Source organism: Lysinibacillus pakistanensis (assembly GCF_030123245.1).
Classification (GTDB): Bacteria; Bacillota; Bacilli; order Bacillales_A; family Planococcaceae; genus Lysinibacillus; species Lysinibacillus pakistanensis.
Genome location: NZ_CP126101.1, coordinates 2314018 through 2429360 on the forward strand (window position 1 = coordinate 2314018; position 115343 = coordinate 2429360).

Sequence of the window (115343 nt, forward strand, 5' to 3'; positions counted from 1 at the left end):
AAGATATAGGAGATACTTTAACATTTAAAGGGTTAGGTGAAATAGAAGTAACGGGGATTGTTGGCTTTACATCATGGCTTGCTAGTCCTACTAATTGGAATGACGCTAAAGGTAGATCCTTTAGAGTTATGATGGATTTAGGTACTCTTCAAGACTGGACTAACCAAGATAATCAAATAAGTTATATACGATTACAGCATAAAGATCGTGATAATGAAAAGTGGTTATCGAATTATCAGGAATTATTACGAGGGACATCATTATATGTTCAGCCTGTTGTTATTGATGATTTAAGAAATAATGACGTAGAAGGTCTATATTCTGTCTTTTATCTAGTATGTATTCTCTCCCTTTTTATAAGCGGCTTCATCATATTTAATATGATTTATTCAAGTGTAATTGAACGAAAAAAAGAATTTTCAGTTATGAAGAGTCTTGGATACACAAATTTTGACGTGTTTAAACTTGTTTTGATGGAAGTCTTTTTACTTGCTCTTTTAGGTACTGCTATTGCATTACCAATTGGTGTATCATTCGCAGATTTGTTTGTAGGGATGCTTTTAGGAATCTTTCAAGATACTATGGTTTACACTTTAAATTGGAAAAGTGCAACAATTTTATCAGGATTAATCGGGATTTTATTTCCAATAATAATTTCTGGAATACCTATGTATATTGCTTTTAAAACGCCTATCGTATACGCAATGCGAAATACAAATAAAACGCCTAGCTTTAGAGTAGAAATTCTTAGGTATTTATTAGGTATTATTCTCATATTACTTAGCTTTGTTGACAGTTATTTGGGGTATATTTCCTTATTATTTGGGGTGGTATTCATATATCCATTGGTGATGAGGGTCCTTGCAAAAATTCTTGCACCAATGATAGAAAAAATACTTAGTTATCCAGGGAAATTATCTGTCAGTAACATAAAAATTAATACGAATCGAAACGCTAATACATCAGCTATGTTAGCAATAAGTATTGCTGTAGTCATTTTTTTAGGTTCAGCTTTAGAATCAATCCCTTCTGGCTTTGAAAAGGAGATTCGCCAAACTTTTGGGGGAGATATTCAAGTTCAATTTGAAGAACCAGTGAATGAAGAAATTATTAATAAGATAAGTAGTTACGCTGACGTAGAGGGCGTTGAATGGTTTAGAGAAACAATGGTAACCTGGAAAACAGTTGGAGATGAATATAGAGAATTCTATGTGATGAGTTTACCATCTGAAAATACGGAAGGATTTCAACTTTTCGAAGACCCAGGCGGCATTAATCTTCCATCCAACTCTATCCTATTAGGTGAAAGAGCGTTTGATGAATGGGGTGGGAAAATGAATGATACCATTACTATTAATTCTCCTTCAGGTACAAGAGAATATCAGGTAATAGGGAAAGTTAATACTTCTCAAGATGGAGGATATGTTGGATTTATATCAGAAAATGAGTTTAAAGAAGGTTTTAACTGGGATGTTATTTATACAATTATGATAAATATCAGTGACTTAGGGAATCCTTATACATTGCGTGAAAAATTAAACGCTGATTTTACAACCTCTATTTCTACCATTACATTAGTAGAAGATCAAATTAAATCTTCTCAAAGTTCTTTTGATGGAATGAATGAAGTTATGCAATTTTTATTGATCATTGTGATTGCCCTTTCCAGTATAGGTATAGGTAATACATTATTGATGAATACAATGGAAAGAGTCGGGGAAATTGGTACAATTCGTGCGATTGGATTTACCACTAAACAAGTCAGAACAATGATTATAGGAGAAGGTTTAGTTGTAGGTGTTGCAGGAATAATTATTGGGGTTTTACTGGGCATATTTGTAGTATTTTTAAACTCTATATCAAACACATCTGCAATGCATATGCCATTTATTATTCCGTGGGGCAATGTAGTTTTGGCAATTACTGCAGGAATTTTCCTATCTCTAATTGCTTCAATTATACCATCTTATTTTGCAGCAAAGGTTAATCTTCTAAGTGCATTAAAAGAAATTTAAAAAAGAAACCTACACTTCTGAATAATCACGAACAGACATAGCTGAAAAAAAGGAAGGAGTGTTTGAAAATGGGTGCCAAAGCGTTGATTTAACAGCGTTTTGGCATTTAAATTAGAAAGCTCCAATCGATATGGAACGATTCTATAATTGTTGATAATAATGGAGGAGTTTCTCTACCTTAGCCTGAATAATTTGCTTTAATGATTCTGGCTGCACAGATAAAACAAAATGACCGTATTTCATAAAATAGCTAGCAATAAATTCCTCTTCTCCGGGATTGTAGAAGCCTTTTATGAAAGTTTGATCTCCCACTTCTATTGTCATAGACGGATAATGTTCTTTATAAAAAATATCCACTCCTTGTACAGCAATTTCCACTTCAAAGTCAATATGATGTTCAGATTGATAAAGTTCTAATGAAAGGTTAATAAGCTCATCAATTGAAAAATGAGAAGTCAATTCTTCTTCAATCGAAGTAATGCGATCACATCTGAACACCCTATATTGATTTGAATGGACCTCTATACCAGTAGCATACCATTGACCATATCTCGCAGAAATTTTGAAAAATTGTACTTGAAAACTTTTTTGTTGATTATTTTTCAAATAGTGAATTTTGCAGCTACACTCATGTAGAATACTTTTTAAAATTTTATCTAAATAACGACTGACATTCTTATGTTGAGTTACTTCAAATTGCAGAACCTTCTTCATTTTATGAATTTGCATTATTTGATGTTGAGATAGACAGTTTTCAAATTTCTCATTGAGTTTATGAACACTTAAATGAAATGGTGTAGATTGATAAGATTCTAATGTTAGCATCGCAAAGTACAATGCGTACACCTCATCAATAGAAAAAATAATGGGGGATAATAATCTGTTTTTTAAAAGACCATAGCGCCCATTTCTGCCATGCTCCGAAAAAATGGGCATACCTAATTGTTCTAATGAACTAATATCACGTAAAGCAGTACTCTTGGAAATATTATATTTAGTCATAAGATCCTGTAAGTTAAAGTATTCTAGATTATTTAAGTATCTGATCATATCATTTAATCGTTCTGATTTCTTCATGGAGTTCTCCTTATAAAGGTTTCATGTTTTGATACCTTTTAATAGTAGAATAAATTCAAGGTAAATATCAATTAATAAGATATCCACCTAAAATGATTGTAAAAAAGGAGATTGGTACCATGAGTACAACACTAGAAGTAGCTATTTTTTTATCAATGAACGGAAAAACAAGAGATGCAATTGATTTTTACAAAAAACATTTTAATGCAGAGCAATTGCTAGTCGTTACCTATGAAGATATGGCAAAGCGAGATAGCTCCTTGAAGCTCACTGAAGAAAATAGGAATAAAATTACACACTCTGTGTTAGCAATCGGAAAAACAAAGATAATGCTTGCGGAAGAAACAATGGATGTCTCACAAAAATATGTGGTGGGAAATAATTCTTCTCTGTGTATTCAAAGTGCAGACTTAGAAGAAATTAGACGTTTTTATAAAAGTTTGTCGACAGAAGAAAAAGTACGAATCATCGTACCTTTAACTAATAATGTGTTTAGTAAAGCATATGGAATTATTGAGGACCCGTTCGGCATTCAGATACAGTTAATGTTTGATGATAGATTACGATAAAACTAGTGAGTACAGTTTCAACTAAAAAATAGGGACATCTATTTAATTGAAGATGTACTATTCAGCAATTTCAGGAGGTTATTGAATGAAAGTACTAGCAGATGTTTTAAATAGAAAGGGCGCTAGAAAAGCTAGCGATATCCCTAATGAAGTTTTAATACTGCTGAACCAAGGAAAAATAGAGAGTGTTAATTTAACAGAATGGCAAACGGTTCACCATATGACCTTATTAAAGAATGTTCTACCATCCATAGGACTAGAAGAAAAATTGGAATTTATTCTAAGTGAAATGGAAAAACAAAAAGTAGAAACAGGAATGAAGGCAATACGGTTAATTGGAAGTTTATTAGATACAATCCTGAAAGATGAAAGTGCTACTAACAAAGAGAATATCATCAAGAAATGTTCTCATCATGTATCGGATAGTGTACGATGTTGGGCAGCTTTTATGAATAAAAGTAATGATTATTCTTTAGAAGAAAAATTGTTGTATATCAAGCCTTTTGCTGCTGATCGCCATTTTGGTGTTCGGGAAATTGCCTGGATGTCAATTAGAGAGGACCTTTCAGTCAATATAGAGAATAGTGTAGATTTGCTAATAGAGTGGGCGAAAAGCGAAGATGAAAACATTCGAAGATTCAGCTTGGAATCAATTCGTCCTCGTGGGGTATGGACGAAGCATATTGAAATTTTAAAAGAAAAGCCACACATTGCACTCCCTATTTTAAATTTATTAAAATCAGATTCGTCCAAGTATGTGCAAGATTCAGTTGGTAATTGGTTAAATGATGCTAGTAAAACGCAACCAGATTGGGTTAAAAACCTTTGTGACGAGTGGCAAAAAGATTCTCCATCAAAGGCAACAGAGAGAATTATTAAAAAGGCTCAAAGAACGATTGTGAAGAGCTAGTGAACTGCACCCAATTGTTTGGCTCGTCATCAATTGGGGTATTTTTTTTATTTGAATGTAAGGATGTACTAGTTAACAATGCAAATGGTTCTTTACCAAAAATGATTGCCAACATAGAAATGGCTAAGTGATATAAAATTAAGGACTTTAACCAAAATGGCTGTATCATAGGTATGAAATATGTTATTCCCGAAATGCAAAAAGCAGGAGGCGGCTCACTTCAATTGATAGCATCGTTGGGATGGCAGGTACAAGCCCATCACAGCAGTAAAAGGCGCACTTCGTTTTACTAACCTGTACACCCAGGGTTTAACGTTACACCAATGACGGCTCCATCAAGATCTCGCTTTATGACAGAAATTAGTCATCGATAGTGGTTGAACTGCTATTTAAAAATAATAGAATTAGAATACTAGGTTTCACAAATTGTGAGCCTAGTTTTTTATATGTGGGGATAGATTGGAGCGAAAAATACCTTGGTCTCTGAGAAAAATCGCTCGGGAAGGTCAAAGAATCGCTCAGGTTCCCGGGAAAGTCGCTCGGGAAGGTCAAAGAATAGCTCAGGTCCCCAAGAAAATCGCTCGGGAAGGTCAAAGAATCGCTCAGGTCCCAGAGAAAATCGCTCGGGAAGGTCAAAGAATCGCTCAGATCCCAGAGAAAGTCGCTCGGGTAGGCCAAAGAATAGCTCAGGTCCCCAAGAAAATCGCTCGGGAAGGTCAAAGAATCGCTCAGATCCCAGAGAAAGTCGCTCGGGAAGGTCAAAGAATCGCTCGGTTCCCAGCGAAAGTCACTCGGGAAGGCCAAAGAATAGCTCAGGTCCCCGAGAAAGCCGCTCGGGAAGGCCAAAGAATAGCTCAGGTCCCCAAGAAAATCGCTCGGGAAGGTCAAAGAATCGCTCAGATCCCAGAGAAAGTCGCTCGGGTAGGCCAAAGAATCGCTCAGGTCCCCAAGAAAATCGCTCGGGAAGGTCAAAGAATCGCTCAGGTTCCCGGGAAAGTCGCTCGGGTAGGTCAAAGAATAGCTCAGGTCCCCAAGAAAATCGCTCGGTTCCCCGAGAAAGCCGCTCAGGTCATCCAAAGAATCGCTCGGCTCCAATTGCTAATGTTTAAAATAGCACAAACATCACTATTTTCTCTGCATATCATAATGAGGTAAGCGTTTTCTTTTATTTATATAGAAGAAAGCCATAACATTTCTGTCAAAAAGGGAGCAAAATCAAGGGAAGAATCTTGCAACTTATTTTGTAAAGCCAACACATGTCCTAATGACGATAATTTCCGGAAATTCGATGATTTAAGCTGATTCAGACGAAGAATTGTACGATTATATGAATTTCACAAAAAATATTTGTAAAAACCTTAACTATTTCGTATGAAATCCGTATAATAAATCAAACAGTGCGAAAATTGTCCATTTTCTCTCGGTAAATTGCGTGAATTTTTTAAATTGTATTGACGTGGAGAACGATAATTTGTACACTGTGTACATTCAATTGTTTTTTGGAGGAATACAATTATTTCAAAAAGTTAGGATTTGATAGATATGATCGTATGTAAATTTGGTGGAACATCTGTAGCAAGTGCAGAACAAATTCAAAAAGTAGCAAACATTGTAAAATCTAATCCGGCACGTAAAATCGTTGCCGTTTCAGCGCCAGGGAAACGCTCTGGGGATGATATAAAAGTAACTGATTTATTAATCCATTTAGCAATGGCAGCCGTAAAAAATGAAGATACTGAAGAGAAAATCCAAACTGTTGTCAACCGTTTTAAGGCAATTGCAGATGGCTTGGCATTAGATTATGCCATTTGTGACGTGATTGCGGAGGATCTACGTGAGCGTGTACAGGGTGATAAATCCAATGAGGAATTATTTATTGATAGCATTAAAGCGGCAGGTGAAGACAATAATGCTAAGCTTATCGCAGCATATTTCAATTCGATTGGTATGCCAGCGCGATATGTAAGTCCAAAAGAGGGTTTGGTGGTCAATGATTTACCAGAACGCACTTTTGCATTACCCGAGGCTTATATCAATTTAGCACCACTCAAAAACACAAAAGAAATTATTGTGTTCCCAGGTTTCTTCGGTTACACTAAAGCGGGCGTATTGCGTACATTTGACCGTGGTGGCTCCGATATTACAGGCTCTATTCTCGCAGCAGCTGTAGAGGCAGAGCTTTATGAAAACTTTACGGATGTGGATTGTGTGTTCTCTGCGAATCCGAAAGTCGTGAATGATCCAGTGGAAATTAAAGAAATTACGTATCGCGAAATGCGCGAATTATCCTATGCAGGCTTTTCCGTGTTCCATGATGAAGCGCTGATGCCTGTCTATAAGATTGGGGTGCCAGTTAACATAAAAAATACAAATAATCCATCAGCCCCAGGTACTCGTATCGTACCAAGCCGTCCTGCAACAGGTCGTCCAGTTACAGGTATTTCGGCAGACAGTGGCTTTTCAACTTTATATGTCTCTAAATATTTAATGAATCGTGAAGTAGGCTTTGGCCGTAAGCTGTTACAGATTTTAGAGGATGAAAATATTTCATATGAACACACACCGTCTGGCTTAGACGATATTTCTGTTATTATGCGTTCCAATCAATTGACACCAGAAAATGAAGCACGCATTTTGACACGCGTGAAAAATGAATTGCAGGCAGATGATGTGCAAATGCGTCATGGTTTTTCAATGATTGTAATCGTTGGCGAAGGTATGCGGAACAATACAGGTTTAGCGGCACGTGCTGCTACTGCGATTTCCAAAACTGGTGCAAACATAGAGATGATTAATCAGGGTTCATCAGAAGTAAGTCTAGTATTTGGTGTGCTCCAAGAATTTGAAAACAAAATTTTACAAGCACTTTATGGAGAATTTTTTGCACATGTGCAAGCATAAGGAAATAAACACTAATCCTTACCTGGATTAGTGTTTTCTTTTTAGCTAGAATACGGTAAAATCGAGGACGTACATAGATAGGAGGGCTTTCTATTGAAAAATTTATCAATTGGTATGCTGTTATCAGTGGTTGGGATACTATTTGTTTGTCTAACAATCATGGATGTTTTACCATCCTCGACAAAAACTATGAAATTTGTCTATATCGGAATTGGCTGGGTATTTATCATTGCCGGGTCCGTTATTCGTTTTAAAAATTTAAAACAAAGACAATAAGTGTATCAAGAAATTAAATTGTTTTAAAACATAAATTTATGATACAATTTCAAAGAAAATAAATAATTTGAGTAGTATGAAGTTGTAATGCTGTACAAAAATTCAGAAGTTTCAAATTTGAAGTTTATTATTAATTTAAAAATTGGACAGTACAAATTCTTCTTTGTAAGAATTTGTTTTTTTATGGCTGTAATCGTCATAAAGAATGGTTCTAATTTTAGTAGGAGGCTTTAGGTAATGCCCGTACTTCGTAAGGAAGATATTCATATTTTCGAACATTACGTTGCTCTACAAACAGCTTCACCGATGAAAGTGGTATCCTCAGCTATGCACAATCCAGGCTTTGGCTATTTTACACATTTCATGAATCGATCAGTGCCGAAGACGTATGATGAACGGAAGCCACATCTGGAATTACAACAATTTATACATAAAGAGGGTTTTCCAATTGATAACACAGTGGCAATGATGACTGCTGTCTATGCTAAATTTGCAACAATTCGGGAATTTACCGTTGAAGGAATCCACCTAGTTGTTATGATAACGGCTGGTCTCGGCAATGCCGTAGATATTACGCGTGCCTATCATCGGCAGGAGCAATATTATGCGGGCACAATTAATACTTGGGTCATGATTAATGGAAAGCTATCAGATGAAGCTTTATTTCAGGCGATGATTTCTACAACCGAGGCAAAGGTTAAGGCCATTATTGATGAAGGTATTATTGACCCTACAACTGGTACACAGGCTACTGGAACCTCAACAGATAGTTTGCTTATTGCCTCGACAGAAGAAGGGGAGTACCATCAATATGCGGGCCCGATTACAATGCTAGGAAAAGTTATAGGTCATGGTGTATACGTGACAATGCGAGAGGCGATTCAAAAATATAAAAAAGATAAAGAGGAGAATTTGTGATGTTGGCATTGGTCATTGCCTGTATCCTTGGGCTTGTTTTTGATTTACTAGTAGGTGATCCTCCTAAACTGCCTCATCCAGTTCGTTGGATTGGAAAGCTTATTCAAGCTCAAACGGAATTATGGAATAAAGGGAAAATGAGAAAATTCCGCGGCATGGTCATGGCACTCGCTGTTGTGGGCACAACCATGTTTGTTGTCACAGCTATACTGCTAGTTAGCTACCAAATTAGCTTGCTATTGGGTATTGTGGTGGAAGGGCTTCTTATTGGAATTGGACTGGCTCAGCGAAGCTTAAAGGAGGCTGCGATGGCAGTATATGAACCGCTTGTTAAGGGGGATTTTGCCGAAGCTCGTATGAAGCTGTCTTGGATTGTTGGACGAGACACCGATAATCTAGGTGAGGATGAGATTGTGCGTGGTGTCGTGGAAACCGTGTCAGAAAATACAAGTGATGGTGTAACAGCCCCATTATTCTATGCTTTTTTATTTGGTGCCATTGGTTTGTGGGGCTATAAGGCTGTAAATACATTAGATTCAATGGTTGGCTATAAAAATGATAAATATAAAGACTTTGGCATGTTCTCAGCGAAGCTCGATGATGTTCTTAATTTTATTCCGAGTCGTATCACAGGTCTACTCATTGTATTGGGTACAAAAAATGAAACAGATGTATCCCTTAGAAAACGTTTAAAACGCTGGGCACAGGATGCCAAGAAGCACCCTAGTCCTAACAGTGGCTATTTAGAGGCAGCAACAGCTGTGCAGCTAGGGGTAGAGCTAGGTGGTAGAAACTCCTACCAAGGGGTTGTCTCACACCGAGCAATTATGGGGGAAAAATTAGTACCCTTAACCAAGGAGCATATCGCTACATCCGTTATACATATGAGAATAGCGACATTGCTCTTTACACTTGTTATGTTAGCAGTGGAGGTGTTAATATTTGCAATTACCTAATCATGGAGCGAATCCACAAAATGTCTATCGGCAGTTAGGGCTTGTTATGCCAGAAGATGTCTATGATTTTAGCGAAAATGTTAATTCTGCAGGGCCGCCTCCGTTTGTGGAGGCACGCTGGCGAACATTTTATCCGCTTATTCAACGATATCCTGATCCAGATGGTGAGCCATTCCTTACAAAGGTTGCAGCTTTTCATCATGTGATAAAAGATTCTATTTTACTTGGTAATGGGGCATCTGAGCTTTTTACTGTATTGGCTAGACGCTATGCTTGTAAGCGTGTTATCATCGTTCATCCAACTTTCTCTGAATATGAACGAACATTGCAAGCAGTTGGCGCAAATATTGTGCCGATTATCGTAGAGGATATTGTTCAATATGCATTACCGATGGAGAAACTAAAGCGAGAAATGGTAAATGCAGATGCTCTTTATATTTGTACGCCCAATAATCCGACAGGTGTGCTACCTCAAAAAGTAGAGCTAGAACAGTTAATTATTCATGGGGCAAGCGTAAATTGTGAGCTTGTTATTGATGAAGCCTTTATAGACTGGGTGGATGAGGGGTACTCTTTAATCGGACATGTAGCGAAAAACCCTCATGTGCTTGTTGTACGTTCGATGACAAAAATGTATGCTATTCCAGGATTGCGATTGGGCTATTTAGTTGCGGACCCAGCTGTTGTAGGAGAGCTAAAGGGCATGCTTGCTCATTGGAATTTAAATGCCTTTGCTCTTGTTATAGGCGCAGGCTGCTTAGATGAACAACACTATTGTCAGCGAGCTATTACCTATGCGAGAAACCAGCGAGAAGCATTACAAGGTTATTTACAAGAAAACGGTTGTCAGGTGACGAATAGTGTAACCAATTATATATGTTTTGCATTACCTAAAAATCAGTCAGCAGATGCCTTTTTTACGTATTGTTTATCGAAGGGTGTTGTGCTGCGCCATACTAATAACTTTTTAGGATTAAATGGCGAATGGTTCCGAATTGGTATAAAAGATATTACGGCTATGACTTATTTACATAACTGTTTGCAGACTTGGTTTAAAGCAAATTAGGAGTGAGAAGAGTGACAACATTTTATCTAGTAAGACATGGTGAAACGATGTGGAATAAGGAGCATCGTTTACAGGGGTGGTTAGATTCACCATTAACCGAAGTGGGTGTTTTACATGCAGAAAAGCTACAAAAATATTTAAAAAATATATCTTTTGCTGCAGCATTTAGTAGTTCAAGTGGTCGAGCAATGGAGACGCTGCATATACTTGTTGTTGATCGCCAGCTCCCAATTTTTTATGAAAATGATTTACGAGAAATTTATTTAGGAGACTGGCAAGGTAAAACGATGGAGGATATTATAAAAACACACTGCTCAGAGTATGAATTATACACGAATTATCCAGCTCAGTTTGTTGCTACTCATACCGAAAGCTTTGGCGCGGTGACAGAACGGGCAATGTTTACGCTGAAGAAAATTGCAGAAAAATACCCACAAGACAATGTTTTAATTGTCTCTCATGCAGTCACAATTAAATGCATGATTAATGCCATTTTAGATCGTAGTATAGATCAGCTATGGGCAGAGCCATTTATCAACGGGACAAGCGTTACCATAATGGAACACCTTGAACAGCAATGGCATGTGAAAGAGATAGGCACGATTTATCATCTGCAATAGGAGGTGTTTACATTGCCATTGATTTTCATAACTGGTGGAGTACGCAGTGGTAAATCCCATTTTGCAGAAAAAATGGCGATTGCGCATTATTATACGGAATCGATGCAAGCACAGCGTCTTGTTTATATTGCGTCAGGAATTGCGCTGGATCATGAAATGGAGAAACGAATACAGCGTCATCAGGCTGATAGGCAATCTCAAGGAATCCAATGGCTAACGATTGAAGCCCCATATAAGATGGCAGATTCGCTCCAAGGTCTAAGAGATGGCGATGTCGTTTTATGGGATTGCGTCACAACATGGCTGACAAATGCTTTTTATGAGGGCTTTGATAAAGGAAAGTCATGTGTAGAGCAACCTGGCTGCTTAGAGAAGAAGCTAAGTGATTTAAAAATAGCTGTACAATCATTACTTAACAAAAAGATCACGCTTATAGTTGTATCCAATGAATTATTTGATGAGCCTCCGTATCTTAATGAGGAGGTAGAATTATACCGACAAATGCTAGGGAATTTCCATCAATGGTTTGTTTCGATGGCAGCGGAAGCCTATGAAGTAAATTATAGTATCGTGAAAAAATGGAAATGATATCCTTGAAATTAAAATGAAGGAAGGCAAGACGATGAAAAATTTCTGGCATAGCCTATTACTTGCATTTCAATTTTTTACAGTTTTGCCGGTACATAAGGAACTAACTTTAACAAAAGGAACTGTTACAGGGATGTTCGCCTTTTTGCCATGGGTAGGTGCATTAATAGGTACGGCAACGGCGGCAGTGATCTATAGCTTAACGGAATGGACGGCAAGCAGTGAAATATTCCTGTCCTTTGTGATTATTGGGCTATTCGCTTTCTTCACTGGAGGTTTACATTTAGACGGATTTATTGATATGGGAGATGCTTATTTTTCGTATCGGGATCGTGAGAAGCGATTGGAAATTTTGGATGATCCGCGTGTCGGCGCATTTGGTGTGCTTTCCGTGTTATTTTTAGTGCTTGGAAAATTTGTCATACTGCATGAATTACTCGTACAGCATAAGTTCGCACTTTGGATGCTTATTTTTATCCCTTTATTAACGAGAGTAGGCATGAGCTTTTATTTTATGTCACTAAAATGTTCAAAAGAAAAAGGGCTGGCCTACTTTTTTAAATCCCATATTAAGCAATATGTACTAATTAGTTTCATGCTTATCACATTAATGGTCGCATATACAATCGTCTTCCTTATTACAGGTTTAGCATTTGTCCCAATTGTGCTTCTAGTGGTTTTAGCTATTGCTCTTGTGGTTTTCCGACAATTTACAATGCGCAACTTTGGTGGCGTTTCTGGTGATTTATTAGGCGCTTCCATTGAGGGAATGGAGGTAGTATTGTGGATAACACTGTTATTGTGCGCTTAATGAGGCATGCACCAACAAAAGAGAATTTGGAAAAACGTTATCTTGGCTGGACGGACGCAGCATTAGCTGATATATCTAAACTATCGATTGTAGATAAAAATGTTATGAAAGTATATGGCAGTGATTTGCGACGTTGTAGGGAAACAGCTGCTCATTATTTTCCGAATGCTACTTACATAACTGATTGGCGACTTCGAGAGTCCAACTTTGGGGAGTTCGAAGGAAAAACATATGAGGAGTTAAAATCTGATCACAGGTATTGTGCATGGTTAGACAATCCTGTTTTGTCTCCACCACCAAATGGGGAAGGCTTTGCTGCATTTTGTCAGCGTGTGAAAGAAGGTTTTTCTGCGCTACCAAGGGATGAAGATGACTATTATGTGGTTGCACATGGTGGCGTTATTCGAGCATTACTTGTAGAATTTGCCCCAGTGGAGCAGCCCTTTTGGACGTACAATGTGCCACATGATAAAATGTTTACTTTAACATTTTCAAGAAAAGCTTGGGAGGAGGGAAATAGATGCATGTCTTTATTGGAGGAGCCTATAATGGAAAAACCGACTATGTTATGACATTGCTTGAAGATCAAGAGGCTGTATTAGTTGATGGTTATTTACCTGAATCTATTCCTGAATGTGATGTATTAGTTATCAAAGGTCTTGAAAAGTGGCTTGTCACACAAAATCTTGAGGAGGATGAGGCTCTTGTCAACGCCATGTTAACAAGACTACAGGCTCTAGAGGAAAATAGGACATTGTATATTATAGTTACTGATATGGGGCGCGGGGTTGTGCCGATGGAAAAGCAGGCACGATTATTACGTGATACTTGTGGGCGATTGTATCAAGCTTTATTTGCTGAAGCAGAACGTGTCATACGTATATGGTACGGTATCGCAGAGCAAATTAAATAAGACAGAAAAGAGGGAATGGAATGAATCGACAAAGATTGACGAAATTGACGTTCACTGCTATGGTAGCCGCTATCTGTGCTGTTGGAGCGGTGATTAAAATTCCAGCAATTATATCGACTGCTGCATTGGACTCTGCACCTGCATTTTTAAGTGTCGTATTTTTATCGCCGGTATTAGCAGGAGTTGCAGGAGGCATTGGGCATTTTATTACAGCTTTAACGACTGGATTCCCATTTGGACCATTACATATTATCATCGCAGTAGAAATGTTTATTGTCGTTTGGATATTTGGAATAATGCATAAAAAAGGCCTGCATTTCTGGAAATGGCCTGTAGCACTTTTTTTAAACGGTGTGGTAGCACCATTACCATTTTATTTTATCATAAGTCCAGCATTCTACTGGGCATCGCTGACTAGTCTTCCGTTAGCAACGCTTATTAATTTGGTTATTGTTGCCGTCGTCATGCCGATACTTTCTAAGGTGTTTGTTCGTAAGGGTGGGCGAGTACATTGAGAAATGCAGTTAAAATAGGCGGGCTTATTGCGACTACAGATAATGCTGCAGCAATTGGTGAAAAGCCACAAGATATTGTGTCAGCTTCAGATAAGCTCACGGCTTACTTTACAGCGCGTGTGACATTTTTAGAGCAGCTTGCAGCAAATGCTTTACCTACGCATATTATACTAGCAAATTTTTCAGGGGATGCTGCTTGGTCTCATTATGTAGTAGGTATACAGCAGGTTTTTGAGGAGGCTGGTCTAATATGCCCTCAGATAGATGGTAGTACAGAATCCAATATGCCGACATTACAATCTGCCTTAGCGGTTACAATGCTTGGTGAGCCGCAAAAACGTACATCCTATGAGTATGAGCACCTTCGTTGGTATACGTATGGACTGCCACTTGTAGGCAATGAAGTCCTTGCGCAGCCCGAGGATGTTGCACAGCTTCAAGCTATTTATCATGCATGGAAAGAGGAAATTGTTCAGCAAGTTTGGCCTGTCGGTTCAAAGGGGCTACAAGCAGAGTTTAACCGACTTTTTGGTGAATTACAGGTTGAAAGTGTCTTAAATATTGAGAAAAGTGCTGGGCCTTGTACTGTGATATTACTTGGGATTCATCCAGCAAAAGAGCAACTAGCACAAAAAATTTTTTCTAAAAATTTTAAAAAGCTTTGTAAAACAACCTAGTAATAGGTCTTGCTTCAGGAAGAAATTGTAAGAGGCAAAATACTTATTGCAACTCTAAACACAAAAATGTACAACGGTAATTAGCTTGGTATTGATTGTTTGTATAAGGACTATCACAAAAATCCACTAAAATGGATTAAAGCTTATGAAGATATGGGATTAACCAAAATGGATGTCTATGAAAGCAATAGATAACAGCTTTGATAATGTAAAAGGAGAACCCACGTGAGCAAAAGCTTTCGTGGTTTTTTTAGCTGATAATCAGGTTGATATTGACGTTTTGTATACCTTTGTATACAATTGTATGCTATGGAGAGGTTTTCGATAGTTTAGTCTGCAAATTGAATGTAGAGTGGTGGTTACTGATAGAGCATAGTAGTGGCTGTCAAATGGGGGAGAAGGCAAATGATTCCATAGTATTCAAGAGTCTACAAAGACATAATCTAGCAAAATATTACGAGACTCGAAAAACTTCTTCGCAATTGGGAATGATTTTCAGTTATAATGAGAAACGAATGATTTAACAGGAACGGAGTCGAAGGAATGCAGGCAATTAAACAATTAGGGCGCTATTTAGGACCCTATAAATTTTTTACATTGATTGCACCGCTGCTGATGGTGCTAGAGGTAACGATGGATTTACTTCAACCCACAATTATGCAGCATATGATTGATACAGGCATTGTTAATGGTGATAATCCATATGTGCTGAAAATGTTCATATGGATGTTAGTAAGTGCGGTGCTTGGACTTTTTGGTGGAATTGGTTGTTCATATTATAGTTCCAAGGCAGCGATTCATTTTGCTTCTGATGTTCGCCAATCATTGTATGAGAAAATGATGACGTATTCAGCAAAGGAACGTGATAATTTCACAACAGGAAAGCTTATTACAATATTAACAAGTGATGTGGAAAGTATTCAACGCGCGTTTATGATGACGTTGCGTATTTTTGTGCGTGGGCCACTGCTCTTTATTGGTGCAGTTATAATTGTCTTTGTCACTGCTCGCGAGCTATTTTCCATACTACTGATTATTGTACCAATGTTAATCATAGCTATGTACTTTTTTACAAAGTATTCAGGTATGCTATATCGCAGAGTACAAGAGGCCATTGATGGTGTGAATACAAAGCTACAGGAAAATTTAGCAGGAATTCGTGTGATCAAAGCCTTTCGTCGTGAAACACAGCAAATTGAACAATTTAGTAAACATAATGATGCACTGACAAAGCGTTTTATTACAGCCGAGCAAATTGTTGGTGTGCTTGTACCCTTTACTATGTTTGTGGTCAACTTGGGCATTGTTGCAGCACTTTGGCTTGGGGCAATTAAAGTGGAGGCAGGAACATTACAGGTAGGCGTTATACTCGCTTTTATCAATTATTTAACAATCATCTTGAATGGCTTGATGTCTTCAAGCATGGTGCTAATGCAAATTGCCCGTGCAATCCCTTCTGGTGAACGCATCATAGATGTTTTAAATAAAGAGGTGACAGTGAAAGAAGCAGAAAATGCACTTGCTACTCCAATCCATGGTGCAATTGATTTTCAAAATGTCAGCTATCGTTATTATGAAACGGCTGAGGATGTCCTCAAAAACATTACCTTTTCCGTGAAGGCAGGACAAACAATTGGTCTCATTGGCAAAACGGGGAGTGGAAAATCCACGCTGGTAAAACTTTTACCTCGCTTATTCGACCCTACTAGTGGTGAAATACACTTGGATGGAAAGCCAATAAAGTCGTATGCATTGTCAACTTTACGTGAGCATATTGGCTTTACCTCTCAGAAAGCACTTCTGTTCTCAGGCAAGATTGAGAAAAATATCCGTGTAGGAAAGGAAAATGCAACAACGAAAGAAATACAAAAAGCATTGGATGCTGCGTGTGCTACTGAATTTGTAGAACGACTTGATAAAGGCATGGCCCATGAATTATCACAGGGAGCAACGAATCTTTCTGGTGGACAAAAGCAACGACTGGCCTTAAGCCGTGCGCTGATCAGGCAGCCAGCTATATTAGTGCTGGATGATACAACATCAGCATTGGATAGTGCCTCCGAAAAACATGTGCAACAAGCCATTCATGAACAATATCAAAATACCACAACATTTATCGTCGCCTCAAAAATCACTTCGATTCAGCAGACAGATGTCATTCTTGTATTAGAGGATGGCGAAATTGTTGGTCAGGGCACACATCAGGAATTATTACAGAATAATAAATCCTATCAAGCAATCTATGCTTCACAGCAAAAGGCTGGTGAACAATCATGAATCAAAGTCAACCAAAGCAAATGAATTTTGGACGTGGACCTCGTATGAGTGGTCCAGCTGAGAAGGCTAAAAATCAAAAGGTCACAATATACCGTGTATGGCAGTATGTGAAGCTGCAAAAAATAGGGCTTTATTTCTCTATATTTTTTGTCATCGCCTCAACATTTTTAAGCTTAGCAGGCCCATATATGATTGGACATATCGTTGATGACTATATTATGAAAAAGGACATTGCTGGAACGATTCGTCTTGGGATTGTCTTAGCTGTCATTTTTACAATCGCCTCTATTTTTACCTGGCTGCAAACATATGTCATGATTCATGTAGCGATGAAAACCATTCGCACACTGCGACTGGAATTATTTAAAAAACTTCAAACTCTCACACTAAGATTTTTTGATCAGCGTGCACTTGGTGATTTAATGAGCCGTGTCACAAATGATATTGATAATTTAAATACAGCCCTTGCACAAAGTGTGACCCAAATTGTTTCATCCATTTTAACAGTGATTGGTGTTAGCATTGCGATGTTTTCCCTTAGCTGGCAGTTAGCCATTGTCACATTAATTATTATTCCGCTTATTGTTTTCACGACAAAGCAAATTGTGAAACGTAGCAGTAAAAACTATGCAGCACGACAACGTGATTTAGGCAAACTTAATGGCTATATTGAGGAAATGATTACAGGAGCAGAAGTTGTCACACTTTTTGGAAAGGAACAGCAAACAATTGCCACATTCTATCAACAAAATGAAAATTTACGCAACTCGGCACAGCGAGCAGAAATTACATCAGGCCTACTTGGTCCAATTAATAACTTTATGAACAACCTAGGTCTAGCCGTTGTCATTGGAACAGGGGCATTTTTATCAGTGCAAGGGTTTGTTTCTGTCGGTGTCATTGCGGCATTTGTCACGTATACACGTCAATTTTTCCGTCCGTTAAATCAGCTATCCAATCTATTAAATACCTTTCAGTCAGCAATTGCAGGAGCAGAGCGTGTTTTTGAAATTTTAGATGAATCATCAGAGGTGGCAGATAAACCACAGGCTATTGATATCCAATCTTTAAAAGGAGATGTGATATTTCAACATGTGTCCTTTAGCTATTTACCAGGGAAGCCAGTCCTGAAAAATATAAGCTTTCATGCTAAAGCTGGTGACACTATAGCACTTGTTGGACCAACAGGATCAGGAAAAACGACTATTATCAATTTGCTTACACGTTTTTATGATGTGGATACGGGTGAAATTTTGATTGATGGCCAAAACATTGAGAGCTACAAAATGGCTACAATCCGTCAAAGAGTAGGAGTCGTATTGCAGGATACGTATTTATTTTCTGGGACTATTCGGGAAAATATTCGTTTTGGTAAGCTAGATGCGACAGACGCAGAGGTAGAGGAAGCGGCGAAAATAGCCAATGCTCATAATTTTATTAAATACTTACCGGCCCAATATGATACGCCAGTACATGCAGGAGGCGCAAATTTAAGTCAGGGACAACGTCAATTACTTGCTATTGCCCGGGCAATTTTGGAAAATGCAGATATTTTAATTTTGGATGAAGCGACATCAAGCGTCGATACGCAAACAGAGGTCGATATTCAAAAGGGCTTACAGCATTTGATGCAGGGGCGCACTAGCTTTGTCATTGCACACCGTTTAAAAACGATTGAGAGTGCCGATCAAATTCTCGTTATTCAACAGGGCGAAATTGTCGAGCAGGGCAATCATCAGCAGTTAATGCGACGTCAAGGTATCTATCATAACCTCCAACAAAAGCTTTTACTTGAGCAAGAAGAGTAAATCAATTCCGCCTACACACTGTACCCTATATTCAATCCATCTATCCAGAACAATAGTAAGAGAGGCTGGGACATAACTAGTTTCAATTCGTGAGAAATCCGACTTTGAATTCATTCAAAGTCGGATTTCTCTATCTTTTATGTTGTCTCCAAATAGCTTTTAGCTAATGGCTGTGAATTTTCTTAAATTCACGGCCATTAATGCGAGGCCCATCTCGTTTTCCACCTTCGATTTTCCTCGTACAGAAAATCGAGTGAAACGCAAATTAGCCTTCAAGAATCCAAAAACTGGTTCCACGTCAATTTTGCGTTGACGATAAAGGGTACTCGTTTTTTCTTCTGAAAGCTTTGCTCTCACATATTCTTTTTGTTGTTCCCACTTCTCATTCACCATTAACTTACGATTATTTCCTTCTTTTGCTTTTGTACATAATGAACGGAGGGGGCATCCGGAACAGTCTTCACATTCATATACCTTAAACTCACGCACGAAATCATACTTATCCGTTTTCGTGGTACGATATTTAAATTCAAGATGTTGTTGGTTTGGGCATGTGTATCGATCATTTTCTTTATCATAATCCCAGTTCGCTGTATTGAATTCGTTTTGCTTATACGTTTTCTTCTGTTCTTTTACATACATGGTGTACGTGATTAAAGCTTCTCGCTTACGATTCGAAAGGATATCATCATAATTTTGTTCACTGCCATATCCGGCATCTGCGACGATGTGTTTTGGTAGCTTAAAATAATGTTGTTCGATTTCATCTAAAAATGGGATTAATGTACGTGTATCCGCTGGGTTTGGAAAAATGCTGTAGGCAAGCGCATACTGACCTTCTGTTGTCACTTGTATGTTATAACCTGCCTTCAATTGACCATTTTTCATATAGTCATCTTTCATACGCATAAATGTCGCATCTGGGTCTGTTTTAGAATAACTATTTCGTTCGTCAAAGATTTCGAAGTCTCTTTGGTATTTTAGTTTGCGTTCAATATAGTCGATTAATTTTGCGGGCTTTCTTTGGGAATTTCCGTTCCGTTCTTAAAGCCTTTCGCTCTGCTACATCTGATGAGTCCTCAATTTTTCGATCATATTCAGCGATCACTTCATCTACTTTTTCGACCATTTGAGCGAGGTCTTCCAATGCTAATTCCTTTTCATTTTCCCGTTTAATTTCTGGGATGATTTCTTTTTCAAGTAGTTCATCGTATAACTGGTTAGACTTCTCAATTAGTCCGTTATGATATTTCTCAATCGACTTTTTCCACACGAATGTAAATTTGTTCGCATTTGCTTCAATCTTAGTTCCGTCGATAAAAATGGCTTCCTGATCAATTAATTCTTCCTGTACCAGCTGACAGCGGAATTGAACGAAGCATTGACGAATCAACTCCTTCACCTCTGATTGGACACGGAATCGGTTGATTGTTCGGTAGGTTGGTTCATTTCCTTGAGCTAACCACATCATCCGAAGACTATCTTTTAAAAGTCCTTCAATTTTGCGCCCTGAGAAGACAGATTGCGTGTAGGCACATAAGATAATTTTAAGCATCATGCGTGGATGGTAGGCAGGACAGCCCTCATTTCGAAGGAATGGTTCAAACGCTTCGGGCGGGATACTTTCGACTAAATGGTGGATATGGAAGGCAATATCATTCTTTTGTAACTTCACTTCTAAATCTAAAGGCAAAACTAGTTGATTCATGTTATAATCTTTAAACATAAGGATCCTTCTTTCTGTATAATTTTGTTGTGGTGACTTAATTTTATCAGAAGTGATCCTTATTTTTTTATGAAAAAAATTTAAAACCGGTGAAATTTTACTGATCGTAAAATTTCACCGGCTTTTTAGTTTAGAGGAGGGTTTTGTCCCAGCCTCTTTTTTCTACAAAAATTAATCAGAAATTTATTTTTACTGTGTATCCTTTCAAGTAACAATTGAAAGGAGAATTGTATGAAAAAAGTTAAGAAAATTCTATTCTATGTAGGAGTGATTCTTTTACTTGGTATAGTCGCTATTTGTGTGTATCATCAAATTCAGCTACATAGAGAAGCAGTTATTTTAAAGAATAAGGGCAAAATGGTTGAGGTTGATCACCATAGAATCAATGTTTATAATGAGGGGCGTGGTAATGATACCTATGTCTTTATGGCAGGCTCTGGCATTGCTGCTCCTATGTATGAGATGAAAGGGCTTTATAGCAAATTCTCACAGGAGCATAAAATTGCTGTTATCGAAAGAGCAGGCTATGGACTTAGTGATATTACAGATGATAACCGAGATATTGATACTATATTAGAGCAAACGAGAGCAGCTCTTCTACAAAGTGGCAATAAGCCTCCTTATGTTTTAGTTCCACATTCAATCTCGGGTGTTGAAGCTATCTATTGGGCACAAAAACACCCTGAAGAAATTAAGGGCATTATTGCACTTGATATTGGTTTGCCAGGTCAATATGTGAAGCATAAAATGGGACAAATGGATACATGGATGATAAAGGGTATCAATCTATTAACGAAAATAGGCCTGCATCGTCTAACACCCTCGAAAGTTTATAACCCACAGGTAATAAGGCAATCCTTTTTAACAGAGGAAGAAAAAGCTATTTATCAAGCGTTGTCCTATAAACAATTTTTTAATAATAATATGAAGAATGAGCTATTACAAGTCTACGAAAATAGTTTACAATCAGAAAAGTTGCCAAAGCCTCAGAATACACCGATATTATTTATTGATGCCATTGCAGAGGAAAATAAATATACAGAACAAAATCGCAAGGATTACAGAAATTTTGCTGAGCAAATAAACTTGGCAGATGTGAAAGAAGTAAGAGGTACCCATAGCATTTATTTATATAAACCAGATGAGATTTATCAACTTGCTATGACATTTATGGAAGAGAAAGTAGACAGCAAAGAAAGGTCGATAAAATGAAGGGTTTTACCATTTTAATAGTAGAGGATGATCAAATGATTGGTCATTTACTGCAAAAAATTATCCAACGTGAAGGCTATGAGGTAGTATGGAAAACAAGCGGTAAGGATATAGGGCGTATTATCCATCAAATTGATTTAGTGATCATGGATATTATGCTACCTGGAGAGGATGGCTATCAGCTGACAACGTTTATTAAAGGCTTAGGCTTACCTATTCCTATTATCTTTCTGTCAGCTCGAAATGACATTGAGAGTAAGCTAGAGGGATTAACAGTTGGAGAAGATTATATGACAAAGCCCTTTGAACCGAGAGAGCTTCTTTTACGAATGCAAAAAATGCTCAAGCAGCATTATGGTTCTTTGACACAAATTCAGCACCTCTTGATTAATACAGAGCAGCGTAAGGTATTTAAGCATAATATTCATGAGGAGATTGTTTTAACTGCCATTGAGCGTAAAATCTTCTTTTATTTATTTGACAACCGAGATAGAGTGTTATCGAAGGATCATTTTTTTGACTACCTATGGCCACTGGAGGATCGAAATCATAATATCATCAATGTCCATATTAAAAAAATTAGAGCAAAAATGGATGATCCTACAGGTACTATACTTCAAAATATTTATGGGGAAGGGTATCGTTTAAATACCTATATACGACAATGACATTAAAAACAAAATATCGCTTTCTATTATTTTCTGCTATTATCAGTGTTCCAATTGTATTATTAGGAATAAGTGTATTGATGTCCATACTCTATGAGTTTGCCTTTAAAGCGAAAAATCAGGACACTCCATTTCATGAATCCTTTGCCTACCCAATAATGCTAGTTGTGTTCTTTTTATCACTATGTGTGTTAGCCTTTTTATTTTCGAAATCAATTAATTCATTGCTTACGAAAATTAACATGCTCCATCAAGTAATTCGTGACTTAGCAAGTGATGAAAGAACACCCCATACATTAGAAGTTAACAGTGAGGATGAAATAGGACAGCTTATCCAATCGGTCAATATTTTAATTGAACGAACTACCTATCGGGAACTAGAATTGGAGCAACAACAACGATTGCAAAAGGAGCTTCTTCAAAAGCTAAGACACGATATCAATACACCACTCACAGCGATTCGATTACAATTATTTTATGTAGAAGATTCCCTAAAGGACCAGCCAGATTTGGTAGAGTCATTAAATGAGCAGATTCACTATATTGCGAACTTAACAAATGAATTATCGTTTCAATCCATTGATACAGTGGAAAGCTCTTATATTATAAAAGAGGAAGTAAGTCTGCCGAAATTATTGGAGACAATGATAGACAAATGGCGCTATTTATTTACCATTCATTCAATCGAATTAAGCTTTCAACTAAATGTATCAGAATTATTGTGGATGAGTAATGAATTATGGTTACAGCGTTTATTTGATAATGTGTTTCAAAATACCTTAAAACATTCCAAAGCCACAAAGCTTATGGTTGTCATTGATAATGGAATGATTAAGATGATAGATAATGGGATTGGCTTTGAAAAAAACCACAAACATTGCGGATTAGGGTTACAGATTATCGAGGATATCGCTATGGTTCTTCAGCTACACTACACACTGGAATCAAGCAAAGCAGGTACATCATTTTGCTTTACCTCAAAGATGGAGTAATAAAATGTTTAGAAAAAAACAATAAAAACAAACTCTAAATCGATAATGATTTATTGTAAATCGATAAAAGTGGTGCTACAATCAAACTTACAATAAATCCGTGATGAGGTGTATTTGTTGAAACGTGAAACACTCTTTTTAAAGATCGCTGTTTTTCTAATGGGATTGCCAGTTCTTTCCTTATGTATTTTAGTGGTGCCTCGAGTGGCAATAAAAGCAGCACAGCATTTTCCAAAAACAACTTTATTCGCTGTCATTGTTGTCTATGCAACGGCAATCGCTTATTTTGTCGCCCTGTATACGACTATAAAACTTTTAAGCTATATTGATCAAAATATTGCTTTTTCAGAACGATCAGTCAAAGCTTTAATTACTATCAAATACTGTGCAATCATTATTAGTAGTCTATACGTGGTAGGCATGCCAATGATATACTATGTTGCGGAAGTAGATGATGCTCCTGGACTTATTATCATTGGTATGGTCATTATTTTTGCTTCCTTTATCGTGGCAGTCTTTGCTGCTGTGCTTCAAAAGCTCTTAAAAAATGCCATCGATATCAAATCAGAAAATGATTTAACGGTTTGAGGTGAATATTATGGCGATGATAATTAATATTGATGTAATGCTAGCTAAACGGAAAATGAGCGTAACAGAACTTTCAGAAAAGGTTGGCATCACGATGGCGAATCTATCTATTTTGAAAAATGGTAAAGCAAAGGCGATTCGATTTTCAACTTTAGAGGCGATTTGTGAGGCTTTGCAATGTCAGCCGGGGGATATTTTAGAATACAGGCGGAACGAAGATAATCAGGACTAAAGAAGAGCTTGGTCAAAAACCAAGCTCTTTTTGGTATTTGGTTCAAGTTGCTATGCATGTGATTTTCGCCGCTGCATTAAAAAGATGGCTAGTTCCATGAGGTAAAACAATTGCAAGAGCATAGCCACGTTAAGGTATGCGGTATGCCCTTGCAATTGTCAACTGGCTTCAAGTAAAGACTCAATAATCTTTTTTAATTGATGAATGGGTGAGTGCTGCTGATTATTCTTTTTATAAATAAAGACCGTTTCAATAACTTTATTGAGCCCTTTTAAATCGTAAAAGTGAATGTTTGAATAATTATAAAGGTGAATTAATTTTGTATTTAAAACAGCAATTGTATTGTCTATTTGTAGAAAATCGAGAATACTGCTGACGGATTTAATTTCTTTGATAGTAAAAGGAATGTTCTCATTTTTTAGCCATTCCGACATTGCATGTGAATACATGCAACCTTTACTTAGCACAAGCAATGTTACAGGTGTACGCCGCTGAAAATCAATTAGCTGCTTATTATTCGAAATCACTTCAAATGTTTCTGTAGCAATCAGGTCATAGTTTAAGTCAGGATAATGTTTAATCGGATTACTTGTTAGTGCACAATCCATCTCGGAATTGTGTACTTTTTGATTTAATGATGTACTGGATTCAACTGTGAAATCTACATCGATCTGGCTATTATTGGTCTGGAGTGCGTTCATAATGGATGCACCATAAATTTTGATTGTCGTATGAGAAGTGCCGAAGTGGATGGTGGTTTGGGCTGGTCCAATAGCTTGTAAAAACTCCTCATACTCTTGTGCAACTAGCTTTAAGAAATGTAAATATCGCATACCTACATCTGTAATTTTTAAGCCTTGAGTTGTTCGTTTAAAAACCTCTTGTCCAATTTCTGCCTCCATTTTCTTCACTTTTGATGTTAATGCTGATTGTGTGTAATTCGTCATTTCAGCGGATTTACTTAAATTCTGCCTCTCCAATAGCTCAATTTTTAAGGCAATTTCTTCTCTATTCATATCTGTTGTCACACACCTATTAAATATTTTGATAGACCCTATCATTTTCCTCCATTTTACGCATATGAGTAACGGGCGTAAACTTTAGGTAAATAAAATTATACTGCACAAATAAAGAAGTGTAATGCTTTTGGAGGGTTTTATGCATACATATTTTAAATGGGTTATCTTACTAGTGGCTACGCTTTCACAAACAGCAGCAACGTTTGTCACATATGGAATGGGGCCAATTGCCACGTTTTATCAAATTGAATGGCATTTATCATCTTTCGAAACAGGGCTGATTGTTTCAGCCGTCAATATAGGTCCAATTTTCTCGATGCTCATTTTTGGCTACTTGATGGATAAAAAAGGAGAAAAGCAAATTATCGGTTGGGGCTCCATATTATTAGGGCTGTCAGCATTACTACTTGTCTCTGTTAACAATTATACGACATTACTTCTTGTATTAGTAGTTGTCGGAATCTGGTATGGTAGTGCACAAACTGGGGGTAGTACGGCCATTGTGAAATGGTTTCCAGACAAACATAGAGGGCTGGCGATTGGCATTCGTCAAACAGGAATCCCAATTGGTGGTGCCTTAGCATCGACTGTTCTAACGTATATGTACAATCATTTTTATCTATCCTCAGTTCACCTTATGCAAGGTATTGTAGCAATAGCTGGTGGTCTACTATTTTTATTGATATATCAAGAACCTAAAAATCATATAGAGGTAGCAGGCTCATCTTTTACATTTAGTGATAAAATCAAGGCCATAAAAAATAATAAAGACCTATATCCTATTTATATAGTAGGAATTGTAATGATGACCTTACAAATGATTCTTATCGCCCACTTCATGGGATACTTACATGAGGAAGGGGATTATTCATTAACAGAGGCAGGTTTTTATTTAAGCCTTGTTTTGCTTGGTGGGATGATAGGGAGAGTAGGTCTTGCGTGGATTAGTGACCAATTTGCACAAAAGCGTGAACAATTATTAATCTTAGTGATGTTAAGTACGGTAATATTTGCTATAAGTTTACCACTCATTCTACATTTCAAAAACTTGATGATTATTTATTGCTTTTTATTCGGGTTTATAGCACTTGGTTGGTATTCTTTGTTCATCACATGTGTAACAGAAAAATCCAATCCACATTATGTTGGCTTAACTGTGAGTGCAGCTTTAACCATCAATCAACTATTTATTGTGATTGCACCATCCTTATACGGCTTTATGGTCACTATTTTGTCAAGTCATCAGCTAGCAATGGACAGTATAGCAGGAATCGTTGTACTCGGTGCATTGAATTTATATAGGTCTACCAATAAAACTTGTGATTAATTGGGAATTGATATAAACAGAGATAACGTCTTTGTTGTTATCCATTCCATTAATGGGATAAAATGGTGTAAAGAAGAATGAGTTGTAAATGGAGGCGTCATGAATGAAAGAAAATAGTTCGATTTGGATTGATGCAAGTATTGATAAAATTTGGCAAGCTATAACGGATGAACAACAGTTGTCACAATGGTATGCTCCAGGCTCTACATGGAAGATTCCATCATTGGTGGCCGGTGAAAAAATAATCTTTACATTAATGCCAAATGCTCATAATGGACTAACTGAAAAATTACCGATAATATTGACGATCAAAAATATCATACAGAATCAGGAATTTTCGTTTTTCTTAGATGTAGAAGAAACCTTGATTGCCATTTTATTAGAGGAAGCACAAAAAGGCACTACTGTTGCGATAAATATGAGTGGCTATGAGCCATCACTCGCCAATTTAAAAGCCTTAGTGGAAGGAAATTAAATAGAAGACTAATCAAGTTTCATGAAATTTTATTTTTCATGAAACTTTTTCGTTAGTCGAGGGTCTAACTATAAATGCTTCTCAAGAAAGTGGAGCGAGGGGGATGGTAAAGGTGATAAAAGAGCAAAAAGATGCTCATCTATCTCGTGCTATGACAACTTATGGCGATTATTTATTGCGCATATGTTATACATATGTGAAAAATTGGACCGTGGCGGAGGACTTAGTTCAAGATACATTCGTTAAATATTACGAAAGAATGGAGCAATTTCGAGAGGAAGCTTCTGTTAAAACCTATTTATATCGTATAGCCATTAATAATTGTCATAGTTATCTTTCAAGCTGGCGCTATAAAAAAATTCAAGTCATTGATTTCTGGGGCAAATTCATAAGCCTTTCTGACATCCCGGAGAGGGAAGTACTTGAAAATGAAGCGGAGGCAATGCTTGTTGCATCCATCGAGCAACTGCCAATTAAATATAAAGATGTCCTACTATTATTTCATTTTGCTGAGTTTTCATTAAAGGAAATTGCGAATCTGTTAAAGCTACCTGAAAATACCGTTAAGTCAAGACTAAGGCGAGCGCGTCAAATGGTTGGACTAATACTTATGGAGGAGGGATTTGAATATGGATCAGATTCGTAGTGCCATGAACAATTTGTATAAGGATGCTACATTTTCTCAGGAGCAACAGCTAAAAACCTTCCAAAAAATCAATGAAAAAACAACTAGAAAGTCGTTTATGCCCCTTATTCTTACCATCTTCATTACAGGGTGTCTTTTGTTTGGTTTGAAGACAATGCTTGAACAGCATGACAATGTTATACAATCCGCCTCAGCGGTAATTTATCCAGAAAGGTCTGGTGTGGTGAAAGATTATACTGCATTACAACGACCTTGGATGGTAGTCGGGTTAATTTCGAGCATGTTATTATTTATCCTTGCCTTATTGGCTATCAAGAAAAAATGGTATTGGCGATTACTACTATGTATCATTATCATTATTGCCATTTTGGGGAATATGTCTGAACGAATTGGAGATCGTGTTTACGTACAAAATGAAGCGGAAATTCAACAGGCAATACAGTGGGGTCCTTTCCAACCCAATACCATGACAATGCATGATACATTAACGATACCCCCTTATAGAATAGGCTATTTTTCAAGGGGAAAAATAAAGGGTATTTCAATTTTCAAGCATGATGGAAAAGGGTATGCATTAGAGTATAATATACAAAGTGAATTAGATTATATGAATATCATTTATTTTCGAGAAAGCCACTTTATTGTTATACCTTTATTGGCAAATCATCATATCGAAAAATTAGTAATAAACACTGGATCAAAGCGTATGGAGATAGCCATTGATTCGAATGGTGCGCAATTAGTGCCAGTGGAATTAGAGGCGACCGTAACTCCTTCACAGCTAATAATCGATGCTTTTGATCATGATGGAAATCAATTTTCTCCTTACAAATCTTTAGATATTTTCTCGTATTGAATGAGTCTTTACTACGTCTCAGGTCTTAGACGAATTTAAAGCGGAGGGTCGTTTTTATTATTTTGTATTCCTATATAATGAATTTATTGGTAAATTATATAGTGGGAGGAAATAAAATTGAAAAAAATTATTGGAATTGGTGTCATGATGGGTGCTTCGTTATTACTTTTATCGGGATGCTCCTCAGTTTTCCCAGAAAAAACCAGAGATGAAACGCTCCTTGTGGAAAAGGATAAAGCAGAAAAGTTAGAGGTTGATATCAATCTTGGTGTAGGAGAATTAATTGTTAAAAAGGGCGCCAAGGATTGGGTTGAAGGTACCGCTCAATATAATATTAAAAAATTGGCGCCACAGGTACATTATAATTTAAATGGTAAGACAGGTAATGTAGAAATTGAGCATAAAGGCTCAAAGAACATTCGTCTTGGAAAAATGAAAAATACATGGGATATCGAACTAAATGAGGATATTCCAATGGATCTCTCTATTGAAACAGGTGCCTCAACAGCAGAGCTTGATTTGCGAGGCCTGCAGCTTGAAAATTTAGATATTGAAACGGGTGTTAGTGATTTACTTGTGGATTTAAGTGGTGATTGGAAAAAAAGCTTCGAAACGAACATTGAAACAGGCGTTGGTGCAACTACTGTCATTTTACCATCAACGGTTGGGGTAAAACTAACAACAGAAGAGGGAATAGGTTCTTCGAGCATAGAAGGCTTAATTTCAAAAGGTAAGGGTGTCTATGTCAATGAAGCCTATGAAAAAGCTGATGTTGTATTAGAGGTCAACTCTGAAATTGGTGTTGGTGATGTAACCTTTAAATTAGATAAATAAAGATTAGTAGACTACTTTAGGTGCGGTAGTCTACTTTTTTGATTCTCGAGAAAAGAGAAGGATAGATGAGCCGAACTGATGGATAAAAGCATCAAAGTGAAGGATAGAAGAACCAAACTGCCAGATAGAAAAAAGAAATTAATGAAAGTGAAACCTTTTACGTTAGTGAATGACTCTAAGTATTGAAAGGAGGGAAGCAGCATGGAACATGATATTTCTATCGTCCAACAGGCTATTGCAGGGGATAAGGAAGCATTTGAGCAGCTACTTATTTTAGAGGAAGAAAAGCTATTTTATACCGCGCTTTCTTATGTTGGCCAAAAGGAAGATGCTTTGGATGCAATTCAAGAGGCAGCATGTAAAGCCTATTTAAGTGTTAGCCAATTAAAGCAACCGGAATTTTTCTCCACATGGCTTTTTCGCATTTTAATCCATGAATGCTACCGCTTACTAAAAAAGGGCCAAAAAATGATTCCTTATGAAGAAAGTGAATTATTAAATCGTTTACAGCATAAAGAAAATGTCGTGGTGAATCCAATCGACCTATCAGAAGCCATAAAGCAATTAAACCATTCTCAGCAAATGGCCATTATTTTATTCTATTATTACGATTTGCCGATGAAAGATATTTCAGAGGTAATGGAAAAGCCTGTTAGCACCATTAAAACGTATCTACATCGTGGAAAAAAACAATTGAAGCGAGAATTAGAAAGGAGTGTAACGTTCAATGAAAAAGTCATTTGATGCGACTGAATTCTCTAGGGAAGAGGTACGAGCAGCGATTGCAAAGGGCATACAACAAGCAGAGGAGCAAGCAAATATGAAACAAACACCTTTACAAATGAAAAGAAAAAGTAAACGTAAACCATTATTATATGTAGCAAGTGCAGCAGCTGCATTTAGTATTATGGTTGGTTCCGCCGCATATGTATCACCAACTTTCGCAAGTACATTATCACAGCTACCAATCGTTGGATCGGTATTCAGTAACTATGACTTTCTCGGGCTAAAACAAGTTAGTGAACAAGGTTTAACAAGCCTTATTGGAGAAAAGCATACAATCAATGGTATATCTGTAACGATAGACGAAGTCCTTTATGACGAATCTAATATTACGGTTGGATATACAATTGATTCTGAAAAGGAATTAAGTATTGAATACTTCGGGGCAGGACTGGAATTTACTATTAATGGTGCAAACCCTGTAGCGAGTTCTGCAAGCTTTGGTAAAAAAGTTGTAGGTCCAACAGTTCAAACAGTTATTGCAAGATTTGATGTAAAGGACCAAATGCCGGATTCCTTTAAAATGGGCTTAATGTTAGAAGGTAAAGAAGGAGAGAAATGGGAATTTACCGTTCCTGTTAAAAAGATTACGAATACTATTTATGTTCCAGTTAATTATCAGCAACAAGCAGAAGGCATTCAACTCGATGTGTCTAAAATTTCATTAAGCCCGTCAGGTATAGCACTTGACTATAAAGCTACTGAAAAGGGTACAATTGATAATCCACAAGTAGGTGCATCGTTTATAGAGTTCCGTATTACCGATCAGAATGGCAAGGAGATTACATCACATTCAGGTGGGGGAGAAGGTCATTTCGATAATGATGTATGGAATTTTAGCAGCATTAAATCCTTTGACCCGATTTCAGACGATGTTCAACAATTAACGATTACCCCTTATTTAGCACTTCCGTCAGGCGGAGGTGGTGTACAAGGTGTGGAAACAAAAATACCATTTGATAGGTCAGCACTAAAAGAAGTGAACTTCCAATCATTCACAGTAGATGTACCTAAGCAAACTAAATAAACATTCAAGCGTCAAATACAACCTTTTGTATTTGGCGCTTATTTTGTGATAGCTTAAAGAGAGCAATAGTAATGAAGGAGCGAATATTATTGAAGATTTATACATACAAACAACCAGCGGCGATTGAATCAACTGAGTCAGTAGCAATATTAAATGAAGCGGGTGAAGTATCGTCTACTGTTCAACGTGTTTATTCCAATGGATTGAAAAAAGCATTTGATCGTACAATGGATTACCGCTATTTTGTGCGGTTTGATGTCAATGATGTGGCTGGTAAGCCTCTTTTTACATGTAAAAAGGTGTCCCGTCGTGGGCGCGTGCATTTTCAAGGGAAGGATTGCGTCACAGGCAAAGAATATATGATTGCCTATGAAGGCTGGCAAATCATGATTCCTGATTTAATCATTACAGATGGCTCCCAAAAGATTAAGCTCAACAAAGAAATGGAAGACTGGTCTGTATTTTCTCTTGAAGATCAACCGATTGCACGCTGGCAGGCAATTCTTCATGAAACACATTTTGATATTACACTTCATATTGAAGGCAGCAGCCCGATCCAGCATGAAGCCTTTTTTATAGCAATTGGACAGGCTGTGTTGTTTGTTGGCGCTTAGGATGTCGATAAAACGAAAAAGTTAGGCGATAAATCTAAATAATAGGGCGATAAACTGAAAAATAAGTGTGATAAATAAAAAAGCAGGCCCTCCAAACAGTTTTATTAAAAGTCAAGTTTTAATTTTTTATACGTGTTTTAACAACAACAGAATATAATGTTACACATTATGATTGTTCAAGACGGAATCCAACAGGGTTTCGTCTTTTTATTCCGCAATCGGGCCAGATTGTGGAGTAAGGGAGGTAATCAGATGGTTCATCTCGAAATTATTAGTTATGCCAAAACAACACGCCCCAAATGAATATTGAACAAAGGGATTATATATGATTGGAGGGAATAGAAAATGGATGTAAGGACACTTTTGTTACAACAATGGGCAAGCTGCTTAGATAAAGAAGACTGGTTTCCACCACTTGACAAAGTACTAGAGAATATTACTTTGGAACAGGCAATTTGGAAACCAGTTGAGGGGGCACATTCCATTTGGGAATTAGTTTGTCATTTACTTTTCTATGAAAAGAGAATTCTGTTACGCTTTCTTGGTGAAACAGCAAATGAACCAAAGGCAGAAAATAATGACGCTACATATCGATTACCAACTGAGACCTTTCCAAATTGGAAGGAAACAAAACAAGAATACTTTTCTGTTCATCGTGAACTTGAAAAAATACTAGCAAAATCAGAACTAGAAGATTTGTATAGACCTATTCCCGATGACAATCCATTAGTGCTTGAACTGAAGAGTTTAGCAATGCACAACGCATATCATATTGGGCAAATTGTATTCCTCAGTAAAATGCAAGGAGCCTGGGCAGGGAAACGCAGCTTTTAAAAAAGCTTCATTAGCTTTACAGTTATTCCATTAACGGGCGCATTTCTTTAATAAGGAATGTGTCTTTTCCGTTTAAGGGCCAGATTGTTGATTAACATTTTCATTGGATATTATTGTTGAAATATAGAGCAAGATAAAGATTAACTCCATTTTGATCAATCTTTTTTCAAAATGGAGTCTTTGCATTTGCTGATAAATAAAGTCTGAAGGTTATTTTTTTATGGATCGAAGAATTAAAAATGACAACATGAATAGAGTGTTACTGCTCTCATACATTTTGTCATCAATCTGAAGTGATCCAAACAAATTGATTAATTATTGATCACTAGTTTAAACTTTGAGCATTGTTATTTTCTTTAATCATTTCTTCTTTTTTTATGTTTGCAATAAATACACCTATTAAAGTAATTAAGCCCCCAGTTACTGCAGAAAATTGTGGAACTTCACCAAGCCAGATCCATGCGATAAGAAATGCAAAAACAGAGGTTAAATAAAGTGTACTTGTTGCTTCAGCTGCTCCAGTTCGTGAGGTAACATAAGCTAGAGTAAAATAAGGAATGATTGTTGGAAAGATTCCAAGATACAAAATGACTAATGTTGTATTTAACGGGGCAGCCATAATTGCTTCACTTAGGCCAGGTGAGAAAAGTAGCATAAAAAATGTACCTGACCAAATTGCGTACATCGTAAAGGGAATAGCCCCATACTTTTTTAGATATCGATGTTGAAAAACAAAATAAATACTTTCTGAAAGGGATGCTATTAAAACGATAATAACCCCAGAATTAAGTGAAAAACTTTCATTTGAATCTCCAACAGAAATAAATGCTACACCACAAAGACCAATAAGTGAACCAAGCCATCCCCATAATCCAAGCTTCTCACGATAAAAGAATACAGCTAACAAAGCAGTGAATATCGGAGTTGTTGAAACAAGTAAACTCGCAATCCCAGCACTAATCGTTTGCTCTCCATAATTTAGTGCTACTTGATACACGGTGAAACCTGAAAAGCCAAGTAATAAAATAATAGGGATATCTTTTAACTCAGGCAAAGGGGTTTTTGTAATAACTGCTATGATGATTAAGACAAATGAGCCGACTAATAATCGAAAAAGTGATATATGTTCAGGCGAATAGGCTGACAATGCAACTCGTATTCCTGGAAAAGCTGATGCCCATAAAATGATTGTTACCAAATGAGCAGAAATAATCTTAAAATCAAATTTTTTAAACATGAATACACCTCTTATCCAACCAATTAAATTTATGTTTTCAATATTAATAGGTTTTTGCTAAAACTTCTCCAACCGGTTAAAATAAAAAAAACCAACCAGTTAGAAGAGGGATTACAAATGAAAAAACCAAAATATCAATTGATTATTGATTTTATAAAAGAAAAAATTGCTAAAGGGGAGTGGGCGATCGGAAGTCCCATACCAAGTCAACGTAATTTGGCAAAACAGTTTGAGGTTAATCGTAGTACAGTCATAACGGCGTTAGAGGAGCTGATGGCAGAAGGGCTACTAGAAGGTAAAGCTGGGAAGGAAACAGTCGTCACCAATAATACTTGGACTTTGATGGGGGCAAAATCATCGACTAACTGGAATGAAAACGTCACTTTAGGCATTCATAAACCCAGTGTATCTATGGTGCAGGAGATTAACGAGGCTGAATCGAATACGAATCTTATTCAATTGAGTAAGGGGGAGCTATCACCAGAAATGTTCCCCTTAGAAGAGATGAAATTCATCGTTCAAAAGATATCGAATCAATTGACCTCGTTTGGCTATGAAGAGCCAAAAGGAAATATAAATTTACGACAAGCCATTAGTGACTATTTAAAGGTAAGGGGTATCGAAGCATCACCTTCGTCCATTCTCGTAGTTTCAGGTGCGATCCAAGCTTTACATTTAATTTCAATTGGATTACTAAAAAGAGGTTCTACGGTATTGCTAGAGATGCCGTCCTATCTTTACTCGTTGACTGTTTTTGAGTCTGCGGGGATGGAGTTGCAAGGATTAGCGATGGACAAGGAGGGGCTAATCATTGATTCAATTTATTTGACAAAGGAAAAAGGAAAAAATATTTTATATACGATTCCAACCTTTCATAATCCTACAGGCGCCTTAATGCAAGAAAAGAGACGAGAGAAATTAATTGCCTATTGTGAAAGAGAGCAGCTGCCAGTTATAGAAGATGATGTGTACCACGATTTATGGATTGATAACCCACCACCTAAACCACTAAAAGCAAGGGACCTTTATGGAAATGTATTATATGTTGGGAGTTTATCAAAAACCCTTAGTCCAGGATTACGAATTGGCTGGATAGTTGGCTCGGAGTCAGTTATTAATCGATTAGCGGATTTAAAAATGCAATCCGATTATGGATCAAGTACTCTTTCCCAGCTCGTTGCCGCAGAGTGGTTATCTAGTAATTTCTATGATAGTCATCTTGATAAAGTAAGAGAACAACTTAGGATTCGTAGAAAAGTTGCTTTAGATGCACTGGATAAATATTTGAGTCCTTATGCTACGTGGGACATCCCAAAAGGTGGATTGTTCATATGGGTAAAAATAAAACCCGAATTCAAAGTAAAAAGGCTATTTGAAAAAGCATTTTCCAACAATATTCTTCTAAATCCCGGTAGTATTTATGCTGAAAAGTCAGGACAGTTTATACGAATCTCTTATGGGTATGCTTCACTCGATGAAATAAAAGTAGGCATCTTCAAATTAAGTGAAATAATAAAAATGAAATAGATATAATACTTTAATTATCTAGTGAATTAAATCGTTCTCTGAATTTGAAATAAAAACAAATTATTAAATATTAGACAAATAAAATATATTTGGTTGAAAAACAAGGTAATGCATTTTATTAATTCAACGTCGAGGTGTTTTTTCTACGATATCAAACTAAGTTAGTTTCATTGTAGAAATTTGGAGAGTTGAATGTTTTAGTAACAATAAAGTTGTTAAGTTTACAATAAAGTCATTAAAAAATATTAAAACTGTTTATTCAACAATCGGGCGCAATTTTAGAGTAGGGATTGCGCTTCTTCTTTAAGAATCGGGCCAGATAATTGAATAAGCATCAAATATGGATATGCTTGTATGAATATTTGCCACAATATTTAACAAGAAATGTTATGAACTGTTGATAGATTTCTCCTTAAATCCTCTATATTATTAAAATACAAGGAGATGAAAAACATGATTGGTATGAATATTCGTGTTTTGCGTAAAAGGCATAAACTAAGTCAAGAACAATTGGCTGAAAAGGTAAACGTATCACGGCAGACCATAGCGAAATGGGAAAACGAGGAAGCTCTACCAGATATTTATAAATGTAAGATACTCGGTGATATTTTTCAAGTAACCGTAGATCAATTATCTCGCAATATGAATGAAGAAGAAGCAAACCAGATCAGTCCTAAAGGGAAGCAGTTCTTTGGTGTTGTGAAGGTAGGAGAACGCGGACAGATTGTAATTCCAAAACAGGCACGTGAAATGTATCAGATACATGCAGGTGATAAACTGGTTGTTTTGGGAGAGGATGAAACAAAAGGAATTGCTGTCTTAAAAAGTGACGACTTCCTAGAATTTGCAGAGATGATTCGAAATGCGGAATCGAAGGATGAGGTCGAATGAGTAAAATCGTCTTTTTTTCGTTACCCGCACATGGTCATACTAACCCAACTATTCCGGTAGTAACCGAATTAATAAAGAAAGGTCATCAAGTTTGGTATTATTCCTTTTTAGAATTTCAGGAAAAAATAGAAGACACTGGTGCTTTATTTATGGCTTGTGATGAATTCTTACCTAAAGTTTCACATAAAGAATTGGACCATAAGGTTGGCAAAGATTTTGCAACATTGATTGAAGTGGCAGCGGATACAACGATTGCTTTGGATAAAAAGGTGTGTAAAGAATTAAGGGAAATTCAGCCAGACTGCATTGTATCTGACTCTTTATGTATTTGGGGAAAATTATTTGCTGAGAAACTAGGAATTCCATATATTTGTTCGACTACTTCGTTTGCCTTTAATCAGTATACAGCAAAATTAATGAAGCGGGGTTTCATGGAAGTCTGGAGAATGATTGTAGGTATGCGGAGGATTAACAGAAAAATTAAACTATTAAACGATTATGGTTATCGAGTAGAGAATTTTGTATCGTTAGTTCAAAATGATAATGAAACGGACACCATTGTTTACACGTCGAAAGAATTTCAGCCGATGGCGGATACCTTTTCTGAGCGCTATGCCTTTGTTGGACCATCCATAAGGCAGTCTGTACCGATACAGAATGATAAAAGAGTTAGAAAAGTAATCTACATCTCTCTTGGAACTATACTAAATCAGAATCAGGATTTTTACCAAAACTGTCTCAAAGCATTTGGAAAGACAGACTATGATGTTGTGATGTCAGTTGGCGAAAAAACTGAGATTTCGTCTCTTGATAGCGTACCAGAAAATTTCATAGTGAAAAACGCTGTGGATCAGATCTCGGTATTACAGAAAGCAGATGTATTTATTACCCACTGCGGGATGAATAGTACGAATGAAAGTCTATATTTTGGAGTTCCAATGGTTTTATTTCCGCAACATAGCGAACAAAGAATGGTAGCTGACCGAGTTGCCCAGCTCGGTGCAGGATTAAAACTTAATAGAAAAAATCCAAAGTATTTAGCAACAGCGGTAGCTGAAGTGCTTACAAATCGAGCATATCAGGAAGAAGCGCAGAAACTGTCAGAAAGCTTTAGGAAAGCTGGTGGTGCGTTAGAAGCTGCCAATGTGATCCTGAGCAAAATTGGAGAGAAATCTTAACGGCTTTGTATTCTGCAAAAGATTATATATCTTAACAAAACTTTAACGATCGGGCGCGATTGTGAAGCAACACAGGTAGAAATTAATCAAACTTTTTTATAGAAACCAAACTCAAGTCTATTGAAAAAGAATCCATTTTGAACAATCTTTTTTCGAAAATGGATTCTTTTCATTTATCGTCAAATGTAGCTTACGGGGTATTTTTAAACAAACCTTATTCGAATGGAACTATATATAGCATCACTTCTTAATGCTTTACCTGCATATTGGAAATAATAAGGCATAGGTGTAGGGAATAAGTGCTTTCTTTTATCTCCGTATGGGACACTTGGAATTTTATCATTGTCATAATGTGTTTTTAACATCCTTGATACCGTTTGAATATGTTCCATCGTTTGTTTACTTAAATAAAATTCTTCTAATGAATCTCTTCCTTTAGGAATAGCTTTATAGGAGTAATGTAGCTTGTTGTTAATTTTCTTTACCTCAATACATTCTTTTGTATTACTAATTTGAAGTAAATCGTTCAGTCTTGCACCTGTTGTTATTAACCTCCTCTAAAAAGAACCTATGTTCCTATTTTAGTATTTTACTTAGTCATTGTAAATCATTGTAAAGTGTTCAACCTTTTAACAAATGTTGATGAGAAAGATAGTCAAAATAAAAAGCACATTACTAAAATTTACATTTAGTAATGTGCATTTTTATTTAATGTGTAACATTATAAAAGAAACACTATTGAATTAAACATAATGTACAATTACTTGTACTTAATCTTACAGAGTATTGGTCCTGCTTTTATTTTATATTTCAATTATTTCATTCGCTAATTTTCTTCTACTAATCCAGTAGCCTTGTAAAGTAAAGACAATGAGTGTTGCTCCTAAAAAGACGAGACTTGTCATACCTAAGGTAAAGAAATCATAATACACCGTTGATCCCTCATCAATAAAGCCCAGCAATCTGGTCAACACTAGGCCAAGAATGGTACCAACTGCCAGTCCATAGAATACAAATGACAGCACTTGTGTCAAAATCAGCTTTATCAAACCATTTGGAGAAATACCAATAAGTCGTTGAATGGCATAGTCACTACGTTTGGCATAAATGGAATGCAGCAATGTCTGTAATACACCAAGACAAGTAGCAGCAATTAAAATCATAAAGACACCCACAAACAGACTCCAACGTTGGTAAGTCATTTCATCATTCTGCTGAATAATAGATTCTTTATCCGTTAATTTCAAGGCAGGCCAACGTTCTTGTAAATAGGTAAGATCAGCTAGAGCTTGTTCTGTATTATCGGCTTCTACCATAATAGTGGTCACTACAGGTTTTTCAATCTCTATCAAAGTAGAAGACCAATCCATTACTAAATTGGCATGCTGAATCGGTGAATCAATAATACCGATAATTTGCAATTGACCTGAAGTGATATATTGCTGCAGTGTATAATCAAATTTACCTATTGTTACACTATCACCAACAGATAGATGGTGTTGTTTAGCAAATTTCTCTGCTATTAATACTCCATTTTTATAATGACCGCTAATCTTATTAAGCTTCCCCAATTGAATATATTTTTCGAAATCAACGGTTGTATAGTTTTCTGGTATCCATTCATTTTCAAGCTGTAGTGCAATAAAAGAATTATCGCTCTTTGCAAAGGCATAGGACACGCTCGGCAATGATTCAATTTCTTTAACCAAATCAGATTTAAATGTTGGATCATATAATTCATTATCAATTTTAATGGAAGCTTCATATTGAGAATTAATATATTGATAGGAAGTTTGTTGTACAGATTTAAATAATGAGCTGCCAAATACCAATATAACCATTAATCCAATAATACTCAGGACAATTGGCATATTTTTACGTACTTGTGGCATAAGTTGCTGACAGGCTAAGTAAGCTTCTTTGCCAAAGACTACCCGTATTGGCTTTAATGAAATGTTTAACAAAGCTGTAAACAGGTATGGCATGATAAACAGCAATATCCCACAAAGAAGTAGTGTCGCTATTAAAAATAATAAGGCACTTTTACCGCTCCCTTTATCTGTGAATTTCGCATTTAAAAATAAAAATAGGGATATGACTGTAAAGCTGCTCACGATAATTGTTTTCCATTTTGTCCAGCGCAAACTTAAGGTTTCATTCTCTGTCGCAATTTGTAAAGGCAATAAACTCGCACTTTTTCTAACTTGCCACTGCGTAATGAATTGTAGAATTAAAAAACTAGACACGCCAATGATAAGCACAAAAACAATTGGTAAATCTGTTCGTGCGCTTGGTAATTTCATTAAGTCAATCAATTGTGGTAACCAACTTTTAATAACGAGCAAGCTGACGGTAATGCCAAGCAATACACCAAAAATGACAATGGAAGATAGCTGCAATTGTACAATAGTTCGTATTTGTTTTGTGGAGGCACCGAGTGCTCTTAAAACCATTAATTGTTCTTTAATTTTATAAAATAACAGCTGGAACGTTGACAGCAATAGGACACTTGAAATGAGTAGTATAAAAAATGACAGCACAATCATAAAAATCATTAAAGCCTGGAAATTTTTCTTAAATTCATCATAGTCACTCATAATATCAACGCGTAAAGTTTCATCAAGCAGTTTTAATTCCATACCAACAGAGGTTGCCATGTTATTTTCTGTACTAAATAAGGCAAACATGCCAGCAGTTTGATCGTCACTAAAATCCATCCATGTTTTTAGGACATCATTTTGCAGAAGAATCATATTAGGACTATCTGTGCCTTTCAAAGCAGGAAGAATTTCTTGTATCGTAAAGTTGTCTATTTCTGCTTCAATTTCATCTCCAATTGTTTTATTAAAAGTAATGTTTAGTTTATCGCCAACCTCTTTCTTAAAGAGACGTGCCACATTTTCAGTAATGACAATATCTTTCGGGCCAAGATTAACAGTAAAATGATAGCGGCTTTTCACTAGATCATCATTTTCAACGCCAACCGTATAAAAATTTGTGCTTTTTTCATTTTCAACGATTGTATGAGCTAGTGACACACTTGACACTTTTGTCACACCATAGATTTCTTCGAAACTTTCAATTTGGCTCTTTGTTAATAGCTTATTTTGCTCAGGATTATAGCCGACCATCAAATCCATCTCACCAATAAGCGCTTGAATTTCTTCCTTCATTTGTGTGTTAGCATTATATATATAAACGCTCATTGTCATTACAAGACAAATAGAAATCGTGATGATACTAATACTTGTTAATACATTTGACCAAGCTGCTCGAAATAGCTTCACGGCAATGCTACGCATCGTAAACATTATAGATCACCCCTAGTAATTAGCTTGAACTTCGCTAAAATACAATCCAAATCATCTGCCGTTTGCTGATTCTGATAGGAATCCACAATAGCCCCATCATGGAAGAATAATACACGATTCGCATAGGTAGCAACATAAGGATCATGTGTGACAAGTAATATCGTCTGATTCATATTTTTTTGCAAGTCTACTAAAAGTTCCAAAATTTCATCCGTTGTATTTACATCCAGTGCACCAGTCGGCTCATCTGCCAGCAGGATAGGGGGATTTGCTATAACGGCACGAGCTATAGCGACTCGTTGCTTTTGCCCCCCTGACAGCTCACTTGGGCGATGCTTTGCCCATGCGGCAATATTAAGCTTTTCCATCATGTGCTGGACACGCACTTTTATGTCTTTACTTGGCAAGTCATTGAGGATAAGTGGAAGTGCGATATTATCTTCAACTGATAAATCTTTTAACAGATGAAAGGATTGAAAAATAAAACCGATATTTTCTTTACGGAATTTGGATGCATTTGGCTCCTGATAAATATCATGGGCTTCCTCGCCAAATAAAAAGAGTGCACCTTCAGTTGGCTCATCAATGGCACTAATCATATTTAACAATGTACTTTTACCAGACCCGCTTGTTCCCATAATAGCAACCATTTCGCCTTGGTAAATGGTACAATGGATATTTTTCAATGCTTGTACTGTATGATGCTTTTGCTGGAAGACTTTAGACATCCCTTCAACACGTAACACCTCTGTTAATCTGCCCTTAGGTATTGGAATTGCATCAATGACCTCTTTCAATGGATTGAACCCATTCATCTATATATGCCCCCTTTAATTGTTGTCGTAAAGCCTGTAAACCTCGTCGTATATTTGTTTTTACAGTGCCCTCAGGATATTGTAAAATTGCGGCAATATCTTTTACTGAGTAATCCTGGTAAAAACGGAGTAGGAGAACAGTTTTATATTTTTCCTCAAGCTTACAGAGAGAATGCCAAAGATCCAGCTCCTCTTCGATATATGTAGGTGTTGTACTAGTAAAATCCTCTAAAGTATGTGGCTCCACAAGCTGTACTGTATTTTTCTTTGCTATATAGGTTTTACAAACATTAATAATAATGCGCGTTAGCCAGGTTGAAAAATAGTGTGGCTCCTTTAACTGAGGAAGTCCCTCATAGGCACGAATAATTGTTTGCTGAAAAACCTCTACGGCGTCATTTTCATTTTGTACATAGACATAAGCCATGCGATAAAGTTTATGCTGCTCCTGTTCAATCAGCTGATAAAATGCCTGTTCATCCCCGTGTTGAGCTAACTGTACTAGTGAAACATACTGTGTAGAAATGAAAATCGCCTCCTTCCACCCATTAGACTTCGCGAACGCCCATTTCGATTCAAGTTTTTTTAAAAATAGTAAAATTGAAATTTATGGTGGTAAATCAATTTACTGCTATAATATTATTAGTAGTATAAATCGATTTTTAAATGGAGGATAGTCTTGACGATAATGAAAAATTATTATTAGCGTCTACATAAAGAACAAATTTATTTGTGAACAAAAAAAATGACGAGAATAATAACTATCTTAAAAAGAAGAAATAGAATACAAGGTAACATCGATTCAAAACGATCATTTACCGATAGATGTGTGGAAGCCCCCAAAGTGAAAATAGCATAGGAACTTATGGGGTAATAGAAATGCACAGGCAACTGTCAATATATTTGAAAGGGCTAATCATTAAGGAGGAGTGAGGCATGAAGAAAAAGCCTATTTATGTGGAGGTGGATATATTTGCACCTATTGAGGAGGCATGGACCTACACACAAAATCCGAAGCTTCATGAGCAGTGGGATTTACGTTTTACCTCCATTACATACATTGAAAAAAAATCTGTTGAAGAGCCTCAGCGATTTACCTATGAAACAAAGGTAATGCCTGGAGTAGTAGTTCGCGGCTGGGGTGAAAGTAAGGGAGAGCACCAAAAAAAGGATGGGACTAAAACATCCTCATTGCATTTTGGAACACCACAAAAAATATCTCCGATTGCGGGGGGAAGGGGCTATTGGCAGTATCTCCCTCATGATAGGGGGCTGACATTTTTAACACAGTATGACTATGATGTTCGCTATGGAAAATTTGGTAAGCTAATGGACGCTATGTTTCGTCCAATGATGGGCTGGGCAACAGCACTAAGCTTTGACGTTTTAAAGAGATGGCTTGAAAAGGGAGAAAACCCTGCTTCCCAGTATCGACGTTTCTTTTTAACGATTTTCATAAGCATTCTTTTTTGCATTGTATGGGTATATCACGGGCTAGTTCCCAAAATTATTGTGCAACATCCCACAGAGGTTGTGCTCGTGGAGAACATACTAGAGAAAGACTTACAATCTGAGCTGGGGCCGAGCGGATATATAGTGGAGCTGAGCGGAGTTGGGGTGGGGCCGAGCGGAATTGATGTGAGGCCGAGCGAAACAGAGTTGGGGCAGAGCGGAATTGAGAAGGAGTCGAGCGAAACAGAGTTGGGGCAGAGCGGAATTGGGAAGGCGCCGAGCGAATTCAGGAGCAGGTCGAGCGAAACAGAGGGGGAGTCGAGCAAAATCAAGTTGAATCTGAGCAAAACAATGGCAAAGCCAAACGAAGACGTCCTTTCTTGGAGTAATGCTAACCAAATAGTCATCTGGATTGGTATAGCAGAGATTTTGTTTGGGCTTTGCTGGCTGTTCCTACGAGGAAAGCGCTTATTGTTTGGAGCGCAAATTATTCTGTTTCCACTTTTAACAATAGGGGCCTTGCTAGCAGATATAACGATAGCTACTGCACCCTTTAATCCAGTGACTTTTAATCTAGCATTATGGGTATTGTCTATAATCGGATTTATAATTAGTAAAGATATGCCAAGTGCCAGACGCTGCATACGGAAGCGAGAGGAGACAACATGACCATTTATCAAACCATATTAGGTGAGGAATTTACAAAACTGCATCCAAAACTTCAAGAGCGCTATACATTGCCAGTAAATCAACCATTTTATGCGATAGGAGTTATGCATAAAATTGAATCGGGAGCAAAGTGGCTGCGTCCTTTTTATACCGTGGCGACTAAAACGAAATTCCTGTTCCCTGAGTCAGGTGAGAATATACCGTTTTCGATTTGTAACACTTGTCGAACGTTGCCAAGTGGTGAGTTGGAAGTCTTATGGGAACGTGCCTTCCACTTTCCAAAAAGAACTAGATATTTTCATGCAAGAATGACAGTGGATTTAGTTCATAAAATAGTAAAGGATTATTTAGGTGAACCAGCTCTTTTTTATTCTGATTTGCACTTTGCTGTGACGCGTGAAGGGAGATTAGTCATTCGTTCAGGTTTTCAACGCTTGGTTTTGTCCAAAATTGAATGTGCGCTTCCAAAATTTTTGCAGGGGCATGTTGTGGTGGAGGAGGGCTTTGATGATACCAGAAATGTGTTTACGATTCATGTGTCCATCCATAATCCGTTGATAGGGAGGCTGATGATGTATGCTGGTGAATTTACGCAACAATCTAGGTAAGCCTGTTATATTATTCGGATTTATACTGGCAGCTATTTGTTTTGGCTTTAGCGAGCAGCCTACCTTTATATTGTTACTTACTATTGCACAGCTAATTTTTATACCTGCATTGATCAAAATGGTGGTGGACCTTCCTAGAGGCGGAGATGCCATTATTGCTGTAATGATGATTGCAGTTACAATGCTTCACTGGTGGACGGAAGGGTGGCTAGCCATTGTTCTAGCACTTATTTATGTTATCTATACAGTATTTATAGCAAGCCTGGGGGTAAATCGTTTTTTGCAACGTGGCTTTACAAATATAGCGGAAATTTCGATTGATATTGGACTTATGTACTTATTTATTGGGGGACTATGGTTTTTTGCTTTTATTGCAAAAATCGATACAGGTTTCCCACCATTAATTACATGGTTAACAGCTATCCATTTTCATTACTCAGCCTGCCTCTTGGTCATATCACTTGGTCTCTTTGGACGTATTCATCAAAGCAGATTGTTTAATGGGATTATTGTTGTTATATGGAGCGGACCGTTTCTTGTTGCCCTAGGAATAACATTCTCTAAAATACTAGAAGTTTTTTCTGTGGGATTATACATCATAGCTATTTACGGTTTATTTATACTTGCACTAAAAACTAAACTTCCTGCAATTCAGGGTTTACTATTACGTATATCCTATGGTTCTTTATGTATCACAATCCTATGGTCCATCATGTATGCATTGAGTAATTTGCTTGGACATTCTTTTGTTGGGATACCAGAAATGCTAAAGTTTCATGGTGTTATCAATGGCGTTTTCTTTGGGGCAGTTGGTGTATTAGCATGGGCTATTGCTGTTCCTAAAAGAACTCATGAACCAGTACAATTTCCAGTTAGTCAAATTCGCGGGAAATTACGTGAGCAAAATGATCCTCATCCGGGATTAGTTGATGCACTTCATGATTTTGTTGATACAACTAGGTTATCTCCTGCAATCCCGCATTTTTATGAGCAAACAGAACAGTATCGTTTAAAGGCATCCGTCAAATGGAAGGCCTGGTTTAAACCGTTTGCTTTGATTTATCAAGGCTTTAGTCGTTACATACAACAGCTAAATTTACCCCTGTCCAGCCAGCAAATAGAGATGACAGGGAGGATTATAAAAGTAGACGAACAGCAAGATGGACGTCCTGCTCCACGCGCCTGGATTCGCGCAATCGACAAACAAACAACCTTTGTAGCCATTTATTCACAGCATACTACAGACCAAATCACCTATATGAATATTGCACTGCCATTACCATTTTCAACGATGATAGGGGTATTATATTTATATGAGGAAAATGGATGTTTACACTTGACTAGTGCTCATGATGGGGATGCAGGCATTTATTTAGCCATCCATCGATTTTTATTTCAATTGCCTTTACAGGAGCATTTTGTGATAACCGCAAAAAATGAATTACTAACAGCTGTACATAAAATGCGCATTTTTGGTTTACCCTTTTTACAAATTGATTATCAAATCGAGAAAAAATAACAGGAGCAGCCAATTTTTAAGGCTGTTCTTTTTAGTTCAAAAATCCCTGTTATAAATATTCATTAGTGCATTTGGATTTGTAAAATAAAATCGAAAAATGCTGAAAATTACTTAAAAATTGACTAGTTATTTCTTTAAATATAGAAAGAATTATTAAATCAACCATGTTTATTTTAATAATGATAGATTACTAATAGTAATAACAAAGGTCCTCATTCAACAAATAAGGAGAATTTAAACATGAAATTTAAGTCAATTAGTAAAAGAATTGTTTTTTCCTTTAGCATTGTAGTAACAATAGTGATTTTGTACATAGGATACAATTTTTATTCAGTTAAACTGAGCAATAGTGCAACAGAGCAAATTATTGAAGAGGACTTACACCTTTTAATTACCGACTACGAACTCGCATCAACGATTAGCCTAAGAATTGCGGCAGCGAGAGGTTATGTGCTTTCGGGTGATGAAAAATATAAGCATATTTTCAATGATAATGTTGAACGTGCATTAAAAAATGAAAAAATTCGTTTAGCCCTATCAGAATCAGCAGAGTTTAACAACTTTGCGACAATGGCCAAGGAATGGAGTAGCTATGTTGAAAAAAATGTCTTTGATGTCTATGATCAGGGCAATATCGAAATGGCGACTAAAAACTTAGCTACTATGGATACAAAGGCTACTGAAATAAGAGAAGGCTATGAAGGCTTAGCAGAAAATCGTAAGCAATCCATAACAACAGTAGGCACAGACATTATTACTGCAGGTGATAATAAGCAGATTACCGGTATTATCGTTGGAATCATCCTTGTTGTAGTTTCAATTGGAATTGCCATAATTAGTGCGCGCGTTATTTCAAGACCTATTATTACAGTAACGAATCGTATGCAACGTATTACAGACGGGGATCTAAGTGAGCCAGCACTAGTGGTGAAATCAAGTGATGAAATAGGGCAGCTAACAGAAGCGACCAATACAATGTCAGATATTTTGAATCGTTTTTTAGGACATATCCAGCGAGTATCGAATGATGTAGCTGCGCATAGTGAGGAGCTTATGCAATCAGCAACAGAGGTCAAGACAGGTACACAGCAAATTGTCTCTACCGTCACTGAAATTGCAGGCGGTACAGAATTGCAGGCTAGCAATGCATCAGATGTAGCCACGAATATGATGGAATTTAATACGAAGATGACCGATGTCAATAATAGCAGTAAGTATGTTTATCAGTATTCACAGGATGTCATGGCGTTAACAAAAGAGGGCAAGAGCTTAATGAACGCATCTACAGAGCAGATGACTTCTATCCATGTTATTGTGAAAGATGCAGTTCAAAAGGTAGATGGATTAAGTAAACAAACGCAGAATATATCTAAACTTGTTGCTGTCATACAGGATATCGCTGCACAAACGAACTTATTGGCGCTGAATGCTGCTATTGAAGCGGCACGAGCAGGTGAGCATGGAAAAGGCTTCGCAGTCGTTGCTGATGAGGTACGTAAGCTTGCGGAACAAGTAGCCGTTTCGGTTGACGATATTACAGAAATTGTTCAAAAGGTTCAATTAGACGCTCAGACAGTAACTGCTTCACTCGAGAATGGCTATGGTGAGGTTGAAAAAGGTACAACACAAATTGCATCAACGAATGAAACATTTAATCAAATAACGGAGGCGGTTTCCTCCATGTCTATCAACATAGACAATATGTCCACGAAGCTAGAAGAGGTAGTCCAAAATACGGCTAGCATTCATAAATCAGTGGATGAAATTGCCGCTGTTTCTGAACAATCTGCAGCAGGAATACAAGAAGCATCCGCCACTATTGAACAGGCAGCTACCTCCATGGATGAAATTCAATATAGTTCAGCTAATTTAGCGGAGATGGCAGAGAATTTAAATGATATCATTCAAAAATTTAAATTATCAAATTAGTATTAAATCTATCGGAATTTCATACTTTCAACACAATTAGCTTGTATACTATTGCATTGGAAGGTGGAATCATTTTGAGAAAATATTTACTATTAATACTAATGAGCACATTGTTTATGGCTCCAGTAGCCTACGCCCATACTATGGATAAAAGTACGCTCTATGCAGATGTTCCAGAAACTGCACCAACGATAAAGGAAATCATGATCCTCCACAGCATTGGCTTACTGGGCTATAATGGCAAAGATGTGAATTTAAATCTGACAGAAAATTTATCACGTCAAGATTTTGCGGGCTGGGTAGGCGGTTTCTTTGGTCTTAAAGGCGCTACTGTTGATGAGCTAGCACAAGCAGCCAAAAATGAGGACTATGTAATTTCCTTGGAGGGTGACATTACGTACAAAGAAATAAATACAGCCTTATTTCATCATAAACTAGAGCTTGAAAAACCAGATGCTACTTTAACGAAAGAAGAGTATATTTCTTTTTTAACAGATCATCTCGATGTTGATATGGGTGGACACTCCTTAATTCAAATGGGGGGCTTCTCTGAAGGGCCAACTGGAACAATAGAGGATGTTGTGACAGGTGACGAGACAGGAGTGATCATCAACGGCACAACCTACATGCTTTCAGGACATCCACGTATTTTCGCAGATTCAACTGACGCAAAAAGCTGGGTAGGCCAAACTGTAGAAAAATCGATTTTCACTACAGGGGGCAGTCATCAACATGGTCATGACCAAAGCGGTGATCATCATGAAGGACAGTCTGCTGACACACCTACCCTTCAATACATTCAAATTAGTTCGCCAGCACAAGCAACCAATAAGACACAGATACAATCAGAAAACGCTACACCTATTGACCAACAGCAGTCTACAAAAGAGACAAATGAAACTTCATCAAACACGGTTTGGATTGTAGCCTTACTTGTACTAGCAGCTGTTATTCTAAGTTTTGTGTTTGTGAAACGGAAAAAATAAAGATTTTTGATTATAACCAGCAATGGACGAGTTTGATCGTTAATTGCTGGTTTTGTTTTTTCATCAGATGTACAGTGGCATAGTGAGTGAATATTATTGTTTTAATACCACTATATAGCTTTATTGCGCTTAATCCTCTGCCTCAGAAAAATTACTTCTAAATTTATTTGCACAAAATTGAATAATAGGAAGTTCAATGGGTATATAAATATAATAAAACATGAGAACGATTTTGGTCTGGCAAATATAATCGTGGTTTGATTTGAGGCAGAGGAGTGTGGAGATGGCGACACTTGTTGTAAAGAGGAGTATTATGCATCGTTACCAGCGTATTGAAGATGCGATTCGAGATGCTGCACCAGGGGATTTAATTGAAATTCGGGATGGTATCTATGAGGAAAGCTTTGAAATTTCCAAAAGGCTGACCCTTTATGGAGTTGGAAATGTGACGATTAAAGGTGGTGTATTTATCCGCTATAATACACATGCCAATATGCGTAATTTACGCTTTACACAAGGGCAAGGTATTTATGTCAAAGGGGATTTACAGCTGGAAAACTGTGTGATTGAACAGCAATTGGTACAAACACAGGTGACTGTTAGCTTTGGAAGTCTAATGATGAAAAATGTTGATATCCTAGCTAGTCCTGTTAATCATTATGGTTTGCAAATTGATAATGGCTCAAGTGTTATTCTTGTGGACACGACAATCCAGCACCATACCAAGGCTCAAATTATGGTGCAAAATAGTGAAATTGCTTTAACCAATTGTATGCTATTGGAGGGTCAAACAAATGGTATTTTTGCGATTTGCAATGTAAAAATTGATATTGTGGATTGTGAAATTCATGGTCATCAGCAAACACAAATTGTTGCAGCTGCTAGTTCCATGACTATGACTAATACACTTATTCATCAGGGGCAAGGTTTAGGGATTCAGCTCCTTGATCAATCGACATTAACAATGGATGGTTGTGAAATTAAGCGGCATCCGGATACAAATTTAGTTGTTCATGGCAGTGAGGTTTGGCTTACAGATTCTGTCTTTTCTGATGGACAGGGTCATGGTATTTATATTGCCGAACACGCTACCGCAAAATTGTATGATTGTAAGGTCCATGGACATTATAAATCCCAGCTAATCATTGAAAATAGTAAGGTAGAGATTTGTAAATGTAGTGTGATGAAGGGACACTCGACTGGTATCACGATTGTAAATGAAGCAAATGTCTCTCTGTCAGAATGCATGATTCAAGACCATCAGCAATTTCATTTTATCGTCGATGCTAGTTTTCTAAAGCTGAATCGGTCTGTCCTTCAAAATGGGCAGGCAGGTGGTATTTTTGGTAATGATCATGCGAAAATAATGCTTCATCATACGACCATTCGAGAGCTAGAAGGACATCATCTTTATATAAATAATGCTCGTTTATTTGCAGATAAATGTACATTTGACGCTATTATTGGTCACGCTATTACTTGTATGAAGGCTATTTTTGAGGTTACTAATAGTGCATTTAAAAACAACGGAAAGCAAAGTCCCTATGCACTTGTTTGGTCAGATAACTCGATGGGGCGTATTAAGCATTGTTCGATTGATGAAATGGATCGTGCTTTTTTAGCGTTGTCCAATCAATCAATGCTGGAGATGGAGAATATGGATCTGACAGCAACAAAGATACCTGCAATAGTGCAGGAGAAGAGTCAATTATTTATTCAAGGGACGACTAATGGAACTATGTGGAAGAGTGATGCCACATCCAAAATTATTGCTATATCCCCAAATGTTAACGATCAAATGAAGCAAATGGTGAACCAAATCAATCAAGCTGAATCAATAAATTTGCATATTCTTAATGAAAAGCTACAAATACCAATTGATGTATTGCAACAAGTAACTGCAATTCTTCAGAAAAGTAATATTAAAAAAACAATGTAATAACCGAATAAATGAGTAGGATAAGTAGTTTCACTTTTGTTGAAATTACTTTTTTTATGAAACGAAACAAAATGGTAAAAATACAGAGTGAACTTGAAAATCACTTTTTGGTTTTGACTAGTAATAAAGAGGGGAAAATTAAGTACCTTTCCTGTCATTTAAAAAATTGTCGGCAGCCCGTTTAAATATAAACGAATAATAGGGATAAAAAAGGTAGGATGTAAACGGTTTCTTAGGTATTCAATTGACGTAAATTCACAAAATTCGACAAAAAGGTTTATTGTTTTTATAATTAGTAGTGTAAGAGAATTAATCGAGGCAAAGAATCATTACAATTCCTGAAGGGAAAGCTTTTTTAAAAAATAATAATATTTTTTGAAGAAAGTAATAATATTATTAAGAAAATGTAGATTTTGGATTGATTAATTTCCATGTTTTAGCCTATAATTAGTAAAAACGGTTCATTAAACATTGTATTTAAAAAGATAAAAATGATTTTGGAATAATAAATTTATGTGTAAATTAGGGGTGAAAGAGCATGTTTGGGCTTTCGAAAGAAGAAATTATGTTAATGCTAGAGAAGGCAGAATTAGAAGAGAATCAAAAAAGTGCAATTGCTGAAATTCTACAGCTTAACAATATGCGTATTGAGCAACAACTAGCATTTATTATCCATCTAGTCATAGATGAGCGTGAACGAAATATTTCAAACAATACATATCTAAATTAAAAAATGTCGAAGGAACGAGAAATTTGACTTCGGCTTGATTTATTGATTGGAATTAACATATTGAATTTAAATAGTCTTTCAACTTAAACAATCACAGGTGTTTTTGACAAGCACTTGTGATTTTTTTCTTTTGTTTCCAATTAGCTGTATACATTTTAGGGGTTGAATGGTTATATAGATGAGTTAACTACGAAATGGATATCCAAAAAGTTGGTGAAGTATGAATAAAGAGTGGGAGCGTCTATTGCTTGCGCATGCAGAAGTCGTTTTCAAATATTTGATAAAAATAGGGGCTACAAAAGAAGATGCAGAGGACGTTGTACAAGAGGCAATCATTAAAACAATTGAGTGTTTGTCTACAATTCGACATGATAATTTACGAGCTTGGCTATTCAAGGTCGCCCTTAATCGCTACTATACGTTGTATAACAAGCAAAAGCGCGCAACATTAATCGGTGACAATGAAATCGAAAAATTAAAAATTGCATTGGATGATGCAGAACAACATTATTTACAAAAAGAGCAACATGCAAAGATTAATGAAGCCTTGCAGGGGCTACAGCCAGCATTTCAGCAATTACTTTTAATGAAATACGATATGGAATTGTCCTATAAAGAAATCGCTGCGATTCTAGCGGTGAGTGAATCGCATGTAAAAACTTATTTACAGCGAGCACGTAAAGCATATAAAAAACAGTGGGAGATGTTAGAAGATGGACAACCTTTTTGATACAGAACAGATGAAAAAAACAATGAAAAAAGCCCAGCGCTGCGCAACATGGAAAACGATTATCATCACGTTTGTCGTAATGGTTGTGACATTGTTTGGTGGAAAAATAGCTAATGACGCAATTACTAGATTTTTACAAAGTCACGCTCAAAATACCTTTTATACCTTACATCAAGTAAAAGGTGCAAATGAATTTATTGGATCAATCAGAAATTACGCTGGGATTTTAGGCGGTGAAATGCATTATAAAACAATTAAATACATTGAAGGAAAGGTTGTTCTCACTGGAGACGATGCATTGGGCTATGGTTTTTTACGAAACGAGGAGTTATATGAAGGCGCTATTTCTCATCTAACATTTGGAATGAGTAACAGTGAACAAGATTTAAATTCTCAACGTTATAATGAATTTGGACAGCGTGAAATGTTGTTTTTCTATCCATTTATAAATTATCAAAAGACGAAAAATGATTTAGCGTTGTTGCCCGAAATTGATGATCATAAAGTAATGGAAATCGCTTTATCTTTTGATAAAGGTTATTCAATGCAGGAAGCACTTACGAAACTGCCGAAAGAGGTGAATACTACTTGGCTATGGGTTAAAGATGTGAATGAAGCAGACGACCATACTGGCAAAATTAAACATAATGGAAAGGGTATATATAGCTACAATGTGTTTCGTTCAGAACAAGATGTATATGGTTTCTCTCTTTTAAACGCGAACGGTGATGTAACAGAGAACCCAGCAAAGCTATTTGTCCAAGCTATATCAAGCGGGGCAAGACAATCATCAAGTTTAAAAGATGAATATAAACGATTGGAAAAAGAAATTGGTGGTGCTGATGGGCTGTCTGTGAACGACCTTGTTATCTATGGGGCAGTTGTCACTGGTAATACGAAGACATTAGCGAGTCTGAAGAATCTTGATTTTATAAAAGCATCCTCAATTGGAGTAATTACAGATAAATATTAACCTCAAAATTAAGGTCATTTCATTAGTAGGTGACCTTTTTTTTGTAAAGCAAAATAATGCAAATTACCCTTTGTAAGACCTGATACCGCTCATTTGCCGTGATATTGAAATGGTAAATAATGAAACTAATTATTTTTATAAAACGTAAAGATAGTAAGCGTTTTAAAACGATAGGGGGATAGAATTTGAGAAAAGCCTTACTTATATTAGATATTCAAAACGATTACATGAGTGATCAAGCTAGACTGCCTATAGCAAAGCAGCAAATGGAATCTACCATAAAAAGTATCAATAATCTCATCCAAAAAGCAAAAGAGCAAGAGGCTCCAATTGTCTATATTAGAAATGAATTTAAACGAACACAAATCTCGAACCTTTTCCGAAAATTCACTGCTATAAAAGGAACGAAAGGGGCTGAATTTGATAAACGATTAGTCATGGTGGAAGGAAAATATTTTTCAAAAAATAAAGCGGATGCATTTAGTAATCCAGATTTAGCAACTTTTCTCTCCCAGCAAAATATTAATGAATTAATCGTCACGGGTGTGTTTGTTGAAGGCTGTGTGAGTGCAACGGTTTATGGAGCTTTAACAAGGAATTTTAAAGTGATAGTTGTTAATGATGCAGTTGGGGGAGCAAGCGATAAAAGCAAAGCAGCAGCCTTAATGAAGTTAGCAAAAAAAGAGGTCTTAATCTGCACATCACATCAAATTTTAGAAGGAGAGGAGATTGAAAATGGCACTTTTACAGCGTTTAATTGAACAAGCTAAGAAGCCAAACGGATTTGTAGGGTCAGTAATGTTACGCATTATGAATGTTGCACATAGTGGTATGAATACATGGCTTATTAAGCATGGTGATGTATATGATGGTGATATTGTATTAGATATTGGCTGTGGTGGTGGAAAAACACTTCAAACTTTATCGAAGATGAATCCAGCTGGTAAAATCTACGGTATAGATTTTTCTGAGCAGGCTGTCAAGGATTCCATAAAAACAAATAAAATGGATGTGGCAAATGGTAAGGTCATTGTCAAGCAAGCGAGTGTTTCAAACATTCCGTACACAGATCAGTTTTTCGATACAATTACAGCCTTCCAAACACATTATTTTTGGCCAGATCTAGCAAATGACGTGAAAGAAGTATTTAGAGTATTGAAGCATGGTGGAAAATTTATTATTATGTCAGAGCTCTATAAAATTCATTATCATATGAAAGCCTATAAAACAACATCAGAAATTGAGCAGCTATTCGAAAGTGTAGGGTTTCAAAAGATTCAAATTATCCAAAATGCGCGCAAAGGATGTCTTTGTATAATAGGCATGAAATGATACATAGGAAAATGGGGGTACTATAAATGAAAAGATGTGAATGGGTAAAGTTAGAGGAGCCTCTATACGTAGACTATCATGATAAGGAATGGGGTGTTCCCGTCTATGATGACCAGCATTTATTCGAGATGCTATGCCTAGAGGGGGCACAGGCAGGGCTTAGCTGGTGGACTATTCTGCAAAAAAGGGAGGGGTATCGAGCTGCTTTTGATCAGTTCGATGCTTCAAAAATTATTCTCTATACCGAGGAAAAGCTAGAGGAGCTTCGACAGGATACTCGTATTGTTCGTAATAAGCTAAAAATTGCAAGTGTCGTTTCAAATGCACAAGCCTTTTTAAAAATACAGGAAAAATACGGCTCATTTTCTCATTATATTTGGGGCTTTGTAAACCACCAACAGATTGTAAATAAGTGGTCGTCCATCGCTGAAGTACCTGTCACGACAACGATTAGCGATCGAATGAGTAAGCAATTGAAAAAAGATGGCTTTAAGTTTGTTGGTAGTACAATTTGTTACTCCTATATGCAGGCAATAGGGATGGTCAATGATCATGTAACAGATTGTTTTTGTCGAACTGAGGTGTCTGATGATGAACATTAATGATATTAAGGCACAGCTAGTAAGACAGGCTACAATCTTTACAACAGGAGGTATTCGCCCTACTCATGGTCTTCTTGAAAGCTGGATAGGCTTTGTAGGCTGGTCATTACCTGAGGAACAGAGACCCAAAGAGTTTCAGCCACTTGCCACACTGTTTATAAAGGAGCAACCCTTTGTTCCAGAATCACTTCAATCAATAGAGCTATTGACTGTATTTATCCACGAGGAAATTTTCCAACATTTAATAGAGGATGATCTTAGTCGATTTTTTGATATTAGAGCCTATACATCATTAGAGGGTTTGGTTCAGCGAAATTGGCAGCATGACCATATTCGCGCATTTCCTCTAACGCCTAAGCTAATAGTTAATGATTATCCAGCATGGGATGGGGGAGGTATCCCTTGTGATGTGGAGGATGAAATTTTAAGGCTCGAAAACGATGAAGAGCTAGATTACTTTGATGATATTGTGGAGGAAATTTACGCTGTTCATAAGATAGGTGGCTACCCAGCATTTTGCCAAAGTGGTCATGATTTTGGTGAGGACTATCCATTTGTCCTTCAAATTGCCTCAGACGAAAAGGCATATTTCAATATTGTGGATAATGGGAATTTCTATTTCTTTTTTAACCCCATCTTAAAAGAATGGCGCGTTCATTGTGATTTTTATTAAAAATAATATCTTCTCTCGTTTACAGCAATGAAAGAAATAATCATAAATCAAATACTCTCTACAATAATTTGAAAGTATGTACTCATTGTAGCTAAGCATTAACGACAAGGCTTCGCGATTGTTGATAAAATGGTTGGGAGGGCTTGCATGTTATATTTAGCAGGGTGGAAAACCAAATTGCTAAAGGAGGAAAAATGATGAGACGCCATATGCCTGAAAATAAAAAGACAAGGAAGGTGCTAAAGTTGGAAAATAAAACAGTTGTGAAAAATGGTATTGGATTTGGCTCTGTTCTAGCTATTACAATTTCTTGGAGTGTCAATCATTCAATATTATGGGCGATTATACATGGCTGTTTAAGTTGGTTGTATGTTGTCTACTATGCGTTGGTAAGATAGAAAGCTAGTAACAGGGTATGCATTAGTAAGTGGTAAGTGTTTAAAGGAAAATGGTGAAGGGTACAGTTAAATAGAAAAGATACATCGTTCATATCTTTTGAGCAGTTAGCATACATATTTAAGTGCTCTTTTTTCAGAATAATAGTATGCATCGCAGAAGAAAGGTTGATAGAATGACACATCAAGTAACCGCTGCAAGTAACATTGATTTCAGTGCTACAGGCGTTGATAAAATTTTACAGAATGTAGCTTTAATCTTATCTACTTTCGTAATTTCTTGCCCATTTACCAGAGAATTTGATTTTGGATCGAGTTCTCTTACACCTTTCCAGCTTGTTAAAAGACGTAATACAGCACGTCTTATTGAGAGCATCCAACGCTTTGAACCACGAGCTATCATTATTGATGTGGATTATTTAGGAGATACTTATATTGGAAAACTAGAACCTGTTGTCAAAGTAATTGTAAAAAACCGTTCAAAAAAGCTTTTCCGATAAAGAATTAGCCAGGCAGCTTTACTTATGGCCTGGCAATTTGTAAGTGACCATTAATTCCTTTTGTAAAGTAGGTCTAAAGAAAATTTTTTTACCTAGGTATTATAAAATGGAATGGAGAGAATTGATGAAAGGATTCATAAAAGGTATTTCAAGTTTATTTTTGATCATTTTCATTAGTTTGGTACTTCTTACAACTAAACAATACGTAAATGTTCCTACTATTCAAACACCTCCTACTACAAATTATGCTGAAGAAATTGGTGACAAGTTACAAGCCTCCGATTTTACCAAAAAAACGATCATTGCCCTTAGAGCAGCAGGTTATTCTCCAGATAGTACAATTGGTTATTTAGTTGAATCTCCTACGAATCAAATAATGACTATCCACTTACATAACATCGATAAAGTTGATAAGAGTACAGAAAGTGAAATCCAATATATTGTCAATAGGATTGCAAAAAATAATAATCTCCATAACTTTATTGTTAATGTTCAACTTGTAGATGTGTCTTTACAATAATAAGGATGGAAAAGCTTTAAAACTAGTGTGTTATAATCGAAGCAAAGAGGTGAGTATGTTGAGAATTTTAGTGTTAGGGGCAACAGGACGCGTAGGAAGTCATGTAGTTTCACTTGCTTTGCGGGATAATCATCATGTGACTGCTGTAGTTCGAACACCTCATAAGCTAAACATTTGTCATGACAATTTACATATTATTAAAGGGGATGTCACTGACAAACATAATATCGAAGCGGCTATGAAAAATATAGATATTGTCATCAGCGCATTAAGCACAGATGGAACAACTACTTTAACGAAAAGTATACCTGCAATTCTTGACGCCATGACAAAGAAAAATGTTAAACGAATTATAACAGTTGGAACTGCTGGCATTTTACAAAGTCGTTTAGATCCAGGTCTATTGCGCTACCAGTCAAGTGAATCAAGAAGAACAACTACTTTCTCCGCTCAGGAGCATCATCAGGTCTTTGAGTTATTGAAACAATCAAAGATGGACTGGACCATTGTTTGCCCTACTTATTTACCAGATGGAGTGTATACTGGTCATTACCGTATCGAACGAGGCTTTTTACCTAAGGGTGGCACCGAGATATCGGTAGCAGATACGGCAGAATTTACATACCAACAAGTCCAAAATACCGATTATTTGAAAGCTCGAGTTGGAATTGCGTATTAATATTTAAGTGTTTGTAAAAGGGGTAAAATTAATGTTTCCGTATCTTGCCAACTACTTTATAGAGCCGACTTCAAGGAAGTGTTTTTCTAAAGATATGGTTCACAATTAATTACCTTCTAACTGTTTTTTTATGGTTACATAAGAGTAAAATGTAGCGTATATTTTCCTTTTTATAGAAGGTGAATTATACTTTGTGTCGAATATATCTTTTAGAGGTGATTGTTATGGAGAAAGGTAGTTCGATTGCAATCAAATATCCTAAGCATAAAAAACTATATGAAACCGGAGAAACGACACAATTATATGTAATAAACATAACAAAGGAGCATGTTGATCGGTTGATTGAGGAAATTGATAAGACATTAAAGGCGTCTAAATGACGTCTTTTTATTTTGGAAAATGGTCACCTTCGAGGATAGAAAGTGACCATATAAAAGGAGTGCTTTTGTAAGGTTAAAGCGCTGGTATACTACTATAAATATGATGTAAAAAAACTCTTAGCTCAGCCATTTGCCTTAGCTATAAAAATTATTAATATATATTTCATAAATAATCATAATTGACAATGTGTATACGTATGTATACAATTTATTTGCATAGTGATGTATACATAAGAAAGGGGATTCGCATATGAAAAGTGAAATCAATCAGGAAATTAGAAAAGAAAGGCATCATCGCAGGGAGCATCATAGAGGAAGGGACGGCTCTTCACACCGAGGTCCTAAAACATTCCGCCGTGGAAGAGCTATTGCATTTTTAGAAATGATGAATTTAAAGCGTGCAACGATCAAGCAACAATTAAAACAACCAGAGTTTCAATCCATTGAGCCTATTTTAATAGGAGAGTTAAAGGCTATTGATATGGTTATTAATGAATTTATCCAATTATTTGATATTCATGAAAGTGAAACAGAGGAAAATTCATCATTAGATCCAGCTATGGATAATAATGAAGAAGGAAATAGCTTAAATGAAAAAAATTAATCAATACATTGATACTGTCTTTTACAAGCAAGACGCTATTTTAGAGTAGGTCATCTCGTCCATTACAGAACAAGGAATGCCAGCTATTTCTGTTTCACCATCATCTGGAAAGCTTTTAACAATGCTTGTTTCCATGAAATTGGGGCGCTTGGCGGGTATAGTGGGATTCGTTTAGCTAGAGGTCTAGATTGTGATGGTACTTTATTGTCTTTAGAGTTAGAGGAAAAATATGCACAATTAGCTTACAATAATGTATCCAAAGCAGGATTTGGAAAACAAGTTAGCTATATGACAGGTCAGGCTTTACAAAGCTTAGAAAAGTTAGTTCAAGATGGACGAAGATTTGATTTTTTCTTCATTGATGCTGATAAGAAAATTATCAAAATTACTTACAATATTGTGTGCGGCTTGCAAATGCTGATGCGATTATCGTTACTGATAATGTCCTTGCTGCTGGCAGTGTGGCTGATTCTAATGTGACACCTAAGCGCTATACAGCATTGATGAAAGAATTCAATGTCACAGTAGCTGACCATCCTCAACTAGAGTCGGTTATTATGCCAATCGGTGACGGCATGACAATTTCAAAAGTGAAGCACTGACAGACATTATAAATAGTTTGTTGTTTTTTTTCTTCATAGTCTAAAAGTAAAAATAATTGAGAATCCAACCAGCAATGCCAGTTATGATTCCTACAATCATTAAGACTAGACCGTGAGTTTCTGCATGATAATCCTTTCTCAAAATAAAGCCCATACAGACGGCAATTATGCCACAAAATAATTGAAAAAAAAACAAAAGCAAATAATGCATTGATCCAACCAATTGAAATAAGAATTGATTTACAATTTTTCTCCATACAAACTCCTTCTTTTCATTTCTACTTTATTTTAGTTTACATATAAAAAGACTGTTAGCAAACCCTTCCAGTTTAGCTGCAGTCTTCTATCATTTTAAATATTCCTATTTAATTTATCTGAAATGCTTTTAAGGATTTCCGTCTGCTCCTGCTGGATTTTAATTAATTTAAATAAAAACCAAATGATAAAAATAGCAGGAATAAGATAAAAAATAAATATGCCTACAAGAGGTAAAAGCGCAAAAATTAGTTCCATCATAAAATACTTTTTTACTATAAAAATGTAATTACTATCCATATATAGCAAATAACGATTTGTTTTTAGCTTATTTTAGTTCCATTTGGCACAGGCTGATCTGGTGCCAGGAGAATAACATCTCCTTCTACAGGCACGCCACCGATTACTAAAACTTCAGATTTAAAGCCTGCCACACGCCGAGGAGGGAAATTGACAATAGCTACGACTTGCTTCCCTATAATCCCTTCTGGTGTATAGCGTTTAGTAATTTGTGCAGATGATTGCTTGATTCCTAAAGCATCACCAAAATCAATGCTCATTTTAATTGCAGGAACCCTAGCTTTTGGAAGTTCTTCTGCTTGGATAACAGTACCAATCCGAATATCAAGATTAACAAAATCCTCTATAGTTGCCATTACAGTACTCCTTTAATATGAAAGTTAATATCATCTAATTGAAGATTTATCTTTCTACACCTTTATTTACAAAAAATGTTCCTGACTACTACTATACCATTTGAATGCACATTATGCAGAAATTGTTTTTAATAATTGTCATTTTAGGTATTTAATAAAACAAAAATCAAAGCATTTTTTAGTTTGAATCTGAAATAATAAAGGATAGAAAGTATTTGCAGGAGGTGAAAACTTGAGGAAAAATTATCTTTTACTATCATTATGTATTTTTGCACTATTCGTATTCGTAATAAATGATAAATCTTTTGCAGACAAAGGAAGAAGATATTACGAAGAAGCAGGACAAATTTTGTGGGATATAAAAACGGATGAAAAAGTAATTGCCCTAACCTTTGACGATGGTCCTCATAAAAAGTATACACCTGAAATATTAAATGTATTATCAAAATACGATGCTAAAGCCACATTTTTCATTGTGGGAGAAAATGCAGAAAAAAATCCAGAGCTAGCTTTACGTATACACGATGAAAATCATGAACTTGCCATTCATACCTATACACATCCTTTTAAAACAAATGTTTCTAATTTAATAAAAGAAATAAAGCAAACTCATGCAACTATCTATGGGATTACAGGGTACTCTCCTGTTTTATTTAGGCCAGTTGAGGGACAATACACAGATGCTATGATTGACGCTATCCACAAAGAAGGCTATAAAGTGGTGATGTGGTCATGGCATTTAGATACATTTGATTGGAAAAGCCCTGGAGAAAAAAAGATTATCAATACTGTTTTAAAAGGAGCAAAGCCGGGAAGTGTTGTGTTATTTCATGATGGTGGGGGAAATCGAGAACAAACCGTAAGAGCGTTAAAAAAGGTTTTACCTGAGCTTGAAAAACAAGGCTATAAATTTGTCACGATTACAGAGCTTCTTGAGATACAAATGTTAAATAAAAAGAAGGAAAATAAACAAAGCTAAACTATTAAAAGGGTCACTTTGAGGTGACCCTGTTTACTGTAGTAGGTAAGGTTGACTAATTAGTATGGAGTATTTTTATTGTAAGGTATTAAAACTTTCCAATGTAGCGTTAATAAATAAAAAGTAGCACCGACAATAATTAAAAGAATAAATAGAACAACAATAATGGCAAATGTTGAACCGTAGCCATTGTTATTGCCCCCAAGTTATTGTTCCAGCTGCCTACATTTCCACATTGCCAGTAACTCATAATTTCCCTCTCCTTTCTACAATCTATAATATGTAAAGCAATTAATAGGAGGGGAGTTATTCATCTATTAAAAACTTTTAAATAAAAAAGGGTCACTCGAACCAAAGTGACCCTAAACCACAAACTAGGAGGTGCAAAGCTAAATTAGCTTTACACTACTATTACTATGATTTGATAACTATATTTGTATAGTGAATTGTCTATAAAATAGATTTAAAAATTAAAATAAGGAAGAAAGGTCTAATTGGGCAAACCCTGTAACAACCTTGGTTAGCAGAAAACGGTTTGGGTCAACTTAAAAGTCGCTCAGCTGATAGAAAAGCTGCTCAGGTAAACCAAAAAGTTGCTCGGCACGATAGACTCGCTCAGGTTGTCAGAAAAACCGCTCAGGTGGACCCAAAAGTCGCTCGGCACGAAAGAAAAGCCGCTCAGACCAACCCAAAAGTTGCTCGGCTCGACAGAAAAACTGCTCAGGCGAACCCAGAAATCGCTCGGCTCAACAGAAAAGTCGCTCAGATAAGAAAATTAAACAGGGGGGTCACATCTAACTAGGTGTGGCTTTTTATAATGCATTAAATAAGATTAGGAGAATGACAAAAGGTTTATGGGACATGACAGTGATTAGAGAGGTGGTACTATGCAATTTACAGATGGTACATGGACATTCGATACTGAGATAATCGATGCAGTTGCTAAGAATCAGCAACGAGATGAGCAGGAGCGCGAAATGATGAATGCACTTGCTCGCTACGCTTACACTCGATACAAGCAAATTAGGGATCAAGTGAATCCACGGAAATGTAAATATATGAGAATCGATCAAGTGAAGGAACAATTAAAATCACCTGCAAAACGACAAAGAGTTTCTAATTTGTTAAATATTACTGAAGAAGAAGTGTATTACATCGTAGATTTTGTTAAAAAATATTTAAAATATGTTAAGTAAAAATTGAGTTAGGAATAGAAAAACTTCTAAAAAGCAGGATTCCCCTTTCAAAAGAGAATCCTGCTTTTTAGTTTACAGTGTTAAAGGGAGGGCAATGTGCCGTTTCTTTAACGAGAAGAAGATAACCTTTTAAATAAAAAAGCCTGATCTAATGTCGCCAATCCTTGAGGCCAAGGCACCCATATTTGTACTCAAACTAATAGGAGATTGCTGTTTATAGGATGCCATTGCTTTTGTCTTTGCCGCAGCATTGTTCCCAATTTTTGAGGTAGCACTTTCACTTGCTACGGTAGGATTGCTAAGGGCAGTCAATAAAGGATTAGAAGTGGATAGGGTGTTTGGATTCGAAAGCCCTAAACTGTTAAAAATTTGTTGTTGAATTGTCGATACATTGCTGCCATCCAATGTTGTAGGATTAAGGCCATAAAGATAATTATTGAGACCATTTGATTTTTTTAGTTCATTGATGATGGATTGTTTCTGTATGTCAGAAATAGTATTAATGCCATTGCCTAAAAGAGCTTCTGTTAATACTTCCTTAAAGGCAATTTTTTGTTCTGCAGATAAATTTAATTTCTTATTATCAGAAACATCTTGTAATAGTTTTTGTGTAATCAATAAATTCTCACTAGATAATGAGCTTATCGTCAAGGAAATTCACCTCACTTTATGTAGATATATATCTTCTTCATAGTCTATTATCGTCTTTTTGGCTGAAATTTTCCATAGTAGAAACAAAATATGGAAGGCCATCGTATTATAGGTAATGGAGGTGTTTAGATGAAATATTTATTCATTGGCACAATTTTATCCATCATAGGTGTCTCGATATCGATGCTTCTATGGGGTATGGAAAGAGCCTATTTCATTTCAGGAATCATTGGCTGTGTCTTAATTGTAATAGCAATGATTATGTCAGGCTCAATGGTGAGTGGCGATCGTATGCGTGCAAACTTAGCTACTGAAACAATGGAGCATAGGGATGAGAGAAATAAATTTACTGCTAATTCATTTCTAATGGCTATCCCCAATATACTGATTACTATTATATTATACTATTTTGTGAAATAAATTTATTTAATCCAAACAATCAACTATGGATTTGGTGCAGATAATCAAGTAAATTTTGCTATCCACCAAAGGCTATTATTTCTCTTCTCATCATTCTCTATAGTATTATTATCTTTAGGATAAAGGAGTGTGAGATATGAGATTCATTAAATTCCTATTAATATTTCTAATTTTCCTAGGCGTTATTGGTTACGGAGTGTATCACTACGGTACGAAGTTTGCCTCCGATAAAATAGTGGAGACGGTTTCAACAGAATTAAAGAATAGCGGTGAAATCGAAGAAATTAAGAATACGATTGAAAGTGATCCTGAACTAAAATCGTTTATGGAGGAGGCAAAAACGGCTGACAGCAGTAAATTACCGTTTACAACAAAAGAAGAGGCTACCAAAGTCTTAATTCAAAAAGTGGGAATCTCGGAGCTTAATTCTATTCGAGAAAAAGTGCAAAATGGTTCAATGACAAAGGATGAGGTTCTTCAGGAAGTTCAAGGAAAATTAACAGACGAAGAAATTATGGCTTTAAAGGTGATTGTTTATAAGGAATTGTATAAATAAATTGCTTAGATTGTAGACAAACTCATGTTTGTTTACAGTCTTTTTTTGTGCAAAGATGATGCTGAAAGCGGGTGTTGGCTCCAAAAGGTAATAGAATGCTATTTATTGTATAATTGTAACGTAAATCTAGAATGGAAAAGAGGAAACGAATGCCTACTATACTTGTTGCTGACGATGATGCGAACATTCGCGAACTCGTCTGCCTATTTTTGCGCAAGGAAGGATTCACAACAATCGAAGCAAAGGATGGTAAAGAGGCTTTGACCATTTATCACGCAACGCATATTGATCTTGTAGTGCTTGATATTATGATGCCAACAATGGATGGTTGGACTTTATGTAAGGAGCTACGCAGAGTAAATACTGAACTCCCGTTACTTATGCTGACTGCAAGAGGTGAAACATGGGAGAAGGTGAAAGGTTTCGAACTCGGAACGGATGATTATTTGACAAAGCCATTTGATCCGTTAGAGTTAACGGTACGTATAAAAGCATTACTAAAACGCTACAAAATTGGCTCCACACAGACTATTAGGCTTGGTACTATTACACTTAATCGTCAAACGTATAAGGTTATGAGAGGAGCCGAGTCTATTTCGCTGCCGCTCAAAGAGTTTGAATTGCTATACAAGCTTGCTGAAACACCAGGGCAGGTCTATACACGGGAGCAGCTGATAGATCAGGTTTGGGGGCTTGATTTTGCAGGAGATAATCGAACAATCGATGTACATATAAAGCGCCTACGGGAGAGATTCGCAACTTCAACAGAATTTCAAATAGAGACGGTACGTGGACTTGGCTATCGGCTCGAGGTTACTGGATGATTCGATCTTTATATACACGTGTCGTAGTAACATTCTTAGTTGCCGTAATAGGAGGTACAATTATTTCCTTTTTCGTGGCAACTTGGATATTTAAAGATAAATTGAACGAAAACTTGCAAATTCCCTTACTGAACTTTGGACAGGACATCGCACTGATTTTTGATACATTACCGTATCATGAAGCGGAGACATTCGTAAGCGAAATGAATCAGCTCAAATCCTATCATATACGCATTTATGAAAAAACGGGACAGTTTCAAAGTTTCGGAGAGTCGAACGGCGATAAATTTGCAGATGTGACAAATGAACAGGTCAGAAAAGTATTGTCTGGAGAGATTGTTCAAGTGGAGTCAAGTGGTGTTTCATCTATTCTCTTAGGAATGCCTTTAACAACTGAAATGGGTACTAAAGCAATGTTTGTAGAACCAATCTCCTTACCTTCTACCTCGTTTGCAATAAAATTGATATTGAATTTTTCAACATATGCCCTTGTATTAGGAAGCCTGGTGTTTTTAGTAGCGGCGATGTTTTTTGTAAAGCCAATCAAAAAATTAACAAAAGCTACTAGGCATATAGCAGAAGGAGATTTCAATGTCGAGCTGAATATTAAGCAAACGGGTGAGTTAGGTACCTTGGCTCGGAGCTTTGAAGAAATGGCCCACGATTTACAGCAGCTTGAGCAGATGCGAAGAGATTTCGTATCCAATGTCTCTCATGAAGTACAGTCGCCACTTACTTCAATCTCGGGCTATGCTTTAGCATTGAAGCAAGTCGACCTTTCTGAAGACGAGAAAAGTCGTTATCTCGATATTATCATTGCTGAAGCGAATCGAATGTCCAAGATGAGTGATAGCCTGCTAAAGCTGAGCTTGCTTGAATCGAAGGCCCAGCCATTACAGCTTTCTACATTTAGCCTTGATGAACAAATTAGACGAGTTATCATCGCCATTCAGCCGCAATGGTCTGCTCGCAACATCCTTTTTAATGTCAATTTACAGGCTGTTCGCCTAATGGCAGATTATGATCAATTAAATCAAGTATGGACAAATATTCTTACCAATAGCATCAAATTTTCAAGTGACGGTGACATGATTGATGTTAGCATAGAACAAGAGGCCAATCACGTAATAGTGCGAGTAGCTGATATGGGCATTGGAATTTCTTTAGAAGATCAAAAGCGTATATTCGAACGGTTTTTTAAGGCTGATCGCTCCCATAGCCGTAAGTATGAGGGTAGTGGTATGGGATTGGCTATTGTGAAACAGATTGTATCACTTCATCATGGAGACATCCAAGTGCAAAGCCAACTCGGGCAAGGCACGACTTTCATTGTCACATTACCTATCATAGCACCAACAGCTTAAAACCAATTCTAAATGTTACGACTTGTGCACATAAGTTGTAACATTTTTTTGCTGTTCATATTGCGTTCATATTATTGTCATAGAGAATACATCTTCATCATATATACTTTCGTTAACAGCCCATAAAGAAGCTGAAATAAGCCAACAGGAATCATCATGGTGTTATGAAAAGGAGGGAAAGCACGAGTACAGGTGAAAAACGACCTCAACGGTGTTCTAATCTCTCGTGTCTACAGATGAATAAAGTATTAAAAATTACACTTAAATCAATTGGCATAATTGCTGTAGTAATTGTCCTTGTACTAGCAATTGTTTTTATCGTAAACATTGTTTGCAACAAAATAGAACAAGGAAAAATAGAATCCTATGGTCAGCTTGTATCAGTAAATGGACAAAATATGAATGTCACAATTCAAGGAAATGGTGAGGAAACCGTGGTGCTACTACCAGGATTTGGAACAGCAGCTCCAGCACTGGATTTTAAGCCGCTTGTGGAAGAGCTAGCTCCATATTATAAGGTTGTCATAATTGAACCTTTTGGATATGGATTAAGTGATGTCACAGATACAGAACGAAGCACGGACAATATCGTAAGCGAAATTCATGAAGCCTTGCAACAATTGAATATTGACCAATATATTCTTATGGGTCATTCCATTGCAGGTATTTACGGATTAGATTATGTAAATAAATATCCAAACGAGGTCAGTGCATTTGTAGGTATTGACAGCAGTGTACCAACACAGGGTGGTATGGATACGAAGTTTCCTATAAAAACATTTCAATTTCTTAAAAAATCAGGTATAGGTAGATTGATGTTAAAACTAGAGAATGAAGATCCATATGCAGGATTACCCTATGATGCCGAGACAAAAGAGCAAATGAGGATGATTACCCTTAAAAACTTTTATAATACGAGCATTTCCAATGAAATGAAAAACTTTAATAGAAACTTTACTGCAGCAGAAAATCTAACATTCCCTAAAGAGCTACCGCTTCTTTTATTTGTAACAGAAGATGAAATTGTTGAAAATTGGTTAACTCTACATGAAGAGCAAGTCAAACATTCAGTACATGGAAAAGTGATGACACTTGAGGGAGAACACTATTTACACCATACAAGATCTAAAGAAATAGTTGAAAATCTTAGAACGTTTATGGAAGAAGAACAATAAGTGTAATGAGGGGAACCCTTTTATCGTATTTAAGAAAGCATTCAACAAAATTAATTAGTTGAATGCTTTATATTTTTAAATTGATAAATATTATAACCAAGATCACAAATAGCTACTAGATAAAGTATTGCACCTAGCCAAAGTATGGATGATTCGTAATTAAACCAAATGATTTCTCTAATAGTAATTAGCCATATTGTCGTTGCAATAAAAAGTGTCGTATCATAAAACATTGAAAGCTGTCGTTTATGTGTTTTGAAAGCAAAATGGAAGAAAACAATTCTCAAAATAATAAATAGTATTAAATATGAAAAAAAGACAATGGTAGAAGTAATTGGATTTATCATATATTTTCCCTCATTCATTAGTTTTTATGGAACACGATCCCCATACACAAATTTGAATAATATGAATAGTATTAGGATTAAAGTAATTCTTTATTTTACATCTCCTAATATTTTAAAGCTATTCCTTTATTTTATTGGAAAATAAAGGGGATGTATAGTTTTAAAATATAATAATCCATAATTTAAAGTAAAAATTAACATAAGAGACTGTAGGTAAATTGAATGGAATATAATCTGTTATTTCTATTGATAATCAAAAAGAGAGCTCAAAAATGAGCTCTCCTATTCTTAACGACGATGTTCAATAAGGTCTATTGCACCTAATACAATATGCGCTAAACCGAAACCGAATACAGTATTGGCAATCATTTTGTTAGAACCACTTTTTTGCTTTAATGCATAACCAGTAGCAGTAACAGCAGACCCTAAAATTGTTGGGATTAATCCTTCACGAATGTTATTCATAAAATATCCCTCCATCGTAGTTAATAGGTGTGTTTGCACCACTATTACTATTCGCTACAGACCAAAAAGTTATACTAATAAATATGAAAAGGTCCATAATATGATTGAGGCACATATTCAACGCTAAGATACGTCATGAGATTTCATCAAGAGGAATTAGTTTAAAAAAGGATAGTTTAATGTTAAACTATTTTAATAAATTATATTTAGACTAGTCATAAGAGATAATACTTGGTAAATTTGAGGGCAAAACTATCTATAAACAATTTGTAATGGATGAGAGAAAAATGTATATTACAATGACTTCTTATGTTCAGAATTTGTTCAGGCTGCTGTGTTATGCTAGCAATGTCTTTTCAATTCCTATTTCTACAACCAAGCAAGTAGGGCCAGGTACTCAATTCGATTGAGCCTGGTCTTATTTATTTATACATAGTCGTAAATAATTATCTATTGGAAAGGATGTAACAGAAGGGGTTATCCAGAATAACATTTGGAGGATTTATAGAGCATATGCCTCTGACGGGATTCGAACCCGCACTCCTTTCGTAAGCATAGGCTAGGGGGAACACGCTTCCCTACGGACTTTCACCGGCTAGGAATTTCACCTGCCTCAGCTCATTTGCTTTTCGGTGCTTCTGAAACCCTTGCCTTGCGACCCGGTATCTACAATGTTTTCCGGCGCTCTTCCCTTCTATAGCTACAGAGGCAACTAATTATAATTTTAAGTATACATATTTTCCAGTAAAAGGGGAATAGGAATAACGTACAGTAGGGAGATTGTGTATTAATACACAATAAGGGGAGGAGCATTTTTAAAAAGAGGAGCTAGCTTTTGAAAATACAGCAAAGACCTCTGGATATTTCCAAAGGCCTAACAGATAAATTTCTATTTCTCCATTTTACGAATATATGCTAGTTGTCCAATATGGTAAGCATTATGAGTTGCAGTATTAGAAATGATTGCCCACCATTCAGCCTTCACAGGATATCTATTTACAATCGATAAAAGTTGTTCTTCCTCAATGAGCCCTTGCCATTGAAGTAGTATTTTTAACAGCTTTTCCTTTAATTCAAAGAAAGTATCCTCATCTCTAACATGAAAAGTATCAGCATTGTTATTGATTTGTGAACTGGCTTTAACATGATTTTCTTTATACCGTAATTGCCAAGTTTCATTCCAATAAATTAGATGTTGGACAATTTCAGCAATACTATGACTTGAATCATCAGGTTTCCAAAAAGCTTCTTCTTCCGTTAAGCCATCAACTACTTCATCGAATGAGATATACCAACTACGATCATTAGCATTAGCTAGAAGTTGATCTAACAATATGGTCTTAGCACCAATCATTCACTTTTCATCCCCTTAATCATATTCTTTTTTAGAATAGTATCACATTCTGAAGAATAGTTTTAGGTTTGAAATAGAAGGAAAATAACATTTTGCGTTTTAGAGTTTAACAATCTATAGTTAGAAAGTTTTTAGTACTATGAATGGATTCATTTACTGTACACTTTGAGGATAGAAAAACAGTAGAAAGTAAAATTAGATCCTTACACACAAAGACCAGGTTCATAAATATGGTACTGGTCTAACGTAAAAAATATTAAATGTATTTATTTATTATTCTTTAATGTTTATAATTTCATATTCATCTATTTCTTTACTCGCTTCTCTATGCGATGACTCTATAGTGTCTTGCAAGTGTAAGGCGATTTTTATTAATACAAATGCTATAAAAAAAGCAGCAAATAATACAAAGTATGCAGTCGCTTGAGTACCGTTAATTATGTAATTATAAGCATCTCCACCAACCCAGGCATTGCGTGATTTAAGTACCCTGGATTCAGGGTTTGAATAGAAAAATAATCTATAAAATCCCATGAAGAAAAAAATAATACTAAGTATAAGTGATGTAATCGAGAGACCTTTCATAATAACATCTCCTTTCTATAATATGTAATTAATATATCAACAATACCTATTGTTGTCACTAAATAATAAATTTGTATGTAATTGATATTTAAAGTAAATTTATTGGATTTTAATAAAAATGCAAAATGATAAATAATAAAAATTCACATTTAAACACTCAGCATAACAGGTGGAGAGCTGAGTAAAAAAGTCTGTCCAAAATTAAGAAACAAGGTAAATTCTACAAATGAAAGTGGGCGAAATGGTTGGAGGTCGTAAGCCGATAAGCAAGCAAAGCGATATCTCTTCTTACCTGAGCGGTTCTTGCTGCCCTCGTAATTATTATTAAAGTATTAAATGTAGCAATGTTTTTTGATCAAACACTGGGGGATCAAGTGAAGATGTAAAGAAGATCTCATCAACAATATCTTCACTCGCAATTGGTATTTTTTCAATCTCTGAATTGCTATAAAAATCACGAAAAATTAACATTTAATCTTATTTTCTCCTAGAGCAATAGTGATTTGTTTCGAATATATCATTTAAAATTATTATAATATGTTAAATATTGTAATTTAATACTGTCGACTTTTCCCATTTAAGGGTATAATATCAGTAGAGATTTTTCTTAAAATAGTAAGTGATTTGGAGGAGAATATGTATGGCGATTTATGGTATTGGAGCTTCATATAGTGGGAAATTTGATAAAACGAATGCATTTATTGAAAATAATTGTGCTTGTATAGGCTGGAGTGTAAATGATGCTCCAGCACTTCATCAAATCTTAAAGAAAATTAAGATAGGTGATTTATTTATATTAAATCAATGTCAATAACTACGAAAGAGTTACATATTAAAGCAGTGGGTATTGTAATGGATGATAGTATAGAAGAAAAATCAGATTTAGGACTTGGTATTACAGTTAAATGGCTCTGGAAGAATGAAGAAAAAGTACGTGTTTCATTGACAGAAGAAATGTATAAATATAATGTATATAACAATACTTTGTATGAGGAATATTTCCATATAGTTCAACGTAAAGTACTTGAACTTGCATTAAAAAATAACTCATGAGCATTCCACAAAATATAACCCAAGAACATCTTTTACAAGCCATTGCATACATTCAAAAGCATGGCGTCCAGTACATGGATGATCAACGAAATATTGTATTTTTAAGTTGGTAAAGTATTATCGAAACATACAATTTGTCTCGCTAATAATTATGCCAATGGTGAGAAATGAGATCACACTAATTAAATGGGGTAACATCAGAAAAAAGCGGATTTACAACGTTAAGTGAAAAATCTTCCAAAACAACGCTATGGGAACTTTAAGTTTCAGCATTTTAATACGTTATTATGTAAAATTTTGGATAATTATTATTTTCACAAGGTATTTTATAAACTAAAACGCACTTGAATTAACACAAGGTTTATTGTTATCTTTGTAGAATCTAATTACTATAATAAATTGCGGTGAAATTCAATTATATAAAGGGAGTGTAAAGGTGGACCTATTACTTTGGATAACTATTGGTTTCATAATAATTGGATTTGTTGTTCTCACTTCTATGAAAAAAGGTATGGAAAGTAAGGTCGCTTTTATAAAAGCAAATATGGAAGACGAGGGAAATTCATCAAAAGCTAAATCCGTAATTTGGTGGTTATGGAGTACCACTGCTTGGGGGATAGTGAGTATGTTTCTTGTTGTTTGGTGTTTTCATAATCACTTTGAATAATTGTTGGCTTCAAATGTGCAAAAAAACAGATACTTTTGTATTAATCGTCTGAAGTATTACTGTAATGTCTATTCTTGAATAATAAATACTATATACATTATAAATTCAATAAACGTTCCCAAATGAAAGGTTGGAAATGACCTTTAAAACCACAAATGTTGTTAAATCACCGTTTCGTGGTTTTTTTATGAACATTATTTATTCGTTTTTATACAGGTGGCGTAAACGGTTGATATAGCAGTATGTCGTTTTTTAAATGAGCACCTAGTCTTTTTTATATTATTTTTTTACTTGGATCACAAAAAAGTCACATTTCCCCCGAAAACCTGTGAAATTAGATAAAAGCATGTTTTTGTACATTCTTGAGAAACCTTGCTATAATAACCTTTGCGAATACATATGAAAGAGGGTAAAAGCATGAACGCGTACGATGAATATAAGCGTTCATGTTTTTTTATTCCTTGATATATCAAGGTTTGTAGGGGATATTTGAGGTTGATTTTTGAAAAAAGTCACGGAAAGTAAACATTTATCCTGAGCCCATCCTTAGAGTTTATAAATATCGGACAAAAAGATCTTGAAAATTTTACGATTTTTAATAGCTAATGATTATTTCGTAGAATATAAGTAATAAGATAATAGACAATATTCCATTAAAAACAGTCCAATTAATTCATTGATTTAACTGTTTTATATTTATATGGAAATGTTATAATATTACTTAATATAAAAAAAGTAGGTGTATTTGTGAGAGGTACTATTGAGTATTTTAATCATGAAAAGGCATATGGATTTATTCTAGGGGAAAATATGGAGAATTATTTTTTTCATATCAGTAATTTTAATGAGTATATGAAGAAAGAAGATATAATAACAAGGACAGAAGTGGAATTTGAACAAATTGAAACTTCTAAGGGCTTAAATGCAAAATCAATAATACTACTCAGGGATTTTAAAAGTTTACATTTGGAGAAAAAATTAACAAAAGGAAAGAAATCAGATTTAAATTATAAAGGAAATGAAGAAGAAGTAAAAATTTCGAAAAAATTCGAAGAATTTTTAGGTATTACATTTTCTAGAGAAGAGAAATTTAAAAAAACTACATATTATTTTAATTTTATCCAGCCTTCTCAGATGTATAGAGAAAGCTTTAATATGTTCAATGAAGTATTAATGCTTTTCTCACCATTTAATATGTATGACGAACGAGCGATGGACTATGTAGATAAATTATTTATGGATTATAAAAATCGATTAGATCCAGTAGTAATTATTTTAATTAGCAAAGATCCGAATATTAAAGAAATTATAAAGACTAATAATGCTTCAAATAAGGATACTAGAATTGTTGTTCCATTTTCTTATAATGAAATTTTAAATTCAAATTTTGATGAAAAAATATATCAAGGTAGACTCAGAGAATTTTTTTATCAAAGAGACTTGTTTGCAATGGAATCACCATTAAAATCTGATAATTATTTTTATGGAAGAACAAACTTGGTACACAATTTTTTTGATAAATATAGTATTGGTGAACAAACTGGCTTATTTGGATTAAGAAAGACTGGAAAAACATCAGTACTTTATGCAATTGAGCGATTAGTCAATACTAGAAAAGGTATGAGTATTTTTATTGATTGCCAAGATACAGCAGTGTTTCAATTGAGGTGGTATGAGTTACTAGAATACATAGCTAAATTGATTGATGAAAAATATGCAATTAATTTACTTGGTTCAGATGAAGAATATTATAACGAAAAAAATGCCTCACGGAAATTTACTAGATATTTGAAAGATGTCTATAAAATATTTAATAAAAGGATTTTAATCATTTTTGACGAAATTGAACATATTACTTTTGATTTGTCAAGAAATAGTTATTGGAGTTCAGGGGAAGACTATTTATCATTTTGGCAAACATTAAGATCAATAATTCAATCTGAACCGGAACTTTGTTCATACATACTAGCCGGAGTTAATCCTAAAATTATAGAACAGGTATCAGTAAATGATTTTGATAATCCGATTTTTAACAATATTAGTGTGAGATATCTAAATTTATTTAGTTTAGAAGATACAAAAAGTATGGTTCATGAAATTGGAAGTTATATGGGCTTGTTATTTGAAGAAAAGGTATTTTACAAATTACATGAAAACTACGGGGGCCATCCTTTTCTGATAAGAAATGTCTGCAGTATGTTGAATACGCACTTTAAAGAAAGACCATATACTATTAGTAGTAGAGACTATGATGATTTAAAAGACGAAATAGATGCAAAACTAATCTCCTATATCCGTTCAATTTTATTTGTATTAGAAAAGTGGTATCAAATTGAGTTTGAAATCCTAAAAGATATTGCCTTAGATAATACTGAAAATTATCAGGAAAAAATTAAAGGAAATGAATTGAGTATTATTCATTTAATTGGATATGGTGTAATTACTCAGAGCGCTATGAAAAAATATTATATTGAAATCGATGCAATAAAAAACTATATGAAATCAAATTATTACAATGATTACATTCCAAGAGAACAAGAAGAATATCAAGAAATAATATCAAGTAGAAGAAATAGAGTTGAAAAAGAACTTAAAATGTTGGTGAAACAGATATTAACGTTTAAGTATGGTAGGAATAAAATAAATGACATTATAGAAAAACATAATAGGGGAACTAGTATTGAAACTATTCTTTCTAGAAGAACAAGTGGTGATATATTTGATGGTCTGTATTTTTCTGAACTTAAAAATGTTGTAATTGGTGAATTTAATTTATTTAAGAATAATTTGAGTATTGAGAAGGATTTATTTATCGCAGCAGCTAATAATATTAACAAATTTAGATTTGTTGATGCTCATGCTGGAACCATTTCTAAAGAAGAGTATAATAAATTACATTTATATTTTTCTGAGTTAGAGACAGCGCTAGAATTAAATGAATTAAACCGCATTTAGACTAAATGTTGCACCTTATCATATGTAAACAAAATTTTCCATTTAAGATATCTAGTAAATAAAATAAGGAGATACACATTGAAGTGCTATCTCCTCCTAGTCTTTTCTGACATTAACTCCTACAACAATTCCGTAAACTTAGAATGCATTTTCTCATTAGCAGTGACACGCATTCCAGAGGTAACATGCAAATAAATCTTTGTTGTTGTTTCAGAGTTTTTATGACCAACCCGTTTCATGATGAAGTTCAAATCGACACCAGCCTCTGCCAACAGACTTATATGGGTATGGCGGAGGATGTAGGTGCGGAATTGTTTTTGAATGTTGGTAAGAGCTCCAAGTCGTCGGACAGTTTGATTAAGCATCTTGACGGTAGGGGGGATGCCTTCCTTATCACCGAATACAAAATCAGAATTTATCCATTCACGGTCTTCACGCCATTGATAGAGCTGCTTCAATTTTTCTACTACAATATCATCAATATCCACAGAGCGGATGCTACCAAATGTTTTTGGGGGTGTAAGCTCAAAGTCACCACGTATACCATTTTTCGCATACACAGTTTTGTTGATGTGAATAACTTTCTTCTCCAAATCGACATCCTCGTACTTTAAAGCAACAGCTTCTCCTGGTCGCATACCTGTGAAGGCAATTGTGTAGATCAGTGTGCGATACATAATGTTACGGTGCTTGTCCACGTATCTTAAAAATTCCTTCAATTCATCTGATTCTAGATAAAGCTTTGATGTTTCCTCAATAGTAACTTCTTCTAATGTCATTTTCTTTTTCGGTACAAAAGTAGCTTCTACGGGGTTTATCTCAATCAATCCAGTTTCTTTTGCATAGGCAAAAATCATTTTTGCTGCATTATGAGTGCCACGTAGTGTATTAAATGCAGTACCGTTTTCAAATAAGTGATTTAGGACGCCTTGTAATTCAATAGTTGAGATGGCAGTCATTTTCTTTTTCGCTATGTACCGATTGAGTAGGGAAATGCAGTAGGCACGATGTTCATTTGTCGTTTCCTTATTGCCTTTCATCCGATAGAGCTTCAACCAATCTTGGCTAAACTCATCAAAGGTAATTTTTGCATCAAAGGTATATGCTTTCTTTAGCTCAGCGATGGCTTTTTCTACTCTTTCACGAGCTTCGCCTTTACTTTTACCACGACGTGTAATTTGTCGACGTTTACCAGTGGATGGGTTACGAGGACCTTCACCAGTACAACGCCAAGTTGTTTTATTTATTTGAACGAAATACACTAGTTGTCACCACCTTCATGAAATACGTCCCAAATTATTTTTAGTTTCTTAACATCTTGCTCATTGCAATAGGGAAGAGACTTATACCATTGCTGTAATGTGGGATTGTGAGCAAAAGGTTCTTTCAATGCTAGATTATATGAAGTATCATCGGAAAAACCTGCCACTTCAATCAACTTAAAATAATCATATTTATAGGCCTTAGCAATTTGTTGCAAGGTTTCTGGTGTTGGTTTAATAGGACTACCAGTACGACGATCCCTGCCTCTTTCAAGCATAGCTAAGTAAGAATACGTAATGTTCATTCGCTTTGCTGCATCTCGTAAAGCCTCATCACCACGTAATTCTTTCAATAACTCACCTAAGCTCAAATCATTCACCTCTTTTCATTAATTTTGAATTCCTATATCATTACCATTCCAACTATAAAAAAGAGTCATTTAATTGTCTATTCCAATTCAGAATGAGTTCTTCTTACTGAAGTATTGTTCCAATCGCTTGAAGGCAAAATCATATTCCACATTAAATTGCTGCTGCACATATTCGACAGTGAGATTAATCGGCTCTATCTCATCCAGCATGAAAGAGGGGACGCAGGCATGGTACATAAAGTTGTTTGCCTTGTTCTCTTGATACTCACGAAATAGAGGAGACATGCGTCCTTGATGTCCAGTATGTAAAAGGACATGAGCCAGTTCATGGCAAAAATCTTGCCATTGCTGTTGTGTGGAAAGAAAATCATTTAAAAATATGTATGAATTGTTCTTATAAAACAGCGCTTGGCTCTTATCTGACCAATAGAAAACTCGAATGCCTATCTGAGAAGCAATTGTAGAAAAATTCAACTGCTGTGGAGAAAAAATATTCATTCGATTGTATAAAGCTTTGAGAAAGTTCTCTGTATGTGTAGTGTAAACCATTCCAACATCTCCTAAAAATCATTATAGGAACAAATGTTCTATTTTATTTTACTATAAAACCCCACTATTTTGAAGTGGGGTTTCCTTTAAAGTTAAAGTACCTTAGCATTTTGTAAAAATAATCTTATTAGTAATCCAGTTATTTTTATAGCAAAAAACAAAGCATAAATGAATAACCATAATTCAAAAATTACTAGGTAGGGTAAAAAAGTGATTACTTTTGTATCAACTACATATAAATATGGTCCTATGGTAGAAATAAGAATGATACTCCCCCATAATACAATTAAATACCAAAATGGAAACAGAAATTTATGTAACAATTTGCTTTTTTCTAGAGGCTCTAATATTTTTTGATTAAAAACTGTCATTGATACTGCTAAAGCAGCTATCACTATACCAAAAATTGAAGCACTCATGCCTGATATCCGATTGTAAAAATCTTTTGCTAATTCAGGTGTATATACACTAAATTCAGTTAGCTCATAACCACTTAAGATAAAATGGATGAATAATGTAGCTAATAGGGAGTTGAAGAGAGTAAAATTAAAAACTAACTTTGGTCCACTAATTTTGAACATGCCAAAAAATGTAGTTTCTTTATATCTTTTCTTCATCCCTTTTCGCATTGTTTTCACCTCACAAAAATAACCTTTTAATTTCTTCGTTTACTTTTCCTAGAATACTAATTTTATCATTTTCTCTTGTTTTAAAGAACCGAGGAAATTTAGCAGATGTAGCTGACTTGTATTTTTTCTTTTTCTTTTTCCTGTTTTTTCGCTTACCTGGTATTTCAGTTTCAATATAACCTCTTACTTCAACCGTACCATAGGCGCTTTCGGTTAATGATATACCACTTTCTATAGAATCAGTAAACTCATCAGAGTTTTCCTTTTTATATTTTATTCCATTTGCATTTGACATATTAATATCCAATGCCCTTAAATTATTATCATTTATTATTCTTTCAAAATCATAGTATTCTTTTGAGCCAGGATTATTTGGTTTGATTAGATTAAAATTTATTTCAGTTACAACATCTAATTCTTTAAAAAAATCACGAATACTATTTACAGATGTATATGGAATTAATTTAATATCCCCAACTCTATGGTCTATTTCTATAATCTGTCTGAAGTTATCAATGAATTTTTCCGAATCTATTTCAGTACAAGTTCTATAAGCAACAACTTCATTTTTTATATTATAAAAAAAATCAACTGGGACTGCTTTAACATCTTCAAACGTTTTTTCTCTAGTTTGATTACCTTCTAAAATAGTAGCTGTCATTTTAGTTGACCTAGTTAGATTTCCAGCTATATATTTTTCTCCACTATATGTGTACACTTGGGTATCTGTTATTCGAAAGTTGTATTTATCGTATTCAATTACTGATTCTTTATTTAAAATTGCATTTGGAATATATTCATTAATAATGTTATATCTATTCTCCATAGAAGAAAAGATATTTTCACTGATACTAACTTTGGCTAAATAATATTTTTTTTGACGCAAACTCATTAACCTCCATCATTTAAATCAATAATATTAATTTATGTTGATATGATTGTGAATAATTAGTCTTGTGTAAATATAACTATTTGAAATGTAAAAAAATTTTTATGCTACTTTATTCTCTCATCCAAACATCTTTGTATACTTAGCTTTTATAATTTAGAATTATAATATTTTTGTATAATGGCTTCTAAGTTTCTCTTCACCAGTTTCATATGGTCTTACAAAGGTATAGTTTGATGGTAATTCGATACCAAATTCCTGTGCATGTGCAACAGCTTCTTTGCTAGGAGAATGGCCAGTGGGAAGCTTTCGGATATGTCCCGCGATAAAATATTTCTTTAATTCTTGTTCATACTCTATTTTGGTTTTTGTTTTTTCCTTAACTGACTGATAGACTTTTCGGGGTATAAAGCGCATTCCCATTTTGCTATTAATCTCAGTAATTTTGTCATCTTGCATCGCTATTGAACCTACATTTACTACATCACGTTTGAAATATTCATTAATAAGAGCAGTACCACAGATAATATCAGCGTAACATTCCATAACGAAATCATATATTGCCAGTTCAAAGTCTATATGTGTAATATGCTCAGAGAACGTACTTCGTGGAAAATACGAAGGAGAGAAGTACCCACAATATTCAGCTCCATTACCGTCTTGGACCAAATCCCCTTTTTGATTTAATCTAATTCCTTTTTGTTTAAATATTACCTTCCATAGCACATATCCATTTTGTTCAATTATGATTACCTGATCAATATCTTCGCAATTATAACAATCAATAACTACACCATTTGGATTCATTGTATATTGCCTATTATTTTCTATAAATTCAATCATCATATTAAATTCGGCTAACTGACGAGGCAATTTTATTGAATTCACAGTTTGATTGGTTAGACCATTTTGAGCCAATAAATCCATATGTGTATCTCTATAAAGTCCAAAAGAATGAACTAGGTAACTTGCAAATTCTACTGTTTGTGTTTGGATTGTAAAAAGTTCTCTCCCTTTTTTTCTTCCAATAGAACTTTCATATTCAATGTAATTTAATAACTTTTCTGTTATATAGAAAGGTGGGGTTTGGATTATTGGGTTGTAATCATTTTCTAGGCCCACAATAAATTTAGCGTAAGGCATGTGTAATCGTATCATATCTAAAATTTCAGATGAAACTTGATGATCAATAACACCATGCTTTTTTAATACATGTTCTTCAATGAATTTAGAAGTTTTCCATAAATCGGACCAAGCACTATTCTTTTCTGTATAATTATAAATATCCTTTAAAATATTTATTCTTTCATTTTGATAAAGTGCAGTATCAAATGCTGAACTATGTAATAATTTAAAAAGGTAGCTTCCAATAATAGTTTGATTTACATTTGAATAATTCAGTATATGATGCTTTAAAAAATCATTGAGTTCCTCATTTTTCTTCCTAAAATTGATATTATTTTTAGTATTAGTAGCTACTGAATTGTTTACATATTGTTTGAATCTTAAAGGAAAACCATTTGATTTTTTCACCATCCTAGACATAAACATACCTTCTTTCATTTAAAATAAAGTTAACTTATCAAATAATTTTAAAATTATATATTTAGACTATATAGGCAGATAAATAATAGGGGTTCCAATAATGTTTATTATTTACAATCTGTGTTATTTTTTAGGACATGCTACTTTAGCATGTCCTATTTTTTCTCATTTTTAATAATTTCCCAAATGTTACGAAGCTTTCGTACAGCTTCCTCATCTGATTCAGGAAGCTCCCTATAAAATACATTAAGTTCTGGATCATTTGCGAAGGCTTGGAAAGCAGCTTCGTCTTTTTCTTGTGGTGTGAGTGCAGGGATATCTGTACGACCAAGAAGGTAGTCAGTACTAACTTCTAATATGTTTGCCAAATTTAATAGCTCGCTATCTTTAACAGGTCTTTCATTAGATTCAATTCTGTTCATTACACTCACGTTTAAATTAACTCGATTAGCTAGTTCCCTCTGAGTCCAACCTCGTTTTTCTCGTAATGAAATTATTTTTTTTCCTAAGTCCATATTTTCACCACTTTCAGTGAGTTCGTATATTAAATATATCATGTTTCCATTTTAGAAATAAAATAATTTCTAAAATAGAAAATTTATGCTTGAATTTCTAAAACAGCAATGATATATTGTATTTAAGAAGTTGCTGAAATAGCAATGGAAGAGTGGGGTGATAAGAGTGAAAGTATTCAATTTAGATTTTGTTAAGCAACGCAGACAAGAGTTAAATATGACTCTTCAAGAAGCAGCAGATACAATGGAAATGAAGAATGCATCTACTTACTTAAAGTATGAAAATGGAACATATTTATTTAAAGCAGAACAACTTCCTTTATTAGCAAATATGTTGAAGTGTAGTGAAGAAAATTTTTTTGAACAAAAAATTGCTAAAACAGCAATTTAAAGAAAGGTTAATGGGTCTTTATAGCTGATGTGGTGGTAGCAACAAATTGTTAGTAGGGCTATTCGTAATAAGTGGTGGAAAGGGGGGAGGGGATGTATAGTGAGGAGTTTAAAGCGGAGATAAAAGAAGAATTTCGCCAGTTGTTTCGGGAAGAATTAGAAAAGGCATTTGCACCAAAGCCACTAATTCGTGAGTTGCCAGTCTTGTTGACTCGTCAGCAGTTGATGGAGCTGTTCAACATTAGAGATACAAAAGCATCAGCATTATTAGGAAGATCAGATTTTCCAAAGTTCTATGAAGCAGGAAGGGTACTAATACCATCAAAAGCATTATTGCAATGGATTGATGAACATACGGAATGGGTCAATACAAATACTAAGTATTTTCGATCCATTGGGTGAAGCTTCATATAAAAATTTTAACGCACAACAATTGAATAGAGTATTCCAGTTTGGAATGTGGAAGGTGGTGAGACTATGAAAATAGGAGCCATATTGCAAGCCTGTCGTGAACGTGCTGGGCTATCACAAGAAGAACTGGCACATCGTATGAATCGTACGCAGCCTTGTATCTCGAAATTCGAGAATAGCGTAAAAGTTCCAGATGCCCTTACCTTTATGGAATGGTTCAAGCAGACAAATACACAAGAAGTTGCTGTTGCATTTTTAATGGGAATGGATGGACTTACGATTTTACAAACATTGCTTCCAGTTATTGGTGGGTTTGTTTGTTGGTTTATTTAATTAAGTTTGCAGAGGAAGTGAAAAAATGACGAAGAGAAATGATTCAATTATTGAAAAAATCAAAGGATTGTTGGCTCTAGCAAATGATCAACAAAATGATGAAGAATGCCAGACTGCATTTATGATGGCTCAAAAATTGATGATTAAATATGATATTTCTTCATCTGAATTAGAAGAAGGAGAGAATGATAGAGCTGTATCAGAAGGACAGGCAACAGCTCATAAAACCCTATATTGGTGGGAGCGTCAATTAGCGAATATTATCACACGGAATTTTAGAGTTACTTGGTACTACAACAATAAAATCATCAAAGGTGAAACAAAAAAGAAAAGAGCGATTATGTTTATGGGATTTGAAAGTGATGTAGCCCTTGCTAAAGAAATGTACGTGCTAGCTTACGATGTTTTAAGTTTTTACGTTCAGAAATTCGTTAACGATTACTACGATAGCACCCAAATCTATAGAACAAAAAAGTTAACTACTGAATTAAAAAATTCATATACTACTGGTTTTTTGAATGGTTTGAAAGAGAAATTTGAAGAACAAGTAAAAGCAATGGAGCAAGAATACGGTCTAATGGTATTACTCCCAGCAGAAGTAAAGCAGGAATATGATAAGAGATTTGGACACAAAAAAGGACTATCTTACAAGATTCCACCTATTGAGGAAATAGCAGCCTATCAAAAGGGATTCCAAGATGGAAACAAAGTAGATTATACAAAATCTACATTGGATAAAGAAACATCATTATTTTGAAAGTGGTGACAGAGAGATGGAGAAAATTAAAGAATTTCTGGTTTATCTTGAAACATCTAAATTTAAGCTTCATAGGTTAGCAAATGCTAATCTTGATATGTGTTATTCAAATTATGAGATGGGGAATTTGTTATTAATGCTAAAGGAAAAGCAGGAAATGGGACAGAAGGCTGGGATATTATCTACAGATTTTCATGATGGAAACTTCAAAGTGCAAGTGACGTATGAATATTTTCAGCATTTAACGAAAGGTGTAAAGGAGATTCGTAGTGAGCCTTCAATGTCTCCACAGTTTGAATATGAGCATTTTTTTGCAGAAGTAGATGGTGTTCAATTGTTAGCTGTTCGGAAAGTTGACAAGAAAAAAATGCAAGCGCAATAGCACCTGCATCATGCTTGAACTGTAACTTTGGACGGTGATCAGTTCAAAAAATTAATAAAAATCTTGTCCCTTTATTATGGACAAGAACTGTATATAAGTCAATAAAGGAGGAATTTACATGGAACAAGTATTAGAGAAACTACGTACATTTTTGTCACAAGAGGAAGAGTTACTACGGGATTATGCGGTCGATGTAGCGGAAGCCTTCGATAGCTGTTTGTATATGAGCAATCAAAAGGATTATTTTGCACAAAAGGGTAGAGTAAATGCTATTAAAGATGCTATAGATCTAGTGGAAGATTTAGAGAATCCATTGAAAGCTGTTTGATTCGTTCTCGTCACAGGATTCATAAGCAACAAGCTTGTGAGTCCAATGATGTGAATGCATCGGAAAGGCAGGTGATTCAAGTGAAGATCAATGTAAAGGAATGGCTGGCGAAAGAGCCAGTGGATCGTTTTATGGCAATTTATAAAGCCGCACGACAAAATGACGCCACCCTTAAAAAAGGCATAAAAAAGGCTTACAAGCACTGGCATGCGAGTAAGCGACTGTCAAATATCAATTAATAAAATTATATCAATTATCTAGCTAAATATCAACTATGAGTATAGACAAGTGGGTAGCGACAATTTGTCGTTACCCTTGTGAAAGGGGAAGTAGCATGAATTTGATGGAGATTCAGCATGCAGATAAAAAGGTTTTAACAACAGCGCAAATTGCTGAGGTGTATCAAGCAGATAGTAAGTCATTAATGCGTAACTTCCAACGAAACAAGGAGCATTTTCAAGAAGGTGCTCATTATTTTGCACTTACTGGTGAAGCCCTTAAACAATTTAAAGGCGGGCGACAAAATGACGCCACCCTTAAATTCGTATCAGTGTTGTATTTATGGACCGAAGAAGGTGCATTTCTGTTAGCAAAATCGCTCAACAGTGAAAAAGCATGGCAAGCTTATAACTTGCTTGTTTCACAGTACTACCAAATCACTAAAGGCTTGCAGCAAGAGCAGCCTGTTTCATTGCCCTATGACGAAAAGCGTTTTTTAGCTTTGGAGCAACGTGTCCAAGAAATTGAGCTACGGCTACAAGGAGTTACGCTACATACGGGAGAACAGAAACGTCTACGACAGGCAGTGACTGAGCGTGTTGATCAATTGTGCTCTGTTCAAGCCCGTCGTCCCGCCTGTTTTGCGTCCATTTACCGGGAAATAAAAAGACGTTATCAAGTGGATTCGTATCGAGATGTACCACAGTGCAAGCTTCAAGATGCTTTGTACTTTGTGGCTACATGGAAAGGAGGGGCAGATGCATGAATTTACTCATCAATGAGCCGCCTTTGCAAGTTCTACCTAGTTTAGCTGCTAAGGTGGGATTGAATGAGGCGATTATACTACAGCAATTGCACTTTAAAACGCTTATTTCTGCGCATATTCATGATGGTCATAAGTGGGTTTTTAACAGCTATCAGCAATGGCAAAATGAGTTTCCATTTTGGTCTGAAAAAACGATAAAGCGTGCAATTAGGAAGCTAGAAGATGATGGCTATATTTTCTCCACAGATGAATTTAACAAATACAAGATCGACAAGACAAAATGGTATCGGCTGAATTATACAAAATTGGGTTATTTAACGATGGGACAACATGACCCTTCGAACGAGACAAAATGTCCTGACACATGGGGACAAAGTGACCCCACACATGAGGACAAGTTGACCCCATCTAGTAGGGACACTTTGACCCCACCAATAACCAAAGATATTAAGAGTATTAAAAATAATATTGTCGAGGAGCTCGACATTGTACATGAAATTATTGGTTACTTAAACCAAACTGCTCTTAAAAATTTCAAAGCAACAACGACAGCTACGAAGCGACTCATCAATGCTCGTCTTGCAGATGGTTATACGCTAGAGCATTTCAAATGTGTGATTGATACAAAGGTCAAGCAGTGGCTGCACAACCCTGAGATGAATAAATACTTACGCCCAGATACGTTGTTCAATGCTACGAAATTTGAAGGTTACTTGAACGAAACACAAAACGTACAACCCATTCAGCATAATTCGTCTGGTCCACTGGATTTAGATTTTAGCAAGGGAGAGGATCTGTAATGGAATTACAAAACATTAGCATTGAGCTAGCAGAAAAAAGTTTACTAGGCACGATGCTGCATGAAAATTATTTGATTGCAGATAGCAACTTAGAGGCTGCCCATTTTTCATCTCAGGTACACAAAAATATTTTCTCCAGCATGCTTCAGCTTGTCAGTGAGCGTAAAGCAGTTGACTATATCACATTGCTGACTACACGAGAGCCGATAGAACTTGGTGGGGCAAATTATCTAGCAGAGCTTGGCAATTTTGCTAGTGGAACGAATTACGAGCAATACCAAAACATTGTGCTTGAAAGTTGGCGAGAGCGTTCAAAACGTCAAATCATGGAGCAAGCACAGCAAGAGGATTGGGGCATTGCAGAGATTCAACAGGCATTGGATAAGCTAACAACTCAACACACCAGTACAAATACGAGCATCAAAGCAGATTTAATGCAAATGGCAAATCGGCCTTTCGAGCAAGAAAACGTTAAAACAGGTGTACCCACAGGATTACTTGAATTGGATAAAATGCTAAACGGCTTTCAAGATGCAGAGCTGACTATTATTGCCGCAAGACCCTCTATGGGGAAAACAGACACGATGAATCATCTTGCGCTTAATGCTGGATGGAATGGCTTTTTACCGATTATCTTCTCACTGGAAATGAGCCGGACAACTTTGATTGATCGACTGATTGCAACAGCAGGGAATTTTAATCGCTTAAAGATGCGTAATCCCTTTGAATATTTTACAGACGGACAAAAAGAAAAGTGGATGTCAACACTCGGCATGATTGACAATGCCAATATCGAAATTGATGATCGTGCAGGGCTGACAGTACCTCAGATTCGTGCAACAGCTCGTAAAATCATCAAATCCAATCCTGGTAAAAAGCCAATTATTTTGATTGATTACTTGCAAATCATTCGAGGAAGCAACCCACGAGACAATCAAACACAAGCAATTGGGCAAATCTCATGGGATTTAAAACAAATGGCAAAGGAGTTTAACTGCCCTGTTATTTGTTTATCCCAGCTCAATCGAAGTGTGGAACAACGCCAGGACAAACGACCTGTAATGAGTGACTTGCGAGACTCAGGCAATATTGAACAGGATGCAGATGTCGTAGCATTTTTATATCGTGATGATTACTATTCCAAGGAATCCGAAAGTAAAAATATTTTGGAGTTCATTATCGCCAAACACCGTAATGGACCAACTGGTACTGTATCCGCAGCCTATATAAAAGACACTGGCCGTCTATCAAATATTTCCTGGGGAACTATGAAATGAATGAAATAATCACGGTAAAGGAAATATTGGAATATGCCACAGAGTTTGAATTGTGCCGCCTTGCCCATCAAGTATTTTGGGCTGTATCTACACAACAAATTAATCTAGTGGAGGATTCAAATAAATTACTAGAGCTGATCTATGATGAGGCTGCTGTTCATGAAATGACAGAGCGTAACGTGCTTGGGATTGGCCACATTAAGCTATATGTCGTAGAAAGTTTTGCTCAATATGCATTTTACTTTGCTAGTAATCCACTGGAAGTCAGTGTATTGCACCGTGAGAAATTTGGTGAACGTATAGGAGCCATTACGGAGGCACATCGACTATTGACTAAAGTGATGTATTTCGCTGATTTGGATATTCAAATTTCATTAATTGATCACCGCAAAACCATCGTACAATTTCCTGCTTATCTTGGACATGCAGCTGCAGGGCAATATATTTTGCATCGTTTAGATCAGCATAAAGGGGTGAGAGGGATTGTCTAAGCAAGAACGTGAGGAGATCATTGCTATTATCATGCTGCGTAAAAATTATGCCGAGGAAATGCTACGCAATATGTCAGACAAGCAGCTATTAAAAACCTATGGTGAGTTGTAATTTTGAAGAGGAGGAACAGGTAAATGAAATTTAGAAAATGGTTATCGTTGTCTCTGGAACGTCGTCTAGTGATTATCAGTAATGCCATTAATACAAAAAATGTTTTTAAGAGAAAAATCTAACTTAGGGGAAATGAGGGATGATGAAGATGGATAATGTAAATATTTATGAAATTATTGGCACTTCTTTTGATCCTGTATACATGGCACTGTACCAACTTAGTGATAATGAAGAAATTGTTATCGATAAATACACCATTCGGAAAACAGATAAATTTTATGAAATTGAAAATGAAGACTTGCATGAATGCTTTAGCGAAAAAGAGGAGTGCTATCAATTTCTAAACAATATGATCATGAGCAATTAAAAAAGCTATGGCGGCAACCATAGCTCTTCAATAACAAAGGCTTCTCCCTTGCTACCAGTAAAACCATTATAGCATAAGGGGGAAGCATTTATGCGTTTAAAACAATTAGAAATTTCAAACGAAGGCCTGCTACAAGTTGACATCATGGAACTACCTGAAAACTGCGTCATCGTCTTGTCAGATGGTATTGCAAAATTTTCTGAGCTACCAGCACACGCTAAGACTAAGATAGTTACCTATCAAGGGAAAGTGAAGCGTGTTGAATTTGATGAAGGTGAGGAGTTTTAACTGTAAGGGAATTGGTTACAAATATGTAATTCTAAATGATATAATACTTTTGATATATCAAATTGAGGAGTATAAGAATGATTTCAACTATTAAAAATGTATTTATCACTATAGTGTGGTTATTTAGCAGCGTAATTACTTATAATTTTAATAAATCAATTGGCATGATTATTTTCCAAATAGGTATTTACTTGATAGCTATCACTATAATTGGAAAGTATATGGTTTTTCATAATAATAAGATAATTAAAGATGAATACAAGTTATATGAAAAAACTAATACAAGACGAATTGGTCTATTTAGTTGGGCTGGTGAAGAAGTTCAACCAGATGTCATTTTGTTTGATTTATTAAAAAATCATAATGAAACTGATGATTTAATATCAAATTTATTAATTATAAAAGATAAACTTAAGATGCGTTTAGGCCCTAATTTAAGTAATTATTATCTTATTTATAATTATATAAAGTTATATGAAAAAAATAATATGTCTACCTTTTTAAAAAGATTTTTTTCAATTTTTTTTCTTGGTGGTTTGACTTCAATTATCATACCATCTCTTATTAAGGGAATTAATGTTGAGAAATTTACTAGCAGCTTTTCCAATCAGCAAAATAACGATAGTGGTTTAGAAATAATTAATTTGTTAAATGATATTTTACCCTATTTATTTGGAATTTCAGTTTGTTTTTTAATGTTAGTGTTTTTATATCGGGCATTTTCAAAATCAAAGAAAAGAATTCAATTAATGATAATTGTTATGGAAAATCTAATTCAAGAAAAAGAGAAAGAACTTTTGAGTTAAAAAAATTAAAAGAAACTGAATATATCGAAATTTGTGCAAAGTGTGAAGAGTATTGAGTAGGCGTAAATGGTGAGCAAATGAAAAGGTAATTTAAAAATTAAATTATGAAATGAATACAAATTTCTCCACTTATAAAAAAATTATTGCGCGTCAAGTACAGTTAAGACAAGTTAAATGAGATGTGGGTGAGTGTTTTGAAAATCGCTATTTTTTTAGATACGAATATCGTTGAAAGTGACTTTAAAATGGCAGGAAGAAATTTCCTTGACTTGTTTAATGCAAAATCAACGGTATTTAATGATACATATTTTAAACTATATTTGACTCAAACAAATTTTTATGAAATAGAAAAGCATTACAGAAATAAAATAAGGTCATCGTTAAATGCATATCAAAATGCAATAAATGAGGTTAACAAGTATACTAATCATATTGATAAAATAGATATTGCACTATTGAAAAAACAATTAGTTGAAGAATATACAAAAAAAATAAAAAAAATATTTGAAATATATACTCCAAGTCCTAGGGCATATGAAAAGGCACTAGAAAGAATGTATTTAACAAAGATGCCATTTAGGGATAATAAAGAAGAACTTAAAGATGCAATAATCTGGGAATCGATTTACGATTTTGCATTAAAAAATCGAAATTGTAATATTTATTTTATTTCAAATAACAATAAAGATTTTGCAGTAGAGGACCTAAATGGAAAATCTTATTTATTCCATGAAGATTTCGATACATTAGATGGTGTAATTAAGTATAAAAAAAATATAAAAGACTTTTTAACTGAATTTAATTATTTATATCATTTTACGATCGATGGGATTACTGAAATTCAAGATATTATAACTAAGTATGTATATGAAAAGTTAGAAATGAATCATGGGTTTGAAAATTTTCTTGATGATTTTTTCTATAATGGAAGTTTTAGTTTTGAATCTCTAGAAGGTTGGGGTACTGAACCATATATAGAGAAAATAATTGATGTGAGTATGGATAATGATGTAGAAATTTTACAATCCGACGAATATTGTTATGTACCTATTAAAATAGACTGCAGAATATCTTATTCTGTTGAAATTTCAAATCCAGGATACGAACCTGGTGATGAAGACTTTCTTGTTCTAGGACCGATTAGTGAAGTATTTACAATTGGGGCTTTAGTTTACTTTAATATCGAAGAATACTGTGTAGAGTACCTTGATGATTTTAAAATTGAGTTCAAAGAATACTATAAAGAAAAGTATTAGTTCATTATTATACATATTACAATCAGCACGCCTGAAGAAGGAATAGGAACTATAGTGAACATCAAATAAAGTAGTTGGAATGAATCAATTGAAATGGAGGTAAGAATTGTGAATAATCTAAAACGGTATATTAAATTAGGATACAAATTTAAAGAAAAATTAAATGCAATAAAGAATGAAAATCAAGAAGAAAAACTTTTAGTTACTGATATGTTATATAGTGACATTCTTGAAAAATCTGAATCTATTTTATTGTTGACTTCGCAGCAACAGTATAGAGGTGCGCCAAGTATGCTTAGGTCTATCTATGAAAACTATATTTACATTAAATATATTTTTGAGAGAAGAAAATATGTTAATAACAGGGCAGAAGCATATTATTTATGGACTCAATTAGAAATCCAGAAAATAATGAATGTTATAAATTCTAAGGAAAAAAAGGGAGAAATAGTTAGAAAGGAACTTATTGTATCAGCAATTACACCATTTTTAAAAAATGGTTCAATTGAAGAAATGATAAATAGATATAACACTTTAACAGAAGGAAAGATGGTGGATTTATTTAGTAAAATTCCGAATTTTTATAGTAAGTCTATTGAAGGAAAAAAGTATTCTAGTTTTGAACTGTTGTGTGAGTATCTTGATGAGACTTTTTATTATGAAATAATTTATAGAATTTTATCATTAGAAGTACACGGGAAATCAAAAGAGTTAAATAGTTATGGTAATTGGGATGAATTTATTCAATATCAATGTAATTTTTTAATCATGGATTCTACAATGATACTTAGTAAGCATTTTGGGCTAAGAAAAGAGTTAGAAAAAATAGAAAATTATATTTTATAAGTTCTACCAGCTCACTGGAGGACAACAAAGGATAGCAGCAAAACGTTGCCATCCTTTGTTGTCCTCTTTTTATTTGAATGAAAATACCCCCACGATACTTCAGTAAAATAATTTTCTAAGGCGGTGAAGTAGTTTGAGAGCTTTAAGAAATGAATATAGGGCCACTAAACGTATGACTAAGACTATTCTAGATGAATTACAACGAAAAAGAGAAGCCATTGCTAAGTCTGATGAGGCTACTGATAATTTGTGCGGTTTGACACCAGATGAAATACAAGCTGTTCGACTAATTGAAGAAGATATTAAAACCATGAAGTATTGGCTTTCAAACGTCAGTTACGGTTTACAGTATATGAATCTAGGTCATATCCCTTGCGTAACAAGAGGAATTGAACGGCGAGCGGCTTATGAACGTGAAATACCTTTTGAACCGTACTGGATACAGCGTAGACAAGCAACAAATGATATGAGCATGTATGAGGTGGTCGCTGATGAAAATGCTGATTTAGTGAAAGTAACGCAGGAAGAAAAAGGACAGATTCTCCAGGCCATAACCGGAAATTTAACGACCCGTCAAAAGGACATCTTACAATTAATCAGCAATGGCTATACACATGAAGAGATAGCTTCAGTATTAGGCATACATAAAGGAACAGTTGCCCGTACGATTTCAAGAATAAAAGGGAAAATTGAAGATGAAGGGTGGTTTATTCCATGAAGTTTGTTGAACCTATACGCGATAAAGCATGGCTAGAGGAATTCACACGATACTTTGAAAACAGAAGTACACGTGACTATGTATTATTTATGACTGGTCTTCACACTGGTTTACGTATATCCGACATACTAGATCTTCGTGTTAGAGATGTGGAGGGCACACACTTAATGATTGAAGAACAAAAGACTGGTAAGTATAAACGTATTATTATAACGCCAGCTCTAAGAAAAATATTAAACGAATATTGTGAGGATAAAAGACGTACTGAATATTTGTTTCCATCTAGAATAAAGACACGAACAGGAAAAGCTAAACCTATTGATCGAACTACTGCATACAAAATTCTAAAGGATGCTGCAAAGGCAATAGGATATACCGAACCAATCGGTACCCACAGCTTACGAAAAACATTTGGGTATACCTTTTACCAAAAGTATAAAGACATTGGAGCATTACAAAAGCTATTTAACCATGATAAACCAACAACAACATTGTTCTATATAGGAGCAGGACAAGATGATCTAGACGATAAGATGACACACCTTTACTAAGAGGTGTGCTTTTTTATGGCTATCAATACTGAATACATGGCTTCAAATAATAACGAATGCTACATAACGGAGTCGCATTGTGAATTGAAATAAAAAATATTTACGGAATGTTGATGCAACAGGTGTTTGAGCGTGTTTTTTTAATTCAACAGTATTAAAGATATGTTGCGTTCAGAGGGTTAGTGTCAAGCAGTTGCCCGTTAAGAGTGAAGGGAGCAAGTTATACAACCTATGAAAAAGTGGCGCGAAACCATGAGGCTCTAAGCTTAAAGTGAATTGTTTTAATTGTGTGAACAATTACGAAAATTATCTTAGGTTCTTCCAAAGTTTTACCTTTTATGCGGGTGCATTCGAGCCCATGGATTGCTCAGTTAGTAAATCGAAAAGGTCGTTAACGGTTGCGGTCATTTTGAGGTTGGGAAATAAATGTGAAATGGGGGTTGAAGCCTTGACACAAAAGGATTTAGATGAATCTGTTGAAACCGTTAGTCAAGCTCAATTATCTGTAATTTTAGGTATCTCAACATCACGAATCAGACAGTTGGACAAAGAGAATGCATTAGTGAAGATAGGTAGAGGTAAATATGATTTGCCGAAGTCTATTCAAAAATACATTGAATTCCAAATTTCAAAGGCAACGGCTGAGACTGAAGATGAATTAAATAAATTAAAAGAAGATACATTATGGACACGAGCAAGACGTATGAAGTCAGAAATGGAATATAAAATAATGGCTGGTGAATTGCATCGATCTGAAGATATAAAAGAAGTCATGAATGATATGTTGGCGCGATTCCGTTCACAATTATTAGCCTTTCCAACAAAGGCAGCACCTAAAGTTATCGGAGTAACTGAAATCATGGTTGTAAGAGAGACGTTGAAGGAAGAAATTTATGAATTAATGCAGGAATTATCCAATTATGATCCTGATGTATTCTACGAAAAGAGTGATGATAAGATTTACGTTGAAAGTCCTGGTGATAGTAATGCAAACGATAGCTGATTCAAAAAAGTTATTTCAGCAATTAGCAAAGCAAGCATTAGCTCCACCACCTAATCTCACTGTTTCGGAATGGGCTGATGCACATCGTAAGTTATCTCGTGAATCTTCTGCAGAGGCTGGCCAATGGAGAACGTCAAGAGCTCCCTATCAAAGGGCTATTATGGACGCAATTAATGATCCATACACAGAAGATATTGTGATTATGGCATCAGCACAAGTAGGTAAATCTGAAATACTACTAAATGCACTTGGTTATTTTATAGATTTTGACCCTTCACCTATCCTTTTCATCCAACCAAGTGGTGAAAAGTCCAAGGAATTTTCAAAAGAACGTATTGCACCAATGATTCGCGATACACCAACACTATTTGAGAGGATTGGAGAAACAAAATCCAGAGATTCTTCAAATACCATCATGTTTAAATCGTTTCCTGGTGGATTTATCGCCATGGGTGGCGCAAATGTACCTTCATCGTTAGCAGCAAGACCAATTCGCGTATTATTAGCAGATGAAATTGATCGTTATCCTGTTAGTGCTGGAGATGAAGGAGATCCATTAGATTTAGCAGAAAAGCGAACGAATAACTTCTATAATCGAAAAAAAATTAAAGTTTCAACGCCAACGATTAAAGGGGCTTCACGAATCGAAACGGAATTTGAACTGAGTACAAAAGAATATTACAACTTGCCCTGTCCGAGATGTGAAGAATTACAGCCATTGAGATGGGAACAAATCGATTTTGAAACGGAGTCACATAGATGTTTATACTGTGGCCATCTAAGTAATGAGTTTGAATGGAAAAACCAACAAGGCGAATGGGTAGCAACTGCAGAATCAACTATCAGAGGTTTTCACTTAAATGAATTGCTTTCTCCTTGGCGTAGATGGCGTGAAATCATCACAGCTTTTAAAAGAGCCAAAAGAAAAGGCACTGAAGCACTTAAAGTTTGGACCAATACTTCACTTGGTGAAACATGGGAAGAAGAAGGGCAAAAGATTGATGATGAAATCATTTATAACAGGCGTGAAGAATACGAAGCAGATGTTCCAGATGGCGTAAAAGTTTTAACTGCAGCTGTCGATGTGCAGGATGATCGATTTGAAATCGAAGTTGTAGGATGGGGCATAGATCGTGAATCATGGGGGATAGAATATCATGTGATTCATGGGGATTTGAAAGAACCAAAAATATGGAACGAATTAGATTTATGGCTTCAAAAGACATGGACCAAAGAAAATGGAACAAGATTTGGTATCACTTGTACATGTATGGATAGTGGTGGTCACTTCACACAAGAAGTATATCGATTCTGTAAAGCACGTGAAGCACGTGCCATTTATGCTATTAAGGGGGCTAGTGCCAAAAAAGGTGAATATGTGCCATTGATTGCTTCAACATCAAGACCGAAACCTTTGAAAGCTTTATTAGTAACCCTTGGTGTAAATGATGGTAAATCGAGAGTCATGTCTAGTTTAGGTATTGAAGAGTTTGGTCCTAACTACTGTCATTTCCCGATTGGTAGAGGGTATGAAAGAGAATATTTCAAGAGTTTAACAGCTGAGAAACTTCAAACACGTTATGAAAGTGGTACACCATATCAAGTTTGGGTAAAAATTCGTGCAAGAAATGAAGGATTCGATTTACGTGTTTATAATACTGCAGCAATTGAAATCATAAACCCTAACTTTGAAAGAGAGTATTCGATTGCAACGGTTACAAGACCTGTCAGAAGGCGCAGAAGAAGAAGGGGTGTAGTGAAATGATTACGTTAGAAATAGCACAGCAACATTTAGACTCTTGGTTGGATGCTGAATTAAAAGTATCTAAAAAAGGTCAAAGTTACTCACTAGGTTCTCGAACATTGACATATGCAAATTTATCTGAGATCAGAAAACAAATTGACTATTGGAGCAGTAAAGTAGCTGTATGCAAAATTGAAGAATCAGGTAAAACAGTTAGACGTGCAAAACGTTTTGTACCACGTGATTTATAGAAGGGAGGCACCTAATCAATGAATATGCTGGACAAAGCTATAAGCCTAATCAGCCCTGCACGTGCCTTAAAACGTACACAAGCAAGGATACATCTTAACATCTTAAACCAAGGTTATGGTAACCATGGGGCAAGTGTTGAAAAGAAAAGTTTAAAAGGTTGGTCAATTGCTTCAGGTTCTGCATTAGAGGATATTGAACAAAATGTAGATGTCTTACGAAAAAGATCGAGAGATTTGTTCATGGGTGCTCCGATTGCGACAGGTGCATTACGAAGTACTGTAACAAACGTAGTAGGACAAGGTCTTAAATTAAATTCGCGTATTGATTATGAATATTTGAATATGACACCTGAAGAAGCAGACGCATGGGAAACAATTACTGAACGTGAATTTGCATTTTGGGCAGAAAGTGTAAATTGTGATATTACACGAATGAACAATTTCAACGAGCTACAGCAGCTCGTTTTTTTGTCGCAATTAATGAGTGGTGATGTGTTTGTAACCCTGCCCATGGTTGAAAGAATAAATACACCGTATGAACTTTGTTTACAAATCATTGAAGCTGATAGAATCTGCAATCCACAAAATTTATTTTCTTTGGATCAAAAGATAGTCAATGGTGTTGAGATTGACTTTAAAGGCGAAGTTGTTGCATACCATGTTGCACACTATCACTCATCTTCTTCAATGTCTGGACAGAACAAATGGGAACGTATTGAAAAATCGGGCAAGAAAACTGGCAGACCGAATATTTTACACTTGATGGAAATGGAAAGACCTGAACAAAGACGTGGAGTACCAATTTTAGCGCCAGTATTTGAATCATTGAAGCAGTTGGCACGTTACAGTGAAGCTGAACTCATGGCAGCTGTTATTTCGGGTATGTATACCATTTTTGTCACATCGAAAGCACCTGAAAATAGTGGTGATTTTGATGGTATTAATCCTGCTGAATTATTAGATCCAGAAGATGAAGGTGCAGTGGAAATTGGCAATGGTTTAGTGAACTATCTGAACGAAGGAGAATCTATACAAGATTCTAATCCTGGTCGTCCTAACGCTGCCTTTGACGGGTTTGTTACATCTGTCTGTCGTCAAATAGGTGCAGCTCTTGAAATTCCGTATGAAGTATTGATGAAACATTTCACATCTTCTTATTCAGCATCACGAGGGGCTTTATTAGAGGCTTGGAAAATGTACAAACGTAGACGTGATTGGTTGGCCAATGATTTTTGCCAGCCAGTGTATGAAGCATTTTTAACTGAAGCAGTTGCAAGAGGTCGTATATATGCGCCAGGATTCTTTGATGATCCATTAATTCGTAAAGCCTATTGTGGTGCTGAATGGAATGGACCTACACAAGGGCAATTAGATCCTAAAAAAGAAGTAGAGGCTGCAATTTTACGAGTGGAAGCAGGCTTCAGTACACGTACACGAGAAACAACTGAATTAACAGGTGGTGATTTCTTCGCAAATCATACCTTACGTGTGATGGAAGAAGAAGCAAGACGAACAGCAGGGTTTGCAGCACCTGTAAACATTAATATCAATAGTGATAATACAAAAAGTAACGATGATGAATCTACAGATTAGAAAGGAGGTGGAATAGAATGAAAATCAGTGTTAAAGGACCAATCATTAACGATGGTGATCAATGGATTTATGATTGGTTTGGTATTCCAGCAACTAGCCCCACTAAGGTGTCTAACGCCATTAATAAAGCTATGTTAAATCAAACGACTGACATTACAGTGTTGATTAATAGTGGTGGAGGATCTGTTTTTAGTGCTTCAGAAATTTATACAGCTTTAAAGTCTTTTTCAGGTAATGTCAAAGTTGAAATTGTGGGTATAGCAGCAAGTGCAGCATCTGTTATTGCAATGGCTGGAACAGTCGTTGAGATGTCACCAACAGCACAATTGATGATTCATAATGCATCAACATCAGCAGCTGGCGACTATCAAGTAATGGATCAGACAAGTGACTTTTTACAAAACGTCAACAAATCAATTATGAATGCATACACAGCCAAGACTGGCAAAGACGAAACCTATTTAAAAACCATGATGGATAACGAAACATGGATGACAGCTCAACAAGCTCTTGAACATGGTTTTATCGATAAGATTATGTTTGAACAGGAAAAAAGTGCAGCTGCTAATACTAATCATTCTGATTTGGTGAATGGTGAATTACCTCAAGAGGTTCTGGATAAAGTTAGGAATCAACTGTTAAAAGATAAATCGTTAAATACAATGAATAGCGTTACACCACCAACACCAAACAAGCTTGAAAATAACAAGGAGGACAATCCAATGGATTTAGATAAATTAAAGAATGAACATCCAGACTTATATGAAAAAGTGAAAAATATCGGCTTTGAAGAAGGTCAACAAGCTGAGAATACTAGAATTAAGGAAATTGAAGAATTAGCAACACCAGGAAATGAAAATCTTGTTCAGGCTGCTAAATTTGAAAACAATTCAACAGCTGCAGAGTTGGCAGTTGCTATTGTAAAAGCTGAAAAGGCTAAAGGTGCAAACTTCTTACAAAATGTACAAAAAGATGCTGAGCCTTTGAATGAAGTACCAGGCAATCAAACTGTAGCAGGCCAAGAAAAAGATGCTGATGTTGTGGCAAGCTTTGTTGGTATTTGGAAAGGAGGTCAATAAGATGGGTAACTTACGTTCAAAAGTTGGCGAGTATGTGCCAGATAATTTAATTGCTGATGTGTCATTCCCTGTGCAAGTAGGAAGCGTAAAATTAGCAGGAGGACAAGGGAATTTATTACGTGGCACCGTAGTTGGTAAAAATCCAACAGGGCTATTTGTAATTACTGATTCGGCTCAAAACATTACAGCTGATGCTATTTTAACAGATGATATAGACACAGGTGTTGAAGGTACAGAAGATGTTGTAACAACAGTCTATATTTCAGGACCATTTAACCGAAAAGCTTTAATTTTTGGGGGAACAGATACATCTGAAAAACACGAAGAATTATTACGTACGAAAGGCATTTACTTAAAGGCAGTCCTTTAAGAAACGGAGGTTATTCGAGATGAATTATTTATATAAAACTCAAACATTATTACAAGCTATTATTAGCATGCCAAAGGTGCATACATTCTTGCGTGATACATTCTTTCCTAAAACAGAGACATTTGTAACTGAGGAAGTATTAATTGATTACAAAAAGGGAAAACGCAGGATGGCTCCATTTGTAGCACCAAGAGTTGGCGGAATCACTATTAAACGTGATGGATTTAAAACCGAAAAAATCAAAGCTCCACGTCTTGCTCCACAACGTGCTATGACGATTGATGATATTAGTAATCGTTCAATTGGTGAAAATGTATTTAGTACAAAAACGCCAGCACAACGACAAAAAGAGTTATTGGCTACTGATTTACAAGAACTTGGTGAATCTATTGATAGACGCGAAGAATGGATGTCTGGACAAGTTTTATTTAAGGGATCCGTTGATCTAAGTGGTTATGCTAATGATAAATTAACTGAAAAAGTGGAGCAACACATTGATTATGAGTTTGACCAAATAGAAATATTATCAGGTACAGATTTATGGACACATGCTGAAGCTAATCCTTATGACGATCTTTCTTCTTGGAGAAAAGCAATTATCAAAAATTCAGGGATCTCACCTGATATTGTCATCTTAGGTGAAAAAGCAGCTGAAGCATTTATCAATAATCCAAAAATTAAGGAACTTTTTGATAAATTAAACATCAATTTAGGGCTTATTCAACCATCCATTCAAACAGATGCAGTAACGTTTATTGGGAAATTACCAGGCTTAGGTCTTGAAATTTATTCATATGACGATTACTACGAGGACGAAAACGAAGAATTGCAACCATATGTCCCAATAGATAAGGTGCTTATGGGTAAAAAAGCTTCAGGCGGATTCGCATATGGTGCAATTACACAAATGGAAGAGGGAGACAAGTTTGCAACATATGAAGGCCGTTTGGTTCCAAAAACATGGTCTGATCGTGAAAATGAAACGTTCATGGTTCGTATTTCGGCTCGCCCTGTACCAAAGCCTGCAGATGTAAACAGTTGGCTTGTAGCCACAGTTGTATAGGAGGGATTTTTAATGAAATTACGAGCCCTACAACGAATTAAACACGATGGTGTACGTTATGAAAAAAATGATTTGTTACATGTTGAAGATACAAAACTTGCTCAAAGATTAATTAATTTGCGTGCTGCAGTTGCTGAAGGTGTTTCTGAATCATCGCATACACATTTTCCATCCATGAATGATCAAATAGAATCTGGAAACATTGAATCTGATGATGAGTTAACAGACCAAGAAGTTGCAGACTTATTGGACAAACATTTTAAACCTGATGTTTTAAAAGATGATGCTAAAGAATTAGGGTTAGAGTTTGCTGGAAATATTGGTAAGAAAAAATTAATTGAATTAATCATCCAAAATGAGTTAGAGAATCATTTCTTAGATCAGATTCCTGAATAAGGTGGTGATTACATGGATTTCAAGGCGAGCCTCTTAGAAGATATTAACGAAGTATTTCTTGATGAAGATGAATTTGCTGAAAAGGCGATAATTGAAGGTATAGAAATGAATGTAGTGCTAGACACTGATATGATTTCTCCAGCTGACAAGAAATATCAAGTTGCTGTTTATGATGTAGTATTCTATGTAGCAAGCTTATATTTTGACGAAATTCCACAAGCTGAAAGTATGATGGATTTTAATGGCCATGAATACATGGTTGTAAACGTAAGTGATAATATGGGTATGTTAAAAATTGCATTGTCGAGGAATAACTCATGAGTATGCGAATCACAATAGATGATGCTGAATTACAAAGGATTCGGCAACGGCTAGGTGAATTACAACATAAGGCACCAAATGTTATTGCCAATGCTTTAAATCGATCTGTATCTAACATAAAGGCCAATGTTCCGAAAGAAGTTAGAAAGGATTATCATGCTAAATCAGCGGATATAAAAGCAACTCTTAAGGATTTTAAAGCTAGTGCTTCTAAATTACAAGCTGAAGTGAAATCGAGTGGTAAATTAATAGGTTTAGATAAGTTCAAAGTGTCGCCTAAGACAGCCAATCCTAAACGTAAAAGCCAACTTAAAATTGCTGTTAAAAAAAATGGAACCAAGCAAATACTAGGTGCATTCATTGCTAATATTAACGGAACAAAGGTTTTCCAACGTGATGGCAAGGCCCGATTACCAATTAGCCGTTTAATGGGTCCATCTGTGCCCCAAATGATTGGTAACGAAAAAATAGTCAATAAGATTAACCAAGATGCATATAGCACCTATGAAACTCGTAGAACTCATGAAATTAATCGCTTGTTAAGTAGAATGGGGGCTAATTAGTTGTCAACCGCATTAGATTTATTAGATGGATTAATTGATCGTTTGGGAGAAACTTTACAAGATTTCCCTTTGCAAGTAGCTGGTACTGTACCCACAAAATTTAATATTTTTCGGCATAAGGTGCCTGAAAGATCAAATAATCGTGTCAAGGTTAAGGGAACAAAGGAAACGCAAGATGATGTGTTTCCTTTTTGTGTGGTCAAAATTGATACTTTTAGCAAAGAGGAAAATGTTTCCGACCAAGATACAGCAGTAAATATATATATTGGTGTTAAAAATGAAGGATACGAAGGACAAGGCTATGATGATGTACTTTCTTGTATACAACATATTTGGAATGACCTGAATGAAAATCCAATCATAGCAAAGTTTTTCAAGATGAAATATCAAATCGATTGTGCCTTGAACGATGATGACGGTGAAACGCATCCATTTTACTATGGGGTAATGCGTCTAAGCTTTGAAAGCCAGTCGATGCAATATATAGGAGGGTATTAACGTGGCAAATGAACAAATTAAAAAAGAGGCAAAAACAACAGTTGAGCAGGTCGCTGGCGCAATAGAATCAGTTGTACCAAGTGCACCTGAAGAAAAGATTGCTGTTCATCAAGAAACAGTTCCACAAAAAATTTATGTAGGTCCAAATTTGCTTGGATTACCTCGATATACTGTGGTTGAATCTATCGAGGTACCACATATTCAAACTTTTATTAAAGATTGCTCTGAGATTGAAAAACTTTTTGTAGCGATTGATAAAATAGCTGAAACTGAAGCACGTATACAGCAAAAGGGTACTTTGGAACATCGCTATTACAATAAAGTGTTTAATTTTTTTAGACCTGGAAAGGGTGATCAATAATGGCTGGATATAAACACGGAGTATATAGCTATGAATTGCCAACATCTATCATCCCTCCTGTGGTATCTACAGCAGGCCTGACGGTGGTTTTTGGAACAGCTCCTATTCATCTATTAGATGAGCCAGAAAAAGCTGTGAATCGAGCAGAATTGGCTTATACGTACAGCGAAGCAGTTCAAAAAATGGGTTACAATGCAGATTTTAATAAATATACAATTTGTGAGGCTATTAGCTCACATTTTGCATTATTTGCCGTTTCACCATTAGTTATGATTAATGTACTTGATACAAACAAACATGCCGTTAGTGGTTCTGAAACTGTAGGAATTGCAAAAGGGGAAGGTGTATTACAAGCCGATGGTGTATTAAAATCAAAGGTTATTGTGAAAAATGGAACAAATACGGTTGATAAAACAGATTACGAATTGGAGTTCGATGACGAAGGAAAGCTACACATTTATACAAGTGTTGCAAATGAAGTAACTGTGGAATTTGAACGATTAGATGCATCGTTAGTGACTGCAGCTGATATTGTAGGTGGGGTTTCACTAGACGGATCATACAAAGGCATTGAATTAATAAATACAGTATTTCCACGTTTCCGTGAAATACCTGGTATTTTAATTTCGCCAAAATTTTCTACAAATCCACTTGTTGCGGCTGTACTAAAAGCGAAGGCCAAAAATATTAATGGTCTGTTTCAAGCAAAAACATTTGTGGATATTCCGACTTCAGAAGTACGTGACTATACAGCAGTACCTGAATATAAAAATATGAATAATTTAGATGATCCCAATATGGAGGTCTTTTGGCCAAAATGTTCTATTGGTGGAATTCAATATCATAAATCCACACAAGCAGCGAGTTTGTTTAACTTAGTTGATGCTCAAAATGAAGGTTATCCATATCACGAAGCATCAAATAATAATTTACAGATGGATGCAGCTGTATTGGAGGATGGTACAGAGATTTTACTTGGCTTAGAACAAGCCAATTACCTGAATGGTCAAGGTATCGTTACTTCACTTAATTTCATAGGTGGCTGGAAACTCTGGGGACATCGTACAAGTTGCTATCCAGGTAATACAGATCCGAAAGACGCGTTTATCTCTGTGAGACGTGTCTTTATTTATGAGCAAAATCAGTTCATTTTATCGTATTGGCAAAAAACGGATAAGCCAGGCAATAAAAAACTTATTGATAATATTGTGGATAGCAAAAATATTGACTTAAATGGCAAAGCAGCACGTCAGTTCATCTTGGGTGGACGTGTGGAATTCTTACAAGAGGAAAATCCATTAACAGATTTAATTGATGGTATTTATAAGTTCCACTTGTTTATCACGCCAGCAACACCAGCGCGCGAGATTCGCGGTTTATTTGAATTTGATCCATCATATTTCGGAACGTTATTTGCATAGGAGGCTTAATCGATGAAAAAAATTGATCAAATCTTAACTAACTTCACAGCATGGGAAGATGCGACAAATTATTTAGGTGTTGTTGATGTCGAACTACCAAATTTCGAAGCATTATCTGAAACCATTAAAGGTGCAGGTATATACGGCGAATCAACAGCTCCTGTGATTGGACATTTCGGTTCACAAACAACCAAATTAAACTGGCGTACATTATCAGCAGATGCTATGAAATTAGCAGAACCAAAAGTACATGCATTGGACTTTCGAGGTAATCAACAACTTTTTGATCCATTGAAAGGGTATGTTCAACAGGAAGTTGTTGTAAAGACACGTTGTGTACCACTCAACTTTACACCAGGTAAATTTGCCGTAGCAGCTGCTACAGAAACAGCTAATGAATTTGAAGTGCATTACATCAAAATTATGATCGATGGTAAAACAACCATTGAATTTGATAAATTTAATGGCGTTTATAGAGTAAACGGTAAAGACATGATGGATGAAGTACGAAAAAATTTAGGATTATCTTAGGGAGGCATTTTAGATGACTAAAAATGAAGTAGTTTTAAATAAAAATCAAAGCGAAGTGCAAGAGGAAGGGTTAGAAAAGTTAATTACTTTATCTCGCCCTGTTACTGTAGAAGATGTAACTTATACAGAACTAGTATTAGATTTTGAAAATTTGACGGGTGCTGATATTGAAAAAGCAGAAATGCAGTTCAATGCAGAGAGTCCCCAAAATTCCATAGTGATGGTCAAAGAAATGGCGAAAGGTTTTGTTGCAATTGTAGCAGCGAAAGCAGCAGGTGTACATGTAGGTGTTATTCGTAAATTGTCAGCTTCTGATTACTCAAAGGTGACAATGCGAACAACACTTTTTTTAATGGGTGGAAAATAAATAGTCAACCAGCAATGACAATTCAGTTGATTTGTTTGTACTGTGCTAATCACAGTCGTTCATCAGCTGATTTTTTTTCAAACATGACATTGCGGCGTTTGTTTTCCTGGAAGGAAACCATTGAGTTTGCACAAAAAGCAGCTAAAAAAGGGGGCGAAAGTTAGTGTCTAAAGTATTTGATATTGCTTTCAAATTAGGTGCTGAACTAACGAGTAGCTTTAAAGGAGCATTTAGCGAAGCAAGTAGTTCCATGAAGTTCTTAACTGGAGCAGCTGCTGCAGTAGGAGGTATAGGTGCTTTTACAGCGGTAGTTGGCCAAATGTCTGAGATGTCTGATTCATTATCAAAATTATCGGCGCAAACAGGCACATTTGGGGCTGATATGGAAGCCTTAGAGGGCGTAGCTAAAAATGTTTTTCGTAGTGGATATGGCGAATCATTTGATGAAGTAACAGAAGCCCTTGCAAATGTAAAACAAAATATGCACAACTTGGACAATGGCGAATTAGAACGCATGACAGGTGATGCATTGATGTTTGCAGATACATTTGATGCAGACATCAACGAGGTAACCCGAGCAGCTAATAATATGATGAGTAGCTTTGGTGTTACCTCTACAACAGCAATGGACCTTTTTGCAGCAGGCGCGCAAAGAGGTCTTAATTTTTCTGATGAAATGCTCGATAATGTGGCCGAATATGCACCGTTGTTCGGAGAAATGGGTTATTCAGCAGAAGAATATTTCGGCATTCTTGAACGTGGAGCAAAAGCAGGCGTATACAACTTAGATTACGTGAATGATGTCATGAAAGAGTTCCAAATACGCTCAAAAGATGGCTCTAAAGCAACAAAAGATGCAATGGGTGATCTCTCAAAGGAAACACAAAATGTATGGAAAGAATTTTTAAAAGGAAATGGCACTGTTGCGGATGTAGCAAGTACTGTAGTGGCTGAATTACAAGGTATGGATGACCAAGTAGCTGCCAATCAAATTGGTGTAGGGTTATTCGGTAGATGATAAATTGTGCCGAATTAAAATCGTTCAAAATCGGTGAAGGCTAAGTTTAATGAAATATGCTAATACCGAGGTAAAGCATGACTTAAAAATCATGGCTCACCGTAGAGCATAGAGGTTGAAACTCATCATTTGAGAATAAAATACCTCCACGAGTGAACGACACTATTATTAGTGAAAATGTATGCCGAACTCACTGGAAACGGTGAGAGGTAGGGGATAAAAAGCCTTTACGATAACAAAATTGACAAAATGGGAAGATTTAGAAGCCACCGCCATGTATGCCATGCTCGGATCAACAGAAGCCATGGAAGGCTTTGAGGGAGCTATGGCAAAAGTAAATGAAGTTCGTTTTGATACATTCGGAAAAGCTATTCAAGGAATTGGCCGAATTCTATTTATGGATCTTGTTTATCCCATTGGAGATGCTGTTTTACCAGTATTAAATTTATTTGCTAACTATTTATCCAACAATTTACCTGGTGCAATTAAAAAAGCAAAATCAATCCTAAGTACGATAGCTCCTATATTGATAGGGATGGTATCGGCTTTTTTAATTTACAAAGGCACATTAGTGGCCGTTGCAGTGGCACAAAGTATTTTTAATACTGTTCAAAAAACTAGTATTGCTCTCTATAATGCTCATCGAGCAGCCATGATAGCCTATTCCCTATACGGTGGTGGGGTTAAAGGCATTACTCAAGGTATGGCAGCAGCTATGCGTGTTTTAAATATTACAATGTTGGCCAATCCATTTGTAGCTGTGGTAGCTGCAGTTATTGGCATAGGTGTGGCTTTTTATGCAGCTTATAAAATGTCTGATAAGTTCCGTGGAGCTGTAAACAATCTGTTTAGTGCATTAAAGGATTTTATGAGCAATTCAATTAGCTATGTAGCATTAAATGCGCCTCTCATCTGGAACAATTTATTACTTAGTTTAAAAATAATGAAGATACGATTGATTATAAATATGCAAAATATGGCAAGACAAGCCATGGAAGCCTTTGGAAATAGTCTTTCAGGAAAAGTAGGAACTGTGATAAGTGGCTTTATTGCTAGTTTTAAAACAGGACTTTCTAGTTTACCAGGTATCATTTCACTTATTGCGCCAATGATGACCACAATGGCACTTGGATTCTTAGGTGTAAGTGGACCTATTGGTTGGTTAATTGGAGCAATAGTAAGTATAGGAGGATTTTTATTCAGATTATCCCAAACGAATGATAAAGTAGCTGGAGCTTTAAAAGGAGCATGGGAAAGTCTTTCATCTGCATTTGCACCAATTATCCAAGTATTTAGTGATGGTTTTAGTCAATTTGCTACTGAAGTAGGGCCACAATTAAGTGACACTATATCAATGATCGCTACAAGTATTACAGAAATGGGACCAATGTTTGCAGAGGTTGGGAGCTCCTTGGCTCAATTAGCTGTAACAATGCTTTCCTTATGGTCAGGTTCTATTTCAACCTTAGCAACAACATTGTTACCAATACTACTCCAGGTATTCAAAATGGTTTTTCCGATGATCTTACAAGTGATTCAAATGGTTTTACCATTGGTAATAAATTTATTGGCTAGTATCATTCCAGTCATTTTGCAGTTAGCACAGTTGATTATTCCGATGATTTTACAAGTAATACAGTCGGTATTTCCAATTATTTTAAGTATCATTCAAATGGTTTTACCGATATTTGCTACGCTTTTAACAACAGTTATTGGGGTTATTCTACAGTTAGCGCAAACGGTTCTTCCAATGGTGCTTAGTGTAATACAGATGGTATTTCCAATTGCGCTTGCAATTATTCAAGCCATCATCCCGATTATTGTTTCTGTTTTGGAAATTTTAATAAATATTGTTAATACCGTTCTTATTCCAGCGATAAATGGCATTTTGGCAGTCATTGAGTTTGTATTCCCATATGTACAGTCAATTATAGAAACAGCCCTAACAATAATTAATGGCATCATCCAAACGGCAATGTCTCTTTTACAAGGTGATTGGGATGGAGCCTGGAATACAATACTTTCAACTGCTGAAACAATCATGAACAATATCATTAGTTTTTTCCAAGGAATTAACTTATTTGACGTAGGAAAGGCCATTATTACAGGATTAATAGATGGTATTAAATCAATGGGCGGAGCTGTTTTAGGAGCAATTGGTAACTTAGTACCCGAGCCCTTAAAAGGAGCTGCTAGTAAGCTCTTAAAGAATCTACCTGGCTTTGCTGAAGGTGGTATTGTAGGCAATCCAACATTAGCATGGATTGGTGAGGGTGGCGATACAGAGGCTGTTATCCCTTGGAATAATTCACAGCGTTCTAAAGACTTATGGTTACAAACAGGACAAGCATTAGGCATGCTACGCGATAATGGTGTATTTGATAATATGCAAGATCAAATATCTATGCAGATGCAAGCGAATGACAGCCCTGCTATCAGCCCTAATCAAGTGGCACAATCTGTACCAAACCAAAATAATTCGCAGGTGATTCAGCTAACTTATAACCCACAATACAACGTACAAAGACCAGAGGACTTAGACCAGGTAAAACAACATGCTGATCAAGATAAAGATGACTTAGAAGCACGGCTAGCTGAAATTGCACATAACGAAAGGAGGAAGTCGTTTGGCGACTAACACATACACAACCATTTCAGGTGATGAGTGGGACGGTATTTGTTTTAAACATTACGGTGAAAATGGTGAGATGTTATTAGATAAAGTCATGTATGCGAATCCTTCACACATGAAAACAGTAGTTTTTTCAGCAGGTATTGTACTAAACATGCCTGCTTTTAATTTAGAAGAAAAGCAAAGTTTAGACGATTTACCACCTTGGATGAGGTGATTCTAATGACAAATACAAGGCGTGCCATCGCTAATATTACGTACATGGGTGTGAATATTACACAGGATATTGCACCATATTTAAAGTCTTTCAAATTCAACGACAATGAGGGTGAAAGTGACGATATTCAAATCGATTTGGAAGATCGTAACCGGAAATGGCAAGGACCATGGTTGCCGAAAAAAGGCGACAAAATTAATGCCTCAATTGAGTTACGAAATTGGTACAAGGAAGGTGCAACGGCCAAATTAAACTGTGGTACATTTTTTGTCGATGATGTCAGTTTTAAAGGACCACCAGACAGCATTTCGATTAAGGCTTTATCTGTTCCCTTTACCAAAGGCGGTAAGGATACAAAGAAAACAAAAGCCTGGGAGAATACTACACTTCAAAACATATTGACAGACATTGCAAAAGAAGCTGGCTTGAAATTGGTGTATGATGCACCCACATTTTTGTACGATCGTGTGGAACAGGATAAAAAAACACCTCTTGCATTTGCAAAATCTTTAGCAAAGCGCGAAGGGTTAGCAACAAAAGTTACAAAAGAACAGCTTGTTGTTTATGATGAACTGAAATACGAAAAGAAAGCTGAAGTGCGGACCATTACACGTGGAGAAGATGATGTAAAAAGCTACGATTTTAAAGTATCAGCAGCTGAAGAGCAATACTCAAAAGTAGAATTGTCGTACTTTGATAGTAAGACAAAGAAAAATATCAAGTATACGTATAAGGTTCCAGGTGTAAAAGATGGTCCAACTTTAAAGATAAACAAGCGTGCTAAAAATTTAGAGGAAGCAAAACGTTGGGCACAAGCTGAAGCACGTAATAAAAATAAAGGTTCCAAGAGTGGGAAAATTACACTGATGGGGAATGAAAAGATGGTTCAAGGTGTAACTGTGAACATCAAAAATTTCGGAGCTTTTGACGGAAAATATTTCATTGAATCATCAAGTCATAACGTAACAGGAGGCTATACAACAGATATTAATTTGCGGGAGGTGCTAAGCTATTGAGTAAAGGCGGAATGGAAAATACACCATTTGAAGCTATTCGAAAAGGGCTTGTATCTTCTGTAAATAGAGAAAATTGTACAGTGAAAGTTTATTTTCCAGATTGGGATGAAAAAGTATCGTTCGATTTACCTGTAATGCAAAAAAATACACTAAATTCCAAGTATTATTGGATGCCTGAACCAGAAGAACAGGTGATTTGTGCATTTTTTGCAAATGGTACACAAGAAGGTGTTGTACTAGGTGCAATTTATTCTGAGGCAGATAAAGTTCCACAAGAGTTTCTGGAATCTGATGATTGTGATGGTGTACTTTTTTCGGACGGTACATTGATACGTTATGATGTGAAAAATCATAAATTAACAATTGATGTTAAAGGAGAGATTGAAATCCTCGCTGAAAAAGAGATCCGTGTGAAATCAGGTAAAGAAAACGGTCATAAAATCTATTTAAACTAGGAGGGAGTAGTATGCCAGAAGCAATCCGTTTTGGTGATATATGTAAAGGACATGATTGTCATGTACCTCGGCCAAACGATGAAGCATCATCCGATGTCATTATAAACGACTTAGGGGCTCATCGATTGGGTGATCATTGGGAAACGCATTGCTGTGGATCATCATGTCATGATTCAGTTGCAGCAGAGGGTAGCCCTGATGTTATTGTAAACGGAAAACCTCTATGTCGTGTAGATGACTTAACAGTATGTGGCTCACCTATGGGTTTAACCCATAGCCCCGATGTCATTGTAAATGGTTAGGAAGTGATGCAATATGATTGGTGTATGGGGTGACGTAGTATTTACAGTGTCAGATAAAAAAATAAATACGTTTGATGCTTTTAAACGTACTGAAACGGCTCGTTGGTCGAAACATGACATCCATGGTCAGAAATCCAAAGCTGAATATATTGGATTGGAAGCAGGAAAAGTTTCGTTTACAATGCATTTTTCAGCCTTTCATGGGGTTAATCCAATTGTGGAATTGGATAAATTCATTAAATACGCAAGAAGTGGCGTAGCGCATACTTTAATAATTGGTACAAAACGTGTGGGCGTTTGCAAATGGTACATGCCTGGAACAGATCAATCATGGAATCATATTGATAATCGAGGAAACATTTTAACTGCAGGTTTAAATATTACAATGGAGGAATACGTATGAACGAACAGTATACACTTACTTACAATCCTTCAAAAATCAATTTTAGACCAGCAGATGAACTTGAGGAAATTTTTCAAAACATCAATACAATTTTAGGTACCTATAAATTTAGTGTGCCATTGTTCAGGGACTTTGGTTTTCAAGCTGAATTTATTGATCGGCCAATGAGCATTTTACATCCACTATATGTACGCGAAGTCGTGGAAACTGTAGAAAAATACGAACCGCGTGTCATGGTAGAAGAAGTAAAAATGACAGCTGAAATTGACGGTACAGCTTATCCAATTATTATTTTTAGTTTGAAAAGTGGGGTGAAGGTATGACACAAGTTGTTTTGCCTGAAATAAATTTTTTAACCACTGATGCACAAGAATTAGTCAATGAATTTATTACAATATATGAGCAAACGGAAGGGAGAAAACTCAGTCAAGCTGACCCACTAAGGCTCATTTTTTTATCAGCTGCTTCTGTCATAACCAAGCAAAATGTTGCAATTAATGACGCTGCCAAACAGAATTTATTGTATTATGCACGTGATAAAGTGTTGGATCATAAAGGTGCTGAAATGACGACTTCGCGTTTGGAAGCAACAGCAGCTACGACAACATTACGTTTACATTTATCGGTACCTCTTACTTCATCACGAATAATCGAAAAAGGTTCATTGGCTACTTCTAACGAAGGGGCTATTTTTTTTGCCACAGTTGAAGAAACGGCTATTAGTCCAGGTGTAGATTATGTAGATGTGGAGCTAGAATGCACAACAAAAGGTGAAATCGGAAATGGCTTTGCGGTTGGTCAAATTAACACCTTGGTTAAGCCGTTGCCTTATATCGGTCATATTGAAAATATAACTGTGTCTGATGGTGGGGCAGAGCGTGAGGAAGATGCTCCATATAAAGAACGTATTTATATGGCACCTGAAAAGCTTACGAATGCAGGGAGCGATGGTGCCTATAAATACTTTGCCAAAAGTGCTTCTGCATTAATCAGTGATGTTTATGTATATATGCCAACACCAGGTTGTGTTGATATTAAAATTCTAATGAAGGATGGAAAGCTTCCTTCTCCAGAAATTATAGATAAGGTTCTTAACGCTGTTAGTGGGAAAAGAGTACGCCCATTAACAGATCGTGTAACTGCAGGGGCTCCTACAATTACTGCATTTGATTTAGATATGTCCTATTTTATTGAAACAGATGCAGTTGATAAAACAATTTTACACAAAAAAATTCAGGCTGCTGTTGATGAATGGTTAGTATGGCAACAATCTAAAATTGGGCGTGATATTAACCCTTCAAAATTAATTTCTTTGTGTATCAAAGCAGGGGCTAAACGGGTGGATGTTAGAAGTCCTGTATTTATGGTAGTTGAACAGGGAGAAGTAGCACAATTGGATATGTTAAATGTGCATTTTGGTGGTGTAGAAGATGATTGATTTAAAAAAGAATACTCTTATACGCGAAATTCCCGATAATTTATTGGTTGACGAGAAAGTGAAGAACTTAGCAACAGCCTTGCAAGCATCCCTGGATAAAATGCTAGAGTGGACAGACAAAATCAACTATACAATGAACCTCGAAAACTTAGATGATGCGGTACTAGATCATTTATTGTGGGAAAAACATATTACCTGGGCCGAGGGGCTAGCCCTAGCCACAACACGGCAACAAAAAATTAATTTAATTCGATCTGCTATAGATTTACATCGCACAAAAGGCACACCATATGCGATTGAAAAAGTACTAGAAGCAGTTGGATTAAAAGGCGAAGTTTTAGAATGGTGGCAATATGATGTTGATCCTTATCATTTTAGTGTTGAGTTGCAATCGAGAGGTAAGTTTACACCTTTAAAAGATGTGCGAGGACTGATTCTACATTATAAAAATACACGTTCCTGGTTTGATGGATTTGTTCTCTTAGCCATCAACAACGAGATTTTATTTCTTAATGACAGTTATCAGTATCCTGTTTTTTATGAAACATGTGGCGAATTTGGTCCAGAAGCATTATTTTGGGGTACCATTGAACAATTATTAAATTTAAATAATGACAGCTATCAATATCCAGTCGAATACGATGTTTTTGAGGCACATCATACACAGTTAATTGATGATGAGATTAGGCCACAGAATGACAGTTATCAATACAAGGTTGTATATCCAACTATTGGTGAAATGGAACCACTAGAGATGACTTCTCATGTAAATACATGTGGATTAAGGATTTTACCTAACGACTATCATTATCCATATATGTACCCAATATGTGGCGAATTTTATTGTGAAGAATAAAGGAGGGAAAAATAGTGACTGAAAATGAACGTTTAACCGTTATTGTAGAAGCCAACGAAGCATTTAGAGAGCTGATTTTAATCGATGCAGCTAAACATATTAAACAAGCATTAGTAACCGTTAATGGAGTAGAAACTGTTTTCCCAATCACGAAAACAGTTATCCGTGACGGTTTTTTTAAACACTATATTGAGCTAGAGGACGAACCTGTCGGGACAGTTGAAAAAGTCGTTGTAACAAATGAAAACGGCATACATCTGGGTGTGGCATTCCCTGAATATGAAAAAGATGATGACGGCTGGCAAATGGCTTTTAAATGGTTAGTGGATATAAAACAAAAGATGGAGGGATAACAATGGCATTTAATTTTCAATCATTAAAAGATGCAATTTACGATTATATTCCTACTTTTTGGCGTGCGAAAGTAGATGATCCAGAAGGAGATAATTCAAGTAAAGGCACAAAATTCACACCATCACGTGCAAATAATATTGAAACAGGTATAGATAAAGCACATGAGCGTATTACGCAAATAGTTGAATACCTTGAAGGCGAAGAACAGACCATAAAAAAGTTATTCTTTGAATTTTTACTATTGAAAGCATCTGTTACAAGTGGATTAACAACCAATATTTTATCAGAAGATTTTTCAAATGCTAACAGCTTCAACTTAAAAGAGGGCGTGTTTGATGCCCAAAATAAACGAATCTATTTACCTTAAAAGGAGGGTGGTATAGATGGCACTCTATTATTGGAATAAGTATAATAATTCTTCTCGTATAGTAAAGCGAGAAAAAATAGATTATTACGTGGATAAAGTAGGACAAGTTCAAGTTAACGGATATTCTGGTTACAAGCAAGTTCTAGACGCTAAAGGTGAAATTGTTGGTTTTACATCTACGGGTACTTATATTGATGGAAATTGGAATCAACTTGTATATACATTTATATCAGACAGTAGTGGTAGATTTATTATTGTGAATGAGCACCAACCTTTGGGTTCAGGATATTTCGATGTGCATAAACATTATATAGCAGAAGAAACAGTAAATGAAAGAGGATCATTAATCGGCACTATCCAAGCTGACTACTCAGCTTATACCGATAATACTCGAAATGCTGATGGATTTTGGTATGTACGAGGGGGAATTGTTAATACAGCACCAAATTATACTCAAATACCAACACAAAATGTAAAAAAGAATACTACAGCAACCGTTGCACTAGGAAACTATTTTAGTGATGCTGAAGGCAATCCTTTAACATATACAACATCATCTAACAATAACAATATTGCTACAGTTTCCATTTCAGGTAGTACATTAACGGTAACAGGAAAAGCGATTGGTACAGCAACAATTACCGTCACAGCTAACGATGGGAGTTTATCTACATCCCAAACATTTAATGTGGTAGTGGCCAATACTGCTCCAAATTACACGCAGATTCCAACGCAATCAACTAAAAAAGATGTTTCTATTACTGTTAATCTAGCAAATTATTTTAGTGATCCTGATGGAGATACTTTATCTTATACTGCATCCTCAAATAATACTAGTATTGCTACAGTTTCTATCTCAGGTAGCAATTTAGTATTAACAGGTAAATCGATGGGTAGTGTAATAATTACAGTAACGGCTAATGATGGCAAGCAATCAACATCTCAAACATTTACATTAAATATAACTAATACAGCTCCAACCGTATCAGTTATTGAACCAAAAGGTAATTTATCAGATTTGGCCATTATTGATACATTATCGCCTGTATTTGTCTGGACATTCCAAGATACAGATGTCGGAGATGTACAATCTGCATATCAAGTATTGATTTATGATACAAATAATCAATTGGTCCATGATTCTAGTAAAAAGACAGGAACAGCATCTTATTACACCGTACCAGAAAACATATTGCAATGGGGTGTACGTTACAAATGGCAAGTCCGTGTATTTGATCGTTACGATGTGGCGAGTGAATATAGCTTCCAAGAATTCTTTTTACCAAATAGAGCACCGATGGCGACAGATTTATCGCCAGGTTCTAACGATGCTGAAAATCCAGCAGGAACAGGTGTGTCACCAGAATTTACTTGGACATTTACAGATTTGGACTTGGAAGCTCAAGCATCTTATCAATTAAAAATTTATAAGACAACTGATAATTCTTTGGTGTATAACTCTAATCGAATTTATCAAAATGTACAACGGCACCAAATCCCTGCAGGAGCATTGGAAAGTGGAAAGGCTTATTATGCTATTTTGGATGTATGGGACCCAAATGGCTTAACAGCTCAAACGCCAAAGGCTTATTTTCAAACCAATGCAACACCGTCAACGCCTGTTTTGACTTTGCCTGTAGATAATTATCGTGTATCTGCAAAACCAACACTACAAGCGATTGTAGGGAAAGACCCTGAAGGAGATAAACAGCACTTCGTTATTCAAATTGCAAAAGATGCACTATTTACACAAGACTTATTAGAATTTGCATCTAACGTCAATCGTACTGGTTGGAAGGTCGGTGGGGTAGATATACCTCAAACAGGTGTTTCGAACAGTGCTGAAGGACAGACAGTAGCTTATACATTACAAGTGAACTTGAATAAATGGACAACTATGTATTGGCGTATTGCTGCAATCGATGCGACAACGAATGCACGTGGAGTATGGTCCAATTCTCGGCGTATTCGTGTGGGTAATGTGTTGGATTATGATACATTGGCCAAACCAATTTACACAGGGGCAGTAGCAGCACGCCGTATATTAATTGCTTTAAATTATGCTATGGCTCAAGATGGTGCGATCCCTGCAGATATAAAAGTATTTGTTACTAATAATGGTGGAGATGCTTCACCGACATGGGAAGATGCAACAAATAAATTTATAAGCCAGGACTATTATGAATTTACTAATACGAATAAAACATCTCCAAATTTTGCAGTTGCATTTAGAGTAGTGATTAATTCAAATGACTCGATGGGTGAAATTTGGATTGATGGTGCAGGTATGACATTTGATTGATTGGAGCTGAAAAGAATGATACCTTTTGTACAAAAATCACTTGAAGAAATTAGACAGGAAGAAGAAGCATTACGACAAAAAGAGCTACAGTTAGAACAAGTTGTAGCACTCAATAAAAGTTTGATGCTGACAGTCACAGAGTTATATGAGGAAAATCTTGCATTTCGTGAATTGAATCGGAATGTGATGCTTGTAGTGACTGAATTATACGAAACAATTTATGCTGCAGAGGAAGTAGGTGAAACGAAATGAGTCCAATCGTAATCATTTATGCACAACTTGTAAAAGATGGGGATAAAACAATTGAACAAGTACCTGCCCATATAAAAAAAGAAGTGAAAAAACTTTTAAACGCTGGTGAGCCAAATGCGTAAGCTCATTCAAGCGTTTTTATTATGGCTTTTGTCCATTTTGAAAGGGGGTGAGATTATGCCAATCGCAGTAATTTATGTTGCTTTAATCATGGACGGTGATAAAACATATGCACAAGTGCCGAAGAATGTTAAGCCAGAAGTAAAGCGTCAGCTAGAAATTTTAGGGTATGAAGATTT

The 115343-nt window shown here is 35.7% G+C and carries 134 protein-coding genes and 3 pseudogenes (2 of these 137 only partly in view); 115 read left to right on the forward strand and 22 right to left on the reverse strand.

Annotation, left to right across the window (positions count from 1 at the left end; all coding sequences use genetic code 11):
• On the forward strand, positions 1-2015 hold the 3' portion of the coding sequence (locus QNH24_RS11095) for an ABC transporter permease (RefSeq protein WP_283872200.1). The gene continues 442 nt to the left of window position 1, outside the view; the window shows 2015 of its 2457 coding nt (coding positions 443-2457); its start codon lies off the left edge, out of view; the stop codon is at positions 2013-2015.
• A 141-nt stretch (positions 2016-2156) separates the two neighbouring features.
• Here QNH24_RS11095 and QNH24_RS11100 read toward each other — a convergent pair whose 3' ends face one another.
• Positions 2157-3092, reverse strand: a complete 936-nt coding sequence (locus tag QNH24_RS11100) for a helix-turn-helix transcriptional regulator (RefSeq protein ID WP_283872201.1) — start codon at positions 3090-3092, stop codon at positions 2157-2159.
• A gap of 119 nt (positions 3093-3211) precedes the next feature.
• On the opposite strand from QNH24_RS11100, the gene QNH24_RS11105 reads away from it, so the two are divergent.
• On the forward strand, positions 3212-3661 hold the full coding sequence (locus QNH24_RS11105; RefSeq protein WP_283872203.1) for a VOC family protein: 450 nt from the start codon (positions 3212-3214) through the stop codon (positions 3659-3661).
• 85 nt (positions 3662-3746) lie between these two features.
• Complete coding sequence (locus QNH24_RS11110) at positions 3747-4571, forward strand: DNA alkylation repair protein (RefSeq protein ID WP_283872204.1); 825 nt, start codon at positions 3747-3749, stop codon at positions 4569-4571.
• A gap of 360 nt (positions 4572-4931) precedes the next feature.
• Here QNH24_RS11110 and QNH24_RS11115 read toward each other — a convergent pair whose 3' ends face one another.
• Positions 4932-5648: a hypothetical protein gene (locus QNH24_RS11115; protein ID WP_283872205.1), complete on the reverse strand. Its 717-nt coding sequence runs from the start codon at positions 5646-5648 to the stop codon at positions 4932-4934.
• 465 nt (positions 5649-6113) lie between these two features.
• On the opposite strand from QNH24_RS11115, the gene QNH24_RS11120 reads away from it, so the two are divergent.
• The 14 genes from QNH24_RS11120 (at position 6114) to QNH24_RS11185 (ending at position 18897) form a co-directional block, all read left to right on the forward strand.
• Positions 6114-7472 carry an aspartate kinase gene (locus tag QNH24_RS11120; protein WP_283872206.1) on the forward strand — a complete coding sequence of 453 codons (1359 nt, stop codon included), beginning with the start codon at positions 6114-6116 and terminating at the stop codon, positions 7470-7472.
• Positions 7473-7565: 93 nt separating this feature from the next.
• Positions 7566-7748 (forward strand): hypothetical protein, encoded by a 183-nt coding sequence (locus QNH24_RS11125; protein ID WP_054771733.1) that lies wholly within the window; start codon positions 7566-7568, stop codon positions 7746-7748.
• A gap of 237 nt (positions 7749-7985) precedes the next feature.
• Positions 7986-8666 (forward strand): adenosylcobinamide amidohydrolase, encoded by a 681-nt coding sequence (locus tag QNH24_RS11130; RefSeq protein WP_054771734.1) that lies wholly within the window; start codon positions 7986-7988, stop codon positions 8664-8666.
• Positions 8666-9622 (forward strand): adenosylcobinamide-phosphate synthase CbiB, encoded by a 957-nt coding sequence (gene cbiB / locus QNH24_RS11135; RefSeq protein WP_283872208.1) that lies wholly within the window; start codon positions 8666-8668, stop codon positions 9620-9622. The genes QNH24_RS11130 and cbiB overlap by 1 nt, the downstream gene beginning before the upstream one ends.
• Positions 9609-10688: a pyridoxal phosphate-dependent aminotransferase gene (locus QNH24_RS11140; protein WP_283872209.1), complete on the forward strand. Its 1080-nt coding sequence runs from the start codon at positions 9609-9611 to the stop codon at positions 10686-10688. The genes cbiB and QNH24_RS11140 overlap by 14 nt, the downstream gene beginning before the upstream one ends.
• 11 nt (positions 10689-10699) lie before the next feature.
• Positions 10700-11308, forward strand: a complete 609-nt coding sequence (locus tag QNH24_RS11145) for a histidine phosphatase family protein (RefSeq protein ID WP_283872211.1) — start codon at positions 10700-10702, stop codon at positions 11306-11308.
• A 3-nt stretch (positions 11309-11311) separates the two neighbouring features.
• Positions 11312-11896: a bifunctional adenosylcobinamide kinase/adenosylcobinamide-phosphate guanylyltransferase gene (locus QNH24_RS11150; protein WP_283872213.1), complete on the forward strand. Its 585-nt coding sequence runs from the start codon at positions 11312-11314 to the stop codon at positions 11894-11896.
• Between the two features lie 34 nt (positions 11897-11930).
• Positions 11931-12707 carry an adenosylcobinamide-GDP ribazoletransferase gene (cobS, locus tag QNH24_RS11155; protein ID WP_283872214.1) on the forward strand — a complete coding sequence of 259 codons (777 nt, stop codon included), beginning with the start codon at positions 11931-11933 and terminating at the stop codon, positions 12705-12707.
• Complete coding sequence (locus QNH24_RS11160; protein WP_283872215.1) at positions 12680-13279, forward strand: histidine phosphatase family protein; 600 nt, start codon at positions 12680-12682, stop codon at positions 13277-13279. The genes cobS and QNH24_RS11160 overlap by 28 nt, the downstream gene beginning before the upstream one ends.
• Positions 13228-13620 carry a bifunctional adenosylcobinamide kinase/adenosylcobinamide-phosphate guanylyltransferase gene (locus QNH24_RS11165; RefSeq protein WP_283872217.1) on the forward strand — a complete coding sequence of 131 codons (393 nt, stop codon included), beginning with the start codon at positions 13228-13230 and terminating at the stop codon, positions 13618-13620. Before QNH24_RS11160 ends, QNH24_RS11165 begins: the two co-directional genes overlap by 52 nt.
• 20 nt (positions 13621-13640) lie before the next feature.
• Positions 13641-14135 carry an ECF transporter S component gene (locus tag QNH24_RS11170; RefSeq protein ID WP_283872219.1) on the forward strand — a complete coding sequence of 165 codons (495 nt, stop codon included), beginning with the start codon at positions 13641-13643 and terminating at the stop codon, positions 14133-14135.
• Positions 14132-14812 carry a hypothetical protein gene (locus tag QNH24_RS11175; RefSeq protein WP_283872221.1) on the forward strand — a complete coding sequence of 227 codons (681 nt, stop codon included), beginning with the start codon at positions 14132-14134 and terminating at the stop codon, positions 14810-14812. Before QNH24_RS11170 ends, QNH24_RS11175 begins: the two co-directional genes overlap by 4 nt.
• A 543-nt stretch (positions 14813-15355) precedes the next feature.
• A complete protein-coding gene (locus QNH24_RS11180) occupies positions 15356-17089 on the forward strand; it encodes an ABC transporter ATP-binding protein (RefSeq protein ID WP_283872222.1) in 1734 nt (577 codons plus the stop codon).
• Complete coding sequence (locus QNH24_RS11185; protein WP_283872223.1) at positions 17086-18897, forward strand: ABC transporter ATP-binding protein; 1812 nt, start codon at positions 17086-17088, stop codon at positions 18895-18897. Before QNH24_RS11180 ends, QNH24_RS11185 begins: the two co-directional genes overlap by 4 nt.
• Positions 18898-19056: 159 nt before the next feature.
• Here QNH24_RS11185 and QNH24_RS11190 read toward each other — a convergent pair.
• Positions 19057-20623, reverse strand: a pseudogene (locus tag QNH24_RS11190) (IS1182 family transposase).
• Between the two features lie 231 nt (positions 20624-20854).
• Between QNH24_RS11190 and QNH24_RS11195 the strand changes: the two are divergent.
• The 5 genes from QNH24_RS11195 (at position 20855) to QNH24_RS11215 (ending at position 24315) form a co-directional block, all read left to right on the forward strand.
• Complete coding sequence (locus QNH24_RS11195) at positions 20855-21835, forward strand: alpha/beta fold hydrolase (RefSeq protein ID WP_283872224.1); 981 nt, start codon at positions 20855-20857, stop codon at positions 21833-21835.
• On the forward strand, positions 21832-22503 hold the full coding sequence (locus tag QNH24_RS11200) for a response regulator transcription factor (RefSeq protein WP_283872226.1): 672 nt from the start codon (positions 21832-21834) through the stop codon (positions 22501-22503). Before QNH24_RS11195 ends, QNH24_RS11200 begins: the two co-directional genes overlap by 4 nt.
• A complete protein-coding gene (locus QNH24_RS11205) occupies positions 22500-23495 on the forward strand; it encodes a sensor histidine kinase (RefSeq protein WP_283872227.1) in 996 nt (331 codons plus the stop codon). The genes QNH24_RS11200 and QNH24_RS11205 overlap by 4 nt, the downstream gene beginning before the upstream one ends.
• A gap of 117 nt (positions 23496-23612) precedes the next feature.
• The gene (locus QNH24_RS11210; RefSeq protein WP_283872228.1) at positions 23613-24083 is read left to right on the forward strand and encodes a DUF2975 domain-containing protein; all 471 of its coding nucleotides are present in this window, start codon (positions 23613-23615) and stop codon (positions 24081-24083) included.
• A gap of 10 nt (positions 24084-24093) precedes the next feature.
• Positions 24094-24315, forward strand: coding sequence for a helix-turn-helix domain-containing protein (locus QNH24_RS11215; protein WP_054771737.1), 222 nt, complete (start codon positions 24094-24096; stop codon positions 24313-24315).
• 158 nt (positions 24316-24473) lie between these two features.
• Here QNH24_RS11215 and QNH24_RS11220 read toward each other — a convergent pair whose 3' ends face one another.
• Positions 24474-25331 (reverse strand): LysR family transcriptional regulator, encoded by an 858-nt coding sequence (locus tag QNH24_RS11220; protein WP_283872229.1) that lies wholly within the window; start codon positions 25329-25331, stop codon positions 24474-24476.
• A gap of 142 nt (positions 25332-25473) precedes the next feature.
• On the opposite strand from QNH24_RS11220, the gene QNH24_RS11225 reads away from it, so the two are divergent.
• From QNH24_RS11225 to QNH24_RS11265, 9 genes are all read left to right on the forward strand, one after another.
• Complete coding sequence (locus tag QNH24_RS11225) at positions 25474-26661, forward strand: MFS transporter (protein WP_283872230.1); 1188 nt, start codon at positions 25474-25476, stop codon at positions 26659-26661.
• A 103-nt stretch (positions 26662-26764) separates the two neighbouring features.
• Positions 26765-27136, forward strand: coding sequence for an SRPBCC family protein (locus QNH24_RS11230; RefSeq protein WP_283872231.1), 372 nt, complete (start codon positions 26765-26767; stop codon positions 27134-27136).
• 112 nt (positions 27137-27248) lie between these two features.
• Complete coding sequence (locus tag QNH24_RS11235) at positions 27249-27782, forward strand: sigma-70 family RNA polymerase sigma factor (protein ID WP_283872233.1); 534 nt, start codon at positions 27249-27251, stop codon at positions 27780-27782.
• The gene (locus QNH24_RS11240) at positions 27766-28638 is read left to right on the forward strand and encodes a hypothetical protein (protein WP_283872235.1); all 873 of its coding nucleotides are present in this window, start codon (positions 27766-27768) and stop codon (positions 28636-28638) included. Before QNH24_RS11235 ends, QNH24_RS11240 begins: the two co-directional genes overlap by 17 nt.
• Positions 28639-28755: 117 nt before the next feature.
• On the forward strand, positions 28756-29472 hold the full coding sequence (locus QNH24_RS11245) for a toast rack family protein (RefSeq protein ID WP_283872236.1): 717 nt from the start codon (positions 28756-28758) through the stop codon (positions 29470-29472).
• Between the two features lie 201 nt (positions 29473-29673).
• Positions 29674-30216, forward strand: a complete 543-nt coding sequence (locus QNH24_RS11250) for a sigma-70 family RNA polymerase sigma factor (RefSeq protein WP_283872237.1) — start codon at positions 29674-29676, stop codon at positions 30214-30216.
• Positions 30200-31282 carry a DUF4179 domain-containing protein gene (locus QNH24_RS11255; protein ID WP_283872238.1) on the forward strand — a complete coding sequence of 361 codons (1083 nt, stop codon included), beginning with the start codon at positions 30200-30202 and terminating at the stop codon, positions 31280-31282. The genes QNH24_RS11250 and QNH24_RS11255 overlap by 17 nt, the downstream gene beginning before the upstream one ends.
• Before the next feature lie 89 nt (positions 31283-31371).
• Entirely contained in the window at positions 31372-31896 is a 525-nt protein-coding gene (locus tag QNH24_RS11260; protein ID WP_283872239.1) for a tubby C-terminal domain-like protein, read from the forward strand.
• Positions 31897-32241: 345 nt separating this feature from the next.
• Positions 32242-32730 carry a DinB family protein gene (locus QNH24_RS11265; protein WP_283872241.1) on the forward strand — a complete coding sequence of 163 codons (489 nt, stop codon included), beginning with the start codon at positions 32242-32244 and terminating at the stop codon, positions 32728-32730.
• A gap of 325 nt (positions 32731-33055) precedes the next feature.
• Here the strand turns inward: QNH24_RS11265 and QNH24_RS11270 are convergent, their stop codons facing one another.
• Positions 33056-33967, reverse strand: a complete 912-nt coding sequence (locus QNH24_RS11270) for a DMT family transporter (protein ID WP_283872242.1) — start codon at positions 33965-33967, stop codon at positions 33056-33058.
• Between the two features lie 117 nt (positions 33968-34084).
• On the opposite strand from QNH24_RS11270, the gene QNH24_RS11275 reads away from it, so the two are divergent.
• From QNH24_RS11275 to QNH24_RS11285, 3 genes are all read left to right on the forward strand, one after another.
• Complete coding sequence (locus QNH24_RS11275) at positions 34085-35494, forward strand: aminotransferase-like domain-containing protein (protein WP_283872244.1); 1410 nt, start codon at positions 34085-34087, stop codon at positions 35492-35494.
• Positions 35495-35947: 453 nt separating this feature from the next.
• Complete coding sequence (locus QNH24_RS11280; protein ID WP_283872245.1) at positions 35948-36385, forward strand: helix-turn-helix domain-containing protein; 438 nt, start codon at positions 35948-35950, stop codon at positions 36383-36385.
• The gene (locus QNH24_RS11285) at positions 36382-37563 is read left to right on the forward strand and encodes a macrolide family glycosyltransferase (protein WP_283872247.1); all 1182 of its coding nucleotides are present in this window, start codon (positions 36382-36384) and stop codon (positions 37561-37563) included. The genes QNH24_RS11280 and QNH24_RS11285 overlap by 4 nt, the downstream gene beginning before the upstream one ends.
• Positions 37564-38366: 803 nt before the next feature.
• On the opposite strand, the gene QNH24_RS11290 is transcribed toward QNH24_RS11285, so the two are convergent.
• Genes QNH24_RS11290 through QNH24_RS11300 form a run of 3 tightly spaced genes read right to left on the reverse strand, consistent with a single transcriptional unit; the run spans position 38367 to position 42116 of the window.
• On the reverse strand, positions 38367-40874 hold the full coding sequence (locus QNH24_RS11290) for an ABC transporter permease (protein ID WP_283872248.1): 2508 nt from the start codon (positions 40872-40874) through the stop codon (positions 38367-38369).
• Positions 40874-41602: an ABC transporter ATP-binding protein gene (locus QNH24_RS11295; RefSeq protein ID WP_430675503.1), complete on the reverse strand. Its 729-nt coding sequence runs from the start codon at positions 41600-41602 to the stop codon at positions 40874-40876. The genes QNH24_RS11290 and QNH24_RS11295 overlap by 1 nt, the downstream gene beginning before the upstream one ends.
• A gap of 52 nt (positions 41603-41654) precedes the next feature.
• A complete protein-coding gene (locus tag QNH24_RS11300; protein WP_430675357.1) occupies positions 41655-42116 on the reverse strand; it encodes a sigma-70 family RNA polymerase sigma factor in 462 nt (153 codons plus the stop codon).
• A 509-nt stretch (positions 42117-42625) separates the two neighbouring features.
• Between QNH24_RS11300 and QNH24_RS11305 the strand changes: the two genes are divergently transcribed.
• The 20 genes and pseudogenes from QNH24_RS11305 to QNH24_RS11400 all read left to right on the forward strand — a co-directional run bounded on the left by QNH24_RS11305 (position 42626) and on the right by QNH24_RS11400 (position 59511).
• A complete protein-coding gene (locus QNH24_RS11305) occupies positions 42626-43810 on the forward strand; it encodes a DoxX-like family protein (RefSeq protein ID WP_283872250.1) in 1185 nt (394 codons plus the stop codon).
• On the forward strand, positions 43807-44418 hold the full coding sequence (locus QNH24_RS11310; RefSeq protein WP_283872251.1) for a DUF4166 domain-containing protein: 612 nt from the start codon (positions 43807-43809) through the stop codon (positions 44416-44418). The genes QNH24_RS11305 and QNH24_RS11310 overlap by 4 nt, the downstream gene beginning before the upstream one ends.
• On the forward strand, positions 44387-45937 hold the full coding sequence (locus QNH24_RS11315) for a YndJ family protein (RefSeq protein ID WP_283872252.1): 1551 nt from the start codon (positions 44387-44389) through the stop codon (positions 45935-45937). The genes QNH24_RS11310 and QNH24_RS11315 overlap by 32 nt, the downstream gene beginning before the upstream one ends.
• Before the next feature lie 240 nt (positions 45938-46177).
• The gene (locus QNH24_RS11320; protein WP_283872253.1) at positions 46178-47866 is read left to right on the forward strand and encodes a methyl-accepting chemotaxis protein; all 1689 of its coding nucleotides are present in this window, start codon (positions 46178-46180) and stop codon (positions 47864-47866) included.
• A 74-nt stretch (positions 47867-47940) separates the two neighbouring features.
• Positions 47941-48852, forward strand: coding sequence for a hypothetical protein (locus tag QNH24_RS11325; protein WP_283872254.1), 912 nt, complete (start codon positions 47941-47943; stop codon positions 48850-48852).
• 283 nt (positions 48853-49135) lie between these two features.
• Positions 49136-50791, forward strand: a complete 1656-nt coding sequence (locus QNH24_RS11330) for a right-handed parallel beta-helix repeat-containing protein (RefSeq protein WP_283872255.1) — start codon at positions 49136-49138, stop codon at positions 50789-50791.
• 538 nt (positions 50792-51329) lie between these two features.
• Positions 51330-51521, forward strand: a complete 192-nt coding sequence (locus tag QNH24_RS11335) for a hypothetical protein (protein WP_283872256.1) — start codon at positions 51330-51332, stop codon at positions 51519-51521.
• 220 nt (positions 51522-51741) lie between these two features.
• On the forward strand, positions 51742-52251 hold the full coding sequence (locus QNH24_RS11340; RefSeq protein ID WP_283872257.1) for an RNA polymerase sigma factor: 510 nt from the start codon (positions 51742-51744) through the stop codon (positions 52249-52251).
• A complete protein-coding gene (locus QNH24_RS11345) occupies positions 52235-53224 on the forward strand; it encodes an anti sigma factor C-terminal domain-containing protein (protein ID WP_283872258.1) in 990 nt (329 codons plus the stop codon). The genes QNH24_RS11340 and QNH24_RS11345 overlap by 17 nt, the downstream gene beginning before the upstream one ends.
• A gap of 185 nt (positions 53225-53409) precedes the next feature.
• On the forward strand, positions 53410-53985 hold the full coding sequence (locus QNH24_RS11350) for a cysteine hydrolase family protein (protein ID WP_283872260.1): 576 nt from the start codon (positions 53410-53412) through the stop codon (positions 53983-53985).
• Complete coding sequence (locus QNH24_RS11355; RefSeq protein ID WP_283872261.1) at positions 53960-54556, forward strand: class I SAM-dependent methyltransferase; 597 nt, start codon at positions 53960-53962, stop codon at positions 54554-54556. The genes QNH24_RS11350 and QNH24_RS11355 overlap by 26 nt, the downstream gene beginning before the upstream one ends.
• 26 nt (positions 54557-54582) lie before the next feature.
• Positions 54583-55158: a DNA-3-methyladenine glycosylase I gene (locus tag QNH24_RS11360; RefSeq protein ID WP_283872262.1), complete on the forward strand. Its 576-nt coding sequence runs from the start codon at positions 54583-54585 to the stop codon at positions 55156-55158.
• The gene (locus QNH24_RS11365; protein ID WP_283934535.1) at positions 55148-55831 is read left to right on the forward strand and encodes a DUF1963 domain-containing protein; all 684 of its coding nucleotides are present in this window, start codon (positions 55148-55150) and stop codon (positions 55829-55831) included. Before QNH24_RS11360 ends, QNH24_RS11365 begins: the two co-directional genes overlap by 11 nt.
• Positions 55832-56028: 197 nt before the next feature.
• Positions 56029-56229 (forward strand): hypothetical protein, encoded by a 201-nt coding sequence (locus QNH24_RS11370; protein ID WP_054771768.1) that lies wholly within the window; start codon positions 56029-56031, stop codon positions 56227-56229.
• A 173-nt stretch (positions 56230-56402) separates the two neighbouring features.
• Positions 56403-56726, forward strand: a complete 324-nt coding sequence (locus QNH24_RS11375) for a hypothetical protein (protein ID WP_283872264.1) — start codon at positions 56403-56405, stop codon at positions 56724-56726.
• A 124-nt stretch (positions 56727-56850) separates the two neighbouring features.
• Positions 56851-57246 (forward strand): hypothetical protein, encoded by a 396-nt coding sequence (locus QNH24_RS11380; protein ID WP_283872265.1) that lies wholly within the window; start codon positions 56851-56853, stop codon positions 57244-57246.
• A gap of 58 nt (positions 57247-57304) precedes the next feature.
• The gene (locus QNH24_RS11385) at positions 57305-57925 is read left to right on the forward strand and encodes an NAD(P)-dependent oxidoreductase (protein WP_283872817.1); all 621 of its coding nucleotides are present in this window, start codon (positions 57305-57307) and stop codon (positions 57923-57925) included.
• A 224-nt stretch (positions 57926-58149) separates the two neighbouring features.
• Complete coding sequence (locus QNH24_RS11390) at positions 58150-58305, forward strand: hypothetical protein (RefSeq protein WP_283872266.1); 156 nt, start codon at positions 58150-58152, stop codon at positions 58303-58305.
• Positions 58306-58555: 250 nt separating this feature from the next.
• Positions 58556-58909 carry a hypothetical protein gene (locus QNH24_RS11395; protein WP_283872268.1) on the forward strand — a complete coding sequence of 118 codons (354 nt, stop codon included), beginning with the start codon at positions 58556-58558 and terminating at the stop codon, positions 58907-58909.
• 76 nt (positions 58910-58985) lie between these two features.
• A pseudogene (locus QNH24_RS11400) lies at positions 58986-59511 on the forward strand (O-methyltransferase).
• A 578-nt stretch (positions 59512-60089) separates the two neighbouring features.
• Here QNH24_RS11400 and csaA read toward each other — a convergent pair.
• Positions 60090-60422: a chaperone CsaA gene (gene csaA, locus QNH24_RS11405; RefSeq protein ID WP_054771762.1), complete on the reverse strand. Its 333-nt coding sequence runs from the start codon at positions 60420-60422 to the stop codon at positions 60090-60092.
• Between the two features lie 232 nt (positions 60423-60654).
• On the opposite strand from csaA, the gene QNH24_RS11410 reads away from it, so the two are divergent.
• The gene (locus tag QNH24_RS11410) at positions 60655-61401 is read left to right on the forward strand and encodes a polysaccharide deacetylase family protein (RefSeq protein ID WP_283872270.1); all 747 of its coding nucleotides are present in this window, start codon (positions 60655-60657) and stop codon (positions 61399-61401) included.
• Between the two features lie 116 nt (positions 61402-61517).
• Here QNH24_RS11410 and QNH24_RS26285 read toward each other — a convergent pair.
• A pseudogene (locus QNH24_RS26285) lies at positions 61518-61651 on the reverse strand (YjcZ family sporulation protein); the annotation flags it as partial.
• Positions 61652-62288: 637 nt separating this feature from the next.
• On the opposite strand from QNH24_RS26285, the gene QNH24_RS11420 reads away from it, so the two are divergent.
• Complete coding sequence (locus QNH24_RS11420; protein ID WP_283872271.1) at positions 62289-62597, forward strand: hypothetical protein; 309 nt, start codon at positions 62289-62291, stop codon at positions 62595-62597.
• A gap of 129 nt (positions 62598-62726) precedes the next feature.
• Here QNH24_RS11420 and QNH24_RS11425 read toward each other — a convergent pair whose 3' ends face one another.
• Positions 62727-63248: a hypothetical protein gene (locus QNH24_RS11425; RefSeq protein WP_283872272.1), complete on the reverse strand. Its 522-nt coding sequence runs from the start codon at positions 63246-63248 to the stop codon at positions 62727-62729.
• Positions 63249-63377: 129 nt separating this feature from the next.
• On the opposite strand from QNH24_RS11425, the gene QNH24_RS11430 reads away from it, so the two are divergent.
• The 5 genes from QNH24_RS11430 (at position 63378) to QNH24_RS11450 (ending at position 67587) form a co-directional block, all read left to right on the forward strand.
• On the forward strand, positions 63378-63668 hold the full coding sequence (locus QNH24_RS11430) for a DUF5316 domain-containing protein (protein ID WP_283872273.1): 291 nt from the start codon (positions 63378-63380) through the stop codon (positions 63666-63668).
• Between the two features lie 136 nt (positions 63669-63804).
• Positions 63805-64224, forward strand: a complete 420-nt coding sequence (locus QNH24_RS11435) for a hypothetical protein (protein ID WP_054771765.1) — start codon at positions 63805-63807, stop codon at positions 64222-64224.
• 149 nt (positions 64225-64373) lie between these two features.
• Positions 64374-65048, forward strand: coding sequence for a response regulator transcription factor (locus QNH24_RS11440; protein WP_283872275.1), 675 nt, complete (start codon positions 64374-64376; stop codon positions 65046-65048).
• Positions 65045-66412 carry a sensor histidine kinase gene (locus QNH24_RS11445; protein ID WP_283872276.1) on the forward strand — a complete coding sequence of 456 codons (1368 nt, stop codon included), beginning with the start codon at positions 65045-65047 and terminating at the stop codon, positions 66410-66412. The genes QNH24_RS11440 and QNH24_RS11445 overlap by 4 nt, the downstream gene beginning before the upstream one ends.
• A 236-nt stretch (positions 66413-66648) precedes the next feature.
• Positions 66649-67587 carry an alpha/beta hydrolase gene (locus tag QNH24_RS11450; protein ID WP_283872277.1) on the forward strand — a complete coding sequence of 313 codons (939 nt, stop codon included), beginning with the start codon at positions 66649-66651 and terminating at the stop codon, positions 67585-67587.
• Between the two features lie 635 nt (positions 67588-68222).
• Here the strand turns inward: QNH24_RS11450 and QNH24_RS11455 are convergent.
• From QNH24_RS11455 to QNH24_RS11470, 4 genes are all read right to left on the reverse strand, one after another.
• Positions 68223-68399 (reverse strand): asparagine synthase, encoded by a 177-nt coding sequence (locus tag QNH24_RS11455; protein WP_283872278.1) that lies wholly within the window; start codon positions 68397-68399, stop codon positions 68223-68225.
• Positions 68400-69288: 889 nt separating this feature from the next.
• A complete protein-coding gene (locus QNH24_RS11460) occupies positions 69289-69753 on the reverse strand; it encodes a DinB family protein (RefSeq protein ID WP_283872279.1) in 465 nt (154 codons plus the stop codon).
• A 273-nt stretch (positions 69754-70026) separates the two neighbouring features.
• Entirely contained in the window at positions 70027-70338 is a 312-nt protein-coding gene (locus QNH24_RS11465) for a hypothetical protein (protein ID WP_283872281.1), read from the reverse strand.
• 324 nt (positions 70339-70662) lie between these two features.
• Positions 70663-70809: a hypothetical protein gene (locus QNH24_RS11470; RefSeq protein WP_283872282.1), complete on the reverse strand. Its 147-nt coding sequence runs from the start codon at positions 70807-70809 to the stop codon at positions 70663-70665.
• A gap of 169 nt (positions 70810-70978) precedes the next feature.
• Between QNH24_RS11470 and QNH24_RS11475 the strand changes: the two genes are divergently transcribed.
• From QNH24_RS11475 to QNH24_RS11490, 4 genes are all read left to right on the forward strand, one after another.
• On the forward strand, positions 70979-71152 hold the full coding sequence (locus QNH24_RS11475) for a hypothetical protein (protein ID WP_283872284.1): 174 nt from the start codon (positions 70979-70981) through the stop codon (positions 71150-71152).
• Positions 71153-71190: 38 nt separating this feature from the next.
• Complete coding sequence (locus QNH24_RS11480) at positions 71191-71391, forward strand: hypothetical protein (protein ID WP_283872286.1); 201 nt, start codon at positions 71191-71193, stop codon at positions 71389-71391.
• A gap of 436 nt (positions 71392-71827) precedes the next feature.
• Positions 71828-72058, forward strand: a complete 231-nt coding sequence (locus QNH24_RS11485; RefSeq protein ID WP_283872287.1) for a hypothetical protein — start codon at positions 71828-71830, stop codon at positions 72056-72058.
• Positions 72059-72805: 747 nt separating this feature from the next.
• Positions 72806-75013 carry a cold shock domain-containing protein gene (locus QNH24_RS11490; protein WP_283872288.1) on the forward strand — a complete coding sequence of 736 codons (2208 nt, stop codon included), beginning with the start codon at positions 72806-72808 and terminating at the stop codon, positions 75011-75013.
• Positions 75014-75132: 119 nt separating this feature from the next.
• Here the strand turns inward: QNH24_RS11490 and QNH24_RS11495 are convergent, their stop codons facing one another.
• From QNH24_RS11495 to QNH24_RS11525, 7 genes are all read right to left on the reverse strand, one after another.
• Positions 75133-76275, reverse strand: coding sequence for a tyrosine-type recombinase/integrase (locus tag QNH24_RS11495; RefSeq protein WP_283872289.1), 1143 nt, complete (start codon positions 76273-76275; stop codon positions 75133-75135).
• Positions 76275-76646 carry a helix-turn-helix domain-containing protein gene (locus QNH24_RS11500; protein ID WP_283872291.1) on the reverse strand — a complete coding sequence of 124 codons (372 nt, stop codon included), beginning with the start codon at positions 76644-76646 and terminating at the stop codon, positions 76275-76277. Before QNH24_RS11500 ends, QNH24_RS11495 begins: the two co-directional genes overlap by 1 nt.
• Before the next feature lie 87 nt (positions 76647-76733).
• The gene (locus tag QNH24_RS11505) at positions 76734-77195 is read right to left on the reverse strand and encodes an ImmA/IrrE family metallo-endopeptidase (RefSeq protein ID WP_283872293.1); all 462 of its coding nucleotides are present in this window, start codon (positions 77193-77195) and stop codon (positions 76734-76736) included.
• Between the two features lie 92 nt (positions 77196-77287).
• Complete coding sequence (locus QNH24_RS11510; protein WP_283872294.1) at positions 77288-77824, reverse strand: hypothetical protein; 537 nt, start codon at positions 77822-77824, stop codon at positions 77288-77290.
• A gap of 10 nt (positions 77825-77834) precedes the next feature.
• On the reverse strand, positions 77835-78710 hold the full coding sequence (locus QNH24_RS11515) for a hypothetical protein (RefSeq protein ID WP_283872295.1): 876 nt from the start codon (positions 78708-78710) through the stop codon (positions 77835-77837).
• A gap of 165 nt (positions 78711-78875) precedes the next feature.
• Entirely contained in the window at positions 78876-80258 is a 1383-nt protein-coding gene (locus QNH24_RS11520; RefSeq protein WP_283872296.1) for a hypothetical protein, read from the reverse strand.
• Between the two features lie 155 nt (positions 80259-80413).
• Complete coding sequence (locus tag QNH24_RS11525; protein ID WP_283872297.1) at positions 80414-80773, reverse strand: helix-turn-helix domain-containing protein; 360 nt, start codon at positions 80771-80773, stop codon at positions 80414-80416.
• Positions 80774-80939: 166 nt separating this feature from the next.
• Between QNH24_RS11525 and QNH24_RS11530 the strand changes: the two genes are divergently transcribed.
• The 50 genes from QNH24_RS11530 to QNH24_RS11775 all read left to right on the forward strand — a co-directional run.
• Positions 80940-81164, forward strand: a complete 225-nt coding sequence (locus tag QNH24_RS11530) for a helix-turn-helix domain-containing protein (protein WP_283872298.1) — start codon at positions 80940-80942, stop codon at positions 81162-81164.
• Between the two features lie 92 nt (positions 81165-81256).
• Positions 81257-81565 (forward strand): DNA-binding protein, encoded by a 309-nt coding sequence (locus QNH24_RS11535; RefSeq protein WP_283872300.1) that lies wholly within the window; start codon positions 81257-81259, stop codon positions 81563-81565.
• Positions 81566-81640: 75 nt separating this feature from the next.
• Positions 81641-81907: a helix-turn-helix domain-containing protein gene (locus tag QNH24_RS11540; RefSeq protein WP_054549355.1), complete on the forward strand. Its 267-nt coding sequence runs from the start codon at positions 81641-81643 to the stop codon at positions 81905-81907.
• 25 nt (positions 81908-81932) lie between these two features.
• Entirely contained in the window at positions 81933-82664 is a 732-nt protein-coding gene (locus QNH24_RS11545) for a DUF2786 domain-containing protein (RefSeq protein WP_283872301.1), read from the forward strand.
• Between the two features lie 16 nt (positions 82665-82680).
• Positions 82681-83046 carry a hypothetical protein gene (locus tag QNH24_RS11550; RefSeq protein WP_283872302.1) on the forward strand — a complete coding sequence of 122 codons (366 nt, stop codon included), beginning with the start codon at positions 82681-82683 and terminating at the stop codon, positions 83044-83046.
• 118 nt (positions 83047-83164) lie between these two features.
• Entirely contained in the window at positions 83165-83374 is a 210-nt protein-coding gene (locus tag QNH24_RS11555; RefSeq protein WP_283872304.1) for a hypothetical protein, read from the forward strand.
• 50 nt (positions 83375-83424) lie between these two features.
• Complete coding sequence (locus QNH24_RS11560; protein ID WP_283872305.1) at positions 83425-83613, forward strand: hypothetical protein; 189 nt, start codon at positions 83425-83427, stop codon at positions 83611-83613.
• 95 nt (positions 83614-83708) lie between these two features.
• Positions 83709-84359, forward strand: coding sequence for an ORF6N domain-containing protein (locus QNH24_RS11565; protein ID WP_283872307.1), 651 nt, complete (start codon positions 83709-83711; stop codon positions 84357-84359).
• Positions 84356-85159 carry a conserved phage C-terminal domain-containing protein gene (locus QNH24_RS11570; protein ID WP_283872308.1) on the forward strand — a complete coding sequence of 268 codons (804 nt, stop codon included), beginning with the start codon at positions 84356-84358 and terminating at the stop codon, positions 85157-85159. Before QNH24_RS11565 ends, QNH24_RS11570 begins: the two co-directional genes overlap by 4 nt.
• On the forward strand, positions 85159-86436 hold the full coding sequence (locus tag QNH24_RS11575; protein WP_283872310.1) for a replicative DNA helicase: 1278 nt from the start codon (positions 85159-85161) through the stop codon (positions 86434-86436). Before QNH24_RS11570 ends, QNH24_RS11575 begins: the two co-directional genes overlap by 1 nt.
• Positions 86433-86927, forward strand: a complete 495-nt coding sequence (locus QNH24_RS11580) for a hypothetical protein (RefSeq protein ID WP_283872312.1) — start codon at positions 86433-86435, stop codon at positions 86925-86927. The genes QNH24_RS11575 and QNH24_RS11580 overlap by 4 nt, the downstream gene beginning before the upstream one ends.
• The gene (locus QNH24_RS11585) at positions 86920-87039 is read left to right on the forward strand and encodes a BH0509 family protein (RefSeq protein ID WP_283872313.1); all 120 of its coding nucleotides are present in this window, start codon (positions 86920-86922) and stop codon (positions 87037-87039) included. Before QNH24_RS11580 ends, QNH24_RS11585 begins: the two co-directional genes overlap by 8 nt.
• Before the next feature lie 139 nt (positions 87040-87178).
• Positions 87179-87406 carry a hypothetical protein gene (locus QNH24_RS11590; protein WP_283872314.1) on the forward strand — a complete coding sequence of 76 codons (228 nt, stop codon included), beginning with the start codon at positions 87179-87181 and terminating at the stop codon, positions 87404-87406.
• 90 nt (positions 87407-87496) lie between these two features.
• The gene (locus tag QNH24_RS11595; protein WP_283872315.1) at positions 87497-87694 is read left to right on the forward strand and encodes an XtrA/YqaO family protein; all 198 of its coding nucleotides are present in this window, start codon (positions 87497-87499) and stop codon (positions 87692-87694) included.
• 77 nt (positions 87695-87771) lie between these two features.
• Positions 87772-88500 (forward strand): hypothetical protein, encoded by a 729-nt coding sequence (locus QNH24_RS11600; RefSeq protein ID WP_283872317.1) that lies wholly within the window; start codon positions 87772-87774, stop codon positions 88498-88500.
• Between the two features lie 194 nt (positions 88501-88694).
• Positions 88695-89756, forward strand: coding sequence for a PIN domain-containing protein (locus tag QNH24_RS11605; RefSeq protein WP_283872319.1), 1062 nt, complete (start codon positions 88695-88697; stop codon positions 89754-89756).
• 108 nt (positions 89757-89864) lie between these two features.
• Positions 89865-90602, forward strand: a complete 738-nt coding sequence (locus tag QNH24_RS11610; protein ID WP_283872320.1) for a DUF5677 domain-containing protein — start codon at positions 89865-89867, stop codon at positions 90600-90602.
• A gap of 172 nt (positions 90603-90774) precedes the next feature.
• The gene (locus QNH24_RS11615; protein WP_283872321.1) at positions 90775-91320 is read left to right on the forward strand and encodes a sigma factor-like helix-turn-helix DNA-binding protein; all 546 of its coding nucleotides are present in this window, start codon (positions 90775-90777) and stop codon (positions 91318-91320) included.
• Positions 91317-91871, forward strand: a complete 555-nt coding sequence (locus QNH24_RS11620; RefSeq protein WP_283872323.1) for a site-specific integrase — start codon at positions 91317-91319, stop codon at positions 91869-91871. Before QNH24_RS11615 ends, QNH24_RS11620 begins: the two co-directional genes overlap by 4 nt.
• Before the next feature lie 448 nt (positions 91872-92319).
• Positions 92320-92874, forward strand: a complete 555-nt coding sequence (locus tag QNH24_RS11625) for a hypothetical protein (protein ID WP_283872324.1) — start codon at positions 92320-92322, stop codon at positions 92872-92874.
• Positions 92858-94639 carry a phage terminase large subunit family protein gene (locus QNH24_RS11630; protein ID WP_283872325.1) on the forward strand — a complete coding sequence of 594 codons (1782 nt, stop codon included), beginning with the start codon at positions 92858-92860 and terminating at the stop codon, positions 94637-94639. Before QNH24_RS11625 ends, QNH24_RS11630 begins: the two co-directional genes overlap by 17 nt.
• Entirely contained in the window at positions 94636-94869 is a 234-nt protein-coding gene (locus QNH24_RS11635) for a DUF6148 family protein (RefSeq protein ID WP_283872327.1), read from the forward strand. The genes QNH24_RS11630 and QNH24_RS11635 overlap by 4 nt, the downstream gene beginning before the upstream one ends.
• Before the next feature lie 18 nt (positions 94870-94887).
• Positions 94888-96462 (forward strand): phage portal protein, encoded by a 1575-nt coding sequence (locus QNH24_RS11640; protein WP_283872329.1) that lies wholly within the window; start codon positions 94888-94890, stop codon positions 96460-96462.
• Positions 96463-96479: 17 nt separating this feature from the next.
• Entirely contained in the window at positions 96480-97541 is a 1062-nt protein-coding gene (locus tag QNH24_RS11645) for a head maturation protease, ClpP-related (RefSeq protein ID WP_283872330.1), read from the forward strand.
• 1 nt (position 97542) lies between these two features.
• Positions 97543-97911, forward strand: coding sequence for a head decoration protein (locus QNH24_RS11650; protein ID WP_283872332.1), 369 nt, complete (start codon positions 97543-97545; stop codon positions 97909-97911).
• A gap of 19 nt (positions 97912-97930) precedes the next feature.
• A complete protein-coding gene (locus QNH24_RS11655) occupies positions 97931-98974 on the forward strand; it encodes a major capsid protein (protein WP_283872333.1) in 1044 nt (347 codons plus the stop codon).
• A gap of 12 nt (positions 98975-98986) precedes the next feature.
• The gene (locus QNH24_RS11660) at positions 98987-99370 is read left to right on the forward strand and encodes a hypothetical protein (protein WP_283872334.1); all 384 of its coding nucleotides are present in this window, start codon (positions 98987-98989) and stop codon (positions 99368-99370) included.
• A 12-nt stretch (positions 99371-99382) separates the two neighbouring features.
• Entirely contained in the window at positions 99383-99691 is a 309-nt protein-coding gene (locus QNH24_RS11665; RefSeq protein ID WP_283872336.1) for a hypothetical protein, read from the forward strand.
• On the forward strand, positions 99688-100254 hold the full coding sequence (locus QNH24_RS11670) for a phage tail protein (protein ID WP_283872338.1): 567 nt from the start codon (positions 99688-99690) through the stop codon (positions 100252-100254). The genes QNH24_RS11665 and QNH24_RS11670 overlap by 4 nt, the downstream gene beginning before the upstream one ends.
• Complete coding sequence (locus QNH24_RS11675) at positions 100255-100752, forward strand: hypothetical protein (RefSeq protein ID WP_283872339.1); 498 nt, start codon at positions 100255-100257, stop codon at positions 100750-100752. It abuts the gene before it with no gap.
• A gap of 1 nt (position 100753) precedes the next feature.
• Positions 100754-101113, forward strand: coding sequence for a hypothetical protein (locus QNH24_RS11680; RefSeq protein WP_283872341.1), 360 nt, complete (start codon positions 100754-100756; stop codon positions 101111-101113).
• Positions 101113-102534, forward strand: coding sequence for a phage tail sheath family protein (locus QNH24_RS11685; RefSeq protein ID WP_283872343.1), 1422 nt, complete (start codon positions 101113-101115; stop codon positions 102532-102534). Before QNH24_RS11680 ends, QNH24_RS11685 begins: the two co-directional genes overlap by 1 nt.
• 12 nt (positions 102535-102546) lie before the next feature.
• On the forward strand, positions 102547-103065 hold the full coding sequence (locus QNH24_RS11690) for a phage major tail tube protein (protein WP_283872345.1): 519 nt from the start codon (positions 102547-102549) through the stop codon (positions 103063-103065).
• A gap of 13 nt (positions 103066-103078) precedes the next feature.
• The gene (locus QNH24_RS11695) at positions 103079-103432 is read left to right on the forward strand and encodes a phage tail assembly protein (RefSeq protein WP_283872347.1); all 354 of its coding nucleotides are present in this window, start codon (positions 103079-103081) and stop codon (positions 103430-103432) included.
• A 163-nt stretch (positions 103433-103595) separates the two neighbouring features.
• Entirely contained in the window at positions 103596-104450 is an 855-nt protein-coding gene (locus QNH24_RS11700) for a phage tail tape measure protein (protein ID WP_283872348.1), read from the forward strand.
• 241 nt (positions 104451-104691) lie between these two features.
• Complete coding sequence (locus QNH24_RS11705; RefSeq protein WP_283872349.1) at positions 104692-107088, forward strand: phage tail protein; 2397 nt, start codon at positions 104692-104694, stop codon at positions 107086-107088.
• On the forward strand, positions 107078-107299 hold the full coding sequence (locus tag QNH24_RS11710) for a tail protein X (protein ID WP_283872351.1): 222 nt from the start codon (positions 107078-107080) through the stop codon (positions 107297-107299). The genes QNH24_RS11705 and QNH24_RS11710 overlap by 11 nt, the downstream gene beginning before the upstream one ends.
• 5 nt (positions 107300-107304) lie before the next feature.
• Positions 107305-108315: a phage late control D family protein gene (locus QNH24_RS11715; protein ID WP_283872353.1), complete on the forward strand. Its 1011-nt coding sequence runs from the start codon at positions 107305-107307 to the stop codon at positions 108313-108315.
• Positions 108312-108770, forward strand: coding sequence for a phage baseplate assembly protein V (locus tag QNH24_RS11720; protein WP_283872355.1), 459 nt, complete (start codon positions 108312-108314; stop codon positions 108768-108770). The genes QNH24_RS11715 and QNH24_RS11720 overlap by 4 nt, the downstream gene beginning before the upstream one ends.
• Before the next feature lie 11 nt (positions 108771-108781).
• Positions 108782-109072 (forward strand): PAAR domain-containing protein, encoded by a 291-nt coding sequence (locus QNH24_RS11725; protein WP_283872360.1) that lies wholly within the window; start codon positions 108782-108784, stop codon positions 109070-109072.
• A gap of 13 nt (positions 109073-109085) precedes the next feature.
• A complete protein-coding gene (locus tag QNH24_RS11730) occupies positions 109086-109475 on the forward strand; it encodes a phage tail protein (RefSeq protein WP_283872362.1) in 390 nt (129 codons plus the stop codon).
• A complete protein-coding gene (locus QNH24_RS11735; protein WP_283872364.1) occupies positions 109472-109798 on the forward strand; it encodes a hypothetical protein in 327 nt (108 codons plus the stop codon). The genes QNH24_RS11730 and QNH24_RS11735 overlap by 4 nt, the downstream gene beginning before the upstream one ends.
• Complete coding sequence (locus tag QNH24_RS11740) at positions 109795-110913, forward strand: baseplate assembly protein (RefSeq protein WP_283872366.1); 1119 nt, start codon at positions 109795-109797, stop codon at positions 110911-110913. Before QNH24_RS11735 ends, QNH24_RS11740 begins: the two co-directional genes overlap by 4 nt.
• Positions 110906-111769, forward strand: coding sequence for a phage tail protein I (locus QNH24_RS11745; protein WP_283872367.1), 864 nt, complete (start codon positions 110906-110908; stop codon positions 111767-111769). The genes QNH24_RS11740 and QNH24_RS11745 overlap by 8 nt, the downstream gene beginning before the upstream one ends.
• A 14-nt stretch (positions 111770-111783) precedes the next feature.
• Entirely contained in the window at positions 111784-112122 is a 339-nt protein-coding gene (locus QNH24_RS11750; protein ID WP_283872368.1) for a hypothetical protein, read from the forward strand.
• A gap of 2 nt (positions 112123-112124) precedes the next feature.
• Positions 112125-112490, forward strand: coding sequence for a hypothetical protein (locus QNH24_RS11755; protein ID WP_283872369.1), 366 nt, complete (start codon positions 112125-112127; stop codon positions 112488-112490).
• Between the two features lie 16 nt (positions 112491-112506).
• A complete protein-coding gene (locus QNH24_RS11760) occupies positions 112507-114792 on the forward strand; it encodes an Ig-like domain-containing protein (RefSeq protein WP_283872370.1) in 2286 nt (761 codons plus the stop codon).
• Between the two features lie 15 nt (positions 114793-114807).
• Positions 114808-115044 carry a hypothetical protein gene (locus QNH24_RS11765; protein ID WP_283872372.1) on the forward strand — a complete coding sequence of 79 codons (237 nt, stop codon included), beginning with the start codon at positions 114808-114810 and terminating at the stop codon, positions 115042-115044.
• Entirely contained in the window at positions 115041-115166 is a 126-nt protein-coding gene (locus QNH24_RS11770) for a CD1375 family protein (RefSeq protein WP_283872374.1), read from the forward strand. The genes QNH24_RS11765 and QNH24_RS11770 overlap by 4 nt, the downstream gene beginning before the upstream one ends.
• A 55-nt stretch (positions 115167-115221) precedes the next feature.
• Positions 115222-115343, forward strand: the 5' portion of a protein-coding gene (locus tag QNH24_RS11775; RefSeq protein WP_283872375.1) for a hypothetical protein. 10 nt of this gene lie beyond the right edge of the window; 122 of the gene's 132 nt are visible here — the first part of the coding sequence; the start codon lies at positions 115222-115224; its stop codon lies beyond the right edge, outside the window.

What these genes read in the sequence shown, in the direction of transcription:
- QNH24_RS11100 (WP_283872201.1), bottom strand. Translation starts at nt 3,092, where the DNA reads ATGAAGAAATCAGAACGATTAAATGATATGATCAGATACTTAAATAAT.
- QNH24_RS11105 (WP_283872203.1), top strand. Translation starts at nt 3,212, where the DNA reads ATGAGTACAACACTAGAAGTAGCTATTTTTTTATCAATGAACGGAAAA.
- QNH24_RS11110 (WP_283872204.1), top strand. Translation starts at nt 3,747, where the DNA reads ATGAAAGTACTAGCAGATGTTTTAAATAGAAAGGGCGCTAGAAAAGCT.
- QNH24_RS11120 (WP_283872206.1), top strand. Translation starts at nt 6,114, where the DNA reads ATGATCGTATGTAAATTTGGTGGAACATCTGTAGCAAGTGCAGAACAA.
- QNH24_RS11130 (WP_054771734.1), top strand. Translation starts at nt 7,986, where the DNA reads ATGCCCGTACTTCGTAAGGAAGATATTCATATTTTCGAACATTACGTT.
- cbiB (WP_283872208.1), top strand. Translation starts at nt 8,666, where the DNA reads ATGTTGGCATTGGTCATTGCCTGTATCCTTGGGCTTGTTTTTGATTTA.
- cobS (WP_283872214.1), top strand. Translation starts at nt 11,931, where the DNA reads ATGAAAAATTTCTGGCATAGCCTATTACTTGCATTTCAATTTTTTACA.
- QNH24_RS11165 (WP_283872217.1), top strand. Translation starts at nt 13,228, where the DNA reads ATGCATGTCTTTATTGGAGGAGCCTATAATGGAAAAACCGACTATGTT.
- QNH24_RS11170 (WP_283872219.1), top strand. Translation starts at nt 13,641, where the DNA reads ATGAATCGACAAAGATTGACGAAATTGACGTTCACTGCTATGGTAGCC.
- QNH24_RS11180 (WP_283872222.1), top strand. Translation starts at nt 15,356, where the DNA reads ATGCAGGCAATTAAACAATTAGGGCGCTATTTAGGACCCTATAAATTT.
- QNH24_RS11185 (WP_283872223.1), top strand. Translation starts at nt 17,086, where the DNA reads ATGAATCAAAGTCAACCAAAGCAAATGAATTTTGGACGTGGACCTCGT.
- QNH24_RS11195 (WP_283872224.1), top strand. Translation starts at nt 20,855, where the DNA reads ATGAAAAAAGTTAAGAAAATTCTATTCTATGTAGGAGTGATTCTTTTA.
- QNH24_RS11200 (WP_283872226.1), top strand. Translation starts at nt 21,832, where the DNA reads ATGAAGGGTTTTACCATTTTAATAGTAGAGGATGATCAAATGATTGGT.
- QNH24_RS11205 (WP_283872227.1), top strand. Translation starts at nt 22,500, where the DNA reads ATGACATTAAAAACAAAATATCGCTTTCTATTATTTTCTGCTATTATC.
- QNH24_RS11215 (WP_054771737.1), top strand. Translation starts at nt 24,094, where the DNA reads ATGGCGATGATAATTAATATTGATGTAATGCTAGCTAAACGGAAAATG.
- QNH24_RS11220 (WP_283872229.1), bottom strand. Translation starts at nt 25,331, where the DNA reads ATGAATAGAGAAGAAATTGCCTTAAAAATTGAGCTATTGGAGAGGCAG.
- QNH24_RS11225 (WP_283872230.1), top strand. Translation starts at nt 25,474, where the DNA reads ATGCATACATATTTTAAATGGGTTATCTTACTAGTGGCTACGCTTTCA.
- QNH24_RS11230 (WP_283872231.1), top strand. Translation starts at nt 26,765, where the DNA reads ATGAAAGAAAATAGTTCGATTTGGATTGATGCAAGTATTGATAAAATT.
- QNH24_RS11240 (WP_283872235.1), top strand. Translation starts at nt 27,766, where the DNA reads ATGGATCAGATTCGTAGTGCCATGAACAATTTGTATAAGGATGCTACA.
- QNH24_RS11250 (WP_283872237.1), top strand. Translation starts at nt 29,674, where the DNA reads ATGGAACATGATATTTCTATCGTCCAACAGGCTATTGCAGGGGATAAG.
- QNH24_RS11255 (WP_283872238.1), top strand. Translation starts at nt 30,200, where the DNA reads ATGAAAAAGTCATTTGATGCGACTGAATTCTCTAGGGAAGAGGTACGA.
- QNH24_RS11265 (WP_283872241.1), top strand. Translation starts at nt 32,242, where the DNA reads ATGGATGTAAGGACACTTTTGTTACAACAATGGGCAAGCTGCTTAGAT.
- QNH24_RS11270 (WP_283872242.1), bottom strand. Translation starts at nt 33,967, where the DNA reads ATGTTTAAAAAATTTGATTTTAAGATTATTTCTGCTCATTTGGTAACA.
- QNH24_RS11275 (WP_283872244.1), top strand. Translation starts at nt 34,085, where the DNA reads ATGAAAAAACCAAAATATCAATTGATTATTGATTTTATAAAAGAAAAA.
- QNH24_RS11280 (WP_283872245.1), top strand. Translation starts at nt 35,948, where the DNA reads ATGATTGGTATGAATATTCGTGTTTTGCGTAAAAGGCATAAACTAAGT.
- QNH24_RS11285 (WP_283872247.1), top strand. Translation starts at nt 36,382, where the DNA reads ATGAGTAAAATCGTCTTTTTTTCGTTACCCGCACATGGTCATACTAAC.
- QNH24_RS11290 (WP_283872248.1), bottom strand. Translation starts at nt 40,874, where the DNA reads ATGTTTACGATGCGTAGCATTGCCGTGAAGCTATTTCGAGCAGCTTGG.
- QNH24_RS11295 (WP_430675503.1), bottom strand. Translation starts at nt 41,602, where the DNA reads ATGTCTAAAGTCTTCCAGCAAAAGCATCATACAGTACAAGCATTGAAA.
- QNH24_RS11300 (WP_430675357.1), bottom strand. Translation starts at nt 42,116, where the DNA reads ATGGCTTATGTCTATGTACAAAATGAAAATGACGCCGTAGAGGTTTTT.
- QNH24_RS11305 (WP_283872250.1), top strand. Translation starts at nt 42,626, where the DNA reads ATGAAGAAAAAGCCTATTTATGTGGAGGTGGATATATTTGCACCTATT.
- QNH24_RS11310 (WP_283872251.1), top strand. Translation starts at nt 43,807, where the DNA reads ATGACCATTTATCAAACCATATTAGGTGAGGAATTTACAAAACTGCAT.
- QNH24_RS11315 (WP_283872252.1), top strand. Translation starts at nt 44,387, where the DNA reads ATGCTGGTGAATTTACGCAACAATCTAGGTAAGCCTGTTATATTATTC.
- QNH24_RS11320 (WP_283872253.1), top strand. Translation starts at nt 46,178, where the DNA reads ATGAAATTTAAGTCAATTAGTAAAAGAATTGTTTTTTCCTTTAGCATT.
- QNH24_RS11330 (WP_283872255.1), top strand. Translation starts at nt 49,136, where the DNA reads ATGGCGACACTTGTTGTAAAGAGGAGTATTATGCATCGTTACCAGCGT.
- QNH24_RS11335 (WP_283872256.1), top strand. Translation starts at nt 51,330, where the DNA reads ATGTTTGGGCTTTCGAAAGAAGAAATTATGTTAATGCTAGAGAAGGCA.
- QNH24_RS11340 (WP_283872257.1), top strand. Translation starts at nt 51,742, where the DNA reads ATGAATAAAGAGTGGGAGCGTCTATTGCTTGCGCATGCAGAAGTCGTT.
- QNH24_RS11345 (WP_283872258.1), top strand. Translation starts at nt 52,235, where the DNA reads ATGGACAACCTTTTTGATACAGAACAGATGAAAAAAACAATGAAAAAA.
- QNH24_RS11355 (WP_283872261.1), top strand. Translation starts at nt 53,960, where the DNA reads ATGGCACTTTTACAGCGTTTAATTGAACAAGCTAAGAAGCCAAACGGA.
- QNH24_RS11360 (WP_283872262.1), top strand. Translation starts at nt 54,583, where the DNA reads ATGAAAAGATGTGAATGGGTAAAGTTAGAGGAGCCTCTATACGTAGAC.
- QNH24_RS11365 (WP_283934535.1), top strand. Translation starts at nt 55,148, where the DNA reads ATGAACATTAATGATATTAAGGCACAGCTAGTAAGACAGGCTACAATC.
- QNH24_RS11370 (WP_054771768.1), top strand. Translation starts at nt 56,029, where the DNA reads ATGAGACGCCATATGCCTGAAAATAAAAAGACAAGGAAGGTGCTAAAG.
- QNH24_RS11375 (WP_283872264.1), top strand. Translation starts at nt 56,403, where the DNA reads ATGACACATCAAGTAACCGCTGCAAGTAACATTGATTTCAGTGCTACA.
- QNH24_RS11380 (WP_283872265.1), top strand. Translation starts at nt 56,851, where the DNA reads ATGAAAGGATTCATAAAAGGTATTTCAAGTTTATTTTTGATCATTTTC.
- QNH24_RS11390 (WP_283872266.1), top strand. Translation starts at nt 58,150, where the DNA reads ATGGAGAAAGGTAGTTCGATTGCAATCAAATATCCTAAGCATAAAAAA.
- QNH24_RS11395 (WP_283872268.1), top strand. Translation starts at nt 58,556, where the DNA reads ATGAAAAGTGAAATCAATCAGGAAATTAGAAAAGAAAGGCATCATCGC.
- csaA (WP_054771762.1), bottom strand. Translation starts at nt 60,422, where the DNA reads ATGGCAACTATAGAGGATTTTGTTAATCTTGATATTCGGATTGGTACT.
- QNH24_RS11420 (WP_283872271.1), top strand. Translation starts at nt 62,289, where the DNA reads ATGCAATTTACAGATGGTACATGGACATTCGATACTGAGATAATCGAT.
- QNH24_RS11430 (WP_283872273.1), top strand. Translation starts at nt 63,378, where the DNA reads ATGAAATATTTATTCATTGGCACAATTTTATCCATCATAGGTGTCTCG.
- QNH24_RS11435 (WP_054771765.1), top strand. Translation starts at nt 63,805, where the DNA reads ATGAGATTCATTAAATTCCTATTAATATTTCTAATTTTCCTAGGCGTT.
- QNH24_RS11440 (WP_283872275.1), top strand. Translation starts at nt 64,374, where the DNA reads ATGCCTACTATACTTGTTGCTGACGATGATGCGAACATTCGCGAACTC.
- QNH24_RS11445 (WP_283872276.1), top strand. Translation starts at nt 65,045, where the DNA reads ATGATTCGATCTTTATATACACGTGTCGTAGTAACATTCTTAGTTGCC.
- QNH24_RS11450 (WP_283872277.1), top strand. Translation starts at nt 66,649, where the DNA reads ATGAATAAAGTATTAAAAATTACACTTAAATCAATTGGCATAATTGCT.
- QNH24_RS11455 (WP_283872278.1), bottom strand. Translation starts at nt 68,399, where the DNA reads ATGAATAACATTCGTGAAGGATTAATCCCAACAATTTTAGGGTCTGCT.
- QNH24_RS11460 (WP_283872279.1), bottom strand. Translation starts at nt 69,753, where the DNA reads ATGATTGGTGCTAAGACCATATTGTTAGATCAACTTCTAGCTAATGCT.
- QNH24_RS11465 (WP_283872281.1), bottom strand. Translation starts at nt 70,338, where the DNA reads ATGAAAGGTCTCTCGATTACATCACTTATACTTAGTATTATTTTTTTC.
- QNH24_RS11470 (WP_283872282.1), bottom strand. Translation starts at nt 70,809, where the DNA reads ATGTTAATTTTTCGTGATTTTTATAGCAATTCAGAGATTGAAAAAATA.
- QNH24_RS11475 (WP_283872284.1), top strand. Translation starts at nt 70,979, where the DNA reads ATGGCGATTTATGGTATTGGAGCTTCATATAGTGGGAAATTTGATAAA.
- QNH24_RS11480 (WP_283872286.1), top strand. Translation starts at nt 71,191, where the DNA reads ATGGATGATAGTATAGAAGAAAAATCAGATTTAGGACTTGGTATTACA.
- QNH24_RS11505 (WP_283872293.1), bottom strand. Translation starts at nt 77,195, where the DNA reads ATGGTTTACACTACACATACAGAGAACTTTCTCAAAGCTTTATACAAT.
- QNH24_RS11510 (WP_283872294.1), bottom strand. Translation starts at nt 77,824, where the DNA reads ATGCGAAAAGGGATGAAGAAAAGATATAAAGAAACTACATTTTTTGGC.
- QNH24_RS11520 (WP_283872296.1), bottom strand. Translation starts at nt 80,258, where the DNA reads ATGTCTAGGATGGTGAAAAAATCAAATGGTTTTCCTTTAAGATTCAAA.
- QNH24_RS11525 (WP_283872297.1), bottom strand. Translation starts at nt 80,773, where the DNA reads ATGGACTTAGGAAAAAAAATAATTTCATTACGAGAAAAACGAGGTTGG.
- QNH24_RS11535 (WP_283872300.1), top strand. Translation starts at nt 81,257, where the DNA reads ATGTATAGTGAGGAGTTTAAAGCGGAGATAAAAGAAGAATTTCGCCAG.
- QNH24_RS11540 (WP_054549355.1), top strand. Translation starts at nt 81,641, where the DNA reads ATGAAAATAGGAGCCATATTGCAAGCCTGTCGTGAACGTGCTGGGCTA.
- QNH24_RS11545 (WP_283872301.1), top strand. Translation starts at nt 81,933, where the DNA reads ATGACGAAGAGAAATGATTCAATTATTGAAAAAATCAAAGGATTGTTG.
- QNH24_RS11550 (WP_283872302.1), top strand. Translation starts at nt 82,681, where the DNA reads ATGGAGAAAATTAAAGAATTTCTGGTTTATCTTGAAACATCTAAATTT.
- QNH24_RS11555 (WP_283872304.1), top strand. Translation starts at nt 83,165, where the DNA reads ATGGAACAAGTATTAGAGAAACTACGTACATTTTTGTCACAAGAGGAA.
- QNH24_RS11565 (WP_283872307.1), top strand. Translation starts at nt 83,709, where the DNA reads ATGAATTTGATGGAGATTCAGCATGCAGATAAAAAGGTTTTAACAACA.
- QNH24_RS11570 (WP_283872308.1), top strand. Translation starts at nt 84,356, where the DNA reads ATGAATTTACTCATCAATGAGCCGCCTTTGCAAGTTCTACCTAGTTTA.
- QNH24_RS11575 (WP_283872310.1), top strand. Translation starts at nt 85,159, where the DNA reads ATGGAATTACAAAACATTAGCATTGAGCTAGCAGAAAAAAGTTTACTA.
- QNH24_RS11580 (WP_283872312.1), top strand. Translation starts at nt 86,433, where the DNA reads ATGAATGAAATAATCACGGTAAAGGAAATATTGGAATATGCCACAGAG.
- QNH24_RS11590 (WP_283872314.1), top strand. Translation starts at nt 87,179, where the DNA reads ATGATGAAGATGGATAATGTAAATATTTATGAAATTATTGGCACTTCT.
- QNH24_RS11595 (WP_283872315.1), top strand. Translation starts at nt 87,497, where the DNA reads ATGCGTTTAAAACAATTAGAAATTTCAAACGAAGGCCTGCTACAAGTT.
- QNH24_RS11600 (WP_283872317.1), top strand. Translation starts at nt 87,772, where the DNA reads ATGATTTCAACTATTAAAAATGTATTTATCACTATAGTGTGGTTATTT.
- QNH24_RS11615 (WP_283872321.1), top strand. Translation starts at nt 90,775, where the DNA reads ATGACTAAGACTATTCTAGATGAATTACAACGAAAAAGAGAAGCCATT.
- QNH24_RS11620 (WP_283872323.1), top strand. Translation starts at nt 91,317, where the DNA reads ATGAAGTTTGTTGAACCTATACGCGATAAAGCATGGCTAGAGGAATTC.
- QNH24_RS11630 (WP_283872325.1), top strand. Translation starts at nt 92,858, where the DNA reads ATGCAAACGATAGCTGATTCAAAAAAGTTATTTCAGCAATTAGCAAAG.
- QNH24_RS11635 (WP_283872327.1), top strand. Translation starts at nt 94,636, where the DNA reads ATGATTACGTTAGAAATAGCACAGCAACATTTAGACTCTTGGTTGGAT.
- QNH24_RS11640 (WP_283872329.1), top strand. Translation starts at nt 94,888, where the DNA reads ATGAATATGCTGGACAAAGCTATAAGCCTAATCAGCCCTGCACGTGCC.
- QNH24_RS11645 (WP_283872330.1), top strand. Translation starts at nt 96,480, where the DNA reads ATGAAAATCAGTGTTAAAGGACCAATCATTAACGATGGTGATCAATGG.
- QNH24_RS11650 (WP_283872332.1), top strand. Translation starts at nt 97,543, where the DNA reads ATGGGTAACTTACGTTCAAAAGTTGGCGAGTATGTGCCAGATAATTTA.
- QNH24_RS11655 (WP_283872333.1), top strand. Translation starts at nt 97,931, where the DNA reads ATGAATTATTTATATAAAACTCAAACATTATTACAAGCTATTATTAGC.
- QNH24_RS11660 (WP_283872334.1), top strand. Translation starts at nt 98,987, where the DNA reads ATGAAATTACGAGCCCTACAACGAATTAAACACGATGGTGTACGTTAT.
- QNH24_RS11665 (WP_283872336.1), top strand. Translation starts at nt 99,383, where the DNA reads ATGGATTTCAAGGCGAGCCTCTTAGAAGATATTAACGAAGTATTTCTT.
- QNH24_RS11670 (WP_283872338.1), top strand. Translation starts at nt 99,688, where the DNA reads ATGAGTATGCGAATCACAATAGATGATGCTGAATTACAAAGGATTCGG.
- QNH24_RS11685 (WP_283872343.1), top strand. Translation starts at nt 101,113, where the DNA reads ATGGCTGGATATAAACACGGAGTATATAGCTATGAATTGCCAACATCT.
- QNH24_RS11690 (WP_283872345.1), top strand. Translation starts at nt 102,547, where the DNA reads ATGAAAAAAATTGATCAAATCTTAACTAACTTCACAGCATGGGAAGAT.
- QNH24_RS11695 (WP_283872347.1), top strand. Translation starts at nt 103,079, where the DNA reads ATGACTAAAAATGAAGTAGTTTTAAATAAAAATCAAAGCGAAGTGCAA.
- QNH24_RS11715 (WP_283872353.1), top strand. Translation starts at nt 107,305, where the DNA reads ATGACAAATACAAGGCGTGCCATCGCTAATATTACGTACATGGGTGTG.
- QNH24_RS11725 (WP_283872360.1), top strand. Translation starts at nt 108,782, where the DNA reads ATGCCAGAAGCAATCCGTTTTGGTGATATATGTAAAGGACATGATTGT.
- QNH24_RS11730 (WP_283872362.1), top strand. Translation starts at nt 109,086, where the DNA reads ATGATTGGTGTATGGGGTGACGTAGTATTTACAGTGTCAGATAAAAAA.
- QNH24_RS11735 (WP_283872364.1), top strand. Translation starts at nt 109,472, where the DNA reads ATGAACGAACAGTATACACTTACTTACAATCCTTCAAAAATCAATTTT.
- QNH24_RS11740 (WP_283872366.1), top strand. Translation starts at nt 109,795, where the DNA reads ATGACACAAGTTGTTTTGCCTGAAATAAATTTTTTAACCACTGATGCA.
- QNH24_RS11745 (WP_283872367.1), top strand. Translation starts at nt 110,906, where the DNA reads ATGATTGATTTAAAAAAGAATACTCTTATACGCGAAATTCCCGATAAT.
- QNH24_RS11755 (WP_283872369.1), top strand. Translation starts at nt 112,125, where the DNA reads ATGGCATTTAATTTTCAATCATTAAAAGATGCAATTTACGATTATATT.
- QNH24_RS11760 (WP_283872370.1), top strand. Translation starts at nt 112,507, where the DNA reads ATGGCACTCTATTATTGGAATAAGTATAATAATTCTTCTCGTATAGTA.
- QNH24_RS11765 (WP_283872372.1), top strand. Translation starts at nt 114,808, where the DNA reads ATGATACCTTTTGTACAAAAATCACTTGAAGAAATTAGACAGGAAGAA.
- QNH24_RS11770 (WP_283872374.1), top strand. Translation starts at nt 115,041, where the DNA reads ATGAGTCCAATCGTAATCATTTATGCACAACTTGTAAAAGATGGGGAT.